Genomic DNA, 115,343 nt, shown 5'->3' on the forward strand with positions numbered 1-115,343 from the left:
GCGTGGGGCGTGGGGCGTGGGGCGTGGGGCGTGGTCTCGAAAACTGAAGCGGGGGCGGGACCGGAGTGCTCCGGTCCCGCCCCCCCTGCCGCCCGCTGTGGGGCGAGCGGTCGGGTCGCCTACGGCTTCGCCATCGGCGGCCCTGTCGCGCGCGGTCGCACCGGCTATGGTCCTCTTCCTGCCATGGAACCCGCGCGCGTGCCTGACTAGGAGATCAGCGTCGACAGGTCGTTGTCGGCGATCCAGGCCTCGACGCCCGCGTCGACGTCCCCGTCGTGGTCGAGGAAGACCGCGCCCTCCAGCTCGTGCACCTGCTCCACGGTCATCGTGAAGCCGCCGAGCGCCTCGGCGATCTCCGGGAAGTCGGCCGCGAAGCCGGTGCGGGTCAGCGTGTGGATCGACTCGCCGGCGCCGAGGGCGCCCTCGGGGTCTTCCAGGTTCTTCAGGTCGTACTGCCCGTAAGCGCGGTGCGGCATCCACAGGGTCACCACGATCGGCTCCTCGGCCGCGTACGCCGCGTCCAGCTCGGTCAGCATCGTGGCGGTCGACGAGGTCACCAGGTCGAGGTCGGTGATCCCGTAGGTCGGGATGACCTCGCTCTCGGTGATCTGGGTGAGGCCCGCTCCGGCCTCGATGCCGATGATCTGGCCGCCGAACAGATCGGCGTTGTCGTTGAGGTCGGCCAGCGAGTCCACGCCTTCGACGTAGGTCGGCACGGCGATGGTCAGGTCCGCGTCGTCCAGCCAGATCCCGAGGTCCTCGAGGTCGTCGCCGTACTCGTCCAGGTAGTTCTGGTGCGTGACCGGGAGCCAGCCGTCGAGGAAGAAGTCGATGTCCCCCGCGGCGATGCCCTCGAACAGCGGCCCGGCGTCGGCGAACTCCTGGGTCGTGACGGTGTAGCCGGCGTCGCTGAGGATCCGGTCCCACAGCCCGGTGGCGACCACGGCCTCGTCCCAGTTGATGTAGCCGATGGTGATCTCGCCTTCCCCTTCGGGGATGAGGTCGACGTTCTCGGTGCTCTCGTCGCCGCCGTCCTCGCTCTCGACCGTGCAGGCGGCGAGGCCGAAGGCCATGGTGGCGGCGGCGCCGGTTGCGACGGCGCCTCTGATGATCGAACGACGTTGCATGAAGGTCGCTTCCTTTCGGGCGGTTGGGTTCATCCGGTGGTCGTGGAAGGGGTCACTGCGTGAGGAGGGCCGCGCGGGCGACCGGCGTGCGGTCGGACAGGCCCTGGGTGACGCGGTCGAGGAAGACGGCGAGGAAGACCACGGCGAGTCCGGCGTTGAAGCCGGAGGCGAGGTCGACCCGGCTGAGCGAGTTCGTGATGATCTCGCCGAGGCCGCCGCCGCCGACCAGGCCCGCGATGACCACCATGGACAGTGCGAGCATGATGACCTGGTTGAGGCCGGCCATGATCGTCGGCAGCGCGAGCGGCAGCTTGATGCGGGCGAGGATCGACGCGGGCGAGGCGCCGAAGGCCTGCCCGGCCTCGACGACCTCCTTGTCGACCTGGCGCAGGCCCAGTTCGGTGAAGCGCACGCCGGGCGGCATGCAGAAGATGATGGTGGCGATGATGCCGGGCACCACGCCGACGCGGAAGAGCATGACCACCGGCAGGAGGTACACGAACGCCGGCAGCGTCTGCATGAAGTCCAGCGCCGGCCGCGTCAACGTCGAGACGGTCCGGTTCTCGGAGGCGAGGATGCCCAGCGGCACGGCGATGATCGTCGCTATCAGCGCCGAGACGATGACCATCGCGAGGGTCTCCATCGTCTCCTCCCAGTAGGGCATCCACGCGACGACGAACATGCCCGCGCCCATGCCCAGGCCCAGCTTCCAGCCCTTGGCCGCGAACGCGACTGCGGCGAAGACCAGGACCATCAGGCCCGAAGGCAGCCACAGGAGCGCGTCGGCGAGGTTGGAGTAGAGGAACTCGAGGAAGTCCTTGATGCCGGTGAAGAACGGCGCCCAGGTCGCGCGCGCCCAGCGGATGGCGGACTCCATCCAGTCGCCGATGGCGAGTTCGGGCAGCGGCTTCCAGACGTAGGTCCAGAACCAGTCGCGGAGGTAGTCGATCATGCGGGCTGGCGCTCCTCTTCGGCTCCGCGGTCCGTGCCGGGCTCGGGGTCCGGCTCGGCCTGGGGCTCGGTGTCTGGTTCGGGGGCAAGGGACTTGAGGATGGATCGGGGGGTGACCACGCCGAGCGGGTCGTCGTTGTCGTCCACGACCAGCAAGGGGGCCTTGGAGTTGAGGACCGGCTCGTACAGCTCGTTGACCGGCACGCCCGACTCGACGGTGGTGAACTCGCTGGTGTCGGTGGCGCCGCACGGCTCCATGACCGCCTCGGCGGTGAGCACGCGGCTGCGGTCGACGTCGGCGGTGAACTCGGCGACGTAGTCGTCGGCCGGGTGCAGCAGGAGGTCCTCAGCGGTGCCGAGCTGCTTGACCTCGCCGTCGCACACGGCGATCCGGTCGCCGATGCGCATGGCCTCGTTGAGGTCGTGCGTGATGAACACGATGGTCTTGGCGAGCTTGCCCTGGAGGTCGAGGAGCTGGTCCTGCATCTCCTGGCGGATGAGCGGGTCGAGGGCGCTGAAGGCCTCGTCCATGAGCAGGATCTCGGTGTCGGCCGCGAGCGCGCGGGCCAGGCCCACCCGCTGCTTCATGCCGCCGGAGAGCTGGGCGGGGAGCTTGTCCTCGTGGCCGGTGAGGCCCACGAGCTCGACCGCCTCCCTGGCGCGCTCCAGCCGCTCGGCCTTGCTCAGGCCCTTGATCTCCAGTCCGAACGCGACGTTCTCGACCACGGTGCGGTGGGGGAGGAGCGCGAAGTGCTGGAAGACCATGCTGATCTTCTCGCGGCGCAGGCGGCGCAGATCGCGCGGCGAGAGCGCCCCGAGGTCGACGCCGTCGATGAAGATCTTCCCGGCCGTGGGCTTGATGAGGCCGTTGAGCATCCGGATGAGGGTGGACTTGCCGGACCCGGAAAGGCCCATGACCACGAAGATCTCGCCGGCTTCGATCTGCCAGTTGTGGTCGATGACCGCGGCGGTGACGTTCCGAGCGTTCAGTGCTTCGCGGGGGACGCCGTCCTGAAGCTGGAGGACGGCCTTCTGGGCGCCTTTGCCGAAGACTTTGTACAGGGATTCCACTGCGATCGCGGGCATTACGTCCTTTCGTGGCGCCGGTGCGAGTCGACGAATCGGGGGCTCGAGCTCGCGGGCGCGCGGGTTTCCGTCGGGGCGGCAACTGGTGAAACACTAGTCAACACCTGTGCATTTTCAACCCGAGCACTACGTGAGAAGGCCGACACGGGAAGTGTGATTCGCACGTTTTCGCAGGTGAGAGGCCTGATATCGTTTGTCGATCTGCTTTCGGTTCGATTGTCTACAATCTGACATTCCTAAGAATTGACGCATCGGCTTGACGCTTTCGAGACCGTCCCGTGACCGCATGGTTCGGTGCCGTGGTTCGGCGGCATGGCTCGGCGGGATGGCTCGAGAGGTGCGGTCCAGTTGCCCGGGCATTCGCGGTCCCCGCTACGGCAGCCGCGCGGCCTTCGCCCGCTCGGTGATGGCCGCCAGTTCCGTCTCCCCGAGCCCCAGTGCCCGGGCCTTCTCGTACTCGCCGGCGATGTCGGTGCCCATCCGCATCGGCGAGTCCGTGCCCAGCACCACCGCGATGCCCGCCTCCAGGAACCGCGGCAGCGGGTGCGCCTCCAGGCTCGGGACCATGCCCAGGACCACCGCCGAGGTCAGGCACACCTCCACGGTCACGTCGCGCTCGGCGAGCAGCCGCATGATCCCCGGGTCGCTCGCCGCGCCGACGGCGTGCCCGATGCGCCCGATCTGCTCGATCTCGGCCAGCGACGCCAGGTTCGAGCCGTTGAAGGCCCCCGCGGGGACGGTGACGCCCAGTCCCGCCGCGCCGGCGGCCTCGGCCACGACCCGCCCGCGCGTCCAGTCCGCCTCGGCCGCATACGGGACGTAGATGATCTCGACTCCAGCCAGGCCCGCCGCCGCAGCGTCGCCGAACGCGTCGCACAGCTCCCGCAGCATCGGGTCCCACAGGTTCATGCTCAAGACGGCGCCCGCGTCGAAGTCCGGGTAGATCTCGGTGACGCTCGCCCGCGCCGCCTCGAACCGCTCCATGAACTGCGGGTACACCACCGACTCCTGCGGCAGCCGCAGCTCGGTGTAGACCGCGCCGCCGCGAGCGGCGGCGGCCAGGGCGTCCGCCAGGATGCCCTCGTACACCTCGGGGTCGACCGCGTCGAGGTCGAAGCGCGGCACCGCCGACATGCGTTGGAGGCGGGCGAGGCCGGGCGGGGCCACGGTCTGCACGCTCGTGCGCCGGTCCGCCCAGTCCACCGGCGAGGAGCTCAACACCTGATCGAGGCGCGCGGGCCATTCAGTGTTCTGGTGCAGGTCGATGAGATCCATGTTGGGATGATCACATTTCGATCACGGACGAGCCGGTCTTTCGTGCGGCGTGTCCCTTTCGGGGAGTGACGGCTTTGCGACACTCGCGCCCGATGTCCTTCTTTCGGATGAACTTCCGGTGCGGCCGAGCGAAGTCGGTCCAGAACCGCTCCCCGTGACGGCCCCGCGAGCGAACCGTGACCGACCCGGCGGGCCCGCCGCCGCGCCCGCCGAGCCCTGCGAGGACCCCATGAGACACGTCCCAGCGGTCCTCGCGGCGGTACCGCGTCCGCGTCGTCACCGTTAGACTTCCCGCTTATGAACTCGCACGACGAAACCGAGATGGGCCCGCTGCTGTCAGGCATCGGCAGGCTGGCCGATTTCAAGTCGCTGGACGAGGCCGACCTCCCCGCGCTCGCGGAGGAGCTCCGCGCGTTCCTGGTCGACGCGGTCGCCAGGACCGGCGGCCATATCGGCCCCAACCTCGGCGTCGTCGAGCTGACCATGGCGATCCACCGGGTCTTCGACTCCCCGCACGACCAGATCGTGTTCGACACCGGCCACCAGTCGTACGTCCACAAGGCCCTCACCGGCCGCGCCGACCGCTTCGCCGGGCTGCGCGGGCGCGGAGGCCTCACCGGCTACCCGAGCCGGGCCGAGTCCCCGCACGACCTCGTCGAGAACTCCCACGCCTCCACGGCCCTGTCCTACGCCGACGGCCTCGCGAAGGCCCACGCGCTCTCCGGCTCCGACCGCCACGTGGTGGCCCTCGTCGGCGACGGCGCGCTCACCGGCGGCATGTGCTGGGAGGCGCTCAACAACATCGCCGCCCGCGAGGACCTCAAACTCGTCATCGTCGTCAACGACAACGGCCGCTCCTACGCGCCCACTGTCGGCGGCCTCGCCAAGCGCCTGTCGGGCCTTCGCCTCAACCCCGGTTACGAGCCGACGCTCAAGCGGATCCAGGAGCTCGTCGAGCGCATCCCGCTGGTCGGCCGCGCGGCGTACGCGGGCCTGCACGCGGCCAAGACCGGCATCAAGGACGCCCTCGCCCCGCAGGGCATGTTCTCCGACCTCGGCATCAAGTACGTCGGCCCGGTCGACGGCCACGACGTGGCCGAGCTGACCGAGGCGCTGGAGCGCGCCAAGCGCTTCGGCGGCCCCGTGATCGTCCACGCCCTCACCGAGAAGGGCCACGGCTGGGCCCCGGCCCGCGCCGACGAGGCCGAGCAGATGCACTCGCCCGCCGCGTTCGACCCGATCACCGGCGAACTGGTCGGCGCCTCGAAGCGCCGCTGGACCGGCGTGTTCGCCGAAGAGCTGGTGGCGCAGGCGAACCTGCGGCCCGAGGTCGTGGCGATCACCGCCGCGATGCCCGGTCCGACCGGGGTCGACAAGCTCATGAAGCGCCACCCCGAGCGGGTCTTCGACGTGGGCATCGCCGAGCAGCACGCCGTCACCTCCGCCGCGGGCCTGGCCATGAACGGCCTGCACCCGGTCGTGGCCGTGTACTCCACGTTCATGAACCGCGCGTTCGACCAGACCGTGCTCGACGTGGCGATGCACCGCCTGCCGGTCACGTTCGTGCTCGACCGGGCCGGGGTCACCGGCCCCGACGGGCCGAGCCACTACGGCATCTGGGACACCTCGATCTTCAGGGTCGTGCCCGGTCTGCGGATCGCGGCCCCCCGCGACGCCGCCTCGCTGCGCGAGGAGTTCGCCGAGGCGCTGTCGGTCGACGACGGCCCGACGATGCTGCGCTTCCCGACCGGCGCGATCCCCGAGGCCGACCTGACCGCCGTCGAAGTCCACGAGGGCCTCGACGTGCTCGTCAAGCACGAGGACGACGAACTGCTCATCGTCGCGTGCGGATCGTTCGCCGCGATGGCCGTGGAAGTCGCGTCCCTCCTCGCCGAGCAGGGCATCCGGGCGACCGTGGTCGACCCGCGGTGGATCTCGCCGGTGCCCGAGCCGCTGGTGAAGCTCGCGGGCCAGTACCCGCTGGTGGCCACGATGGAGGACGGCATCCGCACCGGCGGCTTCGGCGACGCGCTCGCGCAGTCGCTGCGCGACGCCGGCGAGGAAGTGCCCTTGGTCGACTTCGCGGTCGAGCGCGGCTGGCACCCGCACGGCTCGCGCGCCCAGCTCCTCGCCGACCTGGGCCTGACCTCTGCCGCGATCGCCGACCGCCTCGCGGGCGAGGTCCACCGCCGCGGCGAAGCCGAAGCGCACCACCACCACTAGAACGAAGCGGCGCGGCGGGCCCTGTAGGACCCGCCGCGCCTGGTGCTGCTCTTAAGACGCCCGCCGGGCGCTTGTCGGTTGCATTCCTACCGCATCGATTTCAGACCGCTTCGAATCCGCGCCAGGTCGCGGCGGCGCTTCTCGAACGTTGCGCCCGCTCCGATGAGGATCACGCCGCCGATCGCCGGCGGGATCCACACCGGGATGAGGTGCCACAGCAGCGTCAGCTCGTTGATCGTGACGACCGCCAGCGCGATCGACCCGAGCAGCAGCGGCGCCTGCCAGCGCCGCTGGAGTCCCGCGATGATGACGACGATGGCCGCCGCGCCGACGCCCACGCGCCGTGCCGCGTCGGCGTCGCCGAGCGCCAGGATGAGGCTCGGCCCGATGCCGCCGATGATCGGCAGGGCCAGGGTCGACCACGACCCGGCCTGGGGTCGGCGCTCCAGGCGCCACAGGCCGATCGCGAACAGGATCGCCGCGGGCGGCGCGGTGAAGGCCTCCAGGACCGTGACGTCCAGGGCCGCCAGGAGCGTCCACCATCCGAGCGTGCCGGTGCACAGCGCGGTGATCGTGTAGCCCCACTTGCGGACCGGGGCCATGATCGCGGCCCCCGCCAGGGCGAGGGTGTAGATGCCGAACTGGGCGGGCACGAAGAGAGTCCGCTCGTCGCCGGCGAACACCGCGTTGAGCCATTCGGCGAGTCCGGCGATGCCGATCGAGAAGCCCGCGAGGACGTGGGCGAGGATCGCGGCCAGGACCCGGTCGGGGCGGCTCTTGCGCGGCACGCCGACGGCGGCCACGAGCATGAGGGCGGCGGTGGCGGTGAGCCACAGCGGGATCCACTCGTCGGCGACGTCGAGCCGTTCGATGGCGGCGGCCGAGCCGGCGGTGATGGGGGCCCAGACGGTGACCGCGACCCAGCCGGTGCACCGGCCGGCGAGGGTGCCCGAGCCGATCGCGGTGGTCAGGCCGATGATCGCGCAGACGATGAACCCGAAGGTCGGGAGCGCGTCGAAGCGGACCGGGTCCCCGTGCCAGACCAGGATCACCGTGGAGACGACCGCGAAGGTCACCGCGAGGGCCACGGCGTCGAGCCGGTACCTGCGGGGGAGCAGCACCGAGGCGAACGCCAAGGCCGCCAGGACGATCGGGGTCTCCCAGGTAAACAGTCCGCCGGGTTCGGCGGTCTCGGCCAGGACCGCGAGGCCGCCGAGGGCCCCGATGGAGGCCGTCAGCGCGGTGCCCGCGCCGACCACGTAGGACGCGGTGCGGAGGGCGGCGGCCATCGGTTCGGGCACGCGCGGCGCGATGAGCCGGGCGGCGAGGAACACGACGAGGTAGGCGGCCAGGTCCGGGGCGTCGAAGGTGACCGCGGCGAACGCGGCGAGGGCGGTGAGCCCGGCGGTGGCGGCCGCGGCGAGCGGCCACGCGTCCTTGCCGCCGAGGAGGATGAGCGGGAGCAGCGCGGCGGCGAGGAGCGCGAGCGAGGGGATCACGAGCTCGGCCGATGCGGAGCGGATCGCGAGGGTCCACGCGCACAGCACGAGCGATCCGGCGGCCGAGGCGGCCACGAGCATGGTCGTCGGTGAGACGCCGAGGCGGCGGGCGAAGTGGACGCCGATGAGGTTCGCGGCGGCCAGGAGCGCGACGGCGGCGGCCACGGGCGGGACCACGGGCCCGTCGAGGCCGAAGGCCGCGCGCAGGCCCGCCGAGCAGCCGGCGACGACCGCGGCGCAGGTGAGGAACCGCGAGGCCCAAAGGTCCGAGCGGCCGAACGGGGCCGGGCGGTTGGCGGTGATCCAGGCGGCGGCGCCGAGCACGAGGGCGATGGTGAGCATGAGGACCACGGCTTTGCCGAGGGAGCTGGCGGCCGCGAAGGACGCGCCGACCGCGGCGAGCGGCAGGAGCGCCCAGCTGGTGGCGCTGAGTCGGGCCCAGGCCCGGTAGAGGGCGAGGACGGCGAGGACCCCGGCGGTCCAGGTGCCGACGGTCTCGGGGCCGAAGTCGGCGCCTTCGGGCCGGTACAGGTAGTACCCGGCCAAGGTGGTGCACCACAGGGCGAGCGAGGCGAGGGCCGCGAAGGTCTCGGCGGTGGCCCACAGCCGGAACCGCTTGAACGCGAACGGGACGGCGAGCAGCAGGAGGGTCACGCCGCCGAGGATGGCGGCCCGGCCGCCGTCGCCGAGGTTGCGCCAGGCGACGGCGGTGAAGATGATGATCGCGGCGGCCACGAGGAGGCCGCCGAGGCTCAGGAGCACGGTCTGGACGGTCTTGGTGCCGACTTCGCCGCGGTCGCGTTTGGGGGCGTAGGGCGAGCCGGGCGGCATCGGGTAGGCGGGGGCCGCCGGTGCGCCGCCGGGCGGCGTGTTCGGCGGCTGGGGCGCTCCGTGCGGCGTCGCTGCGGGCGTCGGGTGCTGCGGTGCGGCTCCGGTGGGCGTCTGCGGCGAGGCGGGGGCCTGCGGCGTCTGCCGGCCCGCCGGGTGCGGTCCGGTCGGCGCGCCGGGCGCGAGCGGCGAGGTGCCTTGACCCGGTTGCGCGGCGGGTGCGGGCGGGGTGGCTTCGGCCGCGCCCTGCGTCTCGGGACCGGATTGCGAGACCGGTCGGCCCGGCACGGCCGGGGTCGTCGGGGCGGGTCCGGGCGCTTGCGGCCCGGGCGGGGTGTGCGCGGCCTGGGCCTCGGCCCGGTAGCGCGCGGCGACCTCGGCGAGGTCGCCGAGGACCCCGCGGCGCTCGGTCTCGACGGCGGCGCGGCTCTGGAGGGTCGCGGGCATCGCGGCCAGGACCGCGTCGAGTTCGCTGAGCCGCGACAGCAGCGGTTCGGGTCCGCGTCCGCACGAAGCGCATCGCTCGGCCGTGGAGGGGCGTCCGCAGCGTGGGCAGTTGTACGTTGTCATGTGCACAGTGTGGCGGGCCTGTCAAATGCTCGGTCGGGCAATTCGGACACATTTTGTGCATGTCGCACAACGGACCGCTCCTCCGGGTGAAGGATCCGACACCGAATTCTTCAGGATTCCTCTAAACGGACCACTGCCGGGCCGGTGCCTTCCCGCGCACCGGACGTGCGGCGTCGGGCCCGCCCGCGAACGTTCGGGCGATCGGCCTCGGGCCGCGACCGGTGCCGCGAGCGCCCGCAGCGATGGGAACGGGCCCCGCAGCGATGCTGCGGGGCCCGTTCCGTCGGGAGGAGGATAAGCGTTTCGCGCTAGGCGGACTCGTAGGCCTCGATGATCGTCCAGGCCTCGTCCTCCCACTGGGCGTAGTGGTCGGGGTACGCCGAGATCTGGACCGCCTGCGCGGCCTGGGCGATCGACATGCCCTCCCAGCCGCTCACCTTCGCGAGGGTGTTGTAGAACTTGCTCGCCGAGGTGCTCACGTCCATGAGCTCCTCGACCGAGCCCCAGCCCATCGAGGTGCGCTGCTGGAAGATGCCGACCGAGTCGTGGTCGGAGTAGGTCACCGAGGAGTCGGTGTATTCGAAGCTCTCCGGGACGGCCTCGGAGGCGGCGTTGTACATCTTCGCCTCCTGCATCGCGGTGGCGAGGGCGACGGCCCAGCCGCGCTCCTCGAAGCCCAGCTCCTTGCCGGTCTCGATGATGGTCACGGCGTTGGCGAGCTGCTCGGAGTCGAGTCCGGCGGTGCCCGAGTCGAGCACGACCGGCCCGGCCGGCTCCTTGGCGGGCTCGGGGGCCTCCTCGGCCTCCTCCGCTTCGGCGGCCTCCTCGGAGGTCGCCTCCTCCTCCGCGGCGGCCTCCTCGACCGCTTCCTCGGTCGTCTCCTCGGCCTCGGTCGACTCCTCGGGCTCCTGGGCCGCGGCGACCTGGGGGGCCGCCGGCTCGTCCTCGCCGGCGAGGGCCCACGCGGCGGTGGCGCCCGAGCCGGTGAGCACGGCGGCCGCGAGGGCGACGACCGCGATGCGGCGCGCCCGCTTCCCATTGGGGTGCTCGTCCTTGAATCCCGCGAGGGTGTTGCCCAGCCGCTGGGAGACCGCGGCGGCGGCGCTCCGGACCGAACCGGTCACGCCTTCGATGATCTTGGTGATCTGCACTCGGCAACCGTAGGGACCGAAACACGCGGGTCAAAGCCGCTCGTTACCACAGAATCCAAGGTCAGACGGGGGTTCCTCGTCAGTAGGTCAGCGCCGGGGCGTTTGCCCGGTACCGCCCCTATCGTCGGCGGCGCCCGAGCGCGTCACCGCTGCCGCCCGACCCCGTCGGGACACGGGACGAGCCCGGCCTCGTCCTTTCGGTTGAGTCCGGGCTCGTCGCAAAGATAAAGTGACGGTCGTCACTTTCACTCGTGATCGTGGGAGCCTTCCCGCGATCACCTATCCGCTGGTCACTCTATGAATCGACGGCCTCGCCGAGAGCGAGCGGCCTTCCGGACACCGCGGTCGAAATCCCCTCCCGGTCCAGGTACGGCGTCAGCCCGCCCAACCAGAACGGGAACCCCGCGCCCATGATCATCGCCAGGTCGACCTGCTTCGCCGAAGGCACCACGCCCTCGTCGAGCATGAACCGGACCTCCTCGGCCAGGCCCCGGAGCACCCGCTCCTTGACCTCCTCGGCCGACGACGCCTCGTCGCCCAACTTCACCAGCGACTTCGCCGCCTCCGTCAGCCGCCCCTTGCCCTTCGCCTCCGCGTCGAACACCGGGAAGTCCGCCTCGGCCAGCAGCCGCAGGTTCTCCGACAGCGGGAACCGCGGCCCCAGGTCCTCGTTCAAGTGCTGGCACAAGTGCCACGACACCTGGAGGCCCACCAGCTCCAGCAGCGCGAACGGCCGCATCGGCAGCCCCAGCTCGTCCAGCGCCACATCGGCCACCTCGACCGGCGTGCCCGCGTCCACCGCACCGGTGACCTCCGCGAGCATCCGGCCCAGCAGCCGGTTCACGATGAACGCCGGACGGTCGGCCGAACCCACCGCGGTCTTCTTCAGCTTCTTCGCCACCGCGTACGCCGTCGACAGCGTCGCGGCGTCGGTCGACTCGGTCGCGATGACCTCCACCAGCGGCATGACCGCCACCGGGTTGAAGAAGTGCATCCCCACCAGCCGCTCGGGGTGCGCCAGACCCGACGCCATCGCCGTGATCGACAGCCCCGAGGTGTTCGTGACCAGCAGGCACTCCTCCGGGACGAGCGACTCGACCTCGGCGAACACCGCCTGCTTGACCTTCAGCTCCTCGAAGACCGCCTCGATCACCAGATCGCAGTCGCCGTACACCGACTTGTCCGCGCTCGCCGACACCAGCGAACGCAGCTTCGCGGCCTTCAGCTTCGAGGCCCGGCCCTTCGCCTCCAGCTTGTCGATCTCGGCCCGCACGTAAGCCAGGCCCTTCTGCGCCCGGTCCTCGTCCAGGTCGGTCATGACCACCGGCACCTCGAGGCGCCGCGCGAACATGAGCGCGATCTGCCCGGCCATGAGCCCGGCCCCGACCACGCCGACCTTGCCGATCTCCTTCGCCAGCCCCGGGCTCGGCGCGCCCTCTGGACGCTTCCCGAGCGCGCGCACCAGGTTGAACGCGTAGATGCTCGCCTGGAACTGCGGCCCGACCTCCAGATCCGCCAGCGCCTCGTCCTCGGCCAGCGAGCCCTCCTCGAAGGAGGCCGTGCGCGCCAGCTCCAGCAGGTCCACCGCCCGCACCGCCGCCGCCGAGGCGTTGTGGACCTTCTCGTCCACGAGCTTGCGAACCCCGGCCACGACCTGCGGCCACGACTCGCGGTCGATCGCCGCGCGCTCCACCGCCAGCTCACCGGAGGCGACCTTGACCGCCCACTCCAGCGACTCCTCCAGGAAGTCCGCGGCCTCGAACTGCGCGTCGGCGATGCCCAGCGGCACCAGGTCGGTCCCGCGCAGCATCTTGTTCTGGTTCAGCGGGTTGCCGACGATGACCTGCGCGGCCTTCTCGACCCCGATGAGGTTCGGCAGGATCTGCGAGCCGCCCCAACCGGGGATGAGCCCGATCGAGACCTCCGGCAGGCCCAGCCCGACCGCGCTGGCGCTCACCGTCCGGTAGTGGCAGTGCAGCGCCAGCTCGAAGCCGCCGCCGAGCGCGGTGCCGTTGACGAACGCGAACGTGGGGACCGCGGAGTCCTTGAGCCGCTTGTAGACCGCGTGCCCGGCCTGGGCGAGCGCCAGGCCCTGCTCGCGCGATTCCAGCAGCGGCATGAGCTTGATGTCGGCGCCGGCCAGGAAGATGAACGGCTTCCCGGTGACGGCGATGAGCTTGAGGTCCTCGGCGGCCTCGACCTCGTCGAGGGCGCGCCACAGGTTCTTGAGCCCGCCGGGCCCGAAGGAGCTGGGCTTGGTGTGGTCGAAGCCGTTGTCGAGCGTGATGATCGCGGCCCTGCCGCCGAGCCCGCGGGGCTCCAGGTAGCGGACGTGGGCCTCGGTGACGACCTCTTCGTCGAAATCGGGAAGATCGAGCGGCGTCGCGTACATTACTTGGCCCCCTTGAAGTTCGGGTTCTCCCAGATGACGGTGCCGCCCTGGCCGAGGCCGACGCACATGGTGGTGACGCCGTAGCGCACCTCGGGGTGCTCGGCGAACTCGCGGGCGAGCTGGGTCATCAACCGCACCCCCGAGGACGCGAGCGGGTGGCCCATGGCGATCGCCCCGCCCCACGGGTTGACCCGCGGGTCGTCGTCGGCGATCTTGAAGTGGTCGAGGAAGGCCAGCACCTGCACCGCGAAGGCCTCGTTGATCTCGAACAGGCCGATGTCGTCGATGGTGAGCCCGGCGCGGGCCAGGGCCTTCTCGGTGGCCGGGATGGGCCCGACGCCCATGGTCTCGGGATCGACGCCGGAGAACGCGAAGCCGACCATCCTCATGGCGACCGGCAGCCCCAGTTCGGCGGCGGTCTCGGCGTCGGCCAGCAGGCACGCGGTGGCGCCGTCGGTCAGCGGCGCGGCGGTGCCGGCGGTGACGCGCCCGTGCGGGCGGAACGGGGTCCGCAGGTTCGCGAGGCCCTCGAGGGTGGTGCCGGGCCGGGGCAGCTCGTCGGCGGTTGCGACGGTCCAGCCCTCGTCGGAGCGGGCGGCCATCGTGGTGATGTCCTCGGTGAGGCGCTCGACGGCGGCGGCGTAGCGCTGCTGGGTGCCCACGGCGTAGGCGTCGGCGCGCTCCTTGGTGATCGACGGGAACAGGTCGTGCAGGTTCTCGGCGGTGTTGCCCATGTTGAGCGCTTCGGGGTCGACCAGCTTCTCCGCGATGATGCGCGGGTTGGGGTCGACGCCTTCTCCCATGGGGTGGTTCGACATCGACTCGACGCCCCCGGCGATGGCGATGTCGTACTGGCGCGAGGCGATCGCGGCGGACACGTTGGTCACGGCCGTCATCGCCCCCGCGCACATGCGGTCGATGGAGTAGCCCGGGACGGTTCGCGGGAGCCCGGCCAGGAGCGCGGCGGTGCGGCCGAGCGTGAGGCCCTGGTCGCCGATCTGCGTGGTGGCCGCCAGTGCCACCTCGTCGACCCGCTCAGGCGGCAGCCCCGGGTTGCGGCGCAGCAGCGTCCTGATGCAGCGGATGATCAAGTCGTCAGCGCGGGTCTCCTCGAAGAGTTTCCCCGCCTTGCCGAACGGGGTCCGTACCCCGTCGACGAAGACGACATCGCGGATGGTGTCGTTCACGCCAGCCCCTCCTTTGGGTATGCAACGTCACAGCCTATGTTACCCGCAAGTAAGTTCATTGTCGCGGCCCCACCCAGCCTAGGGCCCGGCGCGCCGCAAGAGGTGCGTTCTCGCAGGTGGCGCCCATCGAATGTGCGTGTAGCGGCGCGTGCCTACGCTGGGGCCATGAGCATCCCGCCCCCGCCCCACGCCGCCCCGCCGCCCGGTCCTCCGCAGCAGCCCTACGGCGGCCCGCCCCCTTATGGGGCGCCGCCGTACGGAGCCCCGCCCGGGGCCTACCCGAATCCGTACGGCCACCCGCCGGTCATGCCGCAGCCGCCGCGCCGCAACGGGGCGGTGGTCGCCGTCGTGGCGGTCGTCGCGGTCGCCCTCCTCGCCCTCGCCGGCGGCGCGTACTTCGTGCTCTCCGATGACGACGCCGAGCCGCCGACCTCCCAGGCGAGCGAGGCGACCTCCGAACCGGCCGAGGCCGAGGCCAACCCGCTGGCCCACCCGGACGCGCGGGACCTCACCGCCGACGCCGGACCGTTCGAGTCGACCGAGGGCTACGTGACCTTCACCGACGAGGAGGACGTGTGGGTGCCCGAGTTCGACGGGGGCTGGACCCGCACGGCCCAGGCCGACCTGAAGGGCGCCAGAGTCAGCTTCGACTACGTCCGGGACGGGTCGTACCTGGCCGGGGCCTCCTGCTACACGGCCTCGGACCGCGGCATCGCGATCGAGGACTTCACCGACGACCGCGCCGTGTTCGACGCGGTCGAGGGCTCCCTGCGCGAGACCCGCGGGCCCGGCGCGGAGTTCGCGTCCGTCGAGGACCCCGAGTTCTCGCACTACCTGATCGACGGGCGGGCCGCGACGGTCGGCGAGGTCCGGTTCGAGTGGACCGCCTCGACCGATCCGGAGACCGGCGAGCGACAAGAGGTCATGTGGAGCGAGCACTGGGGCTACCTCGCGATCGAGCGCGGCGAGGACGAGCCCGCGATCTGCTCCTACGGCGAATGGCTCGACGGCGTCATCAGCGAGCCGAACCACGCCCGCGACGCCGTGGAATGGCTCCTGGAAGCCCGCGTCCGCGCCTGACCTCCGCGAAGCGTGTCGAGGCCTTCGACCTCGCCGCGGCCGACATGATTCCGCGAGTGACCGCCGAACGGGACCGAATCGGGCGCCCGATCTCCATGGAGGACGCCCAGATGGCGGCCATCTGCCTTTCCCGCAGGGCCATGCTCGCCACCCGGAACACCAAGGACTTCGACGGGCTCGGCATCACCCTGATCAACCCCTGGGAGCACTGACCGGAACCCCCGGCGGAGACCGACGAGGGCAACGGCTCCGCGCCGCTGCCCTTTCGCGTCGGCTCAGTTCTCGAGCGCTCCGGCGAGGCCCGCGGCGAGCAGGTCGATCTGCCATTCGCGCGCGCCGCCCTCGGCGAGCACCGTGCGCACGTGCTGCTCCGAGACCTTCTTCGGCGGCTCCCAGGCCAGGCCCCGCACCAGCGCCGGACTGATGAGGTTCTCGGCCGGGAGCCGGTGCTTCTCGGCGATCTCGGCGACCACCTCTCGCGCGGCGGCGAGCCGCTCGGCCGCGACCGGGTCGCGGTCGGCCCAGCGGTGCGTCGCGGGCGGGCCGTCCTGCGGCGGCGTCGTCGAAGGCAGGTCCTCGTTCGGCACCGTGCGGGCCTCGGCCAGCGCCGCCAGCCACAGCCGCGCGTTCGCCCTCCCGCCCCTGCGCCGGAACCCCGGCAGGCTCATCAGCTCGGCGAAGTCGGTCGGGTCGGCGGTGGCCGACTCCACGATCGCCGCGTCCGGCAGCACCTTCCCGGGGGCGCGGTCGAGCTTGCGGGCCAAGGCGTCCCGGGCCTCCCACACCGCGCGGACCCGGCCGAGCGCCCGGGCGCCGCGGACCTTGTGGATGCCGCTGGTGCGCCGCCACGGCTCCTTGCGGGGCTTGGGCGGCCCGGCGGTGCGCACGTGCTCGAACTCGGCCTCGGCCCAGGCGGACTTGCCCTGCTCGGCGAGTTCGGCGACGAGCTCGTCGCGCAGTTCGATGAGGAGCTCGACGTCGAGCGCGGCGTACGCGAGCCAGTCGTGGGGGAGCGGGCGCGAGGACCAGTCGGCCGCCGAATGCTGCTTCTCCAGCCGGAAGCCCAGGAGCTGCTCGGTGATCGAGGCGAGGCCGACCTTCTCGAAGTCGCACAGGCGCGCGGCCAGCTCGGTGTCGAACAGCTTCGCCGGATGCAGGTCGAGCTCCTCGAGGCACGGGAGGTCCTGGCTGGCGGCGTGGAGGATCCACTCGGGACCGGACAGGACGCGGCGGAGGGGATCGAGGTCGTCGATCGGGATGGGGTCGACCAGGACCGAGCCGGCGCCCGCCCGGCGCAGCTGGATGAGATACGCCCGACCCGAATAGCGGAAGCCCGAGGCGCGCTCGGTGTCCACGGCGATGGGCCCGGACCCGGCTTCGAGGCGCTCGGCGGCCTCGGCCAGCTCCGCGGAGGTCTGGATGAGCGGGGGCATCCCTTCGCGCGGCTCGGTGAGGAGTTCGGCTTCGGGTTCGGGTTGGGGATCGGTCACCTGTTCACCGTACGGCCAGGTAACCTGCGCGCGCTACTGCCCCGCCGCACAGGAGACCGTTTTACACCCGATAGTGGCAAAATCAGCTAATTTATCCTCCCTAGTGGACGACCCGTTTCGGTGCTGCCAGCCACAGTGCCCCGACCACCGCGGCGCCCATTACGCAAGCGACGCCGCCGCGCCCTCCCACTCGGCCCCACTCGACCCGCCACTCCAAGCCGCGACACTTCGCGTGCGCGCACGAGTGCGGGCCACATCGCACTCGTCGCTGCGGGCGGGCGCCCCGGCGGCGTGGAAGGATGGCCACGTGTCGAACGCAGCAGCTTCTCCGATCGAGTCCCCGTTCCTCGCGGCCTGCCGCGGCGAGCAGCCGAGCCGCACCCCCGTCTGGTTCATGCGCCAGGCCGGACGCTCGCTCCCCGAGTACAAGACGGCCCGCGGCACCACCACCATGCTGGAGGCCTGCCGCACCCCCGAACTGGTCTGCGAGATCACCATGCAGCCGGTGCGCCGCTACGGCGTCGACGCGGCCATCTTCTTCTCCGACATCGTCGTCCCGCTCGCCGCCGTCGGCGTGGACGTCGAGATCGTCCCCGGCACCGGCCCCGTCGTCGCCGAGCCCTTCCGCACCGAGGACGACCTCAAGCGCCTGCGCAACCTCGACCCCTGCGACGTCGGCTACATCACCGAAGCGATCGGCCTACTCGTCAAGGAACTCGGCGACACCCCGCTCATCGGCTTCGCCGGCGCCCCGTTCACCCTCGCCTCCTACCTCATCGAAGGCGGCCCCTCCCGCGACCACGCCAAGACCAAGGCGCTCATGCACTCCGCGCCCGAGCTCTGGCACGGCATCGCCTCGCGCCTGGCCGCCATCTGCGGCGAGTTCCTGCGCGTCCAGGTCGAGGCCGGCGCCCGCGCCGTGCAGCTCTTCGACTCCTGGGCCGGGGCGCTCTCGGAGGCCGACTACCGCCGCTTCGCCCTGCCGCACTCCACGGCCGCGCTGGCCGGGGTCGCGCAGTCGGTGCCGCGCATCCACTTCGGCGTCGGCACCGCGCACCTCCTCGAGGCGATGGCCGAGACCGGCGCCGAGATCAGCGGCGTCGACTTCCGCATCCCGCTCGAGCAGGCCGCGGAGCGGCTGCCCGACAAGGTCCTCCAAGGCAACCTCGACCCCGCGCTGATCCTCGCCGACGACGCCGCGCTCCTCGCCGCGACCGACGCCGTGCTCGAATCCGGCCGCGGCGCCAAGGGCCACATCTTCAACCTCGGCCACGGCGTGCTCCCCGACTCCGACCCCGAGAAGCTCAAGCTCGTCGTCGACCGCGTGCACGAGGTCTCGGCGCGATGAGCCCGATGACCCCCGCCCGCGTCACGGGCACCCCGGGCCGGACGCGGGTCCTCGTCGTCGGCGGCGGCATCACCGGCATGGCCGCCGCCCACCGCCTGCGCGCCCGCCTCGGCCCCGACGCCGAGATCATCGTGGCCGAGCAGTCCGCGCGCCTGGGCGGCAAGATCCACACCGTCGACTTCGCCGGGCGCCCGGTCGAGACCGGCGCCGAGTCGCTCCTGGCCGCCCGGCCCGAGGCCGTCGACCTCGCCCGCGAGGTCGGCCTCGGCGACGCCCTCGTCTACCCCTCGGCGCTCAAGCCCGCGTTGAGCATCGGCGGCGAACTCGTCGACTTCCCCGCCGGGCACATGATGGGCATCCCCGGCGACCCCGCCGACGTGGCCGCCGTCGCCGACGCCAAGGAGCGCCCCGACGACGGGCGCCCGATCCTGGAGCCCGGCGCCGACATGTCCGTCGGCGCCCTGGTGCGCTCGCGCCTCGGCGACGAGGTCCTCGACCGGCTCGTCGCCCCGATGCTCGGCGGCGTCTACGCCGGCGACGTCGACCGCCTCTCCGTGCGCGCGGTCATGCCGCAGCTCGCCGCCGCGCTCGAACGCCATGCGCGCCTGACCGAAGCGGTGGCCGAGATCAAGCGGCCCGCGCCCGCCTCCGGCGACGATGCTCCCCAGGCGGGTGCTCCCCGCGGCAAGCCCGTGTTCGCCACCGTCGACGGCGGCCTCAACCGGCTCGTCACCGCCACCTCCGCGGCCGCGCGCGCCGAGATCCGCCTCGGCATGACCGTCCGTGAGCTGCGCCAGACCCCCTACGGCTGGGAGGTCATCGCCGGGCCCGTCCCCGACCCGATCAAGATCACCGCCGACGCGGTGCTGCTCGCCGTGCCCGCCAAGCCCGCGGCCCAGCTGCTCCGCGACGTGGAACCGCAGACGGCCGCCGCGCTCTCCGGGGTCGCCTACGCCTCGGTCGCCTTGGCCGCCTTCGCGTTCGACCAGATCGAGCTGCCCGAGCGCTCCGGGTTCCTCACCCCCGCCTCCGAAGGCAAGACCGTCAAGGCCGCCACCTTCGCCTCCCAGAAGTGGCCGCACCTGGGGCGCCGCCGCCAGATCGTGCGCGTGTCCATGGGCCGCCTCGGCGAGGAGGCCCTGCTGCAATACGACGACGCCACGCTCGCCAAGACCGCCCTGCGCGAACTCGGCGAGCACCTCGGGCACCGCCTGCCCGAACCGGTCGAGCAGCGCATCGACCGCTGGGGCGGGTCCCTGCCGCAGTACAGCCCCGGGCACCCGGCCCGCATCGCCGCCGCCCGCGAGGCCCTGGCCTTCCACCGCGGCATCGCGATCGCCGGAGCCGCCGTCGACGGGGTCGGCATCGCCGCCTGCGTCGCCTCCGGCCGGAAGGCCGCCGACGAGATCGCCGACCGGCTCGCCCGATAGCGCACCGAATATTTCAACCCCGACTCGAGACAGAAGGGCCGCAACGTGACCGAGCAGCCGACCTCTGAACGGCAATCCAACAACCCGAACGCCCAGCGCATCCGGGAGCTCAACGAGACCATCCGCTACACCCTGTGGTCGGTGTTCCGCGTCGAGGAGCCCATGCCCTCGATCCGCCAGGACCTCGCCGGCGACTCCGAGTCGTTCTTCGAGAAGCACTGCGGCGACCTCGGCGTGACCGTGCGCGGCACCTACGACCTCACCGGGCTGCGCGCCGACGCCGACCTCATGGTGTGGTGGCACGCCGAGTCCTCCGACCACCTCCAGAAGGCCTACGCCGACTTCCGCCGCTCCGCGCTCGGGCGCCACCTCGCCCCGGTCTGGTCCAACATGGCCCTGCACCGGCCCGCCGAGTTCAACCGCAGCCACCTCCCGGCGTTCCTCACCGAGGACCCGAAGGGCTACGTCTCGGTCTACCCGTTCGTGCGCTCCTACGACTGGTACCTGCTGCCCGACGACGAGCGCCGCGACATGCTCCGCGAGCACGGCCAGATGGCCCGCGACTACCCGGACGTGCGCGCCAACACCGTCCCGTCCTTCGCGCTGGGCGACTACGAGTGGATCCTCGCCTTCGAGGCCGACGAGCTGCACCGCATCGTCGACCTCATGCGCGAACTGCGCGCCTCCAGGGCCCGCCTCCACGTGCGCGAGGAGATCCCGTTCTACACCGGCAGGCGCCGCACCATCACCGACATCATCAACGACCTGCCGTAATGGGTTCCTCCGCCTGGATCTCGGTCTTGGCGCTGGTCGCGGCGGTCGCCTTGACCGCCGAGGGCGTGCGGCAGCTTCGCCGCCGGTGGGTCCTGGTCAAGGTCGAGGGCGTCTCGATGGAGCCGGCCCTGCGCGACGGGGCCGAGGTGCTCGCCAAGCGCACCCGGCGCGTGGCCGTGGGCGACGTGGTGGTCGTGGCCGCGCCCGATCCGGACCTGGGCTGGGCCGAGGAGCGGGCGCTTCGCGCCCCGTGGTGGGTCAAGCGGATCGCCGCCGGACCGGGTGAGCCCATGCCCGGCTCCGGCGGGGCGGTCCCGCCCGACCACTACTTCCTGCTCGGCGACAACCCCGCCGGCGAGGACTCGCGCCGCCACGGCCCCTGCCCGGCCGCGCTCGTCCTCGGCGTGATGGTTCGTGAGTTCTAGTCGCATTCCGGCGATGTCGGACCTCCGCGCTATATTTGCGCCAGGGGTCCCTTAAGGGGATATATCGGGAATATCAGGACTTGATCCGTTTCATGTTCTCGACTGCGCCTTGAAAACCAAGGGCATCCTAAGTTCCGGGCGCTTGATCCCAGTATTCAGGACGTGGCAGACTTGTTCCATGCCAGCGCTACGTTCACGCACTTCCACCCATGGCCGCCAGATGGCCGGCGCACGCGCGCTGTGGCGCGCCACCGGCATGACCGACTCCGACTTCGGCAAGCCGATCGTGGCCATCGCCAACTCCTACACCCAGTTCGTGCCCGGACACGTGCACCTCAAGAACATGGGCGACATCGTCGCCGAGGCCATCAGCGAGGCCGGGGGCGTCTCCAAGGAGTTCCACACCATCGCCGTCGACGACGGCATCGCCATGGGCCACGGCGGGATGCTCTACTCGCTGCCCAGCCGCGAGATCATCGCCGACTCCGTCGAGTACATGGTCAACGCCCACTGCGCCGACGCCCTGGTGTGCATCTCCAACTGCGACAAGATCACCCCCGGGATGCTCATGGCCGCCCTGCGGCTGAACATCCCGGTCGTCTTCGTCTCCGGCGGGCCCATGGAGGCCGGCAAGACCGTCGACAAGGACGGGATCGTCACCCAGAAGCTCGACCTCATCGACCCGATGATCGCCGCCGCGAACGACGACGTCTCGGACGCGCAGCTGCTCAAGATGGAAGAGGCCGCGTGCCCGACCTGCGGGTCGTGTTCGGGCATGTTCACCGCCAACTCGATGAACTGCCTCACCGAGGCCATGGGCCTGTCCCTGCCCGGCAACGGCTCCACCCTCGCCACCCACGCCGCCCGCCGCGAGCTGTTCTCCGAGGCCGGGCGCGTCGTGATGGACCTGGCGAAGCGCTACTACGAGCACGACGACGAGTCGGCCCTGCCGCGCAACATCGCCACCCGAGGGGCCTTCGAGAACGCCATGGCGCTCGACGTGGCCATGGGCGGCTCCACGAACACGATCCTGCACCTGCTGGCCGCCGCCCGCGAGGCCGAGCTCGACTTCAACGTCGCCGACATCGACGCGATCTCGCGCCGCGTGCCGTGCCTGTCGAAGGTCGCCCCGAACTCGCCGAAGTACCACATGGAGGACGTCCACCGCGCCGGCGGCATCCCCGCGATCCTCGGCGAGCTGTACCGCGGCGGCCTGCTCGACGACGCCGTGAGCACCATCCACTCGCCGTCGATGGCCGAGTGGCTCGGCAAGTGGGACATCCGCGCCGAGCGGCCCGCCCCCGAGGCGATCGAGCTGTACCACGCCGCGCCCGGCAACGTCCGCACCACCGAGGCGTTCTCCACCGCGAACCGGTGGGCGAGCCTCGACACCGACGCCGAGGACGGCTGCATCCGCTCGGTCGAGCACGCCTACACCAAGGACGGCGGCCTGGCGGTCCTATTCGGCAACCTCGCCGTGGACGGCTGCGTCGTCAAGGTCGCGGGCGTGCCCGAGGAGAACTGGACCTTCACCGGCCCCGCGCGCGTCTTCGAGTCCCAGGACGACGCGGTGCAGGGCATCCTCGACAAGTCCGTGAAGGAAGGCGAGGTCGTCGTCATCCGCTACGAGGGCCCCAAGGGCGGCCCCGGGATGCAGGAGATGCTCTACCCGACCTCGTTCCTCAAGGGCCGCGGCCTGGGCCGCAAGTGCGCGCTCATCACCGACGGGCGCTTCTCCGGCGGCACCTCCGGTCTCTCGATCGGCCACGTCAGCCCCGAAGCGGCCGGCGAGGGCCTCATCGCCCTGGTCGAGGACGGCGACCTCATCGAGATCGACATCCCGGCCCGGCGCCTCGAACTGCGGGTCGAGGACGCCGTGCTCGCCGAACGCCGTGTGGCCCAGGAGAAGCGCGAGCAGCCGTTCACCCCGGTGAACCGCGACCGCGTGGTCTCCAGAGCGCTCCAGGCCTACGCCGCCATGGCGACCCCGGCCAGCGACGGCGCCGTCCGCAAGGTCGGTTAGCGCCGACCGCATCGTTGCCGAACGGCGGGGTCCCCCTCACGGACCCCGCCGTTTGCGTCCCCCGGGCAGAATGGGGACGCCCACCCGCCCCCGACGACCCCCGGAGCAGTGCCATGACCCGTGTGACCAACTGGTGGAGCGGTGACTACGACCAGAACCGCGCGATCAACGACCTCGACGAGGAGCTCGCGGCCGAGCGCGCCGCGCGCCACCAGCAGAACCGCCGCCTCCAGGAGACCCGCAGCCAGCTCGACAAGAGCCTCAAGAAGGTCGACTCCAAGCTCAGCGGCGTGTCCGAGCGCATCGACACGGTCCTCAACTGGACCGAACTGCGCTTCCAGCTCCTCGAGTTCGACGAGTACCAGGCGCGCAAGGACATCCGCAAGACCTTCCGGGCCCTCGCCGAGAACCGCCCGGCCCTGCCGCCCGAGTTCGAGGACGTGCCCGGCTACTGGCTGCCGCCCGCGGCCGCCGCGGTCCTGCCGCTGATCCTGCGCGAGCGCTCGACCATCGCCACCTCGCACTCGTTGCCGTTCGCCGACCTCAAGTCCGGGTTCGAGGCCGCCCGCGAGCGCGACGGGGTCCGTGCCGAGCTGTTCAACCTCGCCGTCGGCCGCAGCTTCGACCAGCCCGCGCTCATCGACGCCGCCGTCCTGCGCCTGCTCGGCGAGCCGACGGACCTGGGTTTCGCGAGCCGGAGGCACCCCGAGTACGACACCGCCGAGCCCCAGGTCGCCGCGAGCTGGCGCACCCTGTGGGAGCAGACCGTCCTCGGCGAGTTCGGGCCCGGCGCCGTCGAGCAGCTCCGGACCGTTCTGCGCGAGCGCTTCGACCCCGACGCGGTCGACGCGACCGAACTGGAGGCCTGGGACCTCGCCATCGCGACCTTCGGCGCCGAGGACGGCAAGTGGCCCTCCAAGGCCGAGGCCTACGAACCCCTCGCCGCCCACCTCGCCGAGGGGGAGGAGACCGTGGCCGGCGGTGTTCTTCCCGGCGGCATCACCTCCGACGGTCTTGCGTCCGGCGGTCTTACCTCCGGCGGCACCGCTCTCGAGACCACTGCCCTTGACACCTCAGTCCTCGACACCACCACCCTCGACACCACCGCCTTCGAGAACACCGCCCCCGCCCGCGACGACCGGGCCTGGCACCGCTACCTCCAGGAGCTCATCGAGGAGCCCAGCCCCGCCGAACTCCCGCTCGTGCGGGAGATGGAGGCCCTCGAACTCGCCGACGCCGACGCGAGCAGCCGCCCCACCTGGAGCGGGTCGGCCGGCACCGTCGCCTCGCTGCTGCGCCGCGACCTGTTCGACCCCGAAGGCCCCCTCGCCCTGCGCCGCTTCGCCCTCGACCTGGCCGGGCCGCTGCTGCGCTCGCGCCTCCAGGAGCCCGAGCCGCCCGCGCCCCCCGCCGTCGTCCTCGTCAAGCGCCGCTCCCTCACCGTCGAGGTCACCGCCAAGGGCCACGACAAGAAGCAGGCCGCCGCCGTCGAGTCCCGCATCGCCCAGGCCGGTCAGGCCGCGCCGTCCAAGGCCGGCCCCGGCGGCGTCGCCGCCGTCCTGCTCGCGCTCGCCGCGATCATGGTCTTCACCGGCCAGTGGTTCGTCGCGATCCTGTTCGCCCTCGCCACCCTGGTCCCGTACTGGTGGTTCCGCGGCCAGGTCGCCGACCACGCCAAGGACCTGAGCCGACGCGAGGACCAGCTCGCCGACCTGCGCGCCGCCCTCGCCAAGGCCCGCGAGGAGGCCGCCGCGCAGGACGTGCGCATCACCGAGCGCCGCACCGCCGACGTGCGGGCCCGCGAGATCCTCCTGGAGGCCCTCCCCGCCGTCGAGAACTGACCCGAATCGGACTTCTTGTCCGACACCCCGAGGGCCCGGTACGGAAACCCGACACCATGCGGCATCCTGTAAAGCACGAGCCTTCCTACGATTGGGCCAGTGGATGACGCCAACCCCCCGCCGCGTCCGGCAGTCGCTGTCGTGGATCGCGACCGCCGCAGTCTGGTTCTCCGTGCTCACCGCGGCCCTCGTCGTCGGCGCCAGGCCCGCGCCGGGGCTCATCGACCAGGACACCGCGGCCGCCCTCGGCGGCGTCGGCACCGCCTGCGCCGGGCTGCTCATGTGGCGCGCCGCCGGCCGCATCGCACCCGGTCGCCGCGTCACCTACCAGCTCCTCGCCGCCGGCATCCAGACCACCGGCGCGACCGTGGCCGCCGCCTGCTGGCTGCCCGGCGGCGCCGCCGACCTCGTCGCCGGCGCGGGCTTCTCGGCCGCCATCGTGCTGTGGGCCCTCGCGCTGCTGCGCCTGCCCGACAACGGCTGGGCGCCCCAGGCGGTGCAGCGCCGCCTCGTCGACGGCACCTTCGTGGGCCTGTGCATCCTCTTCACCTTCTGGCTCCTGGTCGGCCGGCCCCTGTTCGAACTCCACCGCAGCCGCCTCGCCGACGGCGACCTCGCCATCGTCATCCCCGGCATGATGGGCGCCATCATGCTCGGCGTCGGCCTCACCACCACCTTCCGCATCCGCCGCTGGCGCCGCCGCCACGCCTTCGCCTACATCGCGGTCTTCGCCGTCCACTTCACCGGCATGTCCATGTACGCCGCCTGGCAGTGGGACCGCCCCGAGGAGCGGGTCCTGTGGTGGTCGGTCGCCTGGGTCGCCACCTGCGCGGCCCTGCTCGGGGTCACCTACCTCGCCCGCAACCAGAAGCCCGCGGTGGACGACAAGCCCAGCTACCCGGGGGTCCACTACGGGGTCATGGCCGGCTCCGGCGGCCTCGCAGCCGCGGCCGTCCTCGTGAACGGCGCCCGTGAGGGAGCCCTCCCACTCGACGCCGCCCTCCTCGGCCTCGCCGCCGCCGGAGCCCTCGGCGCCCGGCTCGTCCTCACCTACTTCGACGTCCGCCGCGTCACCGGCGAGGCCGGCGCCCGCCAGCGCCGGCTCTCGGCGATCGTCGGCGTCGCCTCCGACACCGTCCTCGTGCTCGACCCCGACCCCGACTCCCGCTTCACCGTCACCTGGCGTCCCGAGGACTCCGCCTGGAGCCCGGCGACCGAGACCGGACGCTGCGTCGGCGCCTCCTTCCTCGACCTCGTCCACATCGACGACCGCCGCGGCGCCGAGGAGGACCTGCGCTCGCTCCTCGACGGCTACGGCCAATCCAGCCAGAGCGGCCACGTCACCCTCAACGTGCGCATCCGCGACGCGAACCGCCGCTGGCGCCACACCGAGGCGGTCGTCAGCGACCTCCGCGGCAAGCCCCAGGTGCGCGGGCTCGTCGCCCGCATCCAGGACATCGGCGCGCGCCGCAGCCTCGAATCCGAGCTCGCCCGCATGGCCTACACCGACCCGCTCACCGGTCTGGCGAACCGCCGGGCGCTCCTCCAGAGCCTTGAGGACGGCGTCGCCGCCGAGGAGCACCGCACCGCGCTGCTGCTGCTCGACCTCGACGGCTTCAAGAACGTCAACGACACCCGCGGCCACGACTTCGGCGACGAGCTGCTCGTCGAGGTCTCCCGGCGCATCAAGGAGCTGCTGCGCCCCACCGACGTCGGCGCCCGCCTGGGCGGGGACGAGTTCGCGATCCTGCTGCGCGCCAGCCGCGCCGAGGCCGTAGCGACCGCGAAATCCCTCGTCGAGCGCCTCGCCGAACCGCACGAGTTCCACGACGAGTCCACCGTGTTCACCACCGGCTCGGTCGGCATCGCCACCGCCGCCGACGGGCTCGACGACCCCGAGGTCCTCCTGCGCAACGCCGACCTCGCCCTGCGCGCAGCGAAGCAGGCCGGGAAGAACCGCTACGCGTCCTACGACGCCGAGTTCGACCGCCTGGTGCGCCGCAAGAACGAGCTGACCCACGAGCTGCGCGGGGCCATCGCCCGCGACGAGCTGCGCCTGGTCTACCAGCCGGTGTTCTCCGTCGCCGACCGCACCATCGTCGGCGCCGAGGCCCTCATGCGCTGGAACCACCCGCGCCTGGGGAACGTGAGCCCCGGCGAGTTCATCCCCGCCGCGACCGAGTCGGGCCTGACCCAGGACCTCGCGGTGTGGACGGTCACCCGCGCGGCCGACCAGCTCGCGGCCTGGCACTCGGCCGGCATCAAGGCCTGGATCTCGGTGAACGTCTCGGTCAAGGAGCTCCACACCCACCTGTTCGCGACCGAGGTCAACACCGCGCTCATCTCCGCGGGCGTCCCGGCCCGGCGCCTGGTGCTCGAAGTCACCGAGCACGACTTCTCCCACCAGATGAACACCCTCATCGCCCAGCTCGGGGCCCTGCGGGGCGCCGGGGTGCGGATCGCCTTGGACGACTTCGGGTCCGGGTACTCCTCGCTCGGCCAGCTCGACCGGCTCCCGGTCGACATCCTCAAGATCGACCGCGACCTCATCGCCAAGGACGACGGCGGCGTCGGGCCCCTCGCCGCGGTCACCGTCGAACTCGGTCGCCTGCTCGGCATGGAGGTCATCGCCGAGGGCGTCGAGACCGACACCCAGCTCCAGGCCATGATCGCCGCCCAGGCCCCGCTCGTGCAGGGCTACCTGCTCGCCAAGCCGATGGAGCCGGACGACCTGACACGGTGGCTCACCGAGGAGCCGCTGGCGCTGCCGCCGGCCCCGCGCGACACGCCCGACGACGTCCCGGAGTCTGAGAAAAGTTGACTCACGGGCCGGAATCGTGCATCCTGGGGAGCGTGCTGAATGAGAAGCGGGCGCTCCACGGACGTGGAGGTGAGCCGCAGAACTACGACCTGACTGCGACCGAGGCTCCCGCCCGGCCGCTCATCGTAGTACTTACCTAGCGCACCGTCGTTCTCTGACGGTGCGCTCGCCCCGTGCGTCTTTGCACGCGGGCGATTTTTTCTGCCCGGAGAGCGACGCCATACCTCGAAACAGCCGATCAATCCCTATTGGATGAAGGACATGAGCACACCAGTGAAGGCACCGAAGCCAGGGCCGCAGGCTGTCAAGGCTCAGCCCGCCAGGCCGAAGGCACCCAGGCCGGCCCCCCCGCTCGGCGCGCCCGCCGCCGCGCCCGTCCTCACCGGAGCGCAGGCCGTCGTCCGCGCGCTCGAAGAGCTCGACGTCGAGGCCGTCTTCGGCATCCCGGGCGGCGCGATCCTCCCGGCCTACGACCCGCTCCTGGACTCCGAGCAGGTCCGCCACATCCTCGTCCGCCACGAGCAGGGCGCCGGCCACGCCGCCCAGGGCTACGCCCTCGCCACCGGCAAGGTCGGCGTGTGCATGGCCACCTCCGGCCCCGGCGCGACCAACCTGGTGACGCCCCTGGCCGACGCCCACATGGACTCGGTCCCGATCGTGGCCATCACCGGCCAGGTCGCCTCGGCGGCGATCGGCACGGACGCCTTCCAGGAAGCCGACATCTGCGGCATCACCATGCCGATCACCAAGCACTCCTACCTGGTCACCTCCGTGGAGGAGATCCCGCGGGTGCTCGCCGAGGCCTTCTACGTGGCCGCCTCGGGCCGCCCCGGCCCGGTTCTGGTCGACATCCCCAAGGACATCCTGAGCACCACCGGCTCCTTCGTGTGGCCGCCCAAGATGGACCTGCCCGGCTACCGGCCCACGACGCAGCCCCACGGCAAGCAGATCCGCGAGGCCGCCGCGCTCATCGCCGAGTCCAAGCGCCCCGTGCTCTACGTCGGCGGCGGCGTCGTCAAGTCCGGCGCGCACGCCGAGCTGCTGGCGCTGGCCGAGCTGACCGGCGCGCCGGTCATCACCACCCTCATGGCGAGGGGCGCCTTCCCCGACTCGCACCCGCAGCACCTGGGCATGCCCGGGATGCACGGCACGGTCCCGGCGGTGCACGCGCTCCAGAAGTCCGACCTCCTGGTGGCCCTGGGCGCCCGCTTCGACGACCGCGTCACCGGCAAGCTCTCCTCCTTCGCGCCGGACGCGAAGGTCGTCCACGTGGACATCGACCCGGCCGAGATCGGCAAGAACCGCGAGGCCGACGTGCCGATCGTGGGCGACTGCAAGGCCGCCATCGCGGCGATGATCGAGGCCTACGGCGACCCCGGCAAGGAGCGCCTGAAGGTCTGGTGGGAGACCCTCGACGACCTCAAGGCCCGCTACCCGCTGGGCTACACCGACATCGACGACGGCCTGCCGGCCCCGCAGTACGTGATCGAGCGGCTCGGCGAGCTCGCCCCGGCCGACACGATCTGGACCACCGGCGTGGGCCAGCACCAGATGTGGGCCAGCCAGTTCATCTCCTACGAGAAGCCGGGCACGTTCCTCAACTCCGGCGGCCTGGGCACCATGGGCTTCGCCGTCCCCGCGGCCATGGGCGCCAAGCTCGGGCGGATGGACCGCACCGTGTGGGCCATCGACGGCGACGGCTGCTTCCAGATGACCAACCAGGAGCTGGCGACCTGCTCGATCGAGGGCATCCCGATCAAGGTCGCGGTCATCAACAACGGCAACCTCGGCATGGTGCGCCAGTGGCAGACCCTGTTCTACGAGAAGCGCTACTCCAACACCGACCTGTCCACCCACCACTCCGAGGCCTCCCCGCGGGTGCCGGACTTCGTGAAGCTCGCCGAGGCCCTCGGCTGCGTGGGCCTGCGGGCCGAGCGCGACGAAGAGGTGGACGCGATCATCGAGCAGGCCAACGCGATCAACGACCGCCCGGTGGTCGTCGACTTCACCGTCGGCCCCGACGCCATGGTCTGGCCGATGGTCCCGGCCGGGGTCTCCAACGACGAGATCCTCTACGCGCGCGACGTGCGCCCGAACTTCGACGACGAGGGGCAGATCTGATGAGCGTCCACACGCTTTCCGTCCTGGTCGAGAACAAGCCGGGCGTCCTCGCCCGCGTCGCGGCCCTGTTCTCCAGGCGCGGCTTCAACATCGACTCCCTCGCCGTCGGCGAGACCGAGCACCCCGGCGTCAGCCGCATCACGATCGTGGTGGACGTCGAGGCGGGCTCGCTGGAGCAGGTCACCAAGCAGCTCAACAAGCTCATCCACGTCCTCAAGATCGTGGAGCTGGAGGCGGGCTCGTCCGTGCAGCGCGAACTGCTGCTGGTGAAGGTCCGCGCCGACGCCGCCACCCGCGGCCAGGTGATCGCCGCGGCCGAGCTGTTCAAGGCCCGCTCGGTCGACGTCACACCCGACACGGTCACCTTCGAGGTCACCGGGAACTCCGACAAGATCGAGGCGTTCCTGGAAGTCCTGGAGCCGTTCGGGATCAAGGAGCTCGTCCAGTCGGGGACCGTCGCGCTGGGGCGCGGCGCCAAGTCCATGGCCTCGCTGTCCCGCTACGTCTCACCGAACAATTAAGTCAAGAAGGAAGCATCGCATGTCCGCTGAAGTGTTCTACGACGACGACGCCGACCTGGCCCTGATCCAGGGCAAGAAGGTCGCCGTCCTCGGCTACGGCTCGCAGGGCCACGCCCACTCGCTGAGCCTGCGCGACTCCGGGGTCGAGGTCGTCATCGGCCTCCAGGAGAACTCCAAGTCGCGTCCGAAGGCCGAGGAGGCGGGCCTGAAGGTGCTCACGCCGGCCGAGGCCGCCGCATGGGCCGACGTCATCATGATCCTGGTCCCGGACACCGTGCAGGCCAAGCTGTACGCCGACGAGATCGCCCCGAACCTGAGCTCGGGCAAGACCCTGCTGTTCGGCCACGGCTTCAACATCCGCTACGACCTGATCCAGCCGCCGGCCGACGTCAACGTCGGCATGGTCGCCCCGAAGGGCCCGGGCCACATGGTCCGCCGCCAGTTCGTGGACGGCAAGGGCGTGCCCGCGCTGGTCGCGGTGGAGCAGGACCCGTCGGGCGACACCCAGGCGGTGGCGCTCTCCTACGCGAAGGCGATCGGCGGCACCCGCGCGGGCGTCCTGAAGACCACCTTCAAGGAGGAGACCGAGACCGACCTGTTCGGCGAGCAGGCCGTGCTGTGCGGCGGGGCCGCCGAGCTCATCAAGGCCGGCTTCGAGACGCTGACCGAGGCGGGCTACGCCCCCGAGGCCGCGTACTTCGAGTGCCTGCACGAGCTCAAGCTCATCGTGGACATGATCTACGAGGGCGGCATCGCGAACATGTGGTACTCCGTCTCGGACACCGCCGAGTACGGCGGCCTGACCCGCGGACCGCGCGTGGTCAACGCCGAGACCAAGGCCGAGATGAAGCGCATCCTCACCGAGATCCAGGATGGCACCTTCGCCAAGGAATGGGTCGCGGAGTCCGAGAAGCGCGAGAACTACAAGAAGCTCCAGGCCGAGCAGAACGACCACCAGATCGAAGAGACCGGCAAGAAGATGCGCGACCTCATGCCCTGGGTCCAGCGCAAGATCACCGAAACGGCGTAGCCGCGCAGTGATCCAGGAGGCTCAGGACGGAGACGGCGGAGCCGCGAAGCGGCCCAGACGTCTCAGCACTGAAGCCGCCTGAAGTCCGAAGCATATGAATGGCCGGGAACCGCATCGCGGTTCCCGGCCATTCACATACCTGGACCATCTCGGAACTCGACCTCCGCACGGCGATCCCGAACACAGCTTGAATTACTAGGGGTATAGTTTTATAAACCGTATCCCTATAAAGCGGAGGCCGGGTGGAGAAGCCCCAGGAGATGTTCGACCGCGAGTCCGAGTGGGCCGCGCTGGAGCGGTTCGTCGCCGACGACCGTCCCGGGGCCACTCTCGGCGTGGTCTCCGGGCGCCGGCGCCAAGGCAAGACGTTCCTGCTCGACGCGGTCGTACGAGCGACCGGCGGGTTCTACTTCGGCGCCACCGAGGCCGCCGACGCCGAGTCGCTGCGCCGCTTCAGCGACTCGCTCACCCGCTTCGCGACGCCGCCGACCGCCTTCCACTTCGCGGACTGGTTCGAAGCGATCGACGCGGTCCTCGCCCTCGGGCGCGAACGCTCGATTCCCGTGGTCATCGACGAATTTCCCTACCTCGCGCGCGCGAACCCCGAGCTTCCCTCGATCCTCCAGCAGGCCTTCGGACCGCTGCGGCCCGAGCGGACGGCGTCCCGGACGCGGCTGCTGCTGTGCGGCTCCGCCATGTCGTTCATGGGACGCCTGCTGTCCGGCGGCGCGCCGCTGCGCGGCCGGGCCGGGCTCGAACTCCTGGTACCGCCGTTGGACTACCGCAAGGCCGCCGAGTTCTGGGGGATCGGCGACCCCGGCCTCGCGATGCGGACGCACGCGGTGGTCGGCGGCACTCCCGCCTACCCCAACGAGTTCCTGCGCGGCGACACGCCGCGCGACCGCGAGGACTTCGACGACTGGGTGATCCGGACGGTGCTCAACCCGCAGACCCCGCTGTTCCGGGAGGGCCGCTACTTGCTCGCGGAGGAAGCCGACGTGCGCGACCCGGCCCTGTACCTCTCGGTCCTGTCCGCCGTGGCCGACGGCAACGCCACGCGCAACGGGATCGCGGCCTACCTGGGGCGCAAGGCCGTCGACATCGCGCACCCGATCGACGTCCTCGAAGACATCGGCCTCCTGCGCCGCGACGCCGACGCCTTCCGCAAGAACCGCTCGGCGTACCGCATCGCCGAGCCGCTGATCGCCTTCTACGCCGGCGTCATGCGCCCCATGTGGGACCAGTTGCAGCGGCCGGGCATGGCCGCGCGGGTCTGGAAGACCAGCCGACGCCGATTCGACAGCAAGATCCTCGGACCGCACTTCGAGCAGCTCTGCCGGGACTGGGCGCTCTACCACGCCGATCCGGACCGGTTCGGCGATCTGCCCACCTCCGTCGCCAGCGGCGTGGTCAACGACCCCGCCGCCAAGACCTCCCACGAGGTCGATGTCGCGGTGATCGCCGCCTCCGGCGAGGGGCGCCCGCGCCTCCTCGCGATCGGCGAGGCCAAATGGCAGGAAGTCATGGGACGGGCCCATCTCGAACGGCTCGAACGCATCCGGCACCTGCTGCAAGCCGCCGGGACCTTCGACACGTCCGCGACGCGCCTCATGTGCCTGTCCGGCGCGGGGCACAACGACCACCTCGCCGCGCTCGCCGCAGAACGCGAGGACCTGCTCCTGATCGGCCTGCCCGAGCTGTACGGCTGAGCCGCGGCAACAGTCGCAGAGCGACGGCCGGGAACCGCATCGCGGTTCCCGGCCTTTTCTCGTCGTTACTGGTACTGCTGCTGCTGGTAGTACTGGGCGTTGGCCACCTGGCGGGCGGCCGGGGTCAGGGCCGGACCCACCTGGTTGATCAGGTTCGCGAGCTCGTGCCCGACCTGGCCGATGTCGCAGTGCAGGCCCGCCAGCGCCAGCAGGCTCGCGCCGCTGGACACCGACATCGAGAACATGAAGCCGCCGTTCATCTCGGTCAGGTTGCTGATCACCGGGTCCGCCTGGAGGGACCGGGCGGCCCCCGCCAGCAGGCTCGTCAGACCCGAGGCGATGGCCGACAACCGCTCCGCCTCATCTCGCGGCAGGGTGTTGTTGGACGCGATCAGCAGTCCGTCGGCCGCAACGGCGATCACGTGCGTCACGTGCGGCACCCGGCCTACGAAGTCGTTGAGAAGGAAGTCCAATTGTGCGCTGGTGGTCATGGGTCGATCCTCGGGTCAATTGTCATTTGTGGAGGTGGGAGTCCTACTGCCGGAGAGTCCGCGCGCGTACGCCGAGTACGTCGCCCCGATGCTCTTCGGATTCCGCTCGATGGGCCTGCCGTCCTGTCCGGCGGAGGGCGCGATCGCGCCGGGGACCAGGTTCGACATCGGCTGCCGCTGCGGCAGCCCGTTCGCGCCGGTCACCAGCGACCCCGGCTCGGCCTGGGGCAGCGGGTGCCCCGCCCTGAGCGAGGGGTCGGCGTGGACGACCTGCACGTCGAACTTGATCTCGGGCAGCTCGGTGAGGAGGGCCGAGGTGGCCGAGCCGAGTTCGGGCATGGGGCGGCCCACCGCCGCCACACCGCGGGCCGGCGCCGCGGTCAGCGCCCGGGGCCCGTTCGGGTCGGGCTCCGTCTGCGGCTGACCGTCCGCCCCCGCGCCCTGGGCGAACAGCGGGGCGTTCGCGCGCTGACGCGGTGACTGGATCTGCCGGGACGCGATCGAGGCGGACACCGGTTCGGTCCGCTCCGGCTCGGTGAAGGAGAGCAGCGGCGTGGGGATGACCACCTCGACGACGATGCCGCCGCCGACCGAGGGGCGCATCTCGATCTCGATGCCGTGCCTGGCGGCCAGGAATCCCACCACCGTCAGGCCCATCGCCTGCATCGCCTCCAGGTCGACCGGGGTCTCCTGGCGCAGCCGCTCGTTGAATCGCTCCAGGCGTTCGGGCTCGATGCCGATGCCGTGGTCGCGGACTTGGATGATCACCTTCCCGGTCACGACGCGCGCCGTGACCTCTGTGGCGGATTCGGAGTAGCGGGTGGCGTTGTCCATCAGCTCGGCGAGGAGCTGGACGACGTCGTCGACCACGTCGGCCTTCACCCACGCGCCCTCGTCGGACAGCACGTCGACGCGGGTGTAGTACTCGATGCGGCTCTGGGCGGCGGTCAGCACGTCGCCCACCTTCGCGTCGGTGGTCCGGACCTTCGCCGCCGAGGACCCGCCCAGGACGAGCAGGCTGTCGTTGGCGCGGCCGATGAGCGAGGCGAGGTGGTCGAGCCGGAAGAGCCGCTGGAGGCGCTCGGGGTCCTGCTCGTTGCGCTCGGCCTCGTCGAGTTCGGCGGTGAGGCGGCCGGTCAGCGAGTGGCCGCGCCGCGCCAGGCGCACGAAGATCGCGCCGACGTGGAAGCGCAGCAGCGCCTGCTGGGCGGAGACGCGGATCGCCTCGCGGTGGACGATGTTGAACGCCTCGCCGACCTCGCTGAGCTCGTCCTTGCCCTGGACTTGCAGTGGCGAGGGCGTGCGCGCGGCGAACTGGAACGGGCTCAGGCCTCCCAGTCCCTGCTGCTGGTCGACGCGCTTGACGGCCAGCGGGAGGTCGACCATGGCGATCTGGCGGGCCGAGCCCGACAGGTCGCGCAGGCCCCTGGTGACCGACCGGCCGATGCCGTAGGCGATGAGGACGGCGAGCGCGAGCGCGATGACGGCGATGAGGCTCTCGACGGCCAGGCGTCGCAGGGCCGCGGAGGTGATGGCCTCGGCCCGCTCGTCGGCGTCGGTCAGCGCCGCGACGACGAGCGCGGAGGTGGCCTCGTGCCGGGCGTCGTAGGCGTCCATGAGGGCGGCGTGGTCGACGGCCTGGTTGTCGTCGGAGCGCGAACCGGCGACGGCGCTCTCGAAGCCGTTGGCGCCGCGGGCCTCGGCCGAGCCGATCCCGCCGACCTTGAACACCGAGGCGTCGGGGTCGGTCTGGACGACGATGCGGCGGTACTCGTTGAGCGACTCCTCGCGGGCGGCCGACAGCCGCATGAAGGTGCGGTGCTTGCCGGCCAGCGGTTTGCCGTCCTCCAGGGACAGGATGAGCAGCCGGAGCTGCTCGGAGTACTCGTCGATGTCGGACAGGAGGCTCGCGGTGCGCAGCAGCCGCGAGAGCTCGGCGCTGCCGGCGACGTCGACGGCGCGGTCGATCACGGCCGAGAGGCGGTTGATGACCGAGTTGTACACGGTCAGGTGGACGGCGTCGACGGTGCCGTCGTGGACGGCCCGGCGGGAGGTCGCGAGCCGGTCCAGCGGCGTGTCGGCGCGGTTGAGCAGCGCGATGGTCTCGGCGTCGAGGACGAGTTCGGACCGGGTGGCGTCGAGGGCGTCGAGCGCGTCCTCGGTGGCGGTCTGGCGCTGCGAGAACCGGGCGAGCAGCGCGGCGGGGTCGGCGCCGGTGTCCTCCTGGTACACCAGTTGCGCGGCGTCGGTCCGCTCGGCCTGGAGCGCGTCGATCACGGCGTTGACGTCGCCGACGAGTTCGACCGCGTCGGCGGTGGCGCCGACCTCGCGGGCCTCCCCGGCGGATTCGACGAGCCGCACCGCGACCATGCTCGCGAGGGTGAGGGCCGGGACGAGCAGCATCGCCGCCAGCTTGGTCCGGATCCTGACGCGCGACAAGAGGCGGCGGCGCTGCTTCCGGTGTACGGCCGTGGGCGCCGGCTCTGGTTGCTCATCGTTCATCTCAGGGGTTCCTCCGCCTGGCGCGAGAACTACTCGACGCCTAGATAGGCTTTTACGACCTTGGGGTCTTGCAGCAGTTCGGAGGCGGGGCCGCTGTGCGCGATCTCCCCGGTCTCCAGGACGTGGCCGGTGTCGGCGGTGCGCAGGGCCCGGCGGGCGTTCTGCTCGACCAGCACGACGGTCACGTCCGAGGCGCGGATCTCCTCGATCACCTTGAAGACCTCGTCGACCATCTTGGGGGCCAGGCCCATCGAGGGCTCGTCCATGAGGACGACCCTCGGCCTGGAGATCATGGCGCGGGCGATCGCCAGCATCTGCTGCTCGCCGCCCGAGAGCGAGCCCGCGGGCAGGGCGCGCCGTTCGGCGAGCACGGGGAACAGCTCGTACATCTCGGATTCGGGGGCCGCCTGGGCGCGGCGCCGGTGGGCGCCCAGGCGCAGGTTCTCGGCGACGGTGAGGGTGCCGAGGATCTGGCGTCCCTCGGGGACGAGGACGAGTCCGGCGGCGACGCGCCGGTGGGCGGGCCAGCGGGTGATGTCGCGCCCGTCGAGGCGGACGGTGCCCTTGCCGGGGCGGGTGAGGCCCGAGACGGCCGCGAGGACCGAGCTCTTGCCGGCGCCGTTGGCGCCGACGAGGGCGACCATGCCGCCGGCGGGGACGGAGAAGGAGACGTCGCGGACGGCGTTGACGCGCCCGTACGAGACGCTCAGCGACTCGACCGACAGGATCGGGTCTTCATCGGACATGCTCGCTCTCCTCCTCTTCCGCGCCGAGGTAGGCCTCGACGACCTTGGGGTCGGCGGCGACCCGGTGGGGTTCGCCGCTGGCGATGACCTCGCCGAAGTTGAGCACCACGAGCCGGGTGCAGGTGTCGAGGACCATCTTGACGTTGTGCTCGATGAAGAGCACGGTGATGCCGTCCTCGGCGAGGCCGCGGATGAGCGCGGCGAGTTCGCCGGCCTCGACGTGGTTCATGCCCGCGGCGGGCTCGTCGAGGATGAGCAGCGTCGGGTGGGCCGCGAGGGCGCGGGCGATCTCGAGGCGGCGCTGGTCGCCGTAGGAGAGGGCGCTGGGGCGCAGGTGGGCGCGTTCGGCGAGGCCGACGCGCCGCAGCTGGGCCCAGGCGAGGGCGCGGGCGCGGCGCTCGTCGCGGCGGGCCGAGGGCATCCAGAAGAGTCGGCGCAGGTAGGTCGAGCGGCTGATGGCGTGGGTGCCGACCAGGACGTTGTCGAGGGCGGTGAGCCGGTCGAACAGCTTGGAGTGCTGGAAGGTGCGGCTCAGGCCCGCCTGCGCGAAGCGGTGGGCGCCGCCGGGCGATCCGAGTGCGACGCCGAGGATCTCGCCTTCGCCGGCGGTCGGCGTCTCGAGGCCGGAGATCATGTTGACGAGGGTGGTCTTGCCGGCGCCGTTGGGGCCGATGACGCCGAGGACCTCGCCCGAGCGGATCTCCAGGTCGACTTCGCGGACGGCCTGGACGGCCCCGTAGGACTTGCCGAGGCCGCGGACGCGGGCGATGGGGGTGCCCCTGTCGGGCAGGGGCGGGAGGCCGTCGAGCGCGCCGAGGTCGGGGTCGGGCGCTGCGGGGACGCGGCGCATCCTGGCGAACAGGGTGGAGAGCCCGCCGGGGAGGAACAGGATGACGGCGAGCAGGAGGAGCCCGGTGATGAACGGGTGGATCCATCCGGCCTCGACGCCGAGGGCCTTCTGGATCTCGGGCACGGCGGTGAGGAAGCCGGCGCCGAGGACGGGTCCGAAGAAGACGAGGTAGCCGCCGAGGACGGCGGTGACGAGGCCGCCGAGGGTGAGGCTGAAGTCGAAGGTGGTGGGGGTGATGCGCCCGAAGAAGTACAGGAACATGACGCCGTAGACCCCGGCGATGGCGCCGGAGGCGACGAAGGAGGTCATGCGGGTGCGGACCACGTCGACGCCCATGGAGCCGGCGGCGAGCTCGTCCTCGCGGACGGCGGCGAAGGCGCGGCCGATGCGGGAGGGCCCGAGCCGCCAGAACAGGTAGGCGAGGACTGCCACGACGATCCAGGCGAGGTCGACGGTGACCCATTTCTCGACGCGCAGGCCGATGGCCCCGCCGGTCCATTCGGCGTTGTTCATGAACACCCGGACCATCTCGCCGAAGGCGATGGTGCCGATGGCGAGGAAGACCCCTCGCAGGCGCAGGACCGGCAGGCCGACCAGGAAGGCGGCCCCGGCGCCGACCGCGGCGCCGACGGGGATGCCGATGAGGACCGGCGAGAGCGAGCCGAACAGCGGCTCGGCGGGGACCACGAGCGAGGAGATGTAGGCGCCCAGCGAGGCGAACCCGGCCTGGCCCAGGTTGAGCTGGCCGGCCATGAGGACCACGTGGAACGAGTAGGCCAGGATGACCGCGAGGGCGATGTTGGTGATGAGGGTGTCGTATCCGGCGAGCATCAGACCTCCCTGACCTTGAGGTGGCCGAACAGTCCCCGGGGGCGCAGGACGAGCACCGCGAACAGCAGCGCGAAGGCGACCAGGCCCTTCCAGGTGGAGTCGAAGTAGTGGATGGTGAGGGCTTCGGCGAGGCCGAGGATGACCCCGGCCGCCATGGCGCCCCAGAGCGATCCGAGGCCGCCGAGGATGATCACGGCGAAGCCGACGAGTTCGACCGAGGCGCCGAGGCTGCGCTCGGTCTGGCCGAGGTTGAGCGCCAGGAGCGCCCCGGCGACGGTCCCGAGCCCTGAGGACAGGGCGTAGGTCCCGGCGGTGATGCGGTCGACGTTGACGCCGACGACCCTCGCGGCCGTGGGGTTCTCGGCGACGGCCCGCATGGCCCGTCCCAGCGAGGACGCTGAGACGAGCCATGCGAGTCCGAGCATGAGCGCCAGGGCCAGGCCCAGGGTCACCAGTTGCGTGAGGGTCACGCGGATGCCGGCGAACTGGAACAGCTGGTTCGGGAAGTACTCCCGCGGGAAGCTCTTCGGTTCGGTGCCGTAGCGCGCCTGGATGAGCGCGATGAGGACGCCGCCGAAGGCCACTGAGGAGATCAGGCCCGCGAAGTGCTCGTCGTCCCGGCCGGCGAGGGGCCGGAACGCGGTGCGTTCGAGCAGGAGCCCGGCGAGCGCGCCGATCGCGGCCACGATCGGGAACAGGATCCAGATCGGGATGCCCGTCCGCGTCGCGATCTCGATGCCGACGAAGGCGCCGGCGGTGAAGATCGCGGCGTGGGCGAGGTTCAGGTGCCGGAGGATTCCGAACACGAGGGTGAATCCGATCGCGAAGAGCGCGTAGATCGAGCCGGCGAAGACACCGTTGGCCAGTTGTTGCAGCATCTCTGGTTTTCCCTGGGCTGAGGAGGTTGACGCGAGGTTCACCGGCGGGGCCGGTGCTCGGGGTCTACAGCAGCGTGAACGCGCCGTTCTCGACGATCTGGACGAAGGGCTCCTGGGTGACCTCGCCGCTCTCGTCGATCGAGATCGGGCCGAGGATCGAGTCGAACTCCAGGATCTGGCCGAGGTTGTCCTTGATCGCCTCGCGGTTGGCGTCGCAGTCGGAGCGGACGGCCTGGTCGATCAGGAAGCCGGCGGTGTAGGCCTGCGCGGCGAACTGGTCGGGGGCGCGCTCGTAGGCCTCGTTGTAGGCGGCGATGAACTCGGCGTTGCCGGTGGTCTCGGCCGCCGCGCTCCAGGCGCCGCCGACGATGAGGCCTTCGGAGGCGTCTTCGAGGGCGCCGACGAGGACGGGGGAGTTGAAGGCGTTGCCGCCGACGATCGGGGCTTCGACGCCGAGGTCGCGGGCCTGCTTGACCAGCGGGACGGTCGCGCCGGGGAGCGCGGAGAGGATGACCGCGTCGACCTCGGTGCCCAGGACCTTGTTGAGCTGGGCCGAGAAGTCGGTGTCGGTGGTCTCGAAGCTCTCTTCGACGACGATCTCGATGCCCTCGTCGTTGAGGACGTCGGTGATGGTGTTGAAGGCCGAGGCGGTGAACTCGTCGGCGCTGTCGTAGAGGACGGCGACCTTCTCCAGGCCCAGGGCCTCCTTGGCGGCCGGGATGCTGGCGGCCAGGGCGACCTCTTCGGGGACCGAGGCGCGGAAGATGTAGTCGCCGATCTCGGGGATGCCCTCGGCGGTGGTGGAGACGCCGAGCGCGGGGACGCCGGCGCTCTGGGCGTCGGTGTAGGTCGTGAACGCCATGCCCGAGAGGGTGGGGCCGACGATGACGCTGACCTCGTCGCGGTCGATGAGCTTCTCGAAGGCGGCGACGCTGTCCTCGACGGTGGTCTTGTCGTCCTCGACGATGAGCTCGTACTGGACGCCGCCGACGGCGTTGAGCTGCTCGATGGCCAGCGTGAGGCCCTCTTGCTGGTAGAGGCCCGCGAACGCGGCGCCCTCGGTGAGGCTGAAGACGGCCCCGATCTTGACGGTCTCGTCGATGACGCAGTCCGCGCCGGTGCCGGAACCGGAGAGCGCGGAGTCGGTCGTGTTGCTGGAGGGTTCCTCGGAGACACATGCCGCTGAAGCGAGGAGTGCGGCGGCCGCTATGACGGCTGCACCGGAGGAGGTCTTGAGACGCATATTCTTCCCTGAGTGAAGTGCGGGTGGGGCAACGATGGGCGTGTCGCTGCACCGTTGCGGACCCAGCGACACGAGGGCCACCTTATAAGGACGTTCAGGACGGCACAAGCCTAAAGGCAAATTAGTTTCAAAGGCGGGGTCGCAACTCCAAAGACGTTGAATGTTAACGCTTCTCATTCACTGAATCATCGGATACGGAACGCTGCCCAACTGATCACATTGGGCGGTCGAAGCGTTTCGCGGACGCGAACGGGCCGTGTCCGGACCGCTCTCTGTGGATGAACGCGCAGGTCCGGTCCTATGCGGAACCGCTCGGCGGTCTCCGAAGCGGCGACAGAGCGCTACCGCCCGGTACGGCCCGGCACCGGCTTGCTCCGAGGTGGGATTTTCGTCACTTTTTGTATCTACAGGATGCAGACGCGCTCCGCAGCGGCCCGGGGCCGGTGCACTTCCCGGCCCCGAGCTGTGATCGGCCTCGCGTCTATCCTGGGGGTGTGGCTCAGCAAGCAGTGAAGACGTACCAGGTCAAGACCTACGGCTGTCAGATGAACGTGCACGACTCCGAGCGGATCGGCGGGCTGCTCGAAGCGGCCGGCTACGTCCCCGCGGAGGGCGGGGCCGACCCGGACCTGGTCGTGTTCAACACCTGCGCGGTGCGCGAGAACGCCGATAACAAGCTGTACGGCAACCTCGGCCACCTCGCCCCCGCGAAGGCCGCGAACCCCGACATGCAGATCGCCGTGGGCGGCTGCCTGGCGCAGAAGGACCGCGGCGAGATCGTCAGGCGCGCCCCCTGGGTCGACGCGGTCTTCGGCACCCACAACATCGGCTCGCTCCCGGCCCTGCTCGACCGGGCCCGCCACAACCGGGCCGCCGAGGTCGAGATCCTCGAATCGCTGGAGACCTTCCCCTCGGCGCTGCCGACCAGGCGCGACTCGACCTACTCGGGCTGGGTCTCGATCTCGGTCGGGTGCAACAACACCTGCACCTTCTGCATCGTCCCCTCGCTGCGGGGCAAGGAGAAGGACCGCCGCCCCGGCGAGATCCTCGCCGAGGTCAGGGCGCTCGTGGCCGAGGGCGTCTCCGAGGTGACCCTGCTGGGCCAGAACGTCAACACCTACGGCGTGGAGTTCGGCGACAAGCTCGCCTTCGGGAAGCTCCTGCGCGCCTGCGGCTCGATCGAGGGCCTCGAGCGCGTGCGCTTCACCAGCCCGCACCCCAAGAACTTCACCGACGACGTCATCGCGGCGATGAGCGAGACGCCGAACGTCTGCCACTCGCTGCACATGCCGCTCCAGTCGGGCTCGGACCGCGTCCTCAAGGAGATGCGCCGCTCCTACCGCTCGGCCAAGTACCTGGAGATCCTCGACAAGGTCCGCGAGGCGATGCCGGACGCGGCCATCACCACCGACATCATCGTCGGCTTCCCCGGCGAGACCGAGGAGGACTTCCAGGCCACCCTCGACGTGGTCGAGCGGGCCCGCTTCTCCAGCGCGTTCACCTTCCAGTACTCGATCCGCCCCGGCACCCCCGCGGCGACGATGGAGGACCAGATCCCCAAGGCGGTCGTGCAGGAGCGCTACGAGCGCCTCGTCGCGCTCCAGGAGCGCGTCTCGTGGGAGGAGAACCGCGGGCTCGAAGGCACCGAGGTCGAAGTCCTCGTCACCGTCGGCGACGGCCGCAAGGACGCCGCGAACGGGCGCCTCTCGGGCCGGGCCCGCGACGGGCGCCTGGTGCACTTCTCGGTGACCCCCAGCGAGGGCGACCCGACCGGCAACGCCGAGGGCGTGCGCCCCGGCGACGTCGTGACCACCGCGATCACCTACGGCGCGCCGCACCACTTGGTCGCCGACGGCCCGGTGCTCACCCACCGCCGCACCAAGGCCGGCGACGCCTGGGCCGCAGGCAAGACCACCAAGCTCCCCGGCGTCAGCCTCGGGATGCCCACGATCGGCAAGAAGCCCGCCCCGAAGCAGGACGCCCCCGGCTGCGCCTGCTGACCGGGGTACCTCGGTCGTCCACTGCGGACACCGGGTCGCCTCACCACCAGAACGACAGGCCGAGGATGAAGAACAGGATCCACACCGGGACGCTCGCCGCGCCCAGGATCAGGCCCGCCAACGCGAACGAGCGCGTGTCCGCCTCGCCCTTGCGGTGCTTCTCGATGCCGATGAGCCCGAACACGACCGCCAGGATCGTGAACGGCATGAAGCTCACGAACGACATCACTCCCATGCCGAGCGCGATGTGCCCCATGAGGTTCCCCGAATCCTTCGCGTCCTTCTCGGGTTCGGCCGCGACCGCCGGCTCCGGGCCCGGCCGCGAGGGCACCGGCAGCCGCGCCGCCGGCAGGTCCTCGAGCAGCCGGTTCACCTCGTCGTACGTGTGCACCTCGTAGAGGGCGCGGGTCCGCTCGTCGAACTCGCCGAGGTCGAGGCGACCCTCGTCGAGCGCGTCGCGCAGCCGCGAGGCCGCCGCCTCGCGCTCGTCGTTGGAGATGCGCATCCGGCCTGGTTCGGGTTGCATGGCGCGTCCTTCGGCGGCAAGGGGTCTCGGGTGCCTCCAGCGTAGACCCGCCCTAGACCAGCGAGTCCTCCCACTGGCGGTGCAGGGTCGCGTACTCCCCGCCGTGGTCGATCAGGTCGTTCGGGTGCCCGTCCTCGATGATCCGGCCGTGCTCCAGCACCAGCACCCGGTCGGCGATCTCCACCGTCGAGAGCCGGTGGGCGATGATGATCGCCGTCCGGTCCGCCAGGATCGTCCGCAGCGCCCGCTGCACCAGCCGCTCCGAGGGGATGTCCAGCGACGAGGTCGCCTCGTCGAGGATCAGCACCTTCGGATCGGCCAGGAACGCCCGCGCGAACACCACCAGCTGCCGCTGCCCCGCCGAGAGCCGCCCGCCGCGCTTGCGCACGTGCGTGTCGTAGCCCTCCGGCAGCGCCTCGATGAACTCGTGCGCGCCGACCACCTTCGCGGCCTCCACCACCCGCTCCCGCGAGGCCCCGGGCCGGCCCAGCTCGATGTTCTCCGCGATCGTGCCGTTGAACAGGAAGTTCTCCTGTGTGATCATCACGACCCCCGACCGCAGGTCCGCCTCGCTCAACTCCCGCAGGTCCACCCCGTCGAGCCGGAGCGCGCCCGCCTTCGGGTCGTAGAACCGGCTCACCAGCTTCGCGATCGTGGTCTTGCCCGCACCGGTCGAACCCACCAGCGCGATCGTCTGCCCGCCCGGCACCAGCAGGTCCAGGCCCGGCAGCACCACCTGGTCCTCGCGGTACTGGAACCGCACCCCGTCGAAGTGCAGCTCCCCGCGCGGACGCTCGATCCTGCGCGGCGACTCGGGCTCGGCCACCTCGATCTCCTCGTCGAGCACCCCGGAGATCTTCTCCAGCGCCGAGGTCGCCGACTGGAGCACGTTGTAGAACTGCACCAGCTCGTTGAGCGGGTCGAAGAACCGCTTCATGTACAGCAGGAACGCCGCCAGCACGCCGAGCTCGGTGTTGCCCTGCATCACCTGCCAGCCGCCGAACAGCAGCACCACCACCGTCGCCAGGTGCCCGATACCGCGCATCCCGCCGGACATGAACGCGTTCTGCTGGTGGCCGGCCGCCTGCGCGAACCGGTTGTCGGTGTTCAACCCCGCGAACAGCTCCCGGTCGCGCTCCTCGCGCCGGTAGGCCTGCACCGCGCGGACCCCGCCCATCGACTCCACGAAGTAGACGATGAGCAGCGCCACCGTCTCCCGCGCCCGCCGGTAGGCCAGCGTGGAGACCCGGTTGAACCACCGGCCCAGCAGCAGCATCAGCGGGAACGTCAGCAGCGACACGGCCGCCAGACGAGCGTCGATCACCAGCATGACCACGGTGATCGTCACGACGTTGAGCGCGGCCAGCACCAGGTCGTCCACGCCGTTCTCGGTCATCTCCCGGATGGCCTCCATGTCCGAGCTCTGCCGGGCCGTCACCCGCCCGGAGGTGAACCGCTCGTGGAAGGACACCGACAGCCGCTGGAACTTCTTGAACACCCGGTTGCGCAGGTTGAACAGCATCGCCGCGCTCACCTTCGCCGACTGCGCGATGTACAGCCGCACGCACAGGTACTCCAGGATCGCCACCAGCGCGAACGACACGCCGATCCACCCGATCACCGAGTAGTCCCCGCGCTCGCTGATCGCCGGGATGCCGTGGTCGATGCCGTACATGACCAGGATCGGCGTCGCCATCGTCACGAAGTTCTGCACCACGAGGATGCCCACGAGGAACCCGATCGCCCGCTTGTGCGGGCGCATCATCGAACCGAGCAGCCGCCGCGACTGCGTCCGCAGTTCCTTGATCGACTCGGCGTCGTCCAGCTCGGCGCTCGTCCGGTCCGCCTCCGCGGACTCGGCCCGGCCCCGCCACGACGCGTGCTTGTCGGTCGCCGTCACGCCGACACCTCCTCAGACGCGGCCGAGAGCACGTCCACGTACTCAGGGCTCGAAACCATCAACTCCGAGTGCTCGCCGACCGCCGCGATCCGCCCCTCGTGCAGCAGCGCCACCCGGTCGGCCAGCGCCACCGTCGAGGGCCGGTGCACCACGATCAACGCCGTGGTGTCCTTCAGGACGTGCTCCAGGGCCTTCTCCACCAGCTCCTCGGTGTGCACGTCCAGGGCCGAGAGCGGGTCGTCGAGCACGAGCACCGCCGGCTTGACGACCACGGCGCGGGCGAGCGCGAGGCGCTGGCGCTGGCCGCCGGACAGCGACAGCCCCTGCTCGCCGATGCGGGTGTCGAGCCCGTACGGCAGGTCGTGGACGAACTCGGCCTGGGCGACCCGCAGGGCCTCCAGCAGGTCGCGCTCGTCGGCGTCGGGGCGACCGAGCGCGAGGTTCTCGCGCACGCTCATCGAGAACAGCGTGGCCTCCTCGAACGCGGTGGTGACCACCGAGCGCAGGTTCGCCAGTTGCAGGTCGCGGATGTCGGTGCCGTCCAAGAGGATCCGGCCGCCGGTCGGGTCGTTCAGGCGCGAGGGCAGCGAGACGAGGGTGGTCTTGCCCGAGCCGGTGCGCCCCGCGATCGCGAGGGTCTCGCCCGGCCTGACCTGTAGGTCCACGCCGCGCAGGACTTCCCGGGAGTCGTCCTCGAAACCGAAGCGGACGCCTTCGAAGACCAGTTCGCCGCGCACCGAGGCGCGGTCGACCACCTTCGCGCCGGGACGGTCCTTGATGGCCGGCTCGGTGTCGAACACGTCGTACACGCGGTCGGCGGCGGTCATCGCCTCGTTGCCGTGCGCCATGACCCAGCCCGAGGCCTCGATCGGCCACAGCAGGGCCAGTTGCAGCATGATGAACGCGGTCAGGTTGCCGACCGAGAGGCTCCCGTTCGCGACCATCACCGAACCGGCCACGAGCACGACGCCGAGCGCGGCCGAGGCGATCGCGCCGAAGGCCGACCAGGAGCGGGAGGCGATGAGGCTCTTGCGGACGCCGCGGTCGCGCAGCTCGGCGGCCTCGGCCTCGAAGCGCGCGGCCATGAGCGGGCCGCGCCCGAGCGCCTTGATCGCGCGGATGCCGAGGGCCGCCTCCTCGGCGGCGCTGGCGACCTCGCCGGACTGGTCCTGCTCGGCGCGGGCGGCGGGCAGGTAGTTGCGGAAGAATCCGCGTCCGATGAGGAACAGCGGGATCGCCGAGGCGGCCACGACGAGCGCCAGCCGCCATTCGATGAACAGCAGCTGGCCCAGGATGATGGTGATCATGCCGGTGGAGCTGATCGCGAAGATCATGCCGCCGGCGAAGAAGCGGCGGATCATGCCGAGGTCGGCGGTGACGCGGGCGAGGAGCTGCCCGGTCTGCCAGCGGTCGTGGAAGCCGGTGTGGAGGCGCTGGAGGTGCTCGTAGAGGGCCGCGCGGATGTCGGCCTCGATGGCCATCGCGGTGGTCGTCTGCATGTAGCGCCGGGTCAGGTTGAGGAGCGCGTCGGCCGCGCCGAGCCCGGCGACGACGGCGGCGAAGACCGCCAGCCGGCGCATGTCGCCGTCGCTGATGGGCCCGTCGATCGCCGCGCCGACGACCGGCGGGATGGACAGCCCGGAGATGATGTTGAGCAGGACCATCGACCACAGCAGCGCCAACCGGTACCGGTAGGGGTGCAGGTACTTCTTGATCCGCCACAGGTTCGTCAGCGCCGACCGTCGTGGCGGGGGAGCATCCGTCTCTGACTGTTCTGGAGTTTTCAACCGCTCTGAGCCCACCGCACCAAGGTACGAGCGGGGTACGACATCCGGCAACCGAATTTCACCGGCCGGCCGGTAAGCAATTCCTACAAGATCGCAAGAAATCGCCGGACCCGTTGCGGCGCAACGAGTCCGGTGAACCGAAAATCGATGGAATTAAACGCCCGACCGTCTCAGATTGCGGGCCGGACTATTCGAGCAGATCCGACCGAAGCGCCTCGGCCCGGGCGAAACCGGTCGCGGCCACGTACGCGGCCATCGACCCGAAGCGGGTCTTCACCTCGTCGAGGGTCTCCAGCATCGCCTCGGCCGGCGTCGTCAGCCCGCTCTCGGACGCGGGCTTGCCGTAGCGCTCGTCCCGGAAGCGCCGCCACCGCGCGATACCCACGTTCGACAGCGCGTAGTCGGCCGCGATGTCCTCCTCGCCGACCCCCAGCACCGACAGGAGCGCGGCCGCCAGGATGCCGGTCCGGTCCTTCCCAGCCATGCAGTGGAACAGGACCGGCTCGCCCGAGGCGATCACCTCGAGCGAGTCGCGCACCGAGGCGTACCCCGATTCGAGCATCCCCGAATAGCGCTGGCGCAGGAACGGCACCACGTCCGCGCCCTCGGCGAACTCGCGGCCGAGGTGCTCCCACTTCAGGTGCAGCAGCTCGAAGTGGTGGAACTCGACGCCCTCGGTCTCGGGGAACCGCCCGGCGACCTCCCACTCCTCGGCGCGGCGCAGGTCGATGACGTGGCGGACGCCGAGGCGGTTGACCAGCAGGTCCAGGTCGGCCTCGGTGACCAGCCCGAGGTTGTCGGAGCGGAAGACCCGGCCCGGCCGCACCCGCTTGCCGCCGGCGGCCTCCCAGCCGCCGAGATCGCGGAGGTTGAAGATCGTGTCGGCGTCGATGAACTGCTGGGGGAGGGTCTCGAGGGTCATGCGGCTGCCTTCCTGTCGGGGTAGGTCGAAGCGGCTGGGGACGGCGAACGGCGCGGACCGCATCGGTCCACGCCGTCGTAGCCCCGTCCCATTATCCCGATCGCCCGGCGAACGTCCCAATGCGTTCCCGAGAACCCCGCGACAACAGGAGCTTTCGCCTATTCAGTCGGCCTCGGCCGCGCTACTGGGTCCCCTCGGCCAGCTTCAGGAACTGCTGCTTGCCCGCGAGGTCCGCCTCGGCCTTCTTGATCCGGCCCGGGTTCCCGTCGGCCTTCGCGCGCTCCAGCTTCTCCTCGGCCTCGGCGACCTGCTGGCGCATCTGGAGCAGCAGCGGGTTCTCCTCGACCGGGACCTTGCGCCACGCGGTGTCCAGCGCCTCGCGGAGCTTGTCCTCCACGTTGCGCAGACGCCGCTGGAGCTTCGCCTGGTTCTTGCGCGGGACCGCGCCGGCGTCGTGCCAACCGGCCTGGAGCTCCCGGAACGCCTGCTGCGCGGCCTTCGGGTCGGCCTCGATGTCGAGCGCCTCGGCCTGCTTGAGCAGCTCCTCCTTCGCGGCCTGGTTCGCCTCCAGCTCCGCGTCGCGGGCCGAGAACACCTCCGAGCGCGCGTTGAAGAACACGTCCTGCGCCGCCCGGAACCGCTTCCAGGCCTTCTGCTCGGCGTCCGGAGCCAGTCGCCCGGCTTCCTTCCACTCGTTCATCAGGCCCTTCAACCGGTCGGCCGTGGGGCCCCAGTCGGTCGAAGTCGACAGCTCCTCGGCCTGCGCGATCAGCTCTTCCTTCTTCTGCCCGATCACCTTGCGCTCGGCGTCGAGCTGCGAGAAGTAGGCGCCGCGGTGCCGGGTGAAGGTGTCGCGCGCGGCGGAGAACCGGCGCCACAGCTTCTGGTCGGTCTTGCGGTCGACCCCGTGGATCGACTTCCACTCCTCGATGATCTCGCTGAAGCGCTGACCCGAGGCCTTCCAGTGGCTGTCGCGGGCCGCGAGCTCCTCCGCCTCGGCCACGAGGGCCTCCTTGGCGGCGACGGCCTCGGCGCGCTCGGCGTCCTTGGCGGCCTTGAACTCGCCGAGCTTCTCCTCGGCGTGCTTGGACAGGCCGTCCAACCGGGTCGCGAGTCCGTCGACGTCACCGACCACGGCCGCGGTGTCCAGGCCGTCGCGGAGCTTGCGCAGCTGCGCGGCAGCCTGCTCCACGTCCGCCGACTCCGAGTTCAGGCGCGCGGCGATGAGATCGACTTCCACTACGAGGTCGGCGTACTTGCGCGCGAAGTGCGCGATGCCCTCCTCGGTGGAGCCGGCCTGCCAAGAGCCGACCGCGCGCTCGCCGGAGGAGGTCTTCACATAGACCGTGCCGTCGGCGTCGATGCGGCCGAAGCTGGTCCAGTCTCCGAGGTCACTCATCGCGGTAATCTCAAATCCTTCACACGAACTAAGGTACGTCTTTCCCGTACCTTACGGTGGTTGGCGGGTCGCCGCCAGCCGGGTGGGGCCGCCTGTACCGAGGGGGTCATTCAGTTGCGCCGTCCCAATCCACAGCTCGCGAGCTTCGCTGAGGCTGCCGACTTATGGCTGGCGATCTTCGCCGGGAGGCGGGAGGCGGCCTCCCCACCCTACAGCCGCCGGTGATCGCGGTCGTAGGGCCCACCGCGGCCGGGAAGACGGCGCTGTCGGTGGAACTGGCGCTGGCCCTCGACGGGGAAGTGGTCAACGCCGACTCGATGCAGTTGTACCGGGGGATGGACATCGGCACCGCCAAGATCACCGCCGAGGAGCGCCGCGGCGTCCCCCACCACGTGTTCGACGTCCTCGACGTCACCGAGCCCGCCGACGTGGCGAGCTACCAGCGCCTCGCCCGCGAGGCGATCGGGGACATCCGCTCCCGGGGCCGGCGCCCGATCCTCGTGGGCGGCTCCGGCCTCTACCTCCAGGCCGCCCTCGACGAGATGGCCTTCCCCGGCACCGATCCGCGGATCCGCGCCCGCCTCGAGACCGAACTCGAACGCCTCGGCCCGGCCGCGCTCTGGGAGCGGCTGCGGAGCCTCGACCCCGAGGCCGCCAAGGCGATCCTGCCCTCGAACGGGCGCCGAGTCGTGCGCGCCCTCGAAGTCGTGGAGCTGACCGGCTCCTTCACCGCGAGCCTGCCTGAGCCCAAGGCCCACCTCGAAGCGATCCGCATCGGGGTCGACCTCGACACCGCCGCCCTCGACGAGCGGATCGAGCGGCGCGTGCGGATCATGTGGGACGCGGGGTTGTTGGACGAGGTCCGCGCCCTTGAAGCCCAGGGCCTGCGCGAGGGCCGCACCGCGTGGCGGGCGCTGGGATACCGGCAGGTCCTCGACCATTTCGCGGGGGAGTACGACGAGGAGGAGGCCTTCCGGCTCACCGTCCAGGGCACCCGCCGCTTCGTGCGCCGCCAGCGCTCCTGGTTCAAAAGGGACGGCCGCATCGAGTGGTTCGATGCGGCCGATCCTCAGTTGTTCCAGCGGGCCCTCGCCCTGGCGGGTGGCCCGGGTTCGCCCTAAGCGCGCGGCTTGGGGCTGGCGGTCTCGCCCGGGTCGGTCACGGCGACCGGCGCGAGCACCTCGTCGATCTTGGCGAGCACGTCGGCGTCGAGCACCACGCCCACGGCCTTGACGTTCTCCTTGACCTGCTCGGGGCGGGTCGCGCCGATGAGCGCGGCCGACACGTTCGGGTTCTGGAGCACCCACGCGAGGCTGAGCTGCGCGATCGACAGGCCCAGGGCCTCGGCGATCGGGCCGAGCTGCTGCACCCGCTCCAGCACGTCGTCCTGGAGCCACTTCTCGACGAAGCGTCCGAACCTGGGGTCGGCGCCGCGCGAGCCGGCCGGGGCGTCCTGGCCGGGCTTGTACTTGCCGGTGAGCACGCCGCCGGCGAGCGGGGACCACACGATCTGGCCGATGCCGAGGTCCTCGGAGGCCGGGACGACCTCGCCCTCGATGATCCGCCACAGCGCCGAGTACTGCGGCTGCGAGGACACGAGCTGGATCTTCAGGTCCTGGGCCAGGGCGTGGCCGCGGCGGATCTGGTCGGCGGTCCACTCGGAGACGCCGATGTAGTGGGCCTTGCCGGAGTGGACCACGTCGGCGAAGGCCTGGAAGGTCTCCTCCAGCGGGGTCTCGTAGTCGAAGCGGTGCGCCTGGTACAGCTCGACCCGGTCGGTCTGGAGGCGGCGCAGGGAGTTGTTGATCGACTCCTTGATGTGCTTGGCCGACAGGCCCCGGTCGTTCTTGCCCTCGCCCATCGGCCAGTAGACCTTGGTGAAGATCTCCAGGCCGTCGCGGCGCTCGTTCTTGAGCGCCCGGCCGAGGACCTCCTCGGCCGCGCCCTGCGCGTACACGTCGGCGGTGTCGAAGGTGGTGATGCCTTCGTCGAGGGCGGCCCGGACGCACGCGACCGCGGCCTCCTCCTCCACCTGCCCGCCGTGGGTGATCCAGTTGCCGTAAGTCAGTTCGGAAATAACGAGGCCAGAGCGGCCGAGATGACGAAACTCCATGGCTGAGAGCCTACCTGCCGAGCGGCTAGCGTCAACGAAACCAACATCACAGATCGGCCGCGCGCGTCGATTGCCCTCGGACGCGGGCTATCGGACCGGTCAGGCTTCGGGGGCGGGCCTGCGCTGCTCGAACGGCATCTCGCTGAGCAGCATCTGCACCTCGGAGGGCTCGATGGGCTGGGCCTCGGCCTGCTGGTCGGGGAAGGCCGCGCCGCGCACGTCCATCACCGACTGGTGGCTGTTGACGCGGATGCGGGGGATGCAGTGGGGGTGCTCGGCGACGATCCAGCCGATCATGTGCTCGCGCACCCCGCACCTGAGGGTCCACTGGTCGGCGGGGTTGGCCGCCGAGACGGTGATGCGCAGGCGCATGTACGGGCCCGTGGCCTCGATGACGTTCATGCTGTGGCTGCGCCCGTCCCACAGCGGGCTCTCGGTCAGGTACCGGTGCAGCTCGGTGCGGGCCGCCTCCATCGGCAGCCGCCAGTCGGCGTCGAGCATGACCGTGCCGATCACCGCGGGGTTGTTGCGGGTCCAGTTGACGTACGGGTGGGACTTGAAGTACGAGGTGGGCAGCACCAGCCGCCGCTCGTCCCAGATGCGCACGACCACGTAGGAGAGGGTGATCTCCTCGATGCGGCCCCACTCGCCCTCGATGACGACGACGTCTTCGAGGCGCAGCGCGTCGCCGAAGGCGAGCTGCATCCCCGCGAAGAGGTTCTGGAGCATCGTCTGCGCGGCCAGTGCGGCGATGACGCCCGCGAGGCCGGCCGCCCCGAGCAGCGAGGTGCCGAGGACCCGCAGCGAGGGGATGTTGAACAGGATGATCCCGATGGCCACCATCCACACGCCCGCCGCGACCAGCCGGTAGGTGACGATCGCCTGGGTGCGCCGGCGCCTGCCGCCGACGTCGTTCTCGTCGAGCGAGCCCCAGCGCGACTGGACGGGGGTCTTGGCGATGCTGAGCAGGTTCGAGATGAGCCACGCGCCGGAGATGACGGTGCCGAACATGAGGGTGCGGCTCAGGTTGATGTTCCACGGGTTGTCCCAGCCTCCGGCGGCGACGTCGCTCTGGACGAACAGCAGGATCTGCACCCCGCCGGTGGCGGCCATGAGCTGCGCGGGCCGCAGGGCCTTGCCGATGAGGAGGGACTGGCGCTCGGAGGCGTGGCGCAGCAGCAGCCATTTGATGAGCAGGCGCGCGAGGCTGACCGCGAGGGCGGACAGGGTCGCGACGGCGACGATGACGACCCAGGGGTCGAGGTTCGGCATGGCTCTCAGGCTATCGAGAAACGTGAGGACTCTGGGTGCCGCGTCCCTCACCGCGGGTCGGCGCCGGCGGCTACAGCGGCCCGTCGTCGATGGAGACGGCCGCTTCGAGGGTGCCGAGGGCCTCGGCGCGGTCGAGGCGGAGGGGGACGGTCTCGGCGCCGTCGAGTCCGAGCACGCCCCAGGAGTAGCCGTCGGTGACGAGGAAACCGGCCGGGTGGACCTCGATGCGCTGGTAGCGCGGGGGCACGACGACGCGGCCGGTCTTGTGGACGAGGACGACCCGGCCCCGCTGGGAGGCGGCGGCGACGCCGTTGACGAACCCGGTGACGGTGCGCCCGTCGGCGGTGGGGGTCTCCATGGAGGTGTAGAGCATCGGGACGACGACGGTGCCGTTGCGGTCGATCGCGCCCCAGTCGGCCTGGCACACGGCGGCGACGCCGCCTCGGAAGTCCCCGGCCTGGCTGAACGCGGCCTGCACGACCGGCTGGCCGTTCGGGCCGAGGTAGCCGAAGCGGCCGGTCTGGGGGTCCTGGAACCGCTCGGGCGCGGGGTGTCCGGCGCGTTCGGGCCACCCGCGCGGGGGCGGGCCGAACCCGGTCTTCGCGGCGCGCTCCTCGATGATCGAGAGCGCGGTCTCGACGATCTGCATGACGAATCCGTGCGGGTTCTGCTCGGAGGCGCGCTGGACGTGGATGAGGCTCTCGGTGATGCGGCCCTGGGCGATGCACGAGAGCCCGGCGTAGGCGCGGACGGCGCCGGTGAGGGTCCGCGGCAGCTCGCCGGCCTCGGCGAGCGCGAACAGCTGGTCGGCCTCCTCGAAGCGGCCCCGCACGCGCAGCACCTGCCCGAGCCGGGCGCGGGCGGGGGCCAGGAGCAGGTCGGCGCCGACGGCCTCGGCGTACTTGACGGCGGCGGCGGCGTCCACTTCGGCCGCGTCGAAGTCGCCGAGGACCCGCAGGATGACCGCGCGCACGCCCAGCAGGCGCGACTGGTCGGCCTCGCCGGCGTGGCGGGCGAGGCGCAGCGTCGCCTCTTCGCGGATCTGCTGCAAGGCGACGGTGTCGGCGATCGCGTGGCGCATGGTGGCGCGATCGAGCGGGCCGAGGGCGCGGAACAACCCTGCCCGCAAGTCCACCGCGACATCCACCACGTTGACTACTTTCCGGGGTCAGAGAGGGCTACGACAGTTCGAGGGTAAGCCATCGGGGACCCGGGAGGGTTCACTGCGGTGCGCCGGGCCCGTCCGATGGGCGGGCGGAGCCGGGCAGCGCCGCCCTGTGCTGCGCGAGGGGCCGGTGGGACCCCTCGGCGCTACTTGACGATCTTGCCGAGGTCGTCCTCGGTGGCCTTGTAGCTCATGCGGGCCCGCGGGTTGCGCATCGAGCGGGGCATGATGCTCCGCTGGATCGCGTACCAGTACAGGCCGCCCTTGCGCTGCTCGGTCTTGGGGAAGCGCTTGTAGACGATGCGCTTGACGCGCCGGCACAGGAGCACCGACTCCAGGACGATGACGGCGGTCAGGGCCAGCAGCGCGATGAACAGGTAGCTCTGGAGCTGGACGTTCCCGGAGGTGGAGAAGATGAGGATCGCGAACGCGCCGAACATGTAGTACTGGCCGACCGACCAGCGCGAGTCGACGATGTCGCGCACGAGGAGGCGCTCGGGGCCGCGGTCGCGCGGGATGTGGTACTTGTCGAAGAGCGGGTCGCCCTTCCACTGGCCTTCGGCGATGCGGGCGCGCTCGGCCCGGAGGTCGGCCTTGGCCTGGCGCTTCTGCTCCTTGGTGAGCGGGCCGGACTTCTTGGCGGCCTCCCGCTTCTCCCTGTTCGTCAGCGGCGGGTTGATCGGGGGGCGCGCCTTGGACTGGTTGGGCCTTCGGGGGGTCGCCTTGCCCTTCTTCTCCGTGCCTTTTCTCTCGACGGCCGCGACCGGCGTCGGTTCCTCTGTGGCAGGGTCTGCCTGGGCGGACTTCTTCCCCACGGACGATCGGCCTTCCTCAACTCGCTGCGTGCTGCTGCCTCTCAAGCATACCTATGCCGGTGTCGCCCGGATTGCTCACGGCTCGCGGCTGCGTACGAACCGGCGCGCGGTCGCTCAGGCGCGGGGCCGCTCGATCTTGGCGCCGAGTCCGAGGAGCTTCTCCTCGAAGTTCTCGTAGCCGCGGGTGATGTAGCGGTCGACGCCGTAGACGCGCGAGGTGCCCTCGGCGGCCATCGCGGCGATGAGGTGGCTGAATCCGGCGCGGAGGTCGGGGATCTGGAGGTCGGCGGCGTGCAGCTTCGAGGGCCCGGCGATGACCGCCGAGTGCAGGAAGTTGCGCCGTCCCCAGCGGCAGGGGGTGCCGCCGAGGCAGTCGGAGTACAGCTCGATGTTGGCGCCCATGCGGCGCAGCTCCGAGGTGTAGCCGAAGCGGTTCTCATAGACCGTCTCGTGCATGATCGACAGGCCGTCGGCCTGGGTCAGGGCCACCACGATCGGCTGCTGCCAGTCGGTCATGAGCCCGGGGTGCACGTCGGTCTCCAGCGCCACGGGCTTGAGCGCGGTGCCGGGGTGCCAGAAGCGGATGCCGCCGACGTTCGGGTCGTCGTCGACCTCGTAGGCGCCGCCGATGGAGCGGAAGACGTTGAGGAAGGTCATCATGTCGGCCTGCTGGGCGCCGCGCACGAAGACGTTGCCCTCGGTCGCGAGGGCCGCCGAGGCCCAGGAGGCGGCCTCGATGCGGTCGGGCAGGGCCCGGTGCGAGTAGCCCTTGAGCTCGTCGACGCCGACGATCTCGATGACGCGGTTGGTGTGGACCTTGATGATCGCGCCCATCTTCTGCAAGATGCAGATGAGGTCGACGATCTCCGGTTCGATCGCGGCGTTGCGCAGCTCGGTGGTGCCCTTGGCCATGACGGCCGTCAGCAGCACCTGCTCGGTGGCGCCGACCGAGGGGTACTCGAGCTCGTAGCGGATGCCGTGGAGCCCGTTGGGGGCCGACAGGTGCGTGCCGTCGGGGCCCTTCTCGACCACGGCGCCGAACTCGCGCAGAGCGTCGAGGTGGAAGTCGATGGGGCGGCCGCCGATGTTGCAGCCGCCGAGGTCGGGGATGAACGCGCGGCCGAGGCGGTGCAGGAGCGGCCCGCACAGCAGGATCGGGATGCGGCTGGTCCCGGCGTGGACGTTGATCTCCTCGACGCCGGCGGACTCGACCGAGGTGGGGTCCATGTAGAGCGTGTCGCCGTCGAGTTCGACCTCGACGCCGTGGACGCGCAGGAGCCCGGTGACGACCTCGACGTCCCGGATGGCCGGGACCGATCGCAGGACCGAGGGGGAGGTGCCGAGCAGGGCCGCCACCATCGCCTTGGAGACGAGGTTCTTCGCCCCGCGGACGGTGACCTCGCCTTCGAGGGGGGTGCCGCCGTGGATGATCAGCACATCGTCGAGAGTGCCGGATTCGGGGGTGGCGTCGGTGCTGCTCAACAGGTCTCCTCGATCGGTGGAGTTCTGGATTGTGATGCCGGGGAGCGCCGGTGCGGCGGCGGTGACGGTCGGGACGGGCTCCGGCTGCCGAGGCGGCTTTCGCGAACCGTGAACCTCCGGTGGCGGACCAACGATAACGGAATAGCCACAAGGAAAACGCCCAGGTAGCGACTTTACCCACGGTGATCATGCGCACCACCCGTTCGTGCAACGGAGGCCCGCGCTCGCGCGTGATTAGACCCCTGCGACCGGGTCCGCCCGGATCGTGGACCCCGCTGATCCTATAGGATCTACGATCCGGGTGAGCGGTTCGCTACGGCAGCGCGAGCATCCGGTCGAGGGCCTCGCGCGCGTACGCGGCGGTGCCCGGCTCGACGGTGATCGTGTTCGGGACGCGCCCGGCCACCAGCTCCTCCAGGGCCCACACCAGGTGCGGCAGGTCGATCCGGTTCATCGTGGAGCAGTAGCAGACGGTCTTGTCCAGGAACGAGATCTTCTTGTCCGGGAAGCGGTTCGCCAGGCGCCGCACCAGGTTCAGCTCGGTGCCCACGGCCCACGAGGAGCCCGGTTCGGCCGCTTCGAGCCGCTTGATGATGTACTCGGTCGAGCCCACGTAGTCGGCCGCGGCCACCACCTCGTGCTTGCACTCGGGGTGGACCATGATGTTGACCTCGGGGTCGAGGCGGCGCATCTCCTCGACGCATTCGAGCGTGAAGCGCCCGTGGACCGAGCAGTGGCCCTTCCACAGGATGATCTTCGCGTCCCGCAGCTCCTGGTCGGTGAGGCCGCCGTTCGGCTTGTGCGGGTTGTAGAGCACGCAGTCCTCGAGCGCGTAGCCCAGCTCGCGCACCATCGTGTTGCGGCCCAGGTGCTGGTCGGGCAGGAACAGGACCTTCTCGCCCTGGTCGTAGGCCCACCGCAGCGCCCGCTCGGCGTTCGAGGAGGTGCACACCAGGCCGCCCTCGCGCCCGACGAAGCCCTTGATGGCGGCGGTGGAGTTCATGTAGGTCACCGGGACCGTCACGTCGGCGACGCCGACGCGTTTGAGGTCCTCCCAGCACTGCTCGACCTGCGAGGCGGTGGCCATGTCGGCCATCGAGCAGCCAGCGGCCATGTCCGGCAGGATCACCCGCTGGTGGTCGCCGGTGAGGATGTCGGCGCTCTCGGCCATGAAGTGCACGCCGCAGAAGAGGATGTACTCCGCGTCGGGGCGCGCGGCGGCCTGCTGCGCGAGCTTGAACGAGTCGCCGGTGACGTCGGCGAACTGGATCACCTCGTCGCGCTGGTAGTGGTGGCCGAGGACGAACACGTTGCCGCCCAGGGTCGCCTTGGCGGCCTTGGCGCGTTCGACCAGGTCGGGGTCGGAGGGCGCGGGCAGCTCGCCGGGACAGTCGACGCCGCGCTCGGAGCCGGCGTCGGTCCCGCGTCCGAGCAGCAGCAGCGCGGTCTGAGTGGAAGCAGGTTCATTGAAGCCCGTCATGATCGCCATCCTAATCCGTTCCGAGCCTTCTTCGGCCCTGCCGAATCCCGGCGAATGCTCAGGCAGGTCCGAGGTCGATGGCCCGCCGGAACGGCCGCAAGCCGTCCCCGCTGGCAGAAGGCCCGCCGAGGTCACCGCCAAGCCTGAGGAGCGCTCACGTACCGCGCTGTAGTCGTGAGCAGCGGCACTGTCACACCCCGAGAGCACTATCGAATCGGGGGCGGCACCGCGCCGACACACCCGACCGCAGGGGCACCAGACACCAATCCCCAAGCCTCTGCGAACCACATCGGCAAGCGGTTACACCAGCCCGCCTCCCATCCACTACGCTCTTGGTGTGCGCATCCTCATAGCTCCCGACAAGTTCGCCGGCACCATGAGCGCCGCCGAGGCCGCCGACGCCATCGCAGCCGGCTGGCGCCGCGCCCGGCCCGACGACACCGCCGCCACCCTCCCCCTCGCCGACGGCGGCCCCGGCTTCGTCGAGGTCCTCCACCACGCCCTCCCCAACGCGACGAAGCACACCGTCCGCGCCAGTGACCCCCTCGGCCGACCCGTCGACGCCGACTACCTGCGCGAAGGAGACACCGCCTACATCGAGTCCGCCGCCACCTGCGGCCTCCACCTCCTCACCGGCGCCGAACGCGACCCCCGCCGCACCACCACCTACGGCCTCGGCACCGTCATCGCCCACGCCGTCGAGCACGGCGCCCGCCGCGTCGTCGTCGGCCTCGGCGGCTCCGCCACCAACGACGCCGGCGCCGGGATGCTCACCGCCCTCGGCCACGTCTTCCGCGACGCCGCCGGCGAACCGATCCCCTACGGCGGAGCGGCACTCGCCGCGGTCGCCGCCGTCGAAGGACTCCCGCGCACCCGCGGCGTCGAGTTTGTCGCCGCCACCGACGTCGACTCGCCCCTCCTCGGCCCCCACGGCGCCAGCCACGTCTTCGGTCCCCAGAAGGGCGCCGCCCCCCGCGACGTGGCGCTCCTCGAAAGCGCCGTCGCCCACTTCGCCGCGACCGTCGAAGACCGGCTCGACCGGCCCGGCCTCGCCGACCGCCCCGGCGCCGGCGCCGCCGGCGGCCTCGGCTTCGCCTTCTTCCTCCTCGGCGGCCGCCGCGAGTCCGGCGCCCGCCTCACCTGCGACGCCGTCGGCCTCGACGCCGCCGTCGCCGAAGCCGACCTCGTCATCACCGGCGAGGGCTCCTTCGACGCCCAGAGTCTGCGCGGCAAGCTCGCCGCCGAAGTCGCCGCCTCCGCCGCCGCCCACGCCAAGCCCTGCCTGGTCCTCGCCGGCCGCGCCGACGACGCGACCCACCCCGACCTCGCGGGCGTGCACTCGGTCACCGAGCTGCTCGGCAGCGCCGAGGCCGCCATGGCCGCGCCCGTCGAAGGGCTGACCGCGCTGGCCGAGCAGGTGGCGAAGGAGCGGCACGGGTAGGTACCGTCGGACACAGGACCGGATCGTGCGCCATGTCCCCCCGAGAGTGACCTCGGGAATAGAGACGCCTCTGATCCGGTTGGGTACTGTTGACTGGTCGAAGAGACCCGGTCGACCTGGATCTCGCATTTATCAGAGGAGTTGCTAGTGAGCGCCACTCAGCAGACCGAGGACGTCAAGGACAACGCCACCAAAGTCGGCGTCGTGCTCACGGACGCGGCGGCCGGCAAGGTCAAGGCCCTGATCGAGCAGGAGGGCGAGGAAGGCCTGCGCTTGCGCGTCGAGGTCAGCCCCGGCGGCTGCTCGGGCCTGCGGTACGGCCTGTACTTCGACACCGACGTGCGCGACGGGGACACCGTCCAGGACTACGAGGGCTTCGGCGTCGTGGTCGACAAGATGAGCATCCCCTACCTCATCGGCGCGAGCATCGACTTCGCCGACCGCATCGACGCCCAGGGCTTCACCATCGACAACCCGAACGCCCAGGGCTCCTGCGCCTGCGGCGACTCCTTCCACTAGGAGCCCGGGTCCATCGCTTTCACAGCCCGGTCGACCGAGTGTCCGACCGGGCTGCTTCGTGTTCGCGCCGAGTGCCGTCCCGCCTCCCGCGACCGCCCTTTCCATTCCTGAGCCTTCGCGCTCCCACGTCCCCGACTGAACGAGGACCTTTGCTGTGCCACTGCAAGGCATGAAGACCGCCGTCACCGGAACGACCGCCGAGGCCGTCGGCCTCGGCATGAGCCGCCTCGGGCAGGCCCCGGTGGTGCTCGACGCCGACGAGCTCGACCTCATCGACGTCATGGAGCGATCGGGCACCCTCGGCCTGGTCCACATCGGGCCCGGCGTGCCCAAGGCCATGCACGCCTACGCCGACCAGGCCCGCGACCTCGGCCTGGAGTTCAGCGCCGACCCCGGCGAACTCGAGGGCGAGGAGGCCGTCGAGTTCCTCTCCGGCGCGAAGTTCCTCGTCACCGACCGCGACCGCCACCGGCGGCTGCTGGCCAGCACCGGGTTGAGCGACGACGAGCTCCTCGAGCGCGTCCGCGTCCGCGTGACCACACTGGACCAGGAGGGCGCCGAGATCGTCGGCCACGACATGGAGCACGTCCGCGTGCCCGCCCCGCGCGCCCGCGAGGTCGCCGACCCCGCCGGCGGCGGCGAGGCGTTCACCGCCGGGCTCCTGGCGGGCCTGGGCTGGGGGATGAGCCTGCGCCGCAGCACCGAGGTCGGCGGCCAGCTCGCCGTACTCGCCCTCGAAGCGGTTGGGCCGCAAGGATATGCGGTCGAACCGGTGGAATTCGTGCACCGCCTCGAACAGTCGTACGGGATAGCCGCGGCCGCCGAGGCCTCCGCCTACCTGCTGCCCGAGTGAACTCGCCGGTCATCTTGACCCGCAATGGAAACCACTGTCTCACTTGTTGGGGTTCGGGCGGCAACGCCGAGGAAACATATGCGCGGAAAGGTCTCCTCTTGCCGTCCGGAAGGTAACGATTTCACAACGCACTCTTTCTTTTAGGGGTGTTGTACGACATGGTGTGAGTTATCCCACGAACCACTCACACCCTGGAGCGCCCAGTGCGACGAACGAAAATGGCGGTAGCCGCTGTAGCGGCCACCGGCCTCGCGGTGTCCCTAGCCGCCTGTACCGGCGATGAAAGCGATCTCGACGGCGGCGAAGGCGGCGGCGGCATCGTCCAGATGCAGGTCGGCGAGGTCCGGAGCCTCATCCCCGGCGGCTCCGGCGAATCCGAGGGCTTCCGGATCATGCACAACCTCTACGACGGCCTGGTCTACTACGACGCCGTGACCGGCGACCCCGACTACCTGGTGGCCGAGGACATCTCCTCGGACGACAACCAGACGTGGACCATCAAGATCAAGGACGGGCTCACCTTCCAGAACGGCGAGCCGGTCGACGCAGAGGCCTTCATCCGCTCCTGGAACCGCACCGCTTACGGCGCGAACGCCCTGCCGCTCAACTACTTCTTCTCCACGATCGCCGGCTACGAGGACCTCAACCCGCCGCCGCTGCCCGAAGAGGAGTGGGACGACCCCGACACGCCCAAGATCCCCGAGTCCGACGTCAAGGAGCTCTCCGGCCTGAGCGCGCCCGACCCCCTGACCCTCCAGGTCGAGCTCTCCGCGCCGTTCATCGGCTTCCCGACCATGCTCGGCTACGAGGCGTTCTACCCCGTCGCCGAGGAGTGCCTGGCCGACACCGCGGCCTGCGAGCTGGTGCCGATCGGCAACGGCCCCTTCAAGTTCGAGGAGCCCTACGACCTCGAAGCCGGCGGCACCGCCCTCAAGTGGGAGGACTACCCCGGTGAGCAGCCCTCGATCGACGGCGTCCGCTGGCACGTCTACCTCGACGGCGCCAACTGCTGGGCCGACTACCTGACCGGCGACATCGACGTCTGCCGCCCGCCGGCCTCCGACTACGAGTCCGCGGTCAACGACCCCGACCTCGCCGAGCGCCGCATCGTCCAGGACGGCACCAGCACGCTCGTCCTCGCCTTCCCGCTCTACGACGACACCTACGCCGACGTCAACCTCCGCCGGGCCATCTCGGCGGCGATCGACCGCGAAGGCGTCCTCAACGTCATCGGCCCCGACCGGTTCAACCCGCTCGACTCCTGGGTCCCCGCCTCGATCAACGGCGGCGGCCAGGGCTTCTGCGGCGAGTACTGCACCTACGACCCCGACCTCGCCAACGACCTCCTCGAAGAGGCCGGCGGCTGGCCTGAGGGCGAGAAGCTGCGCATCTGGGTCAACGACTCGGCCGACAACCTCGACGTCTTCCGCGCCATCGGCGACTCCATCGCCGAGACCCTCAGCATCGAGTACGAGATCGTCCCGATGGAGTGGACCGACTTCCTCGCCGAGCGGGAGGCCCACAACCTCGACGGCCCGTTCCGCTCCGGCTGGGGCCCCGACTACAACCTCAACGAGAACTACCTCGAACCGGTCTACGGCGGCGGCGCCGCCACCAACGACCAGGGTTACGAGAACGCCGACTACGACGCCAAGATCGCCGAGGCGGCCGGCGCCGCCAGCATCGAGGAGGCCGTCCAGCTCTACGCCGAGGCCGAGGAGATCCTCGCCGGCGACATGCCGAGCGCGCCGATCTTCGTCGAGCAGGTCAGCTACTTCTACAGCGAACGCGTCGACAACGTGGTCGTCCACCCGATCTACTCGGGCCCGGGCGGCGACGCGGAACTGCGCGACATCGTCATCAAGTAGCCGCTGAGAGCGATCCGGCGGGCGGGCCACAGCGGCCCGCCCGCCGGTCTAGAACGGAATCCAATGGGACGCTACGTCATTCGGCGACTGCTCCAAGCACTGCTCACCCTCGGCATCGTGCTGTTCATCCTGCACTACCTCATGGCGCTGTCCGTCCAGATCAGAGGCAACCCCGCCATCCTGTTCTTCGGCGGCGAACGCACGCCCGACCCGGCGATGCTCGCGCAGGTGGAGCGCCTCTACGGCCTCGACAACGGCTGCTACGACCGGCCCGGCGACCCCTGCCTCGTCCCGTTCGTCGAACGGCTCCAGAACTACGCCGCAGGCGACTTCGGGACCACCCTCAACGGGAACCGCGACGTCGCCGCGCTCCTGGGCATCTACATCCCCAACACGCTGCGGCTGTTCCTGTTCTCGACCGTCACGCTCGTGGTCCTCGCCATGGTCCTGGGCACCTGGGCCGCCCGCCACCGCGGCCGCCTGGTCGACCACTCGGTGCGCGGCACCACGATCCTCATCGACTCGGTCCCGGTCTTCCTGATCCTCCTGGCCTACGTCTACATGATGGCCGTCCCGCTCACCCGCTGGGCCCGAGGCATATGGGGCACCGAGTCCTTCATGGGCCAGGTCTTCAGACCCAGCTACAACCCCGACTACCCGTGGACGACGATCGTCATCCCCGGCATCATCCTCGGCACCGTCGGCCTCGCCACGCTCACCCGCCTGGTGCGCGCGAGCCAGCTGGAGAACATCGGCGCCGACTTCGTGCGCACCGCCAAGGCCAAGGGCCTGGGGCAGATGCGCATCACCGTCGTCCACGTCGTGCGCAACTCGATGATCCCGATCGTCACCGGCATCGGCTACCTCTTCGCCTTCATGCTCTCCGGCGCCGTCCTCACCGAGGGCGTCATGGGCATCCCCGGCATGGGCTACATGATCTTCAACGCCGTCCAACGCCAGGAGATCAACCTGGTCATCGTCGGCCTGACCATCAGCGCCATCGTCGTCGTGGTCGTCAGCCTCGTCGTCGACCTCCTGTACGCCGCGCTCGACCCGAGGATCCGCTATGAGTGAGCTGACCGTCCCCACCGGGCAGGCCGAGGCCGCGCAGACGTCGCTGTGGAAGGACGCCTTCCGGACCATGAGGCGGCGCCCCGACGTCATCCTCGCGACGCTGATCCTGCTCTTCGTCTTCGCGATGGCCGCCTTCCCGACCCTCTTCACCGACAAGGACCCGACCCGGTGCATCGGACGGGAGGCGCGCCAGCGGCCCGACACCTGGTTCACCGGCGAGCACCCGCTCGGCACCGACGCCTTCGGCTGCGACTTCGCCGCCACGATCGTCCACGGCACCCGCCCCACGATCGTCCTCGCGCTCACCGTCATCGTCGCGACCGTCGTCGCCGGACTCCTCCTGGGCGTCCTCGCCGGCTACTTCGGCGGCTGGCTCGACGCCCTCATCTCCCGCGTCCTCGACGTCTTCATCGTCATCCCGATGCTGCTCGGCGCGATCCTCCTGCTCAGCCTCTTCCGCGGCCGCGGCTCCTCGGGCAACCTCATCGAGACGATCGGCCCGGCCGCGCTGGCGCTGATGATCTTCAGCTGGATGGAGTTCTGCCGCTACGCGCGGGCCGCCACGATCGAGGCCAAGAACCTCGACTACGTCCAGGCCGCCCGCTGCCTGGGCGCCAAGGACAGCCGGATCATGTTCCGCCACATCCTCCCCAGCGCGATCATCCCGGTGACCGCCGTGGTCCCCACGACCATCGGCGCCATCATCGTCACCGAGTCGGCCCTGGCCGTGCTCGGCCTCGGCGTCCAGGCCCCCGCCACCAGCTGGGGCGTGCTGCTGTCCAAGGGCACCGAATGGGCCGGCGGCGGGTACGTGTACCTGTTCGGCATCCCGCTGTCGCTGTTGATCCTGACCGTGTTCGCCTTCGCCGCCTTCGGCGACGCCCTGCGCGACGCGCTCGACCCGAAGCTGAGGTGAGACCAGTGGTATCGACTCCCCAGGTCGTCGGGGACACGCTCCCGGGCGCCGACTTGAACGCGCCGCTGCTCGAAGTGGAGGACCTCAAGGTCGAGTTCCGGGTGCGCGGCAAGCGCGTCCCGGCCGTGCGCAGCGCGAGCTTCACCCTCGAACGCGGCCGCACCCTCGCCGTGGTCGGCGAGTCCGGCTCGGGCAAGTCGGTGACCTCCCAGGCCGTCATGGGCATCCTCGACTCGCCGCCGGCCTACATCACCGGCGGCGAGGTGCGCCTCCAAGGCGTCGACCTGCTCAAGCAGAACGAGGAGACCCGCAGGACGGTGCGCGGCAACCACATCGCCATCGTCTTCCAGGACGCGCTCTCGGCGCTCAACCCCCTGTGGTCGGTCGGCTTCCAGATCGGCGAGCTGTTCCGCGTCCACCGCGGCACCGGTCGCGCCGAAGCGAAGAAGCGGGCGATCGAGCTGCTCGACCTCGTGGGCATCCCCGACGCGAAGAACCGCGTCGGGCACTACCCGCACCAGTTCTCCGGCGGGATGCGCCAGCGGGTCATGATCGCGATGGCGCTGGCCCTGGACCCCGAGGTGCTCATCGCCGACGAGCCGACCACGGCCCTGGACGTCACCGTGCAGGCGCAGATCATGCGGCTGCTCAAGAGCATCCAGGAGGAGCGGCACATGGGCCTGATCCTCATCACCCACGACCTCGGCGTGGTCGCCGACGTCGCCGACGACGTGGCGGTCATGTACGCCGGGGAGGTCGTCGAGCGCGCGGGCATCCGCGACGCGTTCAAGCGCCCGGCGCACCCCTACAGCAAGGCGCTGCTGCGCGCGATCCCGCGCGTGGACACGCTCGGGCAGGAGCTGGAGGTCATCGCGGGACTGCCGCCGAACCCGGCGTCGCTGCCGACCGGCTGCCCGTTCCACCCGCGCTGCAAGGCGGCCGAGGACCGCTGCGCCGAGGAGGCGCCGCCGCTGGCGGCGGTCGCCGAGGGCCACACGAGCCGCTGCCACTTCGCCATGGAGGTCTACCGAGATGAACGCTGAACTGGGGCAGGCCGACAGCGCGACCGAGCCGGTGCTGGAGGCGACCGACCTCGTCAAGCACTTCCCGATCCAGCGCGGGATCGTCGTCAAGCGCACGGTCGGGCGCGTGCAGGCCGTCGACGGGGTCGACCTGCGCCTCCACGCGGGCCAGACGCTCGGCGTGGTCGGCGAGTCCGGCTGCGGGAAGTCGACCCTCGCCAAGCTCCTCGTCGGTCTGGAGACGCCCACTTCGGGGTCGATCAAGGTGCTGGGCAGGGAGATCGGCAACCTGTCCTCGCGGCGCATCCGGCCGGTGCGGCGGGACATCCAGCTAGTGTTCCAGGACCCGTACACCTCGCTGAACCCGCGCATGACCGTGGGCGACATCATCGGCGAGCCGTTCGAGATCCACCCGAACGTCGTCCCCAAGCGCGAGCGCGCCGGGGAGGTCAAGGACCTGCTCGACATGGTCGGGCTCAGCCCCGACCACATCAACCGCTACCCGCACCAGTTCTCCGGGGGCCAGCGCCAGCGCATCGGCATCGCGCGGGCGCTGGCGCTGCGCCCGCAGGTGCTGGTGTGCGACGAGCCGGTCAGCGCGTTGGACGTGTCGATCCAGGGGCAGGTGATCAACCTGCTCAAGCGGCTCCAGGCCGAGTTGGGCCTGGCGTACGTGTTCATCGCGCACGATTTGTCGGTGGTGCGGCACATCGCCGACGAGGTGGCGGTGATGTACCTGGGCAAGGTGGTCGAGCGCGGCACGGGCCCGCAGATCTACGACCACCCGAGGCACCCGTACACGCAGGCGCTGCTGTCGGCCGTGCCGGTGCCCGACCCGGACCTGCGGGGCCACCGGGAGGAGATCATCCTGCAAGGGGACGTGCCCTCGCCGATCAACCCGCCTTCGGGGTGCCGGTTCCGCACGCGCTGCTGGAAGGCCGAGGAGCAGTGCGCCGAGGTGGTGCCGACCCTGCAAGTGGGCGACAACGGCACCCACCCGACGGCGTGCTTCTTCGCCGAGGAAAGAGACGTCACCCACGCCGTGAAATAGCGCGCCAAGTGATCAAGGGCGTCTTCATGGTAGGTGAGGACGCCCTTCTCCGCGCCCGCTGACAACAGCGGCCCCACAACCCGACTAGTCTTCGCGATAGACTAACGTATCGCTATATTGTCAGAGAGACAATATACTTGTGAGTAGCTTTCGATCCGTTATAAGACTGAGATCTACTTATCAAACATTTACACACCTTATCCATCATATTCCGACCATTGGAGCTGATTCATGACCGCCGGACACTTCTTCCCCTCTCACGAGGGCATCACCCAGAAGACCGGAGCCGAAGAGCACCACCATCTGTGGCGATTCGTCATCACGCTCGCCGCGGTTCGACCTGCCGCCACCGTCGCCGAGGACTGCCCGGCGGCCCGACTGCGAAGCCGGTAACCGGACCCTGCCGAGATGACCTCTTCACACCCTTCCTCGCAGCGATTCCGGTTGGCGGGGCTCGACGCTGTTCGCGGGAATCTTGCGACTTGGCATGTGTGCGTGCGAATCTACCTCGATCCGCTGTTCAGGGACGACGTGCTCAACAAGGTCTACGAACCGTTGGGAAAGGCGGTCGCCCCTGATCCGGCCATCAATCCGGTACTAGTGGTGAGCCACGGCAAACATGCCCGGTGGATCAACTTCGTCGTCATGATGGCGCTCTACTGTGTCGGCGCCGCTTTCCTCATCGCCGAAACCTGGTCCAACCGGGCTGTTCTGGCGGGGAGCTTCCTGCTGTGGCTGGCGTTCGCCAGTATCGGTCAGGAGCCGTCCTCCAAGCCGTCGCTGCGAATGGAGACCTACCCGGACGCAGTGCATCTCCTCAAGCCGCTGCGGTTCAAGGTGATCTTCATCCTCGGCCCGGTTCTGGTGCTGATCGGCCTGATCGCCAACGACGTGTGGTGGCGGGCATTCCTCGAGCTCGCTGCGCTCGGACTGATCTGCGCTGGAGGAGGCCTCTATCGGGCCAAGCGCATTTCGCTGATTCCGAATGCGAAGACGCCGCCGGGATTTCGGGGACCTCGGCATCGGCGGATCGAATCGAGCCGGGCCACCGAGGTGATCATGTGCCGCGACGAGGACCACGAGTTCGTGGGATTCGGCGGTCTCGGCGTGAAGCATCGGATCATGTTGCCTCCGACACCTCCGTTCGGCGGCGCCGAGTCCGAGGACATCGACTTGGACCTGGTGGCCAAGGAACTGTGGACTCGGACCGAGGATCTCGCGGGCGATTCGGAGGAGGACCAGGAAGCGGACCCCGAGGTCGCCCAGCTCACCGTTTGCAGGCAGGTGTTCGTCGCGGAGACGGCCGTCCGAGAGCCGATCTACTTGCTTGAGGAGGTCAACATCCGCGGTCAGGAGTACAAATCGATCGCCGAGGCATGGACGTCACCGTCGCTCTCGGTCAGACCGTATCTGCGCATCCAGGTCGCCGAGGGCGGTGGGGAGCTGGTCACGAACCTGTTCGTGCGCATCTATAGGAAGCTGGACGTGCTGGTGGTCGATCTGATCACCTGTCGTCTGCTTCCCACGTTGTCCTGCTTCAAACTGTTCGAAGCGGGCGAGATGGAGAAGGGCCCGTTCTTTCGTCGGGCCGCAGTCGTCGGCTTCCTGAGCATGCCCTTGGCGGTGTTCCAAGGGCCGATCAGTGCCACCAAGACCGCCGGCAGGTGGGGGGCGCGCGGGCAGGAGAGATTCAAGAAGTGGTGGAAGGTGAGCCCGGTCGGCCGCGCCCCGGAACTCGGCATCCGGCACTGGAGCAGTGAATCTCTTGCGAACAGCCCGAACGGGCTGGAGGACGCCGCCGCTATGGAGCGCGCTCTGGCGTACCACTGCATGAAGGTCTTGAGCGATTGTCTTAGGGGGAAGGTCGACGTGACACCGTTGGAGAAGGAGATGGGACACGAGGAATCGCAGCGCGGTCCGCATGAGTACCACATCAACAGCCATGGCGGGACCATCTCGATCGGATCAGTCGGATCCTACTCGCAGACCAGTGCCGGAGTTATCGGCAGCGAAGGCAAAGGATTCTTTCTCAAGCTGAAAGAGCTGCTCAAGCCCTGAGCAGGGAAGGGCTCCGTCCATAGCGGGCGGAGCCCGTACCCGGGTCGCCACGTAGTTCGACGCGGTGCCCGCGGCCGTCCGGATTCGGCGCTGCGGGAGGCGTTCAGGAACTCAGCGGGTGAGGGCGTCTATGAGGGACAGCGCCGCGGAGACGAGGAGGATCGGGCCGGTCAGTGCTCCAACCACCGCGCTGACGGTGAGGGACTTCGACTTCGCGATCGGGACCGCCGCGATCGCGGCGGCCGTGATCAGTGCCGCCGTCACGTGCACGGCGGGGATCTCCAGCAGGACCGCGACCGGGAACAGGTGCACGCCGACCACGAAGGCGATCCACGCCGAGATCAGCTCGGCGTGCCCGCGCCAGGCCAGCAGGCCCGCGCCGAGCCCCGCGGCGGCGAACTCGATGCCGACCACGATGCCGAACGCCGCCCCGGTGCCGCCGTCGAAGACCGTGCCGTCGGACCAGTGCCGCCACAGCAGCAGCCCGCCGCCGATCGCGGTGAGGCCGCTGAGGATCGACCCGATCCGCAAGGGCCACAACCATGAAGCGGGGGGCTTCTCCTGCGCCCAGCCGAACCAGGCCATGGCGAAGAAGCCGAAGACGGCCGCGAGTCCGGCCGCGTCGCGAAGGTGTTCGGGAGTCAAGGCGCTCGCCGTTCTCGTCGTGGGGGAGGATTCGGAGGGGCGGGCCCGCGGCTGCGGGGCCGCCCTCGTGCGGTGCCAGACTATCCGGCGGCGGCCCCCTCGCCCCGGTGGACCGCTGTCCGCTCGAAGTTCACCTGCGGTGCAACCCTGTCAGGTGGTGACGGACGGTAGATTCAGAAGGCGGAATCTCGTAGTATTGGCAGTTCGCCGCAGATGATCGGAGCCTCCCTTGATCCGACCGACGACCGGACTCCCCGACCCCGCCCCGCGAAGGTCCCTTGTGGCCACCTGGCTCGCGGTCGCCGTCGCGGGCGTCTCCCTGCTGTGCGCGTTCGCGGCGTGGTCGGCCGCCTCGCCCGCGCGCACCGAGGCCGCCGCGCGGCTGCTCGACCGCGACGACGCCTTCGCCGAATACCACCTGCTGCGCCTCGACGAGATCGTGCAGTTCCGGTTCATCGACCTCGCGATCGCCTACCTCGCCGTCGCGATCCTGTTCGCGGCCCTCGCCGTCGCCGTCCGCATCGGCCCCCGGTGGTCGGTCGTCCTCACCGGGACCCTCAGCGCCGCAGGGGCGCTCATCATCGGCGCGGTCGTCTTCGCCCGGCTCCTCACCGGCGTCCCCACCCTCGCCGGCTGGAGCCAGGAGGACCTGGTGCCCCTGCTGACCGAGGTCACGCCCGCGTGGTTCGTCACCGCCGAGCAACTGCCGCTCCTCGCCACCTTCACCGGCCTGCCGATCATCCTGGCGCTGTTGGCCGTCGGCCGTTTCCGCTCGCAGACGCACCGTCCGGACGGCCCCGAACTCGGCTGGTGAGCCGAACCGCCGCGCCCCGTGGCCCCTACAGGTACCATGCGTTCCTCTCCGATGAAAGGAACGCACATGACCCCCGACCCGACGGTGCTGCACCCCCTGCCCGGATTCCCGCGCGTGGTCTTCCTGAAGCCGCTCATCACCTCCGAGAAGATCGAAGTCGGTGACTACACCTACTACGACGACCCGGACGGCGCCGAGCGGTTCGAAGAGTGCAACGTCCTCTACGGGTACGGGCCCGAGAAGCTCGTGATCGGCAAGTACTGCGCGATCGCCGCCGGCACCCGCTTCCTCATGGCCGGCGGCGACCACCCGATGGTCGGCCCCTCCACGTTCCCGTTCACGATGTTCGGCGGCGAGTGGGCCGAGCGGACGCTCGACATCATCGCCGGAGTCGAGAGCCGCGGCGACACCGTCGTCGGCAACGACGTGTGGTTCGGCTGCAACACCATGGTCATGCCCGGCGTGACCATCGGCGACGGCGCGATCATCGCCTCCGGCGCGGTGGTAACCGCCGACGTCGCGCCCTACACGATCGTCGGCGGCAACCCCGCCCAGCCGATCCGCAAGCGTTTCGACAAGGCCGCCATCGAGAAGCTGCTCAAGGCCGCCTGGTGGGACTGGCCGGTCGAGCTCGTCACCGAGCACGCCCGCCTCATCATGGGCGGCTCGCCCGGCGACCTCGCCGCCGTCGCCGCCAAGCACGGACTGGCGCGCGCCCGGTAGCCCGAGCCTCAGGCCGCCGCGGCCTCCGCGTAGCGGGCCGCGACGTCCTCCCAGTTCACGACCTCCCACATCGCCTTCACGAAGTCGGGCCGCACGTTCTTGTACTGGAGGTAGTACGCGTGCTCCCACGCGTCGAACGCCAGCAGCGGCACTGAACCCTGGGCCACGTTCCCGTGGTGGTCGTAGACCTGCTCCACGATGAGCCGCCTGGACTTCGGCTCGAAGGACAGGACGCCCCAGCCCGAGCCCTGCACGAGCGTCGTCGCCGCCGACAGCTGGCCGTGGAAGCCCTCGAACGACCCGAAGTACTCCTCGATCGCCGCGGCGAGCTCGCCCTCGGGACGGCCCCCGCCCTCGGGGCTCATGTTCTGCCAGTAGAGGGAATGCAGGACGTGGCCCGACACGTTGAACGCGAGGGTCTTCTCCAGGCCCACGATCTGGCCGAAGTCGCCCTTGTCGCGCGCCTCGTCGATGCGCTCCATCATGTCGTTGGCGCCCTTGACGTAGGCGGCGTGGTGCTTGTCGTGGTGCAGCTCCAGGATGTGGCCGTTGATATGCGGCTCCAGCGAGCCGTAGTCGTAGGGCAGGTCGGGCAGCGTGTAGACGGTCATGGTCGCCTCTCTCACTTGCGGCAGCACGGTTCGCAGCAACTCTGTTGCTAAAGCAACCGTTTCACAATTGCAAGTCATGTGCAATAGAACGCGACACGGGAGGCCCGTGATCCCGATCGTCTTAGGACCATGGTCCGAGAAGTACTCACCACCGAAGGCGCGCAACGCCTCCGGCCCGAGCCGGCGCTCAGCGCGACAGCCGCCGGATGCCCTCCACGATCCCCGGCAGCGCCTCCAGGAACCGCTCGACCTCCGCCTCGGTGCTCTCCCGGTGCAGCGACACCCGCACGTTCCCGTGGCTCAGCACCCCCATCGCCTGAAGCACATGCGAGGGCCGCAACCGCGTCGAAGCGCACGCCGAACCCGACGACACCGCGAACCCCGCCCGGTTCAACTCCGTCAGCAGCACCTCCCCGTCCACCCCCAGGCACGAGAACGTGACGATGTGCGGCAACCGGTCCACCGGATCGCCCGGCAGCTCCACCTCGGGCACCGTCTCGGCGATGTGCTCCCTGATCCGCTCGGTCAGCGCCCGCGCCCGCTTCGCGAGAGCCTCGCGCTCCTCGACCACCGCCCGCAGCGACGCCGCCGCGGCCACCGCCGCCGGCACGTCCACCTCGCCGATCGCCTCCCTGATCGAGGCGTCCTCACCGGGGAACGGATTGCGCCAGCGCACGCCCCTGCGCACCACCAGCAGCCCCGCGCCCGCCAGGCCGCCCCACTTGCGAGCGCTGGCCGCCAGCACCGACCAGCCCTCGGGCACCGGCTCCCACGGCAGGCTCGCCGCCGCGTCGCACACCAGTGGCACGCCGCCCGCGTTCGCCGCGATGGCCCCGATCGGCTGGCGGGTCCCGACCTCGTGGTTCGCGCTCTGCACCGCCACCACCGAGGCGTCCTCGATCCCCGCGAGCGGATCGGCGTCCACGCGTCCCAGCCGGTCCACGCCGACCGCGACCGCCCTCCCGCCCCCGGCCTCGTGCCAGTCGGCGGCGTGCAGCACCGCGGAGTGCTCGACGGCCCCGTACACGAGCGGCCCGGGCTCGCTGCGGGCCGCGATCACGCCCAGTACCCCGGCGTGCACCGCCTGTGTCCCACTCGATGTGAAAACGACCTCATCAGGGTCGACGCCCAGGGAGGCGGCCGCCGACTGCCGGGCCGCCTCCAGCAGCATCCGCGACCTCCGGCCCAATGTGTACAGTCGTCCCGGGCCCGCCCAGCCCTCCGACAAAGCCGCTGCGTAGGCCTCCCGGGCCGCCGGGTGGGGCGGCTGCGCGGTGGCGCCGTCGAAGTAGGTCTCGGTCACCAACCCAATGTAGAAGACTTCCGGTCGCGAACCCAACCCCTTGCGCCCCGCGGCGGGGGTGAACCAGTAGGCTCGTGCCGTCAAGATCTGCGCCCTGCCGCCCGCCCGGCGGCCGGCGCGGAGCCGAGCGCTGAGAAAGGCATGAGACAGGTGGTCGGAAAACCGTCCCGAGTACGTCGCGGCCGAGCCCGCCGCGCGATAGGTCTCACCGGGATCGCCGCGCTGCTCACCATCGCGCTCGCGGGGTGCAGCCTTGACGACGCCTTTTACCTGGGCTGGCCGCGCACGCGCCCCACGACCCAGTCCGAGCAGATGTTCGACCTCTGGATCGGCTCCACGATCGCGGCCCTCGTGGTCGGCCTCATCGTCTGGGGCCTGACGTTCTGGTGCATCGCCGCCTACAAGAAGCGCGACACCGACACCGAGCTGCCGCGGCAGACGAAGTACAACCTGCCCGCCGAGCTGACCTTCACGGCCCTGCCGTTCGTGCTCATCGGCGTCCTCTTCTACTACACGGTCATCGTGCAGGACAACGTCACCGAGATGAGCGACGACCCCTACGCCTGCACCGAGATCACCGCGTTCAAGTGGAACTGGCAGTTCACCTACACCGACGCGGACTGCGAGCCCCTGACCGGCGCCGACGGCCGCGAGGTCACCGAGACCGGCTCCTCGGACTACATCCCGATCATCGTCGTCCCCAACGAGGACGACGTGCGCTTCGTGGCCAACGCCGAGGACGTCATCCACTCCTTCTGGGTCCCCGACTTGCTGTTCAAGCGCGACGTGATCCCCGGAGGCGAGGACCAGACCACCCGCTGGGAGGTCGACTTCAACTCCGAGGGCACCTTCGTGGGCCGCTGCGCCGAACTGTGCGGCGCCTACCACGCCTTCATGAACTTCGAGATGCGCGTGGTCTCCCCCGAGGACTACGAGACCTTCGTGAACGCCCGCGTCGAGGGCCTGTCCACGCCCGAGGCGCTCGAGCTCATCGGCCAGGCGCCCTACGCGACGTCCACGCACCCGTTCGACACCGACCCGGCCTCGGGCGAAGCGAGTTAAGGAGCGCCATGAAGACTGAGAACCGGCTCTTCGCCATCGTGATGGTCTCGATGTTCGTCTTCGCCGCCATCTACGCCTACGTCACCTACCTCAACGAGAACCCCGCCTACGGCGCGCCGAACCGCATCGAACCGGTCGGCACGCTCGCGCTGCTCTTCTCGGGCCTGCTCACCGGCATGGTGTGGCTGGTCTTCTGGGTCATCTCGCGGCGCATCGACCCGCGCCCGGAGGACCGCGCCGACGGCGAGATCTCCGACGTCTCCGGCGAGGTCGGCTTCTTCAGCCCCGGCTCCTACTGGCCGCTGGGCCTGGCCCTGACCGCGGTCGTCTCCGGCATCGGCGTCGTGTACTGGCTCCCGTGGCTCATGGTCGCGGGCGCGGTGGCGCTCCTGTTCGCCGTGGGCGGCTACCTCTTCGAGTACTACACGGGCACGCGCAAGCTCGGCCCGCAGTAGCACCGACACGCCAGGAGGGCCCGGAGCTTCGGCTCCGGGCCCTCCTTCGCGCCGCGCAATCCGCCACTGGCAACGGGAATCGGTCTGTATAGGGTGTGGCGGTGACTCCCTCTGTGCAGCGCCGGAAGGCGCCGCTGCTGCGGCGCCTGGCCGGAACGGTGTTCTACAGCCTGCCGCACCCGATGCGGCGGCGGATCGTGCGGATCGCAACGCCCACCTACACGCTCGGATCGGTGGTCCTCGTGATGGACGAGGAACGCGAGCACCTGCTCATGCTGCGCCAGCCCCCCGGCAAGCGCTGGTCGCTCCCCGCGGGGCTGCTCAACCGCCGCGAACAGCCGATCGAAGGCGCGCGCCGCGAACTCGCCGAGGAGACCGGCATCGAAGCGGACCTCGCCGAGCTCGACCCGGCCGACCCGTGCGCGGTGGTCCACACCCACGGCCGCTGGGTCGACAACGTCTTCCGCCTCGTCCGCGATCCGGCCTCGACCCAGATCATCGTGGACGGCCACGAGGTGTGGGACGCCGGATGGCACCGCGCCTCGGACCTGCCGGAGATGACCCGCGCGACCGCGAAGCTGTTGTCCCACTACGGACTCGGGCCCCTCGCCGAACCGGCCGAGTAGGCCTCAGAACCGCAGCCGGATCCCGGTGCAGTCGTCATGGCGCTTGGTGTTCGGCCCGATCCCGGTCACCCGCTCGCCCGCCTCGCGGACGAGCCCGATCAGCCCCGCCACGCCCACCGCCTCGGCCCGGTCGAACACCTCGGACCACGAGTGCCCGTACCGGTCGACCAGCCGGGTCAGCCCGTCGGTGCACAGCAGCAGCTCGCCGACCTCCTCGACCGGCACCGCGCCCGTGTACGCCATCGCCGCCGCGTCGGGATCGGTCGAGGCGACCCAGAACCCGCCGTCGCGGTTGCGCACCCGCGCGAGATAGTCCACCGGGTAGCGCCGGTACGCCCCGACCACGACAACCGCCGGGGGACTGGCCAGACGCGCGAGGCGCCCGTCCGACCGCACCTCGATCCCGCCGGGACCGCGCCACGCGACCGCGCAGTCGCCCAGGACCAGCCACTCGATCCGCCCGCCGGCCAGCCGCACCATCCCCACGGTCGCACCCGGCGACACCGGATTGCGCAGATCGCACGAGGCATGAAGCGCGTTCACGGCCCCGATCGCCGAGGCGAGCACCTCCGGGAGCGCGTCGGACCCGCCGATGCCGGAAGCGATCGCGGCACCGAGCCGGCGCACGTACCAGGGCACGTCGTGCACGCAGCCGTCGTCGGGATACCGCGTGATGCCGTCCAGTACCAGCGCCCACGAACCGGAGACCAGGTGGAAGTCCTCGTTCGGCGCGTCCCCGCCGGGGACCGACGCCGCCGTCGCCTCGAACATGCCCGCTCCGCTCACCCGCGACCCGGCCGGAAACCGAGAAAAGGGAACGAGATGGCCGATACGCCGGGTCCTGTCATTGAGCGGCCATCCATCTAGGCGCGCCGTCGCCGACGCGCTCGAGCGGTCTACCCGCGAAGGCGTTCACCGCGAACCTGCGGCGCAACTCAAGCGGGCCGCCTTCGAACCTTCGCGCAGAGCCTCGCGGCTCCTCTCGACCTTGCTCCAGGTGGGGTTTACCGAGCCGCCGCCGTCACCGGCGGCGCTGGTGGTCTCTTACACCACCGTTTCACCCTTACCAGCCGAAACTGGCGGTCTGTTCTCTGTGGCACTGTCCCGCGGGTCGCCCCGGGTTGCCGTTAGCAACCACCCTGCCCTGTGGAGCCCGGACGTTCCTCGACAGCGATGGTCTCCCGTCACTGCCGCGGCCGCCTGGCCATCTCGTCCCAGCGGTCAAGCGTACGCTGCCAGAGCCATGAATCTGCTCCAGGTCTCCGCTCTGCTGCTCGCGGGCCTCGCCGGCGGCGGCCTCAACGCCGTGGCCGGCGGCGGCTCCCTCATCACCTACCCCACCTTGATGGCCGTCGGCGTCCCCCCGCTGCACGCCAACGCCACCAACGGCATCGCCGTCGCCCCCGCCTACGCCGCGGCCGCGTTCGGCTCCCGCGAGCACCTGGCCCCGCAGCGCCGCCGCGCCCTCACCCTCATCCCGACCGCGCTCGTCGCCTCCGTCTGCGGCGCCCTGCTGCTGCTCAACACCTCCCACGAGGTCTTCGAGCGCCTCGTGCCGTTCCTGGTCCTGGCCGCGACGCTCCTCATGGCCGTCGGCCCGTGGATCAACCGCAGGGTCACCGCCCTCAACGGCGGCCGCGACCTGCACCCGGTCGCGCTCCACGCCGGCGTCTTCGCCGGCTGCGCCTACGGCTCGTACTTCAACGCCGCGCTCGGGCTCATCCTCATGGCCGTGATCGCGATGAGCCTCAGCGAGCGCCTCCAGCGCGTCGGCGCCCTCAAGAACTTCTGCACCATGATCGTCGGCGTGGTCACCTCGGTCATGTACGGCGTGTGGGCCGACGTGGCGTGGTGGGCCATCGGGGTGCTCGTGCCCGCCACCTTCATCGGCGGCTACATCGGCGCCCGCGTCTTCCAGCGCATTCCCGAACGGCCCCTGCGGATCGCGATCGTGCTCTACGGCCTGGTGCTCTCGGCGATCCTGCTCGTCCGCGCCCTCTGACCTCCCCGGCCGGCGAGTCCCGCGGCCGGCTTCGCGGAAGTCACACGACGCCGTGCGCGAAGGCGAGCGAGAATAGGCCCATGCCGACGCTTCGTATCGCACTCGCCCAGGACAACCCGGTCGTAGGCGACCTCGACCACAACGCCGACCTCATCCGCCGGGCCGCCTCGGCGGCCACGGCCGCCGGGGCCCACCTCCTCGCCACCGGCGAGCAGGCGCTCACCGGCTACCCCGTCGAGGACCTCGTCCTGCGCCACTCCTTCGTGGAGGCCAGCCGCGAGCGCCTCGTCCGTCTCGCCGCCGAACTCGCCGAGGACGGCAACGGCGCCCTCCCGGTCGCCGTCGGCTACCTCGAGACCGACGGCTCACCGGCCGTGACCAGCAATTCCCCGCATTTTCGCGGCATTCGCAATGCGCTGGCGCTGATCCAGGACGGCAAGGTCCTCTTTCGCTACTACAAGCATCACCTTCCGAACTACGGCGTGTTCGACGAGGACCGGTACTTCGTCTCGGGCCATGAGCTGCACCTCGCGCGTATCGGCGGGGTCGACGTGGCCTTCACCATCTGCGAGGACCTGTGGCAGGAGGGCGTCCCGTTCGCCGTCGCCGCCGACGCCCGCGCCGGGCTCGTGGTCAACGTCAACGCCTCGCCCTACGAGCAGGGCAAGCAGGAGCGGCGCCTGGCCCTCGTCAAGGAGCGGGCCGCGCAGGTCGGCGCGCCGATCGCCTACCTCAACATCGTCGGCGGCCAGGACGAGCTGGTCTTCGACGGCGGGTCGATGGTCGTCGCACCCGACGGCCGGGTCCTCTCCTCGGCGCGCCGCTTCGGCGCCGAGCTGCTCGTCACCGACCTCGACCTGCCCGCGGCCCGCGGCACCGGTCTCGCGAACCACTCCGGGCAGTCGATGAGCACCGCCCTGCACCTGGTCTCGGAGGCGCCCGCGCCGCTGGAGACCCGCGTCGAGCCCTCCCACGCCCCCGAGCTCGACCGGCTCGAGGAGATCTGGGAGGCCCTGTGCCTGGGCCTGGGCGACTACGTGCGCAAGAACGGGTTCGAATCGGTGATCTTCGGGCTCTCCGGCGGCATCGACTCGGCCCTGACGGCCGTGCTCGCGCGCGACGCGATCGGCGCCGACCGCGTCCACGTCGTCTCCATGCCCAGCCAGTACTCGTCCTCGCACTCGATCGACGACGCGGCCGACCTCGCCGAGCGCTGCGGCCTCCACTACTCGGTGGAGGCCATCCAGCCGATCGTGGACTCCTACCTCGCCGAGGTCGCCATCTCAGGGCTCGCCGTCGAGAACCTCCAGGCGCGCGTGCGCGGCAACCTGCTCATGGCGCTGTCGAACCAGCACGGCCACCTCGTGCTCGCCCCGGGCAACAAGAGCGAGTACGCGGTGGGCTACTCGACGATCTACGGCGACGCCGTCGGCGGCTTCGCCCCGATCAAGGACGTGCTCAAGACCCTCGTCTACGAGCTCGCGACCTGGCGCAACGAGAAGGCGCGGAGCCTGGGGGAGACCGAGCCGATCCCCGAGAACACCATCCTCAAGCCCCCCAGCGCCGAGCTGCGGCCCGACCAGAAGGACTCCGACTCGCTGCCGGACTACGGGGTGCTCGACGGCATCCTCACCGGCTACGTCGACGGCGACGCCGGACGCGAGGACCTCGTCGAGCAGGGCTACCCCGCGGACGTGGTCGACCGGGTCGCCGGGCTGGTCGACCGCGCCGAGTACAAGCGGCGCCAGTCGGCGCCGGGCACCAAGATCACCGTCAAGTCCTTCGGCCGCGACCGCCGACTGCCGATCACCAACCGGTTCAGGGGCAAGTGACCCGTCCCCGGCCGGGAAGCGCCGTCCATGCGGGCGGCCCTCCCCGGCCGGGGACTTTGTCACACCGAGGTTGCGAACGCGTGACATACATATCGATGAGCGTTAGTTTTGGAGGGCCAACACCCGGGGACCGGCTCGACCGGCCACGAGGAGATTCTGGAGCCACGACGATGACGTCTTCATCGAACGCCGCGAACACCGCAGACGAGATCCCGAGCCTGTACGGGCCGGGCAAGAACGTCAAGCGCATCCGCACCCGCCACCTCATCGAGGCCAAGGAGCGCGGGGAGAAGTGGGCGATGCTCACCTCCTACGACATGTACACCGCCGCCCTCTTCGACGAGGCCGGCATCCCGGCGCTGCTCATCGGCGACTCCGCCGCGAACAACGTCTACGGCTACGAGACCACCCTCCAGGTCTCGGTCGACGAGCTGCTGCCGCTGGTCGCGGCCGTCGCCCGCTCGACCCACCGCACCCTCGTCGTCGCCGACCTGCCCTTCGGCTCCTACGAGGCCGGGCCCGCGCAGGCCCTGGAGACGGCCGTCAAGTTCATGAAGGCCGGCGCGCACGCCGTCAAGCTCGAAGGCGGGCGGCGCATGGCCGCCCAGATCCGGGCGCTCACCGACGCGGGCATCCCCGTCATGGGCCACATCGGGTTCACGCCGCAGAGCGAGCACGCCGTGGGCGGCTACCGGGTCCAGGGCCGCGACGCCCAGGCCGCCGAAGTCGAGGCCGACGCGCACGCCGTCGCCGAGGCCGGCGCCTTCGCCGTCGTCCTGGAGATGGTCACCGCCTCGGTCGCCGCCGAGATCACCAAGCAGATCCCGATCCCGACCGTCGGCATCGGCGCTGGTCCCGACACCGACGCGCAGGTCCTCGTCTGGCAGGACATGGCCGGGCTCCGGCGCGGGCGCCCGCAGCGGTTCGTCAAGCGCTACGCCGAACTCGCCGACGTCCTCCAAGGCGCCGCGAAGGCCTACGCCGACGAGGTGCGCTCAGGCGAGTTCCCCACCCGGGCGCACAGTTTCGAGTAGCCCGGACAAGGCCCGCGACGCCGACCGATGTGGTGAAGCTCGCGAACCACATTCGGGCTCGGTCCCTTTGGGTGCGGCGGCGAGTCGCGTAGCGTCTCAATACGTGAACGACGCCATCCTGCTTTTCGACTACGACGGCACCGTACGGCTCGGATCCGAGCACGCGACGCATTACGCGCGCCTCGTCGCCGCCCACCTCGCCCCCGAAGACCGAGACGCCCTCCTCGCCGCCCACGCCGCGTTCCTCGCCGGCAAGCCCACCACCGCCTCCACCTTCGACGCCTACGACGCCGACAACGCCGTCCGCCGCCTCGCCGGCGAGTTCGGCGTCGCCGACGCCGCCCGCCACGACGCCTACATCGCCACCCGCGAACGCATGGCCGCGGGCGAGTTCGACGTCTGGACCCCCAAGGGCTTCCGCGAATTCCTCTGGAGCCTGCCGCGCTCGGTCGAAGTCGCCCTGGTCACCAACGCGCCCGCCGCGACCCTGGAGCCGGTGCTCGAAAGGCTCGAACTCGACGGCCTGTTCGACCACGTCATCGGCGACGCCGGCAAGCCTGAAGGGCTCGACGCGATCCTCGACGAACTCCTGGAGGAGCGCCCGCCCGAAACGCTCCTGAGCATCGGCGACATCCCCCGCAACGACCTCGCCCCGGCCGCCGACCGCGGCTGCGCCACCCTCTACATCGACCACTACGGGCGGCCCTGGCCCCGGGCCACCGCCTCCGGCGCGACCCTCGAAGAGCTCTACCCGTTCATCCACCGCTGGGTCACCGAGCGCATCGCGTGAACCCAGCATGTCGTCCCTCGGGCTTATGCTGAGGGCACGCCCTGAGCCGACCGATCCCCGGCTCAGGGCGTCTCAGTCCCCGAGCGCGGCCTCAGGCCCCGATCGAGTCGCCCACGGCGACCCTCGCCGGCACGTCGATCCGCAGGTAGATCCCGAAATGGTTCCCCAACTCGGCGATGATGTGCTTGTGCAGCTCCTTGTCGCGCTCATTCGCGCCCGTCGGGTCCCAGCTCGGCAGCACGCACCGCTCGCACGGCTTCTGCAACGTGAACTCGCTCCCGCCCAGGCGGATCGCCGTCCCACGCTCGATCCCGACCTCCGCGAACGGCTCCAGATCGGCCTCCACGATCACGTTCGGCCGGAACCGCGCCGCCTCCACCTCGCGGCCCATCTGCTCGCTCAACCGCCGCAGACTCGCCGCGAACACCACCAGGATCCGCCCGTACTCGCGCTCGACCTTCCGCAGCTCCACGCCCTTGCCCGCGTCGATCGTCTCGGCCAGGCGCGCGCCCACGCCCGGGTCGTCCGCCGCCCACGCGGCCCCGCCCGGCTCGTACAGCACCGGCTCGCCCGACACCGCGTCCGCGCAGCCGCACTGCGCCGGCCACGCCGCCTCCCAGCCCATCATCTTCGGATGGCTGCCGCCCCACAGCGACTTCTCGCCGCCCGGCTCGGACAGGCCCAGGACCCGGTCCCCGGCCATGCCGTCGAAACCGATCACCGCGGACTGGAGGGCCTCCCCGCGGAGGCCCTTGACCGGGTAACGCCACAACTCTTTGATCTCGCCTGCGAACATGCTCACTACGGTACCCAGCTCACGTTTTAATCGCGATCTGCCTGCGTTAACGTCATTGACACAAACCGGTGAGACAATTGCCGCCCCAGGACCGAGGAGGACACCATGGAACGACAGAAGGAGTTCGTGCTTCGCACGCTCGAAGAACGCGACATCCGGTTCGTCCGGCTGTGGTTCACCGACGTCCTCGGCACCCTCAAGTCCGTCAGCGTCGCCCCCGCCGAGCTCGAATCCGCCTTCGAAGAGGGCATCGGCTTCGACGGCTCCGCCATCGAGGGCTTCGCGCGCGTCTACGAGTCCGACATGGTCGCCATGCCCGACCCGACCACCTTCCAGGTCTTCCCCTTCGAAGGCCGCGGCATAGGCGAGTCCGCGCGCATGTTCTGCGACATCCTCACCCCCGAGGGCGCCCCCTCCTGGGCCGACCCGCGCCACGTCCTGCGCCGGGCCCTCTCCAAGGCCGCCGACCGCGGGTTCACCTTCTACGTGCACCCCGAGATCGAGTTCTTCCTGCTCTCCGACATCGACCCCGACGGGCGCAGAATGCCCACCCCGGTCGACGACGGCGGCTACTTCGACCACACCACCCACTCCACCGCCCGCGACTTCCGCCGCCAGGCCATCCTCGCGCTCGAACGCGTCGGCATCTCCGTCGAGTACTCCCACCACGAGGTCGCCCCCGGCCAGCAGGAGATCGACCTGCGCTACGCCGACGCGCTCACCACCGCCGACAACATCATGACCTTCCGGCACATCGTCAAGGAAGTAGCGCTCACCTCCGGCGTCACCGCCTCCTTCATGCCCAAGCCCTACACCGCCCAGCCCGGCTCCGGCATGCACAGCCACCTCTCCCTCTTCGAAGGCGAGGACAACGCCTTCCACGACCCCGGCGACGAGCAGCGGCTCTCCAAGACCGCCAAGGCCTTCATCGCCGGACTCCTGCGCCACGCGCCCGAGTTCACCGCCATCACCAACCAGTGGGTCAACTCCTACAAGCGGCTGTTCACCAGCCCCCAGCCCGGCCAGATCTCCGAGGCGCCCTCCTACGTCTCCTGGGGCAAGGCCAACCGCTCCGCGCTCGTGCGCGTCCCCGCCTACGGCAAGCCCAACTCCGCCCGCGTCGAGATCCGCTCCCTCGACTCGGCCACCAACCCCTACCTCGCCTACGCCGTGCTCCTCGGCGCCGGCCTCAAGGGCATCGAAGAGGGCTACGAACTCGCCCCCGGCACCGAGGACGACGTCTCGGCGCTCACCAACGCCGAACGCGTCGCCGCCGGATACCAGCCGCTACCGGGCAACCTCGCCGAAGCCCTCGACACCATGGAGTCCTCCGAACTCGTCCCCGAGATCCTCGGCGAGCACGTCTTCGACTACTTCCTGAAGAACAAGCGCCAGGAGTGGGAGGACTACCGCACCCAGGTGACCACCTTCGAACGCAAGCGGTACATGCATCTGTGACCCATTAACATGGGTCGTGTGACCACCGCACTCGTCATCGAGAACGACCCGGCGCAAGGGCTCGGCCGGGCCGCGACCTGGCTCGTCGAAGCCGGCATGGAGCTCGACACGATACGGCCCCACCTCGGTGAGGCCGTACCCAACACCGCCGGAGGGCACGAGGCCCTCATCGCCCTCGGCGGCGGCCGCGGCAAGGACTGGAGCGACGACCTCACCGGACTCATGGAGACCGCCGTCGCCGACACCACGCCCACGCTCGCGATCTGCTCCTCCTCCCGAATGCTCGCCGCCGCCTTCGGCGGCCGCGTCGAAGACCACGAGGAGGGGCCCTTCGGCCCCCGGATGCTCGCCAAACGCGACGCCGCCGGACGCGACCTCATCTTCGGCCCCGCGCCCATGACCCTCGACGTCATCCGCTGGCGCCGCCAAGAACTCGTCGAACTCCCCGAAGAGGCCACCCTCCTCGCGGCCTCCCCGCAAGGCGCCCTCGAGGTCTTCCGCATCCGCGACACCGCCTGGGGCGTCCAGTCCCACTTCGAGTTCACCCCCGAACAGCTCGCCGGCTTCGGCGACTTCGACGAAGCGGCGCTCGCCAAGGCCGCCGAGGTCGACCGGCACATCGTGGCCGCCTGGCGCCCGATCCTCCAGCGCTTCGCCCGCGTCGCCGCAGGAGAACGCAAGGCCCTGCCGGTCATCGACGCTGGACACTGATGCTCCGAGACGAAGCCCGACAAGCCGTCGTCGAGGCCAGCAACGCGCTGGCCGACTACCTGCGCGCCCACCCCGACGTCGAGCCCGCCCTCACCGAGGACGAGAACGCCGGCTTCGCGCGCATCCGCGAGGCAGGCGTCGCCGAGCTCAACAGCGCCTGGAAGGCGAACCTGCTGCGCATCGCCGCCGCCGACCTGACCGGCGGGGCCGATTTCAAGCGCACCTCCGCGGCCCTCGCGCGCCTGGCCGACGCGGTGCTCGCGCGGGGGCTCGAACTCGCCCGCGCCGAGACCGACGCTTCGAATGACGTCCGCCTGGCCGTGATCGCCATGGGCAAGACCGGCGGCGAGGAGCTCAACTACGTATCCGATGTGGACGTCGTGTTCGTCGCCGAAGGCGACCTCGAACTCGCCACGCGCCAGGCCGCCCGGATGATCCAGATCGTCGGGCCCGCGACGTGGCCGGTCGACGCCGGGCTGCGGCCCGAGGGGCGCAGCGGCGCCCTGGTGCGCTCGATCGAGTCGTACCAGGCCTATCTCGAGGACTGGGCCCGCACCTGGGAGTTCCAGGCGCTGCTCAAGGCCCGGCCCGCCGCGGGGGACCTCGAACTCGGGGGCGACTGGCTCGCGGCCGTGCAGCCGTTCATCTGGGGCGCGGCCGACCGGCCCGGCGTCGTCGCCGACATTCGCGACATGCGGCGCAAGGTCGCCGACTCGGTGCCCAGCGCCGAGCGCCGCTACGAGATCAAGCTCGGCCCCGGTGGGCTGCGGGACATCGAGTTCGCCGTCCAACTGCTTCAGCTCGTCCACGGCCGCGGCGACCCCACGCTGCGAGTCAGATCCACCTTGGACGCGCTCGATGTGCTGGTGGAGCGCGGCTACCTGGCCCGGCGCGACGGCGAGGACCTCGCCGACACCTACGTCTTCCTGCGCACCGTCGAGCACCGGCTCCAGCTCCAGCGGCTGCTGCGCACGCACCGGGTGCCCGACGGCGGCGAGCCGCTCCACCATCTGGCCCGCACGCTCGGCTACAAGACCGACGACGGCTTCCTGGCCGCGTGGCGGGCCCACGCCACGACCGCGCGGCGCCTGCACGAGAAACTGCTGTACAAGCCGCTGCTCGACGCGGTGACCCGCGTGCCGACCCATGAGCTGCGCATGACCGAGTCCGAGGCGGCCTCGCGTCTGGCGGTGCTCGGTTTCGCCGACCCGGCGAGCGCGCTCGCCCACATCAAGAAGCTCACCGCGGGCGTCTCCCGCACCGCGACGGTGCAGCGGGCGCTGCTGCCGGTGGTCCTGCACGAGCTCGCCGACTCGCCCGAGCCCGACCGCGGGCTGCTGGCGTACCGGCAGGTCTCGGACAAGCTCGGCACGACCCCTTGGTACCTGCGGCTGCTGCGCGACGGCGGGCCCGCCGCGGTCCGCCTGGCGCGGCTGCTGGGCACGTCGCGGTACTTCGCGTCGCTCCTGTTGCACGTGCCGCAGTCGCTGCGGTACCTCTCGGACAACGCCGATCTGACGCCGCGGCCGCGCGAGGAGCTGACCTCGGGGATGCTCCAGGCGGGGGCGCGGCACACGGACGCGACGGCGGCGATCGGCGCGGTGCGCGCGATCAGGCGCCGGGAGCTGATCCGCATCGCCGCGGCCGATCTCCTTGGCCTGCTCGACGACCAGGGCGTGGGCCTCGCGCTCTCGGATCTGACCGACGCGGTACTGCAAGCGGCCCTTGCGATCGCGTCGCGGAACGTGGCGGAGGCGCCGCCGATCGCGATCATCGCCATGGGCCGCTTGGGAGGCCGCGAGACCGGGTTCGGCTCCGATGCGGACGTCGTGTTCATCCATTCAGGATCGTCTGACGCCGAACGCAAGGCGGCGGCGAAGATCGCGGAGTCGGCGCGCACCCTGCTGGGCGCGCCGAGTGCGGACCCTCCCTTGGTGATCGACCTGGATCTGCGGCCCGAGGGCAAGGGCGGTGCTCTGGCGCCGAGCTTTGCGGCCTACCGGCGGTACTACGCCGACCGGGCGCGGCTGTGGGAGCGGCAGGCGCTGCTGCGGGCGCGGCCGGTCGCGGGGGACGAGGGGCTTCGCGAGGCGTGGACCGAGTTCGCCGACGGCATCCGGTACAAGGGCGGCGGTCTCAGCGAGGCGGAGCGGATCGAGTTCCGGCGGGTCAAGGCCCGAGTGGACTCCGAGCGGCTGCCGAGGGGCGCCGATCCCAACGGGCACACCAAGCTCGGACGCGGGGGACTGGTGGACATCGAGTGGACGGCGCAGTTGCTCCAGCTCGAGCACGGGGAGGACGAGTCGCTGCACACGACGCGGACGGTCCCGGCACTGGAGGCGGCCGCGGCGGCGGGGTACCTGTCGCGGGCCGATCTGCGGGCGCTGCGGGAGGCGTGGGAGTTCGTGTCGCGGGTGCGCAACGACATGACGCTGGCGCGCGGGGTCCCGAGGGACGACCTGCCGCGATCAGGCCCGGAGTTGGCGGGTCTGGCGCAGACGCTGGGCTTCGGCGAGGACACCGAGCGGTTCCTGAACCACTACCGAAAACTGACCCGCCGAGCCCACGAGGCGGCCCAACGCATCGTCTACGAGACCTGACCGAAACTCGCGCCCATCGCTTCGCCGCGTGTTTCCCATGCGCGATCGGTCCTCCCCGCACGCACCACATTGCTGCACTTACCTCATTTCTGATCGGAACTCGCGCCGACCACAATGCCGTGCTCCTCCGCATCACCGCGCACCTACCCGCCCTGCCGGCCCTAATGCCACCACCTCCTCGCGTTCGCTCACACGATCCGGTGAACCTTCACCGCACCGGGCCGATCCGGCCCGTTTCTTGTCGCACCCGCGAGACACGATCGCCCCAGACTTCCTTCCCCTCTCGGGAGGGTGGGGGTTAGGGATGGCCGGCCCCCCGCCGTACTCGGACCGCTCCCGCGATCCCTTTTCCACGCCTAGACTCGGGTCGACTGATCGGGGGCGCGGATGATCGACTACACCGTGATCGGCCCGAACGGGTCCGAGGACCGCAGCGGCCGCGCGGCCGACCTGCGCGCCGACGCCACCGCCGACCACGGCGGCTTCATCTGGGTCGACCTCGACTCGCCCGAACCCGAGACCCTCCGTCTCGCCCTCGACGCCCTCGGCCTCGACCGCTTCGGCGCCGACCCCGAGCGCGCGATCCACCGCCGCCCCAAGGTCGAGACCGCCGGCGACGCGGCGATGGTCCTCATCAAGACCGTCTGGTACATCGAGGCCACCCGCCAGGTCGAGACCGGCGACCTCGCGATCTACACCGACGAGCGCTCCCTCGTGACCGTCCGCCGCGGCCTCGTCGATCCCGTTCCGGCCGTTCGCGACCGGCTCGACGAGGAGTCCTTCCGCGCCGAAGGCGCCGTCGCGGTCGTCCACGCCCTCTTCGCATCGGTGGTCGAGCAGTACGACAGCGCGGTCGAAGACCTCGCCGACGACGTCGCCGACATCGAGCGCGCGGTCTTCTCCGGCGACCGGATCGACCGCAACCAGGAGATCTACTTCCTCATCCGCGAGGCGCTGGAGTTCCGCAACGCCGTGCAACCCCTCGTGCCCTTCGCGCGCCTGGTCCGGCAGCGCCGCGCCGCGTCCCCGGTCTTCCAGCGCGAGCACTTCGGCCCGGTCGCCGGCCGCCTCATCCGCGTGGACGCGGCGATCGAGACGTGCATGAACCTGCTGACGACAGTGCTCACCGCCCACCAGGGCCAGATCGGCACCTGGCAGAACGACGCGATGAAGAAGATCTCCGCATGGGCCGCGATCGCCGTGGTGCCCACCGCCATCGCGGGGATCTACGGGATGAATTTCAGGGACATGCCGGAGCTGCACTGGAAATTCGGCTACCCGCTCGTCCTGCTCCTCATCGTCGTCATCTGCTCCCTACTGCATCGCGGTTTCAGACGCAACGGCTGGCTGTTACACATCGATGTCCATGATTCGCAAAGGGAACGGGCGAGGGGCGGGACCGCATTCGATCCCGCCCCTCTGGCCCTGCCTGCCTTCAACGAACACCATATCGTTGCCGCGCAAATCGAAAGCGTCGAGCCACTGGTCACCCTGCGTGCGCGAGATCGCGCTCCCATTTCGACCGACTGTGCCACAAACCGTCAGCATTGAAATTTCTCGATCTGAGTTATTGACTTCGGAGGGTCTTCCCGTAAAGATAAAGACACCTATCAGTAAAGTCTCTTTACTTTTGGAGGAACATTGAGACGACTGAAGACCAGACGGATGATCGTCGCCCTCACCGCGACCCTGGCCGTCGTGGCGAGCGGTCTGATCTACACCGTCGCGAACCCCTTTAGCGCTTCCGCCCAATCGGCCTGTTCCCCCGCCTGGACCTCCTCCGCGGTCTACGTCGGCGGCGACCAGGCGAGCCACAACGGCACCGAGTACCGCGCCAAGTGGTGGACCACCGGCGAGGAGCCCGGCACCACCGGCGAATGGGGCGTCTGGGAGTCCCTGGGCGCCTGCGGCGCCGGCACCGACCCGACCGACGAGCCCACCGAAGAGCCCACGGACGACCCGACCGACGAGCCCACCGATCCGCCGGTCGACCCGCCGAGCGAGCAGGTCAACGCGGTCTACTTCACCGAGTGGGGCACCTACGGCCGCAACTACCACGTCAAGAACATCGTGACCTCCGGCTCCGCCGAGGACATCACCCACATCAACTACGCGTTCGGCAACGTCCAGAACGGACAGTGCGTGCTGGACGACTCCTACGCGGCCCTCGAGAAGGCCTACACCGCGGCCGAATCCGTGGACGGCGTCGCCGACAACTGGGACCAGCCCCTGCGCGGCAACTTCAACCAGTTGCTGAAGCTCAAGGAGCTGTACCCGCACATCCAGATCGTCTGGTCCTTCGGCGGCTGGACCTACTCCGGCGGCTTCGGCCAGGCCGCGCAGAACCCGACGGCCTTCGCCGAGTCCTGCTACAACCTCCTGCACGACCCGCGCTGGGACGGCCTGTTCGACGGCATCGACATCGACTGGGAGTACCCCAACGCCTGCGGCCTCACCTGCGACACCAGCGGCACCGGCGCCTTCCCGACGCTGATGAGCGCCCTGCGCGACCGCTTCGGCGGCGAGCTGGTCACCGCCGCGATCACCGCCGACGGCACCTCCGGCGGCAAGATCGACCTCGGCGGCTACGACGCGGCCGCCCAGTACGTCGACTACTACATGGTCATGACCTACGACTACTTCGGCGCCTGGGACGCGACCGGACCGACCGCCCCGCACTCGCCGCTGAACAGCTACTCCGGCCAGCCGATCGCGGGCTTCGACGGCGCCACCGCCATCAGCAGGCTCAAGGCGATCGGCGTCCCGGCAGAGAAGCTGCTCCTCGGCTTCGGCTTCTACGGCCGCGGCTGGACCGGCGTCAGCGACTCGTCCCCGGGCGGCTCCGCGACGGGCGCCGCCCCCGGCACCTACGAGGCGGGCATCGAGGACTACAAGGTCCTCGTCACCAAGTGCCCGGCCACCGGCACCGTCGCCGGCACCGCCTACGCCTACTGCAACGGCGAATGGTGGAGCTACGACACGCCCGCGACCATCGCGAGCAAGGTCGACTGGCTCAACTCGCAGGGCCTCGGAGGCGCGTTCTCCTGGGAGCTGTCGGGCGACACCAGCGACGGCGAACTCATGAACGCCATCGCGGCCGGACTGAACTAGCGCCGAAAGGCTGACCCTCACCGGTCGGCGGGTTCCGCTTCCCCCGGAGCGGAGCCCGCCGACCATTGCCGTTCAAAGGCATTGTCGTTCAGAGGCATCGTCACTCAAGGGCCCTGTCGTTCATGAGCATCGTCCTTAAAGGGCACCGCCGTTCTCGGGCATCGCCGCTCAACGCTCCTCAGGCCGCGACCATCAGCCACAGCGTCGCGGCGCTCAACCCCAGGAACAGCAGCGGACCGGCGATGTTGTGGAAGACCTGCGCCCTGACGTGGGCCACCATCGCGCACACGAAGAACGCCACCAGACCCGCCGCCGCGGCGACCCCCAGCGGCCGCCAGAACAGCCCCACCGCCAACCCGACCACCGCCGCAGCCTTCACGAACCCGAGGAATGGCAGCCACGAGTCAGGCACCCCGACCGCACGCGAGTTCCGCTTGACCCAGGCCGCGCCCACGAAGTTCGCGACCGCCTCGACGGCGTTGCACGCGATGGCGACCAAGGTGACGACGACGAACGCGATCGACATGCGGCGACCTTCCGAAGCTTCCCGGCGGCCGTTCCGCCGTGCCCCTCCAGTCTTGCCCGCCCCGCTCCACGCGTCCAATACCAGCATCGATAACCTCCGGTTATGGAAGCGAACCTGCGGCTGCTGCGCTCCTTCGCGGCAGTGGCCGAAGCCGGCAGCCTCACCCGCGCCGCCGCCCGCCTCTACCTCTCCCAACCGGCCCTGACCAAGCAGATCCGGAAACTGGAAGAGCAACTCGGCGCGACCCTGTTCCACCGCTCGAAGACCGGCATGGCCCTCACCGGCCCTGGCGAGGCCCTGGCAGAGACCCTGCCCGCCGTCCTCGAAGCCTGGGACCTCGCCGAGCGGGCCGTGCGCGCCGCCGAAGCCGGGGCCGCCAAAGTCCTGCGGATCGGCTTCCTCGCCAGCGCCGCGAACGAGAAGACCCAAGCGATCATCGCGGCCTTCAAGGAGCGGCGCCCCGGCTGGCGGGTGGAGCTGCGCCAGTCCACCTGGGCCGCCCCCGCCGAGGCCCTGGAGCGTGGGGAGGTCGAGGCCGCCTTCATGCGCCTGCCCTTTCCCGGCGAGGACGCCTACCGGCTTGCGGCCTTGCTCACCGAACCCCGCTGCGTCGCCATGGCGGCGACTCATCCGCTCGCCCGGCGCGGCGCCCTGCGCTTCGAGGAGCTTCTGGACGAGCCGTTCGTCGCGGCCCCGGCCGCGACCGGTGCGTTCCGCGACCATTGGCTCGGCGCCGAGTCCCGCGGAGGCCGCCCGGTGCGGATCGGCGCGGTCACGGCGCTGCCGGACGACTGGCTGACGGCGATCGCGAACGGCGACGGCATCGCCCTCGCGCCCGAGTCCGCCGCGCGCTACTACGCCCGTCCCGATGTGGCGTACCGTCCGCTCACGGGCGTCGCGCCGAGCCGGGTCGCGCTGGCCTGGCCGAGGCACGCGCCCGTGAGCGCCGCACTCGCGGACTTCGTCGCGGCGGCAGTGGAACTCGCCGACTGAGCCCGTGCGGGCGTTCATTCGGGCACGGTGACGGCGATGTTGCCGCGGGCGTGGTGGCCGAGCATGTGGGCCACGGCCTTCGGCGTCTCGTCCAAGGTGTAGGCGCGGTCGATGACGGCGGTGATCGCGCCGGAGGCGAGCAGTTCGCCGAGGGCGGTCAGGTTGGCGCGGTCGGTGACGCAGGGGCTGAACCGCACGTCGGCGCGGCCGGTCAGTCCGAGCAGTTTCGCGCCGGCCATCCGGCCGAGCCCGGCGAACAGGCCGCCGGTGTTCCCGACGCTGTTGGGGATGAGCACGCCGCCGGGGGCCAGCGCGCGGGCCGTGCGGCGCGGCGGGCGGTTGAGGACGTTGTCGAGGATGACGTCGTAGCGTCCTCGCGCTTCGGTGAAGTCGGTTGCGGTGTAGTCGATGACGTGGTCGGCGCCGAGTTCGCGGACCATCTCGGCGTTGCCGGGCCCGCACACTCCGGTGACTTCGGCGCCGAGGTGCTTGGCGATCTGGACGGCGAAGGTGCCGACGCCGCCGGAGGCGCCGTTGACGAGGACCCGCGTGCCCGCCTCGACCTTCGCGGTGTCCCTGATGGCGCACAGGGCGGTCGCACCGGACATGACCGCGGCGGCGGCCTCTTCGAAGCTGACCTCAGGCGGTTTGACGGCGAGCAGTTTCGCTGGGGTGACGGTGTATTCGGCGAAGGCTCCGGCGGTGGTGAGCGTCTCGGTCCACAGTGATCCGAATACCTCGTCGCCGGGCTCGAAGTCGGTGACGGCCTCGCCGGTGGCCTCAACGATCCCGGCGACGTCGCTGCCGCGCACCGCGCCCGCCGGAGGCTTGAGTCCGAATTGGAGCCTGAGGAGGTAGGGGACGCCGGTGACGGCGATCCAGTCGGGGGTGTTGACGCTGCTGGCGCGAACGCGGACGAGCACGTCCTCGGGACCCGGGGCGGGCCGGTCGATCTCCTTGAGGCCGAGAACCTGCTCGGGCGGTCCGTAGCGTTCCTGGACGATGGCTTTCATGGCGGCACCTCTGCGTTCTCGCGCGGTCGTGTCCTTACGTTGTAAGTCCACGGTAGGACTTACAACGTAAGGCTGTCAAGGGCACAGGTGTGCCACCGTTCGCGCCGTTGCGTATCGGGATTCAGGGGCGGTCGCGGAGCCGTTCGAGCCCGTCGAGGATCAGGTCCAGCCCGAACTCGAATTCGGCCTGGTAGTCGCACCAGCCGAGCAGCGCGCCGCCGTGCGAGGCGTCCGCGATCATCGCGACGAGGTGCGGCACCTGCTCGGCCATCGCCGCCACCGCCTCCTCGGGGGGCTCGACGCTGTCGGGTTCGAACAGCTCCTGCGAGAAGCCCAGCGCCCGGCTCCCGAGCGCGTGAAGCGCGCGGTGCCCCAGCTCGTAGTCGAACCCGCCGCGCCGCATCAGTCCGAGCACGCCGTCGAAGTACTTCGCGACCGCGAGGCTCGTGCCCGTGCGCGTCTCGAACACTCTTGGGGCCCAAGGGTGCTTGAGCAGCACTTCGCGGGAGGCGAGGACGCGCCGGCGCATCGCGGTCTTCCAGTCGTCCTCGGGCTCAGGGGCTTCGAGTCCGGCCAGGGCCTGCTCGATCTCGGCCATGACGACCTCGACGAGGCCGTCGAGGACCGCTTCCTTGTTGGCCACGTGGTGGTACAGCGACATCGCCTCGACCCCGAGCGATTCGGCGAGGCTCCGCATCGTCAGCGCGGGGAGCCCGCGTTCGTCGGCGACGGCGACGGCGGCGCGCAGCACCCGTTCGCGGCTGAGCCCCGTCCCGTTCCCCGATTCCGCCCGCGTCGCCATCGTGTCCACCCCTTCCGGAACGTACGGTACCTCCCGGGCGGGGCCGGGCGGTCCGCTCCGGGAGGCCGGTGCGGCTTCAGCCGCGGTCGAGCTCGGTCTCGATCGCCCGGCGGAGCGCGGGATCGTCAGGCGCGACCGGGGGCGCGAACCGCGCGGCGACCGCTCCGGTGCGTCCGATGACGAACTTCTCGAAGTTCCACTGCACCTCCGGGTCGTCGGTGACGCCGTCCTGTCGGTCGCCGGCCTTGCCTTCGGCCCTCGGCGCCCGGTTCGTCAGCTCGGCGTAGAGCGGGTGGCGGTGCTCGCCGGTGACGGCGATCTTCGACATGACCGGGAATGTCACCGAGTACTGGACCGAGCAGAAATCGGCGATCTCCTCGTCGGTTCCCGGCTCCTGGCCGAGGAAGTCGTTCGCGGGGAACGCCAGCACGGTGAAGCCGCGCGCCCGGTACTCCTCGTGAGCGCGTTGCAGCCCTTCATATTGCGGCGTCAGTCCGCACTTGGACGCGGTGTTCACGACCAGGACCACCTGGCCAGCGAAGTCGGCGAGGGTCGCCGTGGTCCCGTCCATCCGGTCGAACCCGATCCCGTCGAGCCGCACCTGATCGTTCATGCCGTCCCCTTCCTCGTGTTCCTCGGCCCAGCGAAGCACAGCCGGATCCGCTCACCCTCTGGGGGCGTACATGATGACGGCGACGCCGACGAGGCAGATGGCCGCGCCGATGACGTCCCAGCGGTCGGGGCGGAAGCCGTCGGCGACCATGCCCCACGCGAGCGAGCCGGCGACGAAGACGCCGCCGTACGCGGCGAGGATCCGCCCGAAGTTCGCGTCGGGCTGCAAGGTCGCGACGAACCCGTAGGCGCCCAGGGCCATGATCCCCGCGGCGATCCACAGCACGCCGCGGTGCTCGCGCACGCCCTGCCAGACCAGCCATGCGCCGCCGATCTCGGCGAGCGCGGCGAGGGCGAACAGGACCAGGGACTTGAAGACCGTCACGGCAAGACCCTATCCGGAAGCCCGCAAGCGGTCGAGCAGGTGCGGTCGCGCGATCAGCACCGGGATGAGGCAGCACAGGACACAGGCAAGTCCCGCAAGGCCGGTCTCCTGACTGACGTCAGGAATCAGGGCCTCTGGGGGAGGCGAGGCCGGAGAACGGAATGGGGCATTGGGAACTGGAGGCGCACTCGACGAGGTCGTCGCACCCGGCCGAAAGGGCCTCGCGCAAGGTCGCGGCGATGACGTTCAGGTCGGTGATCTTCTGCTCGACCTCGGCCAGCTTCGCCGCCGCGCGGGCCTGCAACCCGGCCCCGGGGCCGTGCCGGTGCGTCCCGACCGCCAAGAGGTCCTCGATCTCCTCCAGAGTGAAACCGAGCCGCTGCGCGGCCTTGATCACGCGCAGCGTCGTGACCGTCTCCGGCGGGTAGAGCCGGTGTCCGCCGAGGGTGCGGCGCGGTTCGGCGAGGAGACCGCGGCGCTCGTAGTAGCGCAGCGTCTCCCGGTTGACCCCGGCGGCCTCGGCGACCTCGCCGGGACGCAGACCGGGGCTCATGCGAGCCTCCCGGCGGCCTGCTCCGCGAGGGCGTCGAGCACCTCGACGTGCGCCGCGGGTACCACCACCTCGAGGCGCACCAGACCACCTTCAGGTTCGCCGATCGCGAACTCGAAGAACGAGCAGCAGGAGGACTCGGCCTCGGTCAGTCGCACGGCCTCCGCACGCGCCGGCGCCGCGAGCGTCAACCGCAGCCGGGTCGGCGCGGTCCGCTCAAGCGCCCGCAGCGACTTCGCGAACAGCGCCGCGAACGCCGCGATGCGCAACGGCTGCTCGGCCGTCGGCAGGGTGCACGCCGGGGGCGCCCAGTTCGCTTCGATCGTCATGAATCCAACGGTAAACCCGGACCCGAGTACCGGATGCAAGCGCTGAGCGTCAGGTCACACCGAAGCGCGGCACCGTTCCTGGACGGCACCGCCGGGAAGCTCGGATACGATACGCGCGAAGGTCACAATCGAATGAGGATGTCCGGTGGCAGGCGAGCACCTCGACGCAAAGCGTCGAGAAGCGCTCCGGCCCAACCGACTCCTGGCAGGAAGGTACCCAGTGGCGAAGAAGACTTTGGTCCTGTTGACCGACGACATCGACGGCGGCGAGGCGGCCGAGACCGTCGAGTTCGGCATCGACGGTCAGCTGTACAGCATCGACCTCTCGGCCGACCACGCCGAAGAGCTGCGGGACCGCCTGACGGCCTACCGCGAGTTCGGGACCAAGCTCGGCCGCTACCAACAGCGCAGCGCCTCGCCCGCACCCCGGACCCCGGACCGCGGCGACAAGGAACGCAACTCCGACATCCGCCGCTGGGCCGAACAGAACGACCTGCCGGTGAAGGCGCGGGGCAAGATCTCCGACGCCCTGATCGCCCAGTACGACGCCGCTCACAGCGAGGCCGCCTGACCCCCAGAACATGAAAACCACTCGACCCTGACCGAAATATCCCCGCAGGTCAGACCGCGAATCAATCCCCGCATACAGCCGTGCAACACGAACACCTGACGGCACTCTGAAGCGAAGGTGCTGTACCCTGGCAACGGCCGCCGAGGCGGCAGTTCGGGACGTGGCGCAGCTTGGTAGCGCACTCGCTTTGGGAGCGAGGGGTCGCAGGTTCAAATCCTGTCGTCCCGACGGTAGGTGCCTTGTTTGAACATTGGGCACCACGAGAGGGGCCGTGACTGATGTCGCGGCCTTTTTCTGTGTTTGTAGGACGTTTCGTGTGGAGCTGTTCGCAGCAGCGCTTGAGTCGCACGCGTGCGACGCTGTCGTCGGTTCGGACGATCTCCGGGGTCTCGGGGGTGTCGGCCTCGATGTAGAGCTTGTCGAAGCAGAGGTCGTTGAAAGCTTGGCGGTAGTCGTCGGAGAGGCCGCTGCAGAACTTGCGGGGATCGGGCAGCAGGTCGGTCATGGTGGTGATGCGCCGCTGAACAGCGGCATAGTCCGTGGCGTCGGCCTCGGCGAGCTGCTGGTTGATGCGGTCGCGTTCGAGTCGGATCTCCTGGATCTTCTCGGACTTGCAAGGACGAGGGTTCCAGCGCCGTGGAAACGGTCCTGGTCCTGCCCATTCCGGTCGCGATCATGCTGTTCATCGTCGTCATCACCAGGCTCATCGCCGCTGACATTGACTTGGGACTAGCCGCCTATCACGCCGCCCGCGACGCGAGCCTCCAACGCACGGCGGCCGAGGCAGTCACCGCTGCCGAAACCACTGCCGCCGCGAGCGCGAGCGATTGCGCCGACCTCACCGTCGCGGTCACGGTGGGGAACTTCGCGCCGGGCGACACGGTGACCGTCACGCTCACCTGCCACATCCCCACCCTGCCAGCGCCCGGGTTCGACGGAACGACCCATACCCTGACGGCCACAGGCACCGCCCGCATCGACACATGGCGGTCCGAGCTATGAACGCCCGCAATGAGGTCAAGGAGACCTGGGCTGACGAGGGCGGGGTCACCGTCTACATCGTCATCCTCGTCCTCGCCTTGTTCGCCGTAGCGGCACTGGTCTTCGACGCCGGGCTCGCCAACGCCACCACCGAAGCCGTGACCGTCACGATCACCACCGTCTGGGACCCACTGCTCCTGGACGTGATCGGCCAGGACGCCTGGACCATCACCGTCACGCAAACCGCCGAGCCCTCGTCTGGCTCCCTCGCAAAGGCCCCGCTATGAAGCTCCTCAACGCAACCTCGGCGCTCCTGGCGATCGCCGTCCTCCTCGCCGGACCCCCGACACTGCTCGTCCAGGCAGGATGGCCGCTTCCCGATCATCTCCCCGGGCTCGAACAACTCTGGGCGGTCGCCACCCGCCCGCTTTCCGACCGCCTGCTGCTCAACGCTGTGGTTGTGCTCGGGTGGGTGCTGTGGGCGGCGGTGCTCCGCGCCTTCGCCGCCGAACTGTGGTTCCAAGTCCGCCACGCCAACCAGGTCGGGACCTTTGGTGTAAGGGCCCGCGGGCCGCTGCGGTGGGTCGCGGCAGCCCTGATCGCAGCGGTCGTCTCCGCCGGACCCGCCGCAGCGGCCCTTCCCGCCGAAGCCGAGCCCCTCGCGGCCGTCGCAATGACCGACCCGGCTGGCAATGACACCGCCTCCACCGAGCCGCCCGTTCGCCCGCAGCAGGACGGGACCGAGCAAGTCGTGCATGTGGTCGAACGCGGCGACACCCTCTGGGACATCCCGGCCGATGAGGACTACCTCGCCGACCCACTGCGGTACCCCGAAATCTTCGACGCCAACGAAGGCGTGATCCAGGGCGATGGTCGCGCCCTCCAAGACGAGCACCTGATCTACCTCGGCTGGGAACTGACAATCCCCACCGACACCGACACCGACACCGACACCGACATCAACGACGACGAGGCCGCCCCCGAGGCCCCGCAAGAAGACGATGCCGAGCCTGAACCCACCACCGTCGAACCAAACGAACCCACGGCCGCCCCGACTGAGACACCCAGCGAGACACCTTCAGCGAACGATACCGACCTGTCAGGACTCGATGACGGCCTCGCCGCGCCTTTGCCTGCCACCGCCACTGGCGCTGGCGCGGATTGGTTCCAGGCGGGCATTTGGCTGACCGCCGGAACGTTTCTCGCCGCCACCACCGGATTCAGCATCATGGTGCTCCTGCGCCGCCGCCTCCACGATCGGGAACACGACCCCGACAACGACCGCACACTCACCGGACGCCTGGCCGACCTCGAAGCCCTCTTCGACCACGAGGAGCACGCCCCACCCCTCGACACTGTCATGCCCCTGGCCGCGAACACGAACCACCAGATGTCCACCGAGGTCTCCCTGCTCGACTGGGCCGCAGACGGTCTCGGCCTCCACGGCCCCGGCGCACCCGCCGCCCTCCGCGCCACCCTCATCAACGCCGCCTCGCACCTGCCCGTCGCCATCACCACCAGCGCGGCCGAAACGATCCACCTCGACCCCACCACGACTGCGCATGGCTCACCATCGCCTCCGACTACAACGTGCCCCCGCTGCTCCTGATCACCGACGACCCACACGAAGATGTTCACCGTCTCACCGAAGCGCTCAAACACGATCTCGTCAACGCCGTGATCCTCGGCGCTTGGGAGAGCGCCGAACTCACCATCGCCGCCGACGGCACGATCACCGAACGCCACCCAGACGACACGACCTTCGTGGCCATCGATTGTTGCTACATCGCCGACCCCCACACGCTGAACGAAACCCTCGACCTCACCACGCCGACCGCAACAGCGGCACCGCGTCCGGAGCCCGACGCCGCACCGCACACCGACACCACCGAAGCGACAACACCACCCGCCCCAGCACTGACCGCGCCCGCCGAATCCGAACAGCCACGACTGATCCTCCTGGGCACACCCGCACTCCTCTGGCAGGGCACACCGATCCGGTGGCGCAGACGCAGCAGCCTGCTGCTCCTGGCCGCCCTCGCCGCAGCACCCGACGGGTGCCGCCTTGACGACCTGCTCGAAACCGTCGTCGGCGACGGTCACGACATCACCAAAGCGCGCGGCCACCTCGGCACCGTCACCTCCGACACCCGCCGCGACTTCAACGACGCCACCGGCCTCAACCTCCGCGCCGTCCTCCACGACGACCAGACCGACCGCTACCGCCTCCACCCTGACATCACCACCGACCTCACCGATTTCCACCACCACCGACACCCCGCCGCCACAGCCGCCACCGACCCCGAACGCATCGACCACCTCACCCACGCCCTCGCCGCCTACGGCGGCGACTTCGCCACCGGCCTCGAAGACGACTGGCTCGACACCACCCGCACCGAACTACGGCAAGCCGCCTACACCACCTGCCTCCACCTCGCCGCCCTCCACCGCGACGCCGACGACCTCGAAGCCGCCACCACCGTCCCCGAACGCGCCACCGCCATCGACCGAACCCGCCCCGAAGCCTGGACCACCCTCATCGAAACCCGCACCGCCGCAGGCGACGAAGTCGGAGCCCAGAAAGCCCGCCGAGGCCAACGCCTCTGGACCAGCGGCGACCACAACACTGCTCCCATGTGACTAGTCGTGACTGGCTGTACCCGTTCACAACCAGGCACAACGGGAAGATCGATTGTGTGCGGGCATTGCCCTGGACCTGTCTGAATAACGAACTTTGCACCGATAAAGAAGTACTGGAAAACGCGCAACATGAGATGTGATGCTGATCTCATTATCAGTAAAGGATGGTTGACAGGTCCACAATCAACCCGATAACGTTCCGTGCGCTCGTGCTACCTCGGTGGAACGGTCACCAACTGTGTTTGCCCATAAATGAATGAGGAGTCCCCCCTCGTGTCCTCAGCAACCCCCCTTTCGACCGGGCCAGCCCGCCGGTCCTTGTCTTGGCGACGTGTCGGCCTGTCGGTTCTGGTCGGATCGCTTGCCGCTTCCCTGATCGCGGCACCGCCGGTCTTCGCCGAGGAGACTGAGCCGGTCGAAGACGAGTCGCCGGTGGCATGTCCCCTCGCGGACACGGACCTGCATGAGTCTGACGAAGCCGAGGAAGCGCGCGATGCGGCGCTCGCTTGCGGTGTCGAGGTCGAGGTGCTCGATGAGCGGACCGAGTTCGGTGAGGTGTTCGCTTTGCCAGATGGCAGTATGCGGGCCTCGCTGGGGGTCGAGCCGGTTCGGGCCGTTGACGACAGTGGCGAGTGGGCACCGATCGACACCACCCTGATCTTCGCTGCCGAAGGTTCGGTGCGCCCGGTGAACGTCGCGGTGGACTTGGCGTTCTCCGGCGGCGGCACGGACCTGTTGGCACTGTTGCAGAGCGACGAGGGCGAGCCGGTCGGCCTGACCTGGAGCGAGGACCTGCCGGTTCCAGTGTTGGAAGGGGATACCGCGACCTATGCCGAGGTCCTGCCCGATGTGGACTTGGTGGTGCAGGCGCTGGCGACAGGGTACCGCCATGACTTGGTCGTGCACACGGCTGCGGCGGCGGCGAACCCCGCCTTGGAGAGCATCGAGTTCGGTCTGGTGCTCGACGACGCCGAGTCTGTGGTGACCGACGCCGGTAGCGTGAGCGTGGTCGATGCGGCTACGGGCGCGGAAACGGTGGCGACGGCGACTCCGTTCATGTGGGATGCCTCGGCGGCAACCGAGCAATCAACTGCTGCTGGCAGTGCGACGATGACGCTCACCCAGCTCCAGGACACGCTTGATGCACCCGAGGGTGAGACCGGCCCGACGGTCGGCGCTGTCGGTGTGGCGATCGAGGGCGACACGCTCACGCTGCACCCGGATGTGGGCATGTTGCAAGATCCGGCCACAGTGTTCCCGGTCGTGATTGACCCCTTGTGGTCGGGCGCGAAACGCGATGGTGAGTGGGCGACTGTCTCCAACCGGTACGCTTCGACCTCGTACTGGAAGACCTCGCACCTGAGCAGCAAGGACACCTACGGCGGCGCGGGCGTAGGCCAGTACTGCGATTCTTCGAACTCGTCAACGGCGAACTGCAACTCCACGAAGTACAAGATGCGGTCGTTCTTCCGGATGAACACCGAGTTCGTCACCCGCAACGACACCCGCAGTCCCTACAAGGCGACGTTCAAGATCCTCCAGAAACACTCCGCAGTGTGCTCCAACGGCACCGTGCAGGTCGAGCGGACCAGCAACCCGACCTCGTCCAACACCTGGAACAACCAGCCGAACTGGTTGGGGCAGAAAGCCACGTCGACAGCGGCGAAGAACGGTGCGAACTGCTCGGGCGGCACCGGCTACGTCTCGTTCAATGTGCTGCCCATGGTGAACTCGGCCGTCGCCGGGGATTGGTACTCGATCACGATCGGCATGCGCGCCTCGAACGAAGCACCCTCCCCGGACCTGGCCCAATGGAACCGCTACGACGCGGCCAACGCAGTGTTGGAGATCTACTACTACATCGAGCCGCCCCGGCCCGATCAGTTGAAGGTGGGCGGCATCGCCTGCACTAGCACCCTCGCGAGCGCGCCGTGGACGACCTCGCGCTACCCGGTGCTCTCGGCCCGGGTCAAGACCCGTCAGAGCGAGAGCGTCTACGTGCGCTTCCGCACCCGCGAAGCGGGCGCGAGCGCGAACTTCTACTACTGGCGCACTCCGAGCGCGATCGCCGCCTCCACGCCCTCACACACCGCCACCAAGTCACACCCGGACGGCCACTACTACTGGCAGGCCCGCGCCGACAACAAGGACAACGAGGCCATCAACTCCGGCTACGCCCCGGCCTGCTACTTCAAGATCGACGCGACCAAACCCTCGACGCCCTCGGTCACGCCGTCGTTCTCGGGGCCGGTCACTGAAGGTGCCACGGTCTCCTTCGGGCTGTCCTCCAGTGACCCGCTGGTCAATGGTGTCCGCTCAGGGCTGAAGCATTACGAGTACTCCTGGAACACCAACACCTACAACAACATCAAGGTCCCTGATGGGGCCACGGCCATCACCGCCGCGGACCTACAAGCGGGTCGGCACGTGCTCTACGTCCGCTCCCGTGACAACGCTGGGAACCTCTCGGAGTCGCGGACCTACACGTTCTTCGTCGGCCGCGACATCCCCGCCACGCCGATGGGCATGTGGCGCTTCGAAGGCGACCTGGCCGATGACACCGGCCACGGCCACGACCTCACCGAGATCATCGGCGATGGCGTTGACTTCGGCACCGACCGCGACGGCCGCCACGGAGCCGCGTTGACCCTGGATGGGGACTCGTGCGTCGGTACCGAGTCCTCGGTCCTGCGGACCGACGCGGCCTATTCGGTCGCGGTGTGGACCAAGATCGACCCGGGCGCGAGCGGCGATTTCATGATGATCGCCGGACAAGCAGGCCAAGAGCGACTGGGCTTCTACCTGCGCTACGAGGATTCTTCGGGTAAGTGGCACCTCATGCTCGCCGACACCGACCAGGCCACCGTGACCTGGTCGTCCCTGCGGTCGACGGCCCCAGCGGTGTTCGATCAGTGGACGCATCTGGCGGTCACGATCGACCCTGATGCGCAGATGATGCGTTTGTATGTGAACGGGGTGCTCGACGGTGAGCAGGCGATCCTGTTCGCGCCCTGGCACGCCGACGGCGGCTTCTACATCGGGTGCGGGGCGCGGCTGGGCGACGACGAGCACTGGTACCGGTTCCCCGGCCAGATCGACCAGGTCGGTGCCTGGCAGGGTCTGCTCAACGCCACCCAGATCCAACAGGCCATGACCGACCTGCCCGGTGCGGCGGAGCAAGCACGCTGGGAGTTCCGCGACGGCGGCACCGACGCCTCCGGCCACGGCCGCGACCTCGACTTGCCCGAGGGTCTGCCGGTCGGTGAAGACGCCTACCACCGCCCTTCGGGGGCGGTCGAACTCGACGGCCAGACGTGTCTGGCATACCCCGGACCGGTGATCGCGACCGACCGGTCGTACACGGTCGCGTCTTGGGTGAAGGTCGAGGATCCTGCGCGGTTGGAGACGATCGTGGCGATTGCGGGCGAGGACAATATGGGGCTGCGTCTGCGGCATTTGGAGGATGGCAGGTTCCAGTTCCGGTTGGTGGACATGGACGCCGGCGAGGACGCGGGTGTGGCGGTTCGGCAGCGGCAGTCGGCGCCGGTCGCCGAGGCGGGGCAGTGGTATCACCTCACTGCGGTCTATGACGCCGCCGATGGTGGGCAGATGCGTTTGTATGTCGACGGTGTCCTTGAAGGGTCGTTGACGGTCGGCGCGCAATGGCAGGCGAGTGGCGCGACGCTTATCGGTTGCGCGGGCCGTGAGTCCAGCACCGACCGGTGGGAGCACTTCTCCGGCGCGCTCCATGATGTGCGGCTGTGGCGCGGCGCGGTCACAGCCGACCAGATCCCAGGACTCATGGGCGACCCACCCGCTACCGGTGTGGCTTGGTGGGAGCTGGATGAGAGCGGGGAGGACTGGATCAGTGGTGGCCATCATCTGACCTTGGTGGATGACTACTACTGGGTTCGGGGTGAGGACGGGACGCGCTATGGCGCGTTCGCGATCGCGCTTGACGGCGGGGGCTACGCCCGCACGGACGGTCCGGTGGTGCCCACGGACGAGTCGTTCACGGTTGGCGCCTGGGTCAATCTCGACAGTCTCGCCGCCGATCAGGTCGCGGTGAGCATCACCGGTGATGACCGCGGGGTTATCGACCTGCGGTACTCGCAGTCGAGCGGTTCATGGGAGTTCGCCGCCCCACCGGACAGTGTCCACGGTTGGCGCGTCGCCGCAGGAGGGCCCGCGCCGACGGTCGGTGAATGGGCGCATCTGGTCGGCGTCTTCGACCTGCGCGCGAACGAGCTGCGGCTCTACGTCAATGGGCAGCTGGCCGGGACCGCCACGGGCACAGTCCTGCCCGCCTCCACAGGTCCGGTGGTGATCGGTGCCGAACTCGACAGTGACGGCGCGGTCCTCGATGGCCTGGTCGGTGCGGTCGACCGGGTGCAGCTGTGGCAGGGCAAGCTGTCGGACTCGGCTATCGCCGCCGCGCACCTGGTCGAGGAGGAGTCGTAGCCATGCCTAAGCCGAATGCACCGACGCGACAGCGCTCGACCTCTTGGAGCACCGCAATGAACATGCCGCGTTTGGCGTCCACGGTCCGCAAGGGCCTGGTCTTGACGGTGGCCGCGACGATCACCGTGTCACTGCTGGTCGCCGGTCCGGCCTTCGCGACCGAGTTCCAGCGCGGGCCGCAGTCGTTCGCCTCGACTCCGGTGAGCGCTGTCGGCGCCGCGGAGTCGGCCTTCAGCGACCCTGCGGCGAACTGGTCGGGTTCGACCGAGACCGCGGCGAACGGCGGCGACTGGACCGCGACCGATCTCTCCTCGGCCGGTTCATGGTCGCAGGGCGGGTCTTCGGGCGCGTACGCCTACACCTACGGGATGCGGGTGCCCCCGGCGGCCGGGCCGGTGCCGAGTGTGGGGCTGTCGTATTCCTCTGCCGCGCATGACGGTCTGACCTCGGGGACGAACAACCAGGCCTCCTGGATCGGTGACGGGTGGGGGTTCTCCCCGGGGTTCATCGAGCGGACCTACACCGCGTGCGGGTCCGAGGACGAGCAGGACGGCAACAACGGCGAGGACCCGACCGGAGACCTGTGCTGGGACGACACCTCGCCATCGGTCACGATGTCGTTGGCCGGGAGCAACACCAGCCTCGTGCTCGACGACGCCACCGGCCAGTGGCGGGCTGGTGCGGACACGAACTGGAAGATCGAGAAGCTCGGCTCGCCCGCTTCGGCCTCTGCCGCCACGAGCGAGCGGTGGAAGGTCACCGGGACCGACGGCACGCAGTACTTCTTCGCCTCCGAACCCGACACGTCGGCTTCGCGCTGGACGGTGCCGGTGTTCGGCAACCACTCCGGCGAGCCCTGCTACAAGTCCGGTGATTTCGAGGGCTCGCGCTGCACGCAGGCGTACCGGTGGATGCTCGACGCGATCGTCGACGTGCACGGCAATGCCTCGCGGTACTTCTACGGTACCGAGACCGGTCGCTACTCGCCCGCGCTCGACAGTGATTCCAGCGCGGTCTCCTACACGCGATCGGGTTGGCTCAAACGGATCGAGTACGGGCTGCGCGCCGACGACGACGCCGTCAAGCCCACCGGCCGGGTCCAACTGGTCGTCGCCGACCGATGCCTCTCGGACTGCTACACCACCAGCGGTGACCCCAAGGAAGCCAATTGGCCCGACACGCCTTGGGATCTCGACTGCGAGTCGGGGACGGGGTGCGAGCAGTACGCACCGGTGTTCTTCTCCACCAAACGGCTTGTGACGGTCAGCGCCGAAGTCCGCAACCCCACCACCGACCAATTCACCACGGTCGACTCGTGGACGCTGACTCATGAGTTCAAGGACTACGGCGATGAGTCCCAAGTGGTGCTGTGGCTCTCCAGCATCCAACACACCGGACACGTCGGCGGGACCGAGACGATGCCCGCGGTCGAGTTCGGCGGGACGTTCATGGCCAACCGGGTCGAGGACGGCACCGCGAACCCCGCCATCTGGCGCCCCCGCCTGACCTCGGTCAAGAACGAGACCGGCGGGACGGTGTCGATCAACTACTCCGAACCCGACTGCGGCCCAGGCGACCTGCCTACCAACGCCCAGTCGAACGCGAAACGCTGCTATCCGACCTGGTATGTCCCCGAAGGGCTCAACGCCCCGGTCGAAGCGTATTTCCACAAGTACGTCGTCACCTCAGTGGTCGAGACCGACTCCACTGGCGGCTCGGACAGCGTGTGGACGTTCTATGAGTACACCACGTCCGGTGGAGGCGCGAGTGTGCTGTGGGCGTGGAACGACGCCGAGTTCGTCGAGGACGACAAGCGCACCTACAACCAGTGGCGCGGCTACGCGCAGGTCACCACCCTCATCGGCGATCCGGCCGACCCACAGCCGCAGTTGCGGTCGGCCGTGCGCTACTACCGCGGCCTGGACGGTCAACCGCTCCCTAATGGAAATGAACGGTCGGTGACGCTCACCAGCACTCGCGGCGACTCCGTCACCGACCATGAGGCCCTAGCCGGCCAGGTCTGGGAGCAGATCGCCTACGACGGTTCCACGGTGATCGCCTCGACCACCACCCGCTATTGGACGAAGAACACCGCGACCCGCGTCCACGACGGTGGCGAACTCAAAGCGTGGATGAGCGCACCGAACCGGGTCGACTCGCAGACCAAACTCTCGGCGACCGCGTGGCGGACCACACGTGCCACCAGCACCTTCGATGACTACGGGCGTTCGACGGCGGTCAGCAGTCTGGGCAACCTCGCCGTGAGCGGCGATGAGCAGTGCGTGCGCACCTACTACGCAGACAACACCGCGAAGTGGATTCTCACGGCTCCTTCACGGATCGAGACCGTGTCGGTCGCCTGCAATGTCACCGCTAGCAGGCCTGATGATGTGGTCACCGACGTCCGGTCCTACTACGACGGCTTGGCTTTCGGCGCGGCTCCGACGCGGGCGTTGATGACGAAATCCGAAACCCTCACCGCCTGGGACGGCGGGCCGGTCTATGCGACCTTGGCCGAATCCACATTCGATGATCTCGGCCGCGCGGTCAGTTCGACCGACGCGCTCGGCGCGGTGAGCACGGTCGTTTACACCCCGTCCGGGGCGGGTCCGGTCACCGGAGTGTCCACTACCAACGCGCTCGGCCATACCGATTCGGCCACATACGAACCGGCGTGGGGCGCGATGGTGTCGGCGACGGGCGTGAACGGAGCGACTACGACTGTCGCCTACGACTCGCTTGGGCGCCGCACCGCGGTCTGGCTGCCGGGCCAGAGCCAGAGCGCCGGCAAGGTCCCGAACCTCAAATTCAGCTATACCGTCTCCGACACCGCACCGAGCGCGGTCACCACCGAGACGATGATCTGGGACCAGTCATACCTGACACAGATCGCGCTGTTCGACGCTCTGTTGCGGCCCCGCCAGTCCCAGGCGGACACCTATGGCGGACGCCTGGTCACCCAGACCGTCTACGACTCGCGCGGCCAGGTCGCCTACACCTCCGGCGCGAACTTCAACAACGACTCCGGTCCGACCGAACAGCTGGTGCGCATCAGCCGCTCCAACGACATCGCGCGCTCCGAGTACGTCTACGACGCGGCCGGTCGCGTCACCGACCAGGTCTATGTTGTCAAAGACGAGGAGCAGTGGCGCACTACCACCGCTTATGGCGGCCACGACACCTATTGGCAGACTACCGTTACCCCGCCCGAGGGCGCTTCGGCTGCCGCAGGGCTCTCGGATGCCTTGGGCCGCACGGTCGAGCTGCGCCAGTTCCACGGCAACACCCCTACCGGCGCGTTCGATGCCACGACGTACGACTACACCGCTGCCGGTCGACTTGAGACGGTCACCGACCCGGTGGGGAACGCATGGTCGTTCGCCTACGACCTGCGCGGCCGCAAGGTCGCCGCCGACGACCCTGACACCGGGCATTCCACAGTGACTTACAACGTCGCCGGACAGGTCGTCGCCACGACCAGCGCGACCGAGGAGACGCTCGCCTACGAATACGACGTGCTCGGCCGCCGAACCGCGGTGTGGGAAGATGCCGTGGGCACGGGGACGATCCTGTCGGAGTGGACCTACGACACCGCGGTCAAGGGCATCGGCCTGCCGCACACCGCCACCAACTGGATCGACGGCCAGGCCTGGACCGACGAGGTCTACGAGTACGACGCGGCCGGACGCCCGATCGAGCTGGTCAACCATCTCCCCGACGGCGCGGGCGCGCTGGAGGGCGAGTACTGGCAGGTGTTCTCCTACCACCCTGATGGGAGCGTGCGCACCTCGCGAGCGAACGGGATCGGCAGCCTCCGCCCGGAGACTATGCGTTACCACTACAACGACATGGGCCAACCCTCCCGCGTCATCGGTGAAAGTCCCGACTTCGGCTCGGTGAAGGTCTACGTCGATGCCGCCGTCTACTCCCCGTACGGACAGTTGCTTCAGCGGCGCCTCGGCGACCCCGCCGACGTCGGTGGCACCTCCGGGCAGGCATGGCAGACCTGGATCTATGAAGAGGGCACCGGGCGTCTCGCCGAGTTCTACTTCGACAAGGACACTGCCGGGGATTACGACGGCACCAACTACGGCATCGCCGCGCTCTCCTACGAATATGACGACGCAGGCAACATCCTGTCGATCACTGACGAGCCTGTGCACACCTCCGAGGCGTTGGCTCCTGAGACCCAATGCTTCCAATACGACCACCACCGGCGGCTCACCGAGGCCTGGTCCCAGGCCGGCACCGGCGACTGCGCGTCGACCCCGAGCACCAGCGCGGTCGGCGGACCGGCCGCGTACTGGTCCTCATACGATTACGACCTCACCGGCAACCGCACCGGCGAGCGCCGCTGGAACGGTATCGGTCAGACCGACTATGAGTACGCCTTCCCTGCCGAAGGCAGCGCACGCCCGCACGCGTTGACCGAAGTCACCTCCGAGGCCAATGGCGGCGAGCGGACGATCTTCACCTACGACGCGTCCGGGTTCACCACCTCGATCGACCGCGACGGGGACCTATCGCTGCTCGACTGGACCCCCACCGGCCGCCTTGACACCGTCGCCAACGGCGAGGACACCACTCGCTTCGTCGACAACGCTCAGGGCAGCCGCATCGCCCGCATCGATCCCGACGGCGGCATGACCGCTTGGGTCGCGGGGTACGAACTGCGCTACGACGCGGCGACGAGCATCGTGCAGGCCACGCGGTACTACACGCACGGCGGCTCGGTGATCGCAGTCCGTGTCGGCAAGGGCGACATCCAGTTCCTCTCCGGTGACCACCACGGCACCGGGCAGTGGATCGTCAACGGCAACACCCTCACGACGAAGGTCCGCCGCTACGACCCGTTCGGCAACGACCGATCCGGTACCGCCTGGGTCGAGCGCGACGGTACCTACGGGGCCGACACGTGGCCCGACGAGCGCGGCTTCATCGGCGGCATCGAAAACAAAGGCATCGGCCTGACCACGATCGGCGCCCGCGAGTACGACCCGATGTATGGGCGGTTCATCTCTGTCGACCCCATCGCTGACTACGACAACCCGCAGCAGCTCAACGGGTACGCGTACGCCCTCAACAACCCCGTCAGCTTCAGCGACCCCTCCGGCTTGAGCCCCGTCGCGCCCCAACCGGGCATGATCCCCGACTGGTGCGGAGGCAGCCCCGTCACCTGCACCGGCTGGCACTGGCCCGACGAAATCGGCGGATCTTCCAGCAGCGGCGGCACGAACAGCGGCTACAGCGGCCCTGGCGGCGACAACGACGGTGACGGATGGACTCCTTGGAACGAGTGGACCCCCTCGAACCAGGGCCTCGACAGCTGCATGGACGACCACGGATGGAACTACAGTAGCGCGGGCATGAAGGTCTTCGGGACCTGTCTGCCGCCGTTGCCGGTCGATGCCGCGAAGGATGCCGACACCTTCGTGTTCTACTGCCTTTGGTACGGCATGCACGGCTCCGGTGGCGACCTGGCCTTCTGCGGCAAGGCCGGCGCCTTCGCCGGGTTCGACATCGATTCCGGTGTCGAACCGCAGACCGTGGCGGAGTTCACTCAGACGATCCTTGACCTGACCATCATTGGAGACATCCAAGACTGCACCAATGGACAGCTCAGCGGATGCGGCTGGGCCGCCGCGGATCTATTCGGCGGCAAGGTCATCAAGTGGGGCGGCGACCTGTGGACGGCCATGCGCAAGGCGCAGAAGGCCTGCAACAGCTTCATCGCAGGCACCCTCGTGCTGATGGCCGACGGTACGAGCAAACCAATCGAGGAAGTCGAGGCCGGGGAGGAAGTTCTCTCGGTAGACATCGTGACCGGCGAAGTCGTTGCAGCAGTAGTCGCCGACACCATGACCACCCCAGAACAACTCCGCAACCTCGTCACCATCGGAATCGACACCGACGGCGGCGGGACCGCCGACGCCGAGATCACCGCCACCACCGACCACGCCTTCTGGGCGACCGGTCTCGAAAGCGAATCTTGGGCTGGTATCTCGGCCGAATGGACGGCAGCTCAAGACCTCGAGACCGGGGCCTGGCTCCACACCAGTGAAGGTACATGGGCTGAAGTGACGGCCGTAGGCCACCAATTCGTATATATAGGCACCCACAGCCTTTCTGTTGCCTACAGTCATACGCACTTTGTGCTAGCAGCGCATCTACCCATACTTGTCCATAACCAGGTATGTGGCAAGCTTTTCGAGGGGAACGGGTTGCAGCATGTTCTGAATGAGCATGTCATCGGCAGTCCAGGTGTTACGGCAGGGAACACAACATTCGCAGATTGGTCTGATATGGATGATATAATGGAACTGATCCAAGATGCGGCGAGTACTCCCGGGCGTCCGAATACACCTGACCCTAGAACAGGTCTTCCTCGGGATGGGACAATCCACACGCTAGATTTCGAGTACCCTATCGGTTCTAACGGAGAGACTATTGTGGAAGTGATACTAAACTCAGACGGAACACTCCGTACTGCCTATCCAAAAGGTTGAAAAATGACGAAACTCTCGCTCCGATGGGTATTGGGTAATGGGGGTTCTGCTGACTTTTATTTCCAGGTTGCGCCTGAAATTGTCAAGATTCATACAACTTACATAGGTGATGGTCTTGGTTCTCTTGTGGAGTCAGCTGTCGATCTTCAAAATGGATCTAGATCGGCCTTCGCCTATCTGCCTGCTGAACCTGGAGGGAACTGCATATTCTTCGGAGGTGCCGGGATTGATGTATATGTTCAAATAGTACAATTCGCTGACATGGAATCAGAAACCAGTCGTTGGAGTGGAGGGAAACTGAGATGGAGTGGGCGGGTTGACGCCAGAGAATTTGTTCAAGGAGTGGCAATTATGGCTGAGGAAGTGCTAAATCAATGCGGAGGCGTTGAGAGGTATTCGAAAACGTGGGGCGGGATACCGTTCCCGGTTCGTGATTTGGAATCCCTTCAACGTGGCTCGTCAGGGAATTATTAACCAGTAGCTTGTTGGTGTCTAGTGAGCCTGGTTCAACCTGATCGATGTTCGTAGCCGTTGCGGACTTGGCATGTAGCCTGGAGATGCTATATGTGGATCAAACTCATACCATGTAGAGATGATTCATCCTGGGAGTCCAATTGGATACCTCGAAACATCCCAACAGGGCCTGAGGTAGCCTCGAGTGATTTTAGACAGGGTGCCTTTATATGGTTCAATTTTGAAGTCGAAATAGAGTGGGTCATCGGCGGCGCGGATTTGTCTTGGTCGGGCCGAGGAGTTCCTGCTCTAGACTGGGCGTTGATGCTCAATTGGGTTCCACGAGAAGTCCGAGAGGCCGGGCAGTGTAGTGCAAGGTCGTCAAACATAGATTTCGGATACTCATTTATTCGCCATGGGGATTATATGATTATCGAGACGAGTTATGCCTCAGCCGTTGCCAATGTTTCGCTTGTCGAGTTGGATGAGCTTCAACAATCCCCATATTGGAAGCATTGCAGTTGATAACAAAGTTCCACCCTGAGGTGCTGCAGAGTCGTGAATTGAGGCAGACGCTCTCCAAAGTGCTGGACGCTGCGGTCCCAGGAGGCCACACCGTTCATCGAGCTCACGCGATCGGCTCCTGCCGCGAAGTACGCCTTTCCCGTAGCCTTCATGTGCCGACAGCTCCGGGTGTCGGCCTCCGGCTATTACGAGTGGCGGACCCGACCTGAATCGGCGACCGCCGGTCGCCGCAAGGAACTGACCGCGCAGATCACCGACATCTTCGAGGTCTCCGATGCCACCTACGGATACCGTCGCGTGCGGGCCCGGTTGGAGCGCAACGGCGTCCAGGCGAGCCTGGAGCTGGTCCGGTTTCTCATGAGGGAGGCCGGCCTGGTCCCGTGCCAGCCGAAGGCCAAGCGTCGCAACCTCACCGACGGCACGCCTGGCGAGGTCCCTGACCTGATCGGACGTGACTTCACCGCGCCGGTCCCGGGAGTGAAGTTCGTCGGCGACGTCACCTACATCTGGACCGACGAAGGCTGGTCCTACCTGGCGACCGTGCTCGACTGCTGCACCAAGGAAGTGGTCGGGTACGCGCTCGGCGAGGACTTCCGGACTGGGCTGATCATCGAGGCGATGGCGATGGCCCGCCGTGACTGGCGGTTCGGGTCAGGGGCGATCTTCCATTCCGACCGGGGCTCGAACGGCGGATTCAACTGGTCGTTGCAACACCTCGATCGAGGAGGGGTTGATGGGCAGACCAGCGGGATGGTTGAAGGAACTGATGGGCCGGTCGCTGATGAAGTCGCCGGGGGTGCCGTCGCTTCGCCGAGACGTGGAGCGACAGTTCTGGCGGGAGATCGCCAAGGGCGCGTCCAGCGAGGATGCCGCGGTCACGGTCGGCGCGTCCCCAGTGGCCGGTCCGCGATGGTTCAGGGAACGTGGCGGCATGCCGACGTTCATGCTGCACACGCCCCAGGGCCGCTACCTGTCTTTTGAAGAGCGCGAGGAGATCGCGTTGCTGCGCGCCCAGGATTTCGGGGTCCGGGAGATCGCGCGCCGGATCGGGCGGGATCCTTCGACGGTCTCGCGGGAGCTGCGGCGTAACGCTGCGACCCGCGGCGGGAGGCTCGAGTACCGGGCGTCGGTGGCGCAATGGAAGGCCGAACTGATCGCCAGGCGACCCAAGACGGCGAAGCTCGTGTCCAACGAGCGGCTCCGCGAATATGTCCAGGACCGGCTCTCCGGGGCGGTGACGGCCGCGGACGGCACGGTCGTGACCGGCCCGCAGGTCAAGCCATGGAAAGGACGGCGGCACGGGCCCCGGCAGGATCGGCGGTGGGCGACGTCCTGGAGCCCTGAGCAGATCGCCCGCAGGCTCCGAGTCGACTTCCCCGATGATGAGACGATGCGGATCTCACACGAGGCGATCTGCCAGGCCCTGTTCATCCAAGGGCGCGGCGCGTTCAAGCGGGAGCTAATCGCCTGCCTGCGGACGGGTCGGTCGCTGCGGGTCCCGCGTGAGCGGGCCCGGCGTCGGGGCAAGCACTTCATCTCCGAGGAGGTCAAGATCAGTGCCAGGCCCGTCGAGGTCGCCGACCGGGCTGTCCCCGGGCACTGGGAAGGCGACCTGATTATCGGCGCGAACCGCTCGGCGATCGGGACGCTGGTCGAGCGTGCCACGCGGTTCACGATGCTGCTGCACTTGCCGCCGATGGACGGCCACGGTGTCGAACCGCGCGAGAAGCACGGGCCGGCCCTGGCCGGGCACGGCGCCGAAGCCGTCAACACCGCGATCGCCGCGCAGTTCGGGACCCTGCCCGAGCGACTACGCCGGTCGCTGACCTGGGAGCAGGGCGCCGAGATGGCCCAGCACGCCAAGCTGCGGATCGACACGGGCTTGGAGGTGTACTTCTGCGACCCGCACTCGCCCTGGCAGCGGGGCTCGAACGAGAACACGAACGGCTTGCTCCGCCAATACTTTCCTAAGGGGACTGACCTGAGTAGATGGACATGGGATGAGCTGGAAGCCGTCGCCCGCACCCTCAACGCCCGGCCCCGCAAAACCCTCGACTGGCGCACTCCTGCCGAGGCGTTCAACGATCATCTAAACTCGCTGCATACCAACGGTGTTGCGACCACCGATTGAATCTAAGAACTACATGTCTGGGTCCTTCACCGACTACTGCAGCCGCAATGACCTGCGCAGATCCGTGGGTAGGACCGGAGTGTGCTGGGACAACGCGATGGCTGCGAGCTTCTTCGGGGTACTGAAGAACGAGCTGGTGTCGCGCGTCTCTTAGAGAGCGTTTCGTCCCGATCTGGTGAATCTAAGTTGATGAGCGAGTCTCGCATGAGGCTCACTTGTTTTGCTTGGTATGACGAGTGAACGCCCTGCATACCCCAGTGACCTGTCCGACCAGCGGTGGGCGCTGATCGAGCCGATCGTCTCGGCTTGGCGCGCGGAGCGCGCCGAGGCGAGTATCGGCATCAATGGCCCGGTCCACGATCTGCGCCGGATCGTGGACGCGATCTTGTACATCAACCGCACCGGGGCGCAGTGGCGGTACCTGCCCCACGACTTCGCGCCCCGGCAGACCGTCTACTCCTACTACGCCGCCTGGGAAAAGGAGGGCGTCACCGCGCAGATCCACGAGGCGCTGCGCACCGCCCGGCGCCATCAAGCGAAGCGATCGCCCCGCCCGCACGCGGCGATCGCCGACGCCCAATCAGTCAAGACCTCCGCGAACGTCCCCGAGGCCGACCAGGGGATCGACGCGGGCAAGAAGATCAAGGGCCGCAAGCGCCACATTGTCACCGACTTCCTCGGCCTGCTGTTGGCCGTGGTCATCACCGCCGCGAGCGTCTCGGACACCGCCGGGGGCCGCGACCTGGTCGATATCGTCGCAGTCGAGCATCCGAGCGTGGCCACACTGCTGGTCGGCAATGGCTACCAGCGAAGCGTGATCGAGCGTGGCGAAGCGGCCGGCATCGACGTGGTCGTCACACAAAAGCCCAACGGCGTCAAAGGATTCCAGCCCACCGCCCGGTGGGCGGTCGAGCGGACCTTCGGATGGTTCACGCAGCACCGGCGCCTGGTCCGCGACTACGAGACCTTGCCCGAACGAGCCGAGACACAGATCCACTGGTCCATGATCGACCTGATGAGCAAACACCTCACAGGACAATCAGCGCCGTCACGGCGGCCGCCCACTCAAACGGACGACTCGCCATAACTCCGAGCTAAACGCTCTCTTACGGTACGAGAGCCGACCTGAAGCGGGATATCATGGCATGGATCGAATTGTGGTACAACCGAAGACGCCTGCATTCGGACAACGGCTACCGCCCACCGATCGAAGTCCGGGAAGCGTTCGAACACGCCCGGTCATAGCCCCAGACACGCCAGACAAACTCAACGATGCAGTGTCCGGAATTTCCAAGGCCCCTCAGACACACTTGTCTCCTTGCACCCCGGCCCCTACCGGTCCGGAGCATCAGGGTGTCAACACCAAAGGGTCAAGGCTCATGGCTTGCACCGCCACGCTGGACGTCGCCCGCACATGTTCGGGGGGGCTCCAGTTGGGCGGCACCTGCATGTTGTTTCGCTGCGGGTGCACTTCTGGTCGGGTGTTGAAGCAAAATGGAGGATGGTCCGCTACCAAGCCCTGCGGTAGCGTAATGGTCCTTCAGTAGCCGACACTGCGGGACCAGGCTGCTGGTTTTCGGCTTCCATGGAGGTGGCGATGGATCGAACGGCCGAGATCGAGTGGGACCGTGTGGGTCAAGAACAGTTCGACCGGATCGTCGACTTGTTGCTCCACCGGCGCTACTCCAGCGACCCTGACCGTGAAGGTGTGCCCTTCAGCGGCCAAGGAGGGGACCAAGGCCGCGATTTCCTGGTCAAACGCGGCGAGGTCGTGGAGACCATCTACCAGTACAAGTACTTCCCGGAAGGCTTCTCTGGCGGGTTCGTCAAACGCCGCAGCCAGATCAAGGAGTCGTTCACGCGGGCGATGGCCCACAACCCCGAGCGGTGGGTGCTGATCACGCCCGCGAACGTGAAGACCTACGAATACGACTACGTCAAGGGACTCGGCGATGACTACGACGTGGTCATCCAGGTTGAGGGCCGTGCGGTGCTCGACTCCGAGATCGCCAAACACACCGACGTCCTCGACTACTTCACCCGCCAACCCTTGATCGAGACACTCCGAGTACTGGACAAAGAACGATTCGCCCTCGCCAACCCGGACATCGTCGCCTCCACCCTCGTCGAACTGCACCGGCAGCTCGACGCCCGAAGCCCGTATTGGGGAGTGGAGACAACCACAACCGCCGCAGGTACGACGCAAACCCTCTACGCCAAGGACCCGCAGGCCAGTGCCATCGAGCCGATCAGCGTTACCGCGACCGTGCCCAACGACAGCCCGATCTGGGAACGGTTCCGAGAATGGGTGGAGTACGGCAGCATCGAGGGCACCCTGGTCATCAATGAGAACGGACCGGAGCGGTTCGCGTTCGAAGGACCCGAAGCGTTCACCCCTCGATCCGGGGCCGGGCGGTTGGAGATCTCATCAGTGCCGATTCCCGCTGACCGGGAAGAACCAATCGAGCTGCGTGTCGTCGACGCTGACAGCACAACCGTCGCCGCCATCCGCGGAAGGGTCGCCGACGTCAACTCTGGCAGTATCGGTAATACGCTCGTGGCAGCCTTTCCTGGCGGCCTGACCATGCGGTTCCTCATGCCGCGGGAAGTGGACAAGGCGGGATCAGCCCGTATCACCTGCGAATCGGACGGTAAGGACGTCATCGCGGTCCACCGCGAGCGTCGCGCGCTTGACACCGCCATTGACGGGGCCGGGGCTGTCCAGTTGTGGAGAAGCGGCCGGCTGTTCTGGGGGCTCTCTGTTTCTGAACGCCCCCCGCTGCCCGCCGATAACGACCCCACACTGGTCGAAGATCTCGCAGTGATCGCCAAACTCCGCGACGTCCCCTTGGTGGTCCCCGCCCAGCTGACAATCGCAGAACGACAGACCATCCGGACTTTGCGGCTCCTGCTCGACGGCCACTGCGTCCTAGTCCCCGAAACCATGCGCTACACCGTGATGTTCAAACCCGAAGGCCGCGAAGCCATCCTCGGCATCCTTGAAAACGGCGGGGGCTGGCGCGTGGACCAATACCGGGTCTTCACTGTGCAAGGCCACAACCTCAGAATCGAGCGCGTCTGGCACTTTCATCCCTCGATCCAGATCACGAACGTAGACGAAGTCCGCACAGCCCTCGACAACGCGACAGGGGAGAACATCAAAGTCGACATCCGACCGACCGATGA

The 115,343-nt window shown here is 69.5% G+C and carries 90 protein-coding genes, 1 tRNA gene and 1 other RNA gene (1 of these 92 running past the window's edge); 53 read left to right on the forward strand and 39 right to left on the reverse strand.

Annotated features, from left to right (window positions below; translation table 11 throughout):
* Nucleotides 1–206: 206 nt before the first annotated feature.
* The 4 genes from IF12_RS0102865 to IF12_RS23680 form a co-directional block, all read right to left on the reverse strand.
* Nucleotides 207–1,127 carry a glycine betaine ABC transporter substrate-binding protein gene (locus IF12_RS0102865; RefSeq protein WP_030154339.1) on the reverse strand — a complete coding sequence of 307 codons (921 nt, stop codon included), beginning with the start codon at nt 1,125–1,127 and terminating at the stop codon, nt 207–209.
* A gap of 52 nt (nt 1,128–1,179) precedes the next feature.
* Nucleotides 1,180–2,079: a proline/glycine betaine ABC transporter permease gene (locus IF12_RS0102870; RefSeq protein ID WP_051703889.1), complete on the reverse strand. Its 900-nt coding sequence runs from the start codon at nt 2,077–2,079 to the stop codon at nt 1,180–1,182.
* On the reverse strand, nt 2,076–3,164 hold the full coding sequence (locus IF12_RS0102875; RefSeq protein ID WP_030154343.1) for a glycine betaine/L-proline ABC transporter ATP-binding protein: 1,089 nt from the start codon (nt 3,162–3,164) through the stop codon (nt 2,076–2,078). Before IF12_RS0102875 ends, IF12_RS0102870 begins: the two co-directional genes overlap by 4 nt.
* Nucleotides 3,165–3,536: 372 nt before the next feature.
* Complete coding sequence (locus IF12_RS23680) at nt 3,537–4,439, reverse strand: hypothetical protein (protein WP_030154345.1); 903 nt, start codon at nt 4,437–4,439, stop codon at nt 3,537–3,539.
* A gap of 297 nt (nt 4,440–4,736) precedes the next feature.
* Between IF12_RS23680 and dxs the strand changes: the two genes are divergently transcribed.
* Complete coding sequence (dxs, locus tag IF12_RS0102885; protein ID WP_035748232.1) at nt 4,737–6,662, forward strand: 1-deoxy-D-xylulose-5-phosphate synthase; 1,926 nt, start codon at nt 4,737–4,739, stop codon at nt 6,660–6,662.
* Nucleotides 6,663–6,748: 86 nt separating this feature from the next.
* Here the strand turns inward: dxs and IF12_RS0102890 are convergent, their stop codons facing one another.
* The 4 genes from IF12_RS0102890 to IF12_RS0102905 form a co-directional block, all read right to left on the reverse strand.
* Nucleotides 6,749–9,559, reverse strand: a complete 2,811-nt coding sequence (locus IF12_RS0102890; RefSeq protein WP_133884233.1) for a proline-rich domain-containing protein — start codon at nt 9,557–9,559, stop codon at nt 6,749–6,751.
* Between the two features lie 308 nt (nt 9,560–9,867).
* Complete coding sequence (locus IF12_RS23685; RefSeq protein WP_051703890.1) at nt 9,868–10,710, reverse strand: hypothetical protein; 843 nt, start codon at nt 10,708–10,710, stop codon at nt 9,868–9,870.
* A gap of 295 nt (nt 10,711–11,005) precedes the next feature.
* Complete coding sequence (locus IF12_RS0102900; RefSeq protein ID WP_030154353.1) at nt 11,006–13,102, reverse strand: 3-hydroxyacyl-CoA dehydrogenase NAD-binding domain-containing protein; 2,097 nt, start codon at nt 13,100–13,102, stop codon at nt 11,006–11,008.
* Complete coding sequence (locus IF12_RS0102905) at nt 13,102–14,289, reverse strand: thiolase family protein (RefSeq protein WP_197034581.1); 1,188 nt, start codon at nt 14,287–14,289, stop codon at nt 13,102–13,104. Before IF12_RS0102905 ends, IF12_RS0102900 begins: the two co-directional genes overlap by 1 nt.
* A 165-nt stretch (nt 14,290–14,454) precedes the next feature.
* Between IF12_RS0102905 and IF12_RS25985 the strand changes: the two genes are divergently transcribed.
* Both IF12_RS25985 and IF12_RS25410 read left to right on the forward strand, forming a co-directional pair.
* Nucleotides 14,455–15,369, forward strand: a complete 915-nt coding sequence (locus tag IF12_RS25985) for a hypothetical protein (RefSeq protein ID WP_197034582.1) — start codon at nt 14,455–14,457, stop codon at nt 15,367–15,369.
* 56 nt (nt 15,370–15,425) lie between these two features.
* On the forward strand, nt 15,426–15,581 hold the full coding sequence (locus IF12_RS25410; RefSeq protein WP_156036798.1) for a hypothetical protein: 156 nt from the start codon (nt 15,426–15,428) through the stop codon (nt 15,579–15,581).
* 63 nt (nt 15,582–15,644) lie between these two features.
* Here IF12_RS25410 and IF12_RS0102920 read toward each other — a convergent pair whose 3' ends face one another.
* On the reverse strand, nt 15,645–16,859 hold the full coding sequence (locus tag IF12_RS0102920) for a ribonuclease D (protein WP_030154361.1): 1,215 nt from the start codon (nt 16,857–16,859) through the stop codon (nt 15,645–15,647).
* A gap of 307 nt (nt 16,860–17,166) precedes the next feature.
* Between IF12_RS0102920 and hemE the strand changes: the two genes are divergently transcribed.
* The 11 genes from hemE to IF12_RS0102975 all read left to right on the forward strand — a co-directional run bounded on the left by hemE (nt 17,167) and on the right by IF12_RS0102975 (nt 32,902).
* Nucleotides 17,167–18,207, forward strand: a complete 1,041-nt coding sequence (hemE, locus tag IF12_RS0102925) for a uroporphyrinogen decarboxylase (protein ID WP_030154363.1) — start codon at nt 17,167–17,169, stop codon at nt 18,205–18,207.
* The gene (gene hemG, locus IF12_RS0102930; RefSeq protein WP_231492314.1) at nt 18,204–19,637 is read left to right on the forward strand and encodes a protoporphyrinogen oxidase; all 1,434 of its coding nucleotides are present in this window, start codon (nt 18,204–18,206) and stop codon (nt 19,635–19,637) included. Before hemE ends, hemG begins: the two co-directional genes overlap by 4 nt.
* Before the next feature lie 45 nt (nt 19,638–19,682).
* A complete protein-coding gene (hemQ, locus tag IF12_RS0102935; RefSeq protein WP_051703892.1) occupies nt 19,683–20,411 on the forward strand; it encodes a hydrogen peroxide-dependent heme synthase in 729 nt (242 codons plus the stop codon).
* A complete protein-coding gene (locus tag IF12_RS22570; protein ID WP_051703893.1) occupies nt 20,411–20,836 on the forward strand; it encodes a S24/S26 family peptidase in 426 nt (141 codons plus the stop codon). The genes hemQ and IF12_RS22570 overlap by 1 nt, the downstream gene beginning before the upstream one ends.
* A gap of 178 nt (nt 20,837–21,014) precedes the next feature.
* Nucleotides 21,015–22,859, forward strand: a complete 1,845-nt coding sequence (ilvD, locus tag IF12_RS0102945) for a dihydroxy-acid dehydratase (RefSeq protein ID WP_030154368.1) — start codon at nt 21,015–21,017, stop codon at nt 22,857–22,859.
* Nucleotides 22,860–22,972: 113 nt separating this feature from the next.
* Nucleotides 22,973–24,700 (forward strand): hypothetical protein, encoded by a 1,728-nt coding sequence (locus IF12_RS0102950; protein WP_030154370.1) that lies wholly within the window; start codon nt 22,973–22,975, stop codon nt 24,698–24,700.
* Between the two features lie 103 nt (nt 24,701–24,803).
* Nucleotides 24,804–27,521 carry a bifunctional diguanylate cyclase/phosphodiesterase gene (locus IF12_RS23690; RefSeq protein ID WP_051703894.1) on the forward strand — a complete coding sequence of 906 codons (2,718 nt, stop codon included), beginning with the start codon at nt 24,804–24,806 and terminating at the stop codon, nt 27,519–27,521.
* 261 nt (nt 27,522–27,782) lie between these two features.
* Entirely contained in the window at nt 27,783–29,642 is a 1,860-nt protein-coding gene (locus tag IF12_RS0102960) for an acetolactate synthase large subunit (RefSeq protein WP_081913066.1), read from the forward strand.
* Complete coding sequence (ilvN, locus tag IF12_RS0102965) at nt 29,642–30,163, forward strand: acetolactate synthase small subunit (RefSeq protein WP_030154376.1); 522 nt, start codon at nt 29,642–29,644, stop codon at nt 30,161–30,163. Before IF12_RS0102960 ends, ilvN begins: the two co-directional genes overlap by 1 nt.
* A 19-nt stretch (nt 30,164–30,182) precedes the next feature.
* A complete protein-coding gene (gene ilvC / locus IF12_RS0102970; RefSeq protein ID WP_030154378.1) occupies nt 30,183–31,193 on the forward strand; it encodes a ketol-acid reductoisomerase in 1,011 nt (336 codons plus the stop codon).
* A 242-nt stretch (nt 31,194–31,435) separates the two neighbouring features.
* On the forward strand, nt 31,436–32,902 hold the full coding sequence (locus tag IF12_RS0102975) for an ATP-binding protein (protein WP_030154380.1): 1,467 nt from the start codon (nt 31,436–31,438) through the stop codon (nt 32,900–32,902).
* A 65-nt stretch (nt 32,903–32,967) separates the two neighbouring features.
* Here the strand turns inward: IF12_RS0102975 and IF12_RS0102980 are convergent, their stop codons facing one another.
* From IF12_RS0102980 to IF12_RS0103005, 6 genes are all read right to left on the reverse strand, one after another.
* Entirely contained in the window at nt 32,968–33,393 is a 426-nt protein-coding gene (locus tag IF12_RS0102980; protein WP_030154382.1) for a roadblock/LC7 domain-containing protein, read from the reverse strand.
* A gap of 15 nt (nt 33,394–33,408) precedes the next feature.
* Nucleotides 33,409–35,895: an ATP-binding protein gene (locus IF12_RS0102985; RefSeq protein WP_081913069.1), complete on the reverse strand. Its 2,487-nt coding sequence runs from the start codon at nt 35,893–35,895 to the stop codon at nt 33,409–33,411.
* 29 nt (nt 35,896–35,924) lie between these two features.
* The gene (locus IF12_RS0102990; protein ID WP_030154386.1) at nt 35,925–36,641 is read right to left on the reverse strand and encodes an ABC transporter ATP-binding protein; all 717 of its coding nucleotides are present in this window, start codon (nt 36,639–36,641) and stop codon (nt 35,925–35,927) included.
* Nucleotides 36,631–38,322, reverse strand: coding sequence for an ATP-binding cassette domain-containing protein (locus IF12_RS0102995; RefSeq protein WP_030154388.1), 1,692 nt, complete (start codon nt 38,320–38,322; stop codon nt 36,631–36,633). Before IF12_RS0102995 ends, IF12_RS0102990 begins: the two co-directional genes overlap by 11 nt.
* Nucleotides 38,322–39,200, reverse strand: coding sequence for a branched-chain amino acid ABC transporter permease (locus IF12_RS0103000; protein ID WP_030154390.1), 879 nt, complete (start codon nt 39,198–39,200; stop codon nt 38,322–38,324). The genes IF12_RS0102995 and IF12_RS0103000 overlap by 1 nt, the downstream gene beginning before the upstream one ends.
* Nucleotides 39,201–39,264: 64 nt before the next feature.
* Nucleotides 39,265–40,443 (reverse strand): ABC transporter substrate-binding protein, encoded by a 1,179-nt coding sequence (locus IF12_RS0103005; RefSeq protein WP_030154392.1) that lies wholly within the window; start codon nt 40,441–40,443, stop codon nt 39,265–39,267.
* A gap of 494 nt (nt 40,444–40,937) precedes the next feature.
* Here IF12_RS0103005 and miaB point away from each other — a divergent pair, with 494 nt between their 5' ends.
* Complete coding sequence (gene miaB / locus IF12_RS0103010; RefSeq protein ID WP_035748235.1) at nt 40,938–42,443, forward strand: tRNA (N6-isopentenyl adenosine(37)-C2)-methylthiotransferase MiaB; 1,506 nt, start codon at nt 40,938–40,940, stop codon at nt 42,441–42,443.
* 40 nt (nt 42,444–42,483) lie between these two features.
* Here miaB and IF12_RS23695 read toward each other — a convergent pair whose 3' ends face one another.
* From IF12_RS23695 to IF12_RS0103035, 5 genes are all read right to left on the reverse strand, one after another.
* On the reverse strand, nt 42,484–42,969 hold the full coding sequence (locus tag IF12_RS23695; RefSeq protein WP_081913078.1) for a DUF1707 and DUF4190 domain-containing protein: 486 nt from the start codon (nt 42,967–42,969) through the stop codon (nt 42,484–42,486).
* A gap of 52 nt (nt 42,970–43,021) precedes the next feature.
* Nucleotides 43,022–44,869, reverse strand: a complete 1,848-nt coding sequence (locus tag IF12_RS0103020) for an ABC transporter ATP-binding protein (protein ID WP_030154397.1) — start codon at nt 44,867–44,869, stop codon at nt 43,022–43,024.
* Complete coding sequence (locus tag IF12_RS0103025) at nt 44,866–46,533, reverse strand: ABC transporter ATP-binding protein (protein WP_081913158.1); 1,668 nt, start codon at nt 46,531–46,533, stop codon at nt 44,866–44,868. Before IF12_RS0103025 ends, IF12_RS0103020 begins: the two co-directional genes overlap by 4 nt.
* A gap of 310 nt (nt 46,534–46,843) precedes the next feature.
* Entirely contained in the window at nt 46,844–47,578 is a 735-nt protein-coding gene (locus IF12_RS0103030; protein ID WP_051703898.1) for a tyrosine-protein phosphatase, read from the reverse strand.
* Between the two features lie 181 nt (nt 47,579–47,759).
* A complete protein-coding gene (locus IF12_RS0103035) occupies nt 47,760–48,977 on the reverse strand; it encodes a DUF349 domain-containing protein (RefSeq protein WP_030154408.1) in 1,218 nt (405 codons plus the stop codon).
* A gap of 164 nt (nt 48,978–49,141) precedes the next feature.
* Here IF12_RS0103035 and miaA point away from each other — a divergent pair, with 164 nt between their 5' ends.
* A complete protein-coding gene (gene miaA / locus IF12_RS22580; RefSeq protein ID WP_051703899.1) occupies nt 49,142–50,098 on the forward strand; it encodes a tRNA (adenosine(37)-N6)-dimethylallyltransferase MiaA in 957 nt (318 codons plus the stop codon).
* Here miaA and IF12_RS0103045 read toward each other — a convergent pair.
* From IF12_RS0103045 to nadA, 6 genes are all read right to left on the reverse strand, one after another.
* Nucleotides 50,095–51,090 carry an aldo/keto reductase family protein gene (locus IF12_RS0103045; protein ID WP_030154410.1) on the reverse strand — a complete coding sequence of 332 codons (996 nt, stop codon included), beginning with the start codon at nt 51,088–51,090 and terminating at the stop codon, nt 50,095–50,097. The genes miaA and IF12_RS0103045 overlap by 4 nt on opposite strands.
* A gap of 99 nt (nt 51,091–51,189) precedes the next feature.
* Nucleotides 51,190–52,362, reverse strand: coding sequence for a mechanosensitive ion channel family protein (locus IF12_RS0103050; protein ID WP_051703900.1), 1,173 nt, complete (start codon nt 52,360–52,362; stop codon nt 51,190–51,192).
* 70 nt (nt 52,363–52,432) lie between these two features.
* On the reverse strand, nt 52,433–53,497 hold the full coding sequence (locus IF12_RS0103055) for a WG repeat-containing protein (protein ID WP_133884235.1): 1,065 nt from the start codon (nt 53,495–53,497) through the stop codon (nt 52,433–52,435).
* A gap of 176 nt (nt 53,498–53,673) precedes the next feature.
* The gene (locus IF12_RS22585; protein WP_051703901.1) at nt 53,674–54,342 is read right to left on the reverse strand and encodes a DUF3043 domain-containing protein; all 669 of its coding nucleotides are present in this window, start codon (nt 54,340–54,342) and stop codon (nt 53,674–53,676) included.
* 114 nt (nt 54,343–54,456) lie between these two features.
* A complete protein-coding gene (gene murA / locus IF12_RS0103065) occupies nt 54,457–55,824 on the reverse strand; it encodes a UDP-N-acetylglucosamine 1-carboxyvinyltransferase (RefSeq protein WP_051703902.1) in 1,368 nt (455 codons plus the stop codon).
* Between the two features lie 313 nt (nt 55,825–56,137).
* Nucleotides 56,138–57,304: a quinolinate synthase NadA gene (gene nadA, locus IF12_RS0103070; protein ID WP_030154419.1), complete on the reverse strand. Its 1,167-nt coding sequence runs from the start codon at nt 57,302–57,304 to the stop codon at nt 56,138–56,140.
* A gap of 337 nt (nt 57,305–57,641) precedes the next feature.
* Here nadA and IF12_RS0103075 point away from each other — a divergent pair, with 337 nt between their 5' ends.
* The 10 genes from IF12_RS0103075 (at nt 57,642) to IF12_RS0103120 (ending at nt 68,106) form a co-directional block, all read left to right on the forward strand.
* A complete protein-coding gene (locus tag IF12_RS0103075) occupies nt 57,642–58,745 on the forward strand; it encodes a glycerate kinase (RefSeq protein ID WP_030154421.1) in 1,104 nt (367 codons plus the stop codon).
* A gap of 147 nt (nt 58,746–58,892) precedes the next feature.
* Complete coding sequence (gene erpA / locus IF12_RS0103080) at nt 58,893–59,264, forward strand: iron-sulfur cluster insertion protein ErpA (RefSeq protein WP_081913086.1); 372 nt, start codon at nt 58,893–58,895, stop codon at nt 59,262–59,264.
* A 154-nt stretch (nt 59,265–59,418) separates the two neighbouring features.
* Nucleotides 59,419–60,117: a PfkB family carbohydrate kinase gene (locus tag IF12_RS0103085; protein WP_133884236.1), complete on the forward strand. Its 699-nt coding sequence runs from the start codon at nt 59,419–59,421 to the stop codon at nt 60,115–60,117.
* Nucleotides 60,118–60,320: 203 nt separating this feature from the next.
* Nucleotides 60,321–61,985, forward strand: a complete 1,665-nt coding sequence (locus IF12_RS0103090; RefSeq protein WP_133884237.1) for an ABC transporter substrate-binding protein — start codon at nt 60,321–60,323, stop codon at nt 61,983–61,985.
* A gap of 63 nt (nt 61,986–62,048) precedes the next feature.
* The gene (locus tag IF12_RS0103095; protein ID WP_030154430.1) at nt 62,049–63,059 is read left to right on the forward strand and encodes an ABC transporter permease; all 1,011 of its coding nucleotides are present in this window, start codon (nt 62,049–62,051) and stop codon (nt 63,057–63,059) included.
* Nucleotides 63,052–63,975: an ABC transporter permease gene (locus IF12_RS0103100; protein ID WP_030154432.1), complete on the forward strand. Its 924-nt coding sequence runs from the start codon at nt 63,052–63,054 to the stop codon at nt 63,973–63,975. The genes IF12_RS0103095 and IF12_RS0103100 overlap by 8 nt, the downstream gene beginning before the upstream one ends.
* Nucleotides 63,976–63,980: 5 nt before the next feature.
* Nucleotides 63,981–65,018, forward strand: coding sequence for an ABC transporter ATP-binding protein (locus IF12_RS0103105; RefSeq protein WP_030154435.1), 1,038 nt, complete (start codon nt 63,981–63,983; stop codon nt 65,016–65,018).
* Nucleotides 65,008–66,048, forward strand: coding sequence for an ABC transporter ATP-binding protein (locus IF12_RS0103110; protein ID WP_030154436.1), 1,041 nt, complete (start codon nt 65,008–65,010; stop codon nt 66,046–66,048). The genes IF12_RS0103105 and IF12_RS0103110 overlap by 11 nt, the downstream gene beginning before the upstream one ends.
* A gap of 231 nt (nt 66,049–66,279) precedes the next feature.
* Nucleotides 66,280–66,441, forward strand: coding sequence for a hypothetical protein (locus tag IF12_RS25415; protein WP_156036799.1), 162 nt, complete (start codon nt 66,280–66,282; stop codon nt 66,439–66,441).
* A gap of 102 nt (nt 66,442–66,543) precedes the next feature.
* A complete protein-coding gene (locus IF12_RS0103120) occupies nt 66,544–68,106 on the forward strand; it encodes a hypothetical protein (RefSeq protein WP_133884239.1) in 1,563 nt (520 codons plus the stop codon).
* Between the two features lie 111 nt (nt 68,107–68,217).
* On the opposite strand, the gene IF12_RS0103125 is transcribed toward IF12_RS0103120, so the two are convergent.
* Nucleotides 68,218–68,751, reverse strand: coding sequence for a hypothetical protein (locus tag IF12_RS0103125; RefSeq protein ID WP_030154440.1), 534 nt, complete (start codon nt 68,749–68,751; stop codon nt 68,218–68,220).
* Between the two features lie 229 nt (nt 68,752–68,980).
* On the opposite strand from IF12_RS0103125, the gene IF12_RS0103130 reads away from it, so the two are divergent.
* Complete coding sequence (locus IF12_RS0103130; RefSeq protein WP_133884240.1) at nt 68,981–69,565, forward strand: hypothetical protein; 585 nt, start codon at nt 68,981–68,983, stop codon at nt 69,563–69,565.
* A gap of 66 nt (nt 69,566–69,631) precedes the next feature.
* Nucleotides 69,632–70,288: a CatB-related O-acetyltransferase gene (locus IF12_RS0103135; RefSeq protein WP_030154444.1), complete on the forward strand. Its 657-nt coding sequence runs from the start codon at nt 69,632–69,634 to the stop codon at nt 70,286–70,288.
* Between the two features lie 8 nt (nt 70,289–70,296).
* Here IF12_RS0103135 and IF12_RS0103140 read toward each other — a convergent pair whose 3' ends face one another.
* Complete coding sequence (locus IF12_RS0103140; RefSeq protein ID WP_030154446.1) at nt 70,297–70,899, reverse strand: superoxide dismutase; 603 nt, start codon at nt 70,897–70,899, stop codon at nt 70,297–70,299.
* A gap of 187 nt (nt 70,900–71,086) precedes the next feature.
* On the reverse strand, nt 71,087–72,202 hold the full coding sequence (locus IF12_RS0103145; protein ID WP_197034583.1) for a cysteine desulfurase family protein: 1,116 nt from the start codon (nt 72,200–72,202) through the stop codon (nt 71,087–71,089).
* 141 nt (nt 72,203–72,343) lie between these two features.
* Between IF12_RS0103145 and IF12_RS0103150 the strand changes: the two genes are divergently transcribed.
* From IF12_RS0103150 to IF12_RS0103160, 3 genes are all read left to right on the forward strand, one after another.
* Nucleotides 72,344–73,264 (forward strand): cytochrome c oxidase subunit II, encoded by a 921-nt coding sequence (locus IF12_RS0103150; RefSeq protein WP_051703905.1) that lies wholly within the window; start codon nt 72,344–72,346, stop codon nt 73,262–73,264.
* Between the two features lie 8 nt (nt 73,265–73,272).
* Nucleotides 73,273–73,719 (forward strand): cytochrome c oxidase subunit 4, encoded by a 447-nt coding sequence (locus tag IF12_RS0103155; protein ID WP_030154452.1) that lies wholly within the window; start codon nt 73,273–73,275, stop codon nt 73,717–73,719.
* Nucleotides 73,720–73,832: 113 nt separating this feature from the next.
* On the forward strand, nt 73,833–74,345 hold the full coding sequence (locus tag IF12_RS0103160) for an NUDIX hydrolase (protein ID WP_030154454.1): 513 nt from the start codon (nt 73,833–73,835) through the stop codon (nt 74,343–74,345).
* A 3-nt stretch (nt 74,346–74,348) separates the two neighbouring features.
* Here the strand turns inward: IF12_RS0103160 and IF12_RS0103165 are convergent, their stop codons facing one another.
* Both IF12_RS0103165 and rnpB read right to left on the reverse strand, forming a co-directional pair.
* On the reverse strand, nt 74,349–75,116 hold the full coding sequence (locus tag IF12_RS0103165) for a protein phosphatase 2C domain-containing protein (protein WP_035748238.1): 768 nt from the start codon (nt 75,114–75,116) through the stop codon (nt 74,349–74,351).
* A gap of 43 nt (nt 75,117–75,159) precedes the next feature.
* Nucleotides 75,160–75,557: RNase P RNA component class A (gene rnpB, locus IF12_RS23745), an RNA gene on the reverse strand.
* Nucleotides 75,558–75,588: 31 nt separating this feature from the next.
* Here rnpB and IF12_RS0103170 point away from each other — a divergent pair.
* The 4 genes from IF12_RS0103170 to IF12_RS0103185 all read left to right on the forward strand — a co-directional run bounded on the left by IF12_RS0103170 (nt 75,589) and on the right by IF12_RS0103185 (nt 80,003).
* Nucleotides 75,589–76,347 carry a sulfite exporter TauE/SafE family protein gene (locus tag IF12_RS0103170; protein ID WP_030154458.1) on the forward strand — a complete coding sequence of 253 codons (759 nt, stop codon included), beginning with the start codon at nt 75,589–75,591 and terminating at the stop codon, nt 76,345–76,347.
* An 80-nt stretch (nt 76,348–76,427) separates the two neighbouring features.
* Nucleotides 76,428–78,179: an NAD+ synthase gene (locus IF12_RS0103175; RefSeq protein ID WP_030154460.1), complete on the forward strand. Its 1,752-nt coding sequence runs from the start codon at nt 76,428–76,430 to the stop codon at nt 78,177–78,179.
* A 170-nt stretch (nt 78,180–78,349) separates the two neighbouring features.
* Nucleotides 78,350–79,213 (forward strand): 3-methyl-2-oxobutanoate hydroxymethyltransferase, encoded by an 864-nt coding sequence (gene panB, locus IF12_RS0103180; protein WP_030154462.1) that lies wholly within the window; start codon nt 78,350–78,352, stop codon nt 79,211–79,213.
* A gap of 103 nt (nt 79,214–79,316) precedes the next feature.
* Complete coding sequence (locus tag IF12_RS0103185; RefSeq protein ID WP_035748240.1) at nt 79,317–80,003, forward strand: HAD family hydrolase; 687 nt, start codon at nt 79,317–79,319, stop codon at nt 80,001–80,003.
* A 91-nt stretch (nt 80,004–80,094) separates the two neighbouring features.
* Here the strand turns inward: IF12_RS0103185 and IF12_RS0103190 are convergent, their stop codons facing one another.
* Complete coding sequence (locus IF12_RS0103190; protein ID WP_030154465.1) at nt 80,095–80,799, reverse strand: MOSC domain-containing protein; 705 nt, start codon at nt 80,797–80,799, stop codon at nt 80,095–80,097.
* 105 nt (nt 80,800–80,904) lie between these two features.
* On the opposite strand from IF12_RS0103190, the gene glnA reads away from it, so the two are divergent.
* The 5 genes from glnA to IF12_RS0103215 all read left to right on the forward strand — a co-directional run bounded on the left by glnA (nt 80,905) and on the right by IF12_RS0103215 (nt 88,679).
* On the forward strand, nt 80,905–82,257 hold the full coding sequence (gene glnA / locus IF12_RS0103195) for a type I glutamate--ammonia ligase (RefSeq protein WP_030154467.1): 1,353 nt from the start codon (nt 80,905–80,907) through the stop codon (nt 82,255–82,257).
* Between the two features lie 18 nt (nt 82,258–82,275).
* Entirely contained in the window at nt 82,276–82,968 is a 693-nt protein-coding gene (locus IF12_RS0103200; protein ID WP_030154469.1) for a type 1 glutamine amidotransferase, read from the forward strand.
* Complete coding sequence (locus tag IF12_RS0103205; protein WP_030154471.1) at nt 82,968–85,568, forward strand: bifunctional [glutamine synthetase] adenylyltransferase/[glutamine synthetase]-adenylyl-L-tyrosine phosphorylase; 2,601 nt, start codon at nt 82,968–82,970, stop codon at nt 85,566–85,568. The genes IF12_RS0103200 and IF12_RS0103205 overlap by 1 nt, the downstream gene beginning before the upstream one ends.
* A gap of 387 nt (nt 85,569–85,955) precedes the next feature.
* The gene (locus tag IF12_RS0103210) at nt 85,956–87,119 is read left to right on the forward strand and encodes a magnesium and cobalt transport protein CorA (protein WP_051703907.1); all 1,164 of its coding nucleotides are present in this window, start codon (nt 85,956–85,958) and stop codon (nt 87,117–87,119) included.
* Between the two features lie 114 nt (nt 87,120–87,233).
* Nucleotides 87,234–88,679, forward strand: a complete 1,446-nt coding sequence (locus IF12_RS0103215) for a glycosyl hydrolase family 18 protein (RefSeq protein WP_035748241.1) — start codon at nt 87,234–87,236, stop codon at nt 88,677–88,679.
* A 178-nt stretch (nt 88,680–88,857) separates the two neighbouring features.
* On the opposite strand, the gene IF12_RS0103220 is transcribed toward IF12_RS0103215, so the two are convergent.
* A complete protein-coding gene (locus IF12_RS0103220; protein ID WP_030154476.1) occupies nt 88,858–89,205 on the reverse strand; it encodes a DoxX family protein in 348 nt (115 codons plus the stop codon).
* 102 nt (nt 89,206–89,307) lie between these two features.
* On the opposite strand from IF12_RS0103220, the gene IF12_RS0103225 reads away from it, so the two are divergent.
* Nucleotides 89,308–90,198 carry a LysR family transcriptional regulator gene (locus tag IF12_RS0103225; protein WP_030154478.1) on the forward strand — a complete coding sequence of 297 codons (891 nt, stop codon included), beginning with the start codon at nt 89,308–89,310 and terminating at the stop codon, nt 90,196–90,198.
* A 14-nt stretch (nt 90,199–90,212) separates the two neighbouring features.
* On the opposite strand, the gene IF12_RS0103230 is transcribed toward IF12_RS0103225, so the two are convergent.
* The 6 genes from IF12_RS0103230 to IF12_RS0103255 all read right to left on the reverse strand — a co-directional run bounded on the left by IF12_RS0103230 (nt 90,213) and on the right by IF12_RS0103255 (nt 93,889).
* On the reverse strand, nt 90,213–91,211 hold the full coding sequence (locus tag IF12_RS0103230; protein WP_030154480.1) for an NAD(P)-dependent alcohol dehydrogenase: 999 nt from the start codon (nt 91,209–91,211) through the stop codon (nt 90,213–90,215).
* Between the two features lie 121 nt (nt 91,212–91,332).
* Nucleotides 91,333–92,013 (reverse strand): TetR/AcrR family transcriptional regulator C-terminal domain-containing protein, encoded by a 681-nt coding sequence (locus IF12_RS0103235; protein ID WP_035748305.1) that lies wholly within the window; start codon nt 92,011–92,013, stop codon nt 91,333–91,335.
* Between the two features lie 76 nt (nt 92,014–92,089).
* Complete coding sequence (locus tag IF12_RS0103240; RefSeq protein WP_051703948.1) at nt 92,090–92,626, reverse strand: glutathione peroxidase; 537 nt, start codon at nt 92,624–92,626, stop codon at nt 92,090–92,092.
* A 51-nt stretch (nt 92,627–92,677) separates the two neighbouring features.
* Nucleotides 92,678–93,010, reverse strand: a complete 333-nt coding sequence (locus IF12_RS0103245) for a YnfA family protein (protein WP_030154485.1) — start codon at nt 93,008–93,010, stop codon at nt 92,678–92,680.
* Nucleotides 93,011–93,128: 118 nt separating this feature from the next.
* Complete coding sequence (locus IF12_RS0103250) at nt 93,129–93,563, reverse strand: MerR family transcriptional regulator (protein WP_030154487.1); 435 nt, start codon at nt 93,561–93,563, stop codon at nt 93,129–93,131.
* Nucleotides 93,560–93,889 (reverse strand): hypothetical protein, encoded by a 330-nt coding sequence (locus tag IF12_RS0103255; protein WP_030154489.1) that lies wholly within the window; start codon nt 93,887–93,889, stop codon nt 93,560–93,562. The genes IF12_RS0103250 and IF12_RS0103255 overlap by 4 nt, the downstream gene beginning before the upstream one ends.
* Nucleotides 93,890–94,109: 220 nt before the next feature.
* On the opposite strand from IF12_RS0103255, the gene IF12_RS0103260 reads away from it, so the two are divergent.
* The 12 genes from IF12_RS0103260 to IF12_RS0103315 all read left to right on the forward strand — a co-directional run.
* Nucleotides 94,110–94,460 (forward strand): Lsr2 family protein, encoded by a 351-nt coding sequence (locus IF12_RS0103260; RefSeq protein WP_030154490.1) that lies wholly within the window; start codon nt 94,110–94,112, stop codon nt 94,458–94,460.
* A gap of 154 nt (nt 94,461–94,614) precedes the next feature.
* Nucleotides 94,615–94,688, forward strand: a tRNA-Pro gene (locus IF12_RS0103265).
* 408 nt (nt 94,689–95,096) lie between these two features.
* The gene (locus tag IF12_RS23700; RefSeq protein WP_051703908.1) at nt 95,097–95,462 is read left to right on the forward strand and encodes a hypothetical protein; all 366 of its coding nucleotides are present in this window, start codon (nt 95,097–95,099) and stop codon (nt 95,460–95,462) included.
* Entirely contained in the window at nt 95,459–95,728 is a 270-nt protein-coding gene (locus IF12_RS0103275; RefSeq protein WP_030154495.1) for a hypothetical protein, read from the forward strand. The genes IF12_RS23700 and IF12_RS0103275 overlap by 4 nt, the downstream gene beginning before the upstream one ends.
* Nucleotides 95,725–97,050 carry a LysM peptidoglycan-binding domain-containing protein gene (locus IF12_RS25995; protein ID WP_030154497.1) on the forward strand — a complete coding sequence of 442 codons (1,326 nt, stop codon included), beginning with the start codon at nt 95,725–95,727 and terminating at the stop codon, nt 97,048–97,050. The genes IF12_RS0103275 and IF12_RS25995 overlap by 4 nt, the downstream gene beginning before the upstream one ends.
* The gene (locus IF12_RS0103285) at nt 97,032–98,081 is read left to right on the forward strand and encodes a bacterial transcriptional activator domain-containing protein (RefSeq protein ID WP_030154499.1); all 1,050 of its coding nucleotides are present in this window, start codon (nt 97,032–97,034) and stop codon (nt 98,079–98,081) included. The genes IF12_RS25995 and IF12_RS0103285 overlap by 19 nt, the downstream gene beginning before the upstream one ends.
* 318 nt (nt 98,082–98,399) lie before the next feature.
* Nucleotides 98,400–102,542 (forward strand): LamG-like jellyroll fold domain-containing protein, encoded by a 4,143-nt coding sequence (locus IF12_RS0103290; RefSeq protein ID WP_166659577.1) that lies wholly within the window; start codon nt 98,400–98,402, stop codon nt 102,540–102,542.
* Nucleotides 102,543–102,598: 56 nt separating this feature from the next.
* Complete coding sequence (locus IF12_RS0103295; protein WP_051703909.1) at nt 102,599–109,048, forward strand: RHS repeat-associated core domain-containing protein; 6,450 nt, start codon at nt 102,599–102,601, stop codon at nt 109,046–109,048.
* A 1,074-nt stretch (nt 109,049–110,122) separates the two neighbouring features.
* Entirely contained in the window at nt 110,123–111,007 is an 885-nt protein-coding gene (locus IF12_RS26455; protein WP_255343531.1) for an IS3 family transposase, read from the forward strand.
* On the forward strand, nt 110,958–112,157 hold the full coding sequence (locus IF12_RS0103305; protein ID WP_133884243.1) for an IS30 family transposase: 1,200 nt from the start codon (nt 110,958–110,960) through the stop codon (nt 112,155–112,157). The genes IF12_RS26455 and IF12_RS0103305 overlap by 50 nt, the downstream gene beginning before the upstream one ends.
* 229 nt (nt 112,158–112,386) lie before the next feature.
* The gene (locus tag IF12_RS0103310; RefSeq protein ID WP_030154514.1) at nt 112,387–113,244 is read left to right on the forward strand and encodes an IS5 family transposase; all 858 of its coding nucleotides are present in this window, start codon (nt 112,387–112,389) and stop codon (nt 113,242–113,244) included.
* A gap of 510 nt (nt 113,245–113,754) precedes the next feature.
* Nucleotides 113,755–115,343, forward strand: partial view of a hypothetical protein gene (locus tag IF12_RS0103315; protein WP_030154516.1) — the 5' portion only. It continues 142 nt past the right edge of the window; the window shows 1,589 of its 1,731 coding nt (coding positions 1–1,589); it begins with the start codon at nt 113,755–113,757; the stop codon falls past the right edge of the window.

Source organism: Glycomyces sp. NRRL B-16210 (assembly GCF_000719515.1).
GTDB lineage: Bacteria > Actinomycetota > Actinomycetes > Mycobacteriales > Micromonosporaceae > Glycomyces.

Excerpts from the sequence above, each read along its gene's own strand:
- IF12_RS0102865 (WP_030154339.1), bottom strand. The coding sequence starts at position 1,127 with ATGCAACGTCGTTCGATCATCAGAGGCGCCGTCGCAACCGGCGCCGCC.
- IF12_RS0102870 (WP_051703889.1), bottom strand. The coding sequence starts at position 2,079 with ATGATCGACTACCTCCGCGACTGGTTCTGGACCTACGTCTGGAAGCCG.
- IF12_RS0102875 (WP_030154343.1), bottom strand. The coding sequence starts at position 3,164 with ATGCCCGCGATCGCAGTGGAATCCCTGTACAAAGTCTTCGGCAAAGGC.
- IF12_RS23680 (WP_030154345.1), bottom strand. The coding sequence starts at position 4,439 with ATGGATCTCATCGACCTGCACCAGAACACTGAATGGCCCGCGCGCCTC.
- dxs (WP_035748232.1), top strand. The coding sequence starts at position 4,737 with ATGAACTCGCACGACGAAACCGAGATGGGCCCGCTGCTGTCAGGCATC.
- IF12_RS0102890 (WP_133884233.1), bottom strand. The coding sequence starts at position 9,559 with ATGACAACGTACAACTGCCCACGCTGCGGACGCCCCTCCACGGCCGAG.
- IF12_RS0102900 (WP_030154353.1), bottom strand. The coding sequence starts at position 13,102 with ATGTACGCGACGCCGCTCGATCTTCCCGATTTCGACGAAGAGGTCGTC.
- IF12_RS25985 (WP_197034582.1), top strand. The coding sequence starts at position 14,455 with ATGAGCATCCCGCCCCCGCCCCACGCCGCCCCGCCGCCCGGTCCTCCG.
- hemG (WP_231492314.1), top strand. The coding sequence starts at position 18,204 with ATGAGCCCGATGACCCCCGCCCGCGTCACGGGCACCCCGGGCCGGACG.
- IF12_RS22570 (WP_051703893.1), top strand. The coding sequence starts at position 20,411 with ATGGGTTCCTCCGCCTGGATCTCGGTCTTGGCGCTGGTCGCGGCGGTC.
- ilvD (WP_030154368.1), top strand. The coding sequence starts at position 21,015 with ATGCCAGCGCTACGTTCACGCACTTCCACCCATGGCCGCCAGATGGCC.
- IF12_RS0102950 (WP_030154370.1), top strand. The coding sequence starts at position 22,973 with ATGACCCGTGTGACCAACTGGTGGAGCGGTGACTACGACCAGAACCGC.
- IF12_RS23690 (WP_051703894.1), top strand. The coding sequence starts at position 24,804 with ATGACGCCAACCCCCCGCCGCGTCCGGCAGTCGCTGTCGTGGATCGCG.
- IF12_RS0102960 (WP_081913066.1), top strand. The coding sequence starts at position 27,783 with ATGAGCACACCAGTGAAGGCACCGAAGCCAGGGCCGCAGGCTGTCAAG.
- ilvN (WP_030154376.1), top strand. The coding sequence starts at position 29,642 with ATGAGCGTCCACACGCTTTCCGTCCTGGTCGAGAACAAGCCGGGCGTC.
- ilvC (WP_030154378.1), top strand. The coding sequence starts at position 30,183 with ATGTCCGCTGAAGTGTTCTACGACGACGACGCCGACCTGGCCCTGATC.
- IF12_RS0102980 (WP_030154382.1), bottom strand. The coding sequence starts at position 33,393 with ATGACCACCAGCGCACAATTGGACTTCCTTCTCAACGACTTCGTAGGC.
- IF12_RS0102985 (WP_081913069.1), bottom strand. The coding sequence starts at position 35,895 with ATGAACGATGAGCAACCAGAGCCGGCGCCCACGGCCGTACACCGGAAG.
- IF12_RS0102990 (WP_030154386.1), bottom strand. The coding sequence starts at position 36,641 with ATGTCCGATGAAGACCCGATCCTGTCGGTCGAGTCGCTGAGCGTCTCG.
- IF12_RS0102995 (WP_030154388.1), bottom strand. The coding sequence starts at position 38,322 with ATGCTCGCCGGATACGACACCCTCATCACCAACATCGCCCTCGCGGTC.
- IF12_RS0103000 (WP_030154390.1), bottom strand. The coding sequence starts at position 39,200 with ATGCTGCAACAACTGGCCAACGGTGTCTTCGCCGGCTCGATCTACGCG.
- IF12_RS0103005 (WP_030154392.1), bottom strand. The coding sequence starts at position 40,443 with ATGCGTCTCAAGACCTCCTCCGGTGCAGCCGTCATAGCGGCCGCCGCA.
- IF12_RS23695 (WP_081913078.1), bottom strand. The coding sequence starts at position 42,969 with ATGCAACCCGAACCAGGCCGGATGCGCATCTCCAACGACGAGCGCGAG.
- IF12_RS0103025 (WP_081913158.1), bottom strand. The coding sequence starts at position 46,533 with ATGGTCCTGCTCAACATCATCTCCGGGCTGTCCATCCCGCCGGTCGTC.
- IF12_RS0103030 (WP_051703898.1), bottom strand. The coding sequence starts at position 47,578 with ATGACCCTCGAGACCCTCCCCCAGCAGTTCATCGACGCCGACACGATC.
- IF12_RS0103035 (WP_030154408.1), bottom strand. The coding sequence starts at position 48,977 with ATGAGTGACCTCGGAGACTGGACCAGCTTCGGCCGCATCGACGCCGAC.
- miaA (WP_051703899.1), top strand. The coding sequence starts at position 49,142 with ATGGCTGGCGATCTTCGCCGGGAGGCGGGAGGCGGCCTCCCCACCCTA.
- IF12_RS0103045 (WP_030154410.1), bottom strand. The coding sequence starts at position 51,090 with ATGGAGTTTCGTCATCTCGGCCGCTCTGGCCTCGTTATTTCCGAACTG.
- IF12_RS0103050 (WP_051703900.1), bottom strand. The coding sequence starts at position 52,362 with ATGCCGAACCTCGACCCCTGGGTCGTCATCGTCGCCGTCGCGACCCTG.
- nadA (WP_030154419.1), bottom strand. The coding sequence starts at position 57,304 with ATGACGGGCTTCAATGAACCTGCTTCCACTCAGACCGCGCTGCTGCTG.
- IF12_RS0103095 (WP_030154430.1), top strand. The coding sequence starts at position 62,049 with ATGGGACGCTACGTCATTCGGCGACTGCTCCAAGCACTGCTCACCCTC.
- IF12_RS0103100 (WP_030154432.1), top strand. The coding sequence starts at position 63,052 with ATGAGTGAGCTGACCGTCCCCACCGGGCAGGCCGAGGCCGCGCAGACG.
- IF12_RS0103110 (WP_030154436.1), top strand. The coding sequence starts at position 65,008 with ATGAACGCTGAACTGGGGCAGGCCGACAGCGCGACCGAGCCGGTGCTG.
- IF12_RS25415 (WP_156036799.1), top strand. The coding sequence starts at position 66,280 with ATGACCGCCGGACACTTCTTCCCCTCTCACGAGGGCATCACCCAGAAG.
- IF12_RS0103135 (WP_030154444.1), top strand. The coding sequence starts at position 69,632 with ATGACCCCCGACCCGACGGTGCTGCACCCCCTGCCCGGATTCCCGCGC.
- IF12_RS0103140 (WP_030154446.1), bottom strand. The coding sequence starts at position 70,899 with ATGACCGTCTACACGCTGCCCGACCTGCCCTACGACTACGGCTCGCTG.
- IF12_RS0103150 (WP_051703905.1), top strand. The coding sequence starts at position 72,344 with ATGAGACAGGTGGTCGGAAAACCGTCCCGAGTACGTCGCGGCCGAGCC.
- IF12_RS0103155 (WP_030154452.1), top strand. The coding sequence starts at position 73,273 with ATGAAGACTGAGAACCGGCTCTTCGCCATCGTGATGGTCTCGATGTTC.
- IF12_RS0103165 (WP_035748238.1), bottom strand. The coding sequence starts at position 75,116 with ATGTTCGAGGCGACGGCGGCGTCGGTCCCCGGCGGGGACGCGCCGAAC.
- IF12_RS0103170 (WP_030154458.1), top strand. The coding sequence starts at position 75,589 with ATGAATCTGCTCCAGGTCTCCGCTCTGCTGCTCGCGGGCCTCGCCGGC.
- IF12_RS0103175 (WP_030154460.1), top strand. The coding sequence starts at position 76,428 with ATGCCGACGCTTCGTATCGCACTCGCCCAGGACAACCCGGTCGTAGGC.
- panB (WP_030154462.1), top strand. The coding sequence starts at position 78,350 with ATGACGTCTTCATCGAACGCCGCGAACACCGCAGACGAGATCCCGAGC.
- IF12_RS0103190 (WP_030154465.1), bottom strand. The coding sequence starts at position 80,799 with ATGTTCGCAGGCGAGATCAAAGAGTTGTGGCGTTACCCGGTCAAGGGC.
- glnA (WP_030154467.1), top strand. The coding sequence starts at position 80,905 with ATGGAACGACAGAAGGAGTTCGTGCTTCGCACGCTCGAAGAACGCGAC.
- IF12_RS0103205 (WP_030154471.1), top strand. The coding sequence starts at position 82,968 with ATGCTCCGAGACGAAGCCCGACAAGCCGTCGTCGAGGCCAGCAACGCG.
- IF12_RS0103210 (WP_051703907.1), top strand. The coding sequence starts at position 85,956 with ATGATCGACTACACCGTGATCGGCCCGAACGGGTCCGAGGACCGCAGC.
- IF12_RS0103215 (WP_035748241.1), top strand. The coding sequence starts at position 87,234 with ATGATCGTCGCCCTCACCGCGACCCTGGCCGTCGTGGCGAGCGGTCTG.
- IF12_RS0103220 (WP_030154476.1), bottom strand. The coding sequence starts at position 89,205 with ATGTCGATCGCGTTCGTCGTCGTCACCTTGGTCGCCATCGCGTGCAAC.
- IF12_RS0103225 (WP_030154478.1), top strand. The coding sequence starts at position 89,308 with ATGGAAGCGAACCTGCGGCTGCTGCGCTCCTTCGCGGCAGTGGCCGAA.
- IF12_RS0103230 (WP_030154480.1), bottom strand. The coding sequence starts at position 91,211 with ATGAAAGCCATCGTCCAGGAACGCTACGGACCGCCCGAGCAGGTTCTC.
- IF12_RS0103235 (WP_035748305.1), bottom strand. The coding sequence starts at position 92,013 with ATGGCGACGCGGGCGGAATCGGGGAACGGGACGGGGCTCAGCCGCGAA.
- IF12_RS0103240 (WP_051703948.1), bottom strand. The coding sequence starts at position 92,626 with ATGAACGATCAGGTGCGGCTCGACGGGATCGGGTTCGACCGGATGGAC.
- IF12_RS0103250 (WP_030154487.1), bottom strand. The coding sequence starts at position 93,563 with ATGAGCCCCGGTCTGCGTCCCGGCGAGGTCGCCGAGGCCGCCGGGGTC.
- IF12_RS0103255 (WP_030154489.1), bottom strand. The coding sequence starts at position 93,889 with ATGACGATCGAAGCGAACTGGGCGCCCCCGGCGTGCACCCTGCCGACG.
- IF12_RS0103275 (WP_030154495.1), top strand. The coding sequence starts at position 95,459 with ATGAACGCCCGCAATGAGGTCAAGGAGACCTGGGCTGACGAGGGCGGG.
- IF12_RS25995 (WP_030154497.1), top strand. The coding sequence starts at position 95,725 with ATGAAGCTCCTCAACGCAACCTCGGCGCTCCTGGCGATCGCCGTCCTC.
- IF12_RS0103295 (WP_051703909.1), top strand. The coding sequence starts at position 102,599 with ATGAACATGCCGCGTTTGGCGTCCACGGTCCGCAAGGGCCTGGTCTTG.
- IF12_RS0103305 (WP_133884243.1), top strand. The coding sequence starts at position 110,958 with ATGCCGACGTTCATGCTGCACACGCCCCAGGGCCGCTACCTGTCTTTT.
- IF12_RS0103310 (WP_030154514.1), top strand. The coding sequence starts at position 112,387 with ATGACGAGTGAACGCCCTGCATACCCCAGTGACCTGTCCGACCAGCGG.